Source organism: Kitasatospora sp. NPDC114501 (genome assembly GCF_055633695.1).
This window is the reverse complement of sequence record NZ_JBVKDS010000003.1, coordinates 266,783-377,672: the sequence shown is the minus strand read 5'-3', so window position 1 is coordinate 377,672 and position 110,890 is coordinate 266,783. Positions and strand designations below refer to the sequence as shown.

106 protein-coding genes (1 of these 106 only partly in view) are annotated in these 110,890 nt (G+C 73.8%); 67 read left to right on the top strand and 39 right to left on the bottom strand.

The genetic code is table 11. The features are described 5' to 3' along the window. The 7 genes from nadC to ACZ7RU_RS08165 form a co-directional block, all read right to left on the bottom strand. Positions 1-231, bottom strand: partial view of a carboxylating nicotinate-nucleotide diphosphorylase gene (gene nadC, locus ACZ7RU_RS08195; protein ID WP_470340052.1) — the beginning only. The gene continues 738 nt to the left of window position 1, outside the view; only the first 231 of its 969 coding nucleotides appear in the window; it begins with the start codon at positions 229-231; its stop codon lies off the left edge, out of view. 4 nt (positions 232-235) lie between these two features. After that, entirely contained in the window at positions 236-1,906 is a 1,671-nt protein-coding gene (locus ACZ7RU_RS08190) for an L-aspartate oxidase (protein WP_470340051.1), read from the bottom strand. A gap of 15 nt (positions 1,907-1,921) precedes the next feature. Then, on the bottom strand, positions 1,922-2,371 hold the full coding sequence (gene panD / locus ACZ7RU_RS08185; protein ID WP_359910502.1) for an aspartate 1-decarboxylase: 450 nt from the start codon (positions 2,369-2,371) through the stop codon (positions 1,922-1,924). A gap of 104 nt (positions 2,372-2,475) precedes the next feature. After that, the gene (gene panC, locus ACZ7RU_RS08180) at positions 2,476-3,381 is read right to left on the bottom strand and encodes a pantoate--beta-alanine ligase (protein WP_470340050.1); all 906 of its coding nucleotides are present in this window, start codon (positions 3,379-3,381) and stop codon (positions 2,476-2,478) included. Further along, positions 3,381-4,382, bottom strand: a complete 1,002-nt coding sequence (locus ACZ7RU_RS08175) for a Rossmann-like and DUF2520 domain-containing protein (RefSeq protein WP_470340049.1) — start codon at positions 4,380-4,382, stop codon at positions 3,381-3,383. The genes panC and ACZ7RU_RS08175 overlap by 1 nt, the downstream gene beginning before the upstream one ends. A 103-nt stretch (positions 4,383-4,485) precedes the next feature. Beyond that, positions 4,486-5,175: a response regulator gene (locus ACZ7RU_RS08170; RefSeq protein WP_470340048.1), complete on the bottom strand. Its 690-nt coding sequence runs from the start codon at positions 5,173-5,175 to the stop codon at positions 4,486-4,488. Between the two features lie 38 nt (positions 5,176-5,213). Continuing rightward, entirely contained in the window at positions 5,214-6,446 is a 1,233-nt protein-coding gene (locus ACZ7RU_RS08165; RefSeq protein ID WP_470340047.1) for a sensor histidine kinase, read from the bottom strand. Between the two features lie 129 nt (positions 6,447-6,575). Between ACZ7RU_RS08165 and ACZ7RU_RS08160 the strand changes: the two genes are divergently transcribed. Both ACZ7RU_RS08160 and ACZ7RU_RS08155 read left to right on the top strand, forming a co-directional pair. Next, on the top strand, positions 6,576-7,592 hold the full coding sequence (locus tag ACZ7RU_RS08160; RefSeq protein WP_470340046.1) for an SAM-dependent methyltransferase: 1,017 nt from the start codon (positions 6,576-6,578) through the stop codon (positions 7,590-7,592). Next, entirely contained in the window at positions 7,589-8,758 is a 1,170-nt protein-coding gene (locus ACZ7RU_RS08155) for an NADH-quinone oxidoreductase subunit D (RefSeq protein ID WP_470340045.1), read from the top strand. Before ACZ7RU_RS08160 ends, ACZ7RU_RS08155 begins: the two co-directional genes overlap by 4 nt. Positions 8,759-8,776: 18 nt before the next feature. On the opposite strand, the gene ACZ7RU_RS08150 is transcribed toward ACZ7RU_RS08155, so the two are convergent. Then, positions 8,777-9,673, bottom strand: a complete 897-nt coding sequence (locus ACZ7RU_RS08150; protein WP_470340227.1) for a DUF3109 family protein — start codon at positions 9,671-9,673, stop codon at positions 8,777-8,779. Positions 9,674-9,981: 308 nt separating this feature from the next. Here ACZ7RU_RS08150 and ACZ7RU_RS08145 point away from each other — a divergent pair, with 308 nt between their 5' ends. The 8 genes from ACZ7RU_RS08145 (at position 9,982) to ACZ7RU_RS08110 (ending at position 21,983) form a co-directional block, all read left to right on the top strand. Further along, positions 9,982-10,479: a hypothetical protein gene (locus ACZ7RU_RS08145; protein ID WP_470340044.1), complete on the top strand. Its 498-nt coding sequence runs from the start codon at positions 9,982-9,984 to the stop codon at positions 10,477-10,479. A gap of 70 nt (positions 10,480-10,549) precedes the next feature. Further along, positions 10,550-13,336 (top strand): toxin glutamine deamidase domain-containing protein, encoded by a 2,787-nt coding sequence (locus ACZ7RU_RS08140; protein WP_470340043.1) that lies wholly within the window; start codon positions 10,550-10,552, stop codon positions 13,334-13,336. A gap of 1,224 nt (positions 13,337-14,560) precedes the next feature. Continuing rightward, on the top strand, positions 14,561-15,769 hold the full coding sequence (locus ACZ7RU_RS08135; protein WP_470340042.1) for an SUKH-4 family immunity protein: 1,209 nt from the start codon (positions 14,561-14,563) through the stop codon (positions 15,767-15,769). 176 nt (positions 15,770-15,945) lie between these two features. Beyond that, on the top strand, positions 15,946-16,908 hold the full coding sequence (locus tag ACZ7RU_RS08130) for a Ppx/GppA family phosphatase (RefSeq protein ID WP_470340041.1): 963 nt from the start codon (positions 15,946-15,948) through the stop codon (positions 16,906-16,908). A 704-nt stretch (positions 16,909-17,612) separates the two neighbouring features. Then, positions 17,613-18,416 (top strand): sugar phosphate isomerase/epimerase family protein, encoded by an 804-nt coding sequence (locus tag ACZ7RU_RS08125; RefSeq protein WP_470340226.1) that lies wholly within the window; start codon positions 17,613-17,615, stop codon positions 18,414-18,416. A gap of 46 nt (positions 18,417-18,462) precedes the next feature. Continuing rightward, positions 18,463-19,233 (top strand): class I SAM-dependent methyltransferase, encoded by a 771-nt coding sequence (locus tag ACZ7RU_RS08120; protein ID WP_470340040.1) that lies wholly within the window; start codon positions 18,463-18,465, stop codon positions 19,231-19,233. 270 nt (positions 19,234-19,503) lie between these two features. After that, complete coding sequence (ilvD, locus tag ACZ7RU_RS08115; RefSeq protein WP_470340039.1) at positions 19,504-21,348, top strand: dihydroxy-acid dehydratase; 1,845 nt, start codon at positions 19,504-19,506, stop codon at positions 21,346-21,348. Positions 21,349-21,452: 104 nt separating this feature from the next. Next, positions 21,453-21,983, top strand: a complete 531-nt coding sequence (locus ACZ7RU_RS08110) for a hypothetical protein (RefSeq protein ID WP_470340038.1) — start codon at positions 21,453-21,455, stop codon at positions 21,981-21,983. A gap of 19 nt (positions 21,984-22,002) precedes the next feature. On the opposite strand, the gene ACZ7RU_RS08105 is transcribed toward ACZ7RU_RS08110, so the two are convergent. Beyond that, positions 22,003-23,319 (bottom strand): SCO2583/SCO2584 N-terminal domain-containing protein, encoded by a 1,317-nt coding sequence (locus ACZ7RU_RS08105; RefSeq protein ID WP_470340037.1) that lies wholly within the window; start codon positions 23,317-23,319, stop codon positions 22,003-22,005. Between the two features lie 132 nt (positions 23,320-23,451). Next, positions 23,452-23,901, bottom strand: a complete 450-nt coding sequence (locus ACZ7RU_RS08100) for a hypothetical protein (RefSeq protein ID WP_470340036.1) — start codon at positions 23,899-23,901, stop codon at positions 23,452-23,454. 210 nt (positions 23,902-24,111) lie between these two features. Between ACZ7RU_RS08100 and proC the strand changes: the two genes are divergently transcribed. Next, positions 24,112-24,939, top strand: a complete 828-nt coding sequence (gene proC, locus ACZ7RU_RS08095) for a pyrroline-5-carboxylate reductase (RefSeq protein WP_470340035.1) — start codon at positions 24,112-24,114, stop codon at positions 24,937-24,939. Between the two features lie 113 nt (positions 24,940-25,052). Next, positions 25,053-26,261: an MFS transporter gene (locus tag ACZ7RU_RS08090; protein ID WP_470340034.1), complete on the top strand. Its 1,209-nt coding sequence runs from the start codon at positions 25,053-25,055 to the stop codon at positions 26,259-26,261. Between the two features lie 33 nt (positions 26,262-26,294). Here ACZ7RU_RS08090 and ACZ7RU_RS08085 read toward each other — a convergent pair whose 3' ends face one another. Further along, complete coding sequence (locus ACZ7RU_RS08085) at positions 26,295-26,759, bottom strand: hypothetical protein (protein ID WP_470340033.1); 465 nt, start codon at positions 26,757-26,759, stop codon at positions 26,295-26,297. Positions 26,760-26,996: 237 nt separating this feature from the next. Between ACZ7RU_RS08085 and ACZ7RU_RS08080 the strand changes: the two genes are divergently transcribed. From ACZ7RU_RS08080 to ACZ7RU_RS08060, 5 genes are all read left to right on the top strand, one after another. Continuing rightward, positions 26,997-28,193, top strand: a complete 1,197-nt coding sequence (locus ACZ7RU_RS08080) for an acetoin utilization protein AcuC (RefSeq protein WP_470340032.1) — start codon at positions 26,997-26,999, stop codon at positions 28,191-28,193. Between the two features lie 235 nt (positions 28,194-28,428). Next, positions 28,429-28,638: a helix-turn-helix domain-containing protein gene (locus tag ACZ7RU_RS08075; protein WP_045699258.1), complete on the top strand. Its 210-nt coding sequence runs from the start codon at positions 28,429-28,431 to the stop codon at positions 28,636-28,638. Between the two features lie 173 nt (positions 28,639-28,811). Beyond that, a complete protein-coding gene (locus tag ACZ7RU_RS08070; RefSeq protein WP_425311139.1) occupies positions 28,812-28,928 on the top strand; it encodes a 30S ribosomal protein bS22 in 117 nt (38 codons plus the stop codon). A gap of 150 nt (positions 28,929-29,078) precedes the next feature. Next, a complete protein-coding gene (locus ACZ7RU_RS08065) occupies positions 29,079-30,224 on the top strand; it encodes an NAD-dependent epimerase/dehydratase family protein (protein WP_470340031.1) in 1,146 nt (381 codons plus the stop codon). 7 nt (positions 30,225-30,231) lie between these two features. Continuing rightward, a complete protein-coding gene (locus ACZ7RU_RS08060; RefSeq protein WP_470340030.1) occupies positions 30,232-31,239 on the top strand; it encodes a lysophospholipid acyltransferase family protein in 1,008 nt (335 codons plus the stop codon). An 80-nt stretch (positions 31,240-31,319) separates the two neighbouring features. Here ACZ7RU_RS08060 and ACZ7RU_RS08055 read toward each other — a convergent pair whose 3' ends face one another. From ACZ7RU_RS08055 to ACZ7RU_RS08045, 3 genes are all read right to left on the bottom strand, one after another. Further along, positions 31,320-32,606: a DUF5667 domain-containing protein gene (locus ACZ7RU_RS08055; RefSeq protein WP_470340029.1), complete on the bottom strand. Its 1,287-nt coding sequence runs from the start codon at positions 32,604-32,606 to the stop codon at positions 31,320-31,322. A 265-nt stretch (positions 32,607-32,871) separates the two neighbouring features. Continuing rightward, entirely contained in the window at positions 32,872-33,699 is an 828-nt protein-coding gene (locus tag ACZ7RU_RS08050) for an ECF subfamily RNA polymerase sigma factor, BldN family (RefSeq protein ID WP_470340028.1), read from the bottom strand. Positions 33,700-34,271: 572 nt separating this feature from the next. Then, positions 34,272-35,273, bottom strand: coding sequence for an HAD family hydrolase (locus ACZ7RU_RS08045; RefSeq protein ID WP_470340027.1), 1,002 nt, complete (start codon positions 35,271-35,273; stop codon positions 34,272-34,274). A 103-nt stretch (positions 35,274-35,376) separates the two neighbouring features. Here ACZ7RU_RS08045 and ACZ7RU_RS08040 point away from each other — a divergent pair, with 103 nt between their 5' ends. From ACZ7RU_RS08040 to hemB, 7 genes are all read left to right on the top strand, one after another. Continuing rightward, positions 35,377-35,670, top strand: a complete 294-nt coding sequence (locus ACZ7RU_RS08040) for a glutaredoxin family protein (protein WP_470340026.1) — start codon at positions 35,377-35,379, stop codon at positions 35,668-35,670. 172 nt (positions 35,671-35,842) lie between these two features. After that, entirely contained in the window at positions 35,843-36,589 is a 747-nt protein-coding gene (locus ACZ7RU_RS08035; protein WP_470340025.1) for a 3'-5' exonuclease, read from the top strand. Positions 36,590-36,690: 101 nt separating this feature from the next. Further along, entirely contained in the window at positions 36,691-37,593 is a 903-nt protein-coding gene (locus ACZ7RU_RS08030; protein ID WP_470340024.1) for a redox-sensing transcriptional repressor Rex, read from the top strand. A gap of 25 nt (positions 37,594-37,618) precedes the next feature. Next, positions 37,619-38,959, top strand: a complete 1,341-nt coding sequence (locus tag ACZ7RU_RS08025) for a glutamyl-tRNA reductase (RefSeq protein ID WP_470340023.1) — start codon at positions 37,619-37,621, stop codon at positions 38,957-38,959. A 41-nt stretch (positions 38,960-39,000) separates the two neighbouring features. After that, positions 39,001-40,008, top strand: coding sequence for a hydroxymethylbilane synthase (gene hemC, locus ACZ7RU_RS08020; RefSeq protein ID WP_470340022.1), 1,008 nt, complete (start codon positions 39,001-39,003; stop codon positions 40,006-40,008). Beyond that, on the top strand, positions 40,005-41,654 hold the full coding sequence (locus ACZ7RU_RS08015; RefSeq protein WP_470340021.1) for a bifunctional uroporphyrinogen-III C-methyltransferase/uroporphyrinogen-III synthase: 1,650 nt from the start codon (positions 40,005-40,007) through the stop codon (positions 41,652-41,654). The genes hemC and ACZ7RU_RS08015 overlap by 4 nt, the downstream gene beginning before the upstream one ends. 67 nt (positions 41,655-41,721) lie before the next feature. Next, on the top strand, positions 41,722-42,702 hold the full coding sequence (hemB, locus tag ACZ7RU_RS08010; protein ID WP_470340020.1) for a porphobilinogen synthase: 981 nt from the start codon (positions 41,722-41,724) through the stop codon (positions 42,700-42,702). Positions 42,703-42,778: 76 nt separating this feature from the next. On the opposite strand, the gene ACZ7RU_RS08005 is transcribed toward hemB, so the two are convergent. From ACZ7RU_RS08005 to ACZ7RU_RS07995, 3 genes are all read right to left on the bottom strand, one after another. Next, positions 42,779-43,048 carry a hypothetical protein gene (locus ACZ7RU_RS08005; RefSeq protein ID WP_470340019.1) on the bottom strand — a complete coding sequence of 90 codons (270 nt, stop codon included), beginning with the start codon at positions 43,046-43,048 and terminating at the stop codon, positions 42,779-42,781. A 215-nt stretch (positions 43,049-43,263) separates the two neighbouring features. Beyond that, the gene (locus ACZ7RU_RS08000; protein ID WP_387752993.1) at positions 43,264-43,608 is read right to left on the bottom strand and encodes a rodlet layer protein; all 345 of its coding nucleotides are present in this window, start codon (positions 43,606-43,608) and stop codon (positions 43,264-43,266) included. Positions 43,609-43,692: 84 nt separating this feature from the next. Continuing rightward, entirely contained in the window at positions 43,693-44,037 is a 345-nt protein-coding gene (locus ACZ7RU_RS07995; RefSeq protein WP_470340018.1) for a rodlet layer protein, read from the bottom strand. A 300-nt stretch (positions 44,038-44,337) separates the two neighbouring features. Here ACZ7RU_RS07995 and ACZ7RU_RS07990 point away from each other — a divergent pair, with 300 nt between their 5' ends. Beyond that, the gene (locus ACZ7RU_RS07990) at positions 44,338-45,003 is read left to right on the top strand and encodes a hypothetical protein (protein ID WP_470340017.1); all 666 of its coding nucleotides are present in this window, start codon (positions 44,338-44,340) and stop codon (positions 45,001-45,003) included. 103 nt (positions 45,004-45,106) lie between these two features. Here ACZ7RU_RS07990 and ACZ7RU_RS07985 read toward each other — a convergent pair whose 3' ends face one another. The 3 genes from ACZ7RU_RS07985 to ACZ7RU_RS07975 form a co-directional block, all read right to left on the bottom strand. Continuing rightward, complete coding sequence (locus ACZ7RU_RS07985) at positions 45,107-45,484, bottom strand: hypothetical protein (RefSeq protein WP_470340016.1); 378 nt, start codon at positions 45,482-45,484, stop codon at positions 45,107-45,109. 113 nt (positions 45,485-45,597) lie between these two features. After that, positions 45,598-45,870, bottom strand: a complete 273-nt coding sequence (locus ACZ7RU_RS07980) for a chaplin (RefSeq protein WP_470340015.1) — start codon at positions 45,868-45,870, stop codon at positions 45,598-45,600. 107 nt (positions 45,871-45,977) lie between these two features. After that, positions 45,978-46,220, bottom strand: a complete 243-nt coding sequence (locus tag ACZ7RU_RS07975; RefSeq protein WP_470340014.1) for a chaplin — start codon at positions 46,218-46,220, stop codon at positions 45,978-45,980. Between the two features lie 493 nt (positions 46,221-46,713). Between ACZ7RU_RS07975 and ACZ7RU_RS07970 the strand changes: the two genes are divergently transcribed. The 5 genes from ACZ7RU_RS07970 to ACZ7RU_RS07950 all read left to right on the top strand — a co-directional run bounded on the left by ACZ7RU_RS07970 (position 46,714) and on the right by ACZ7RU_RS07950 (position 52,487). Next, positions 46,714-46,953 (top strand): chaplin, encoded by a 240-nt coding sequence (locus tag ACZ7RU_RS07970; RefSeq protein ID WP_470340013.1) that lies wholly within the window; start codon positions 46,714-46,716, stop codon positions 46,951-46,953. A gap of 246 nt (positions 46,954-47,199) precedes the next feature. Beyond that, positions 47,200-48,879, top strand: a complete 1,680-nt coding sequence (locus tag ACZ7RU_RS07965) for an RICIN domain-containing protein (RefSeq protein WP_470340012.1) — start codon at positions 47,200-47,202, stop codon at positions 48,877-48,879. A 180-nt stretch (positions 48,880-49,059) separates the two neighbouring features. Beyond that, positions 49,060-50,349 carry a hypothetical protein gene (locus ACZ7RU_RS07960; RefSeq protein ID WP_470340011.1) on the top strand — a complete coding sequence of 430 codons (1,290 nt, stop codon included), beginning with the start codon at positions 49,060-49,062 and terminating at the stop codon, positions 50,347-50,349. Between the two features lie 63 nt (positions 50,350-50,412). Beyond that, positions 50,413-50,904, top strand: a complete 492-nt coding sequence (locus ACZ7RU_RS07955) for a MarR family winged helix-turn-helix transcriptional regulator (protein ID WP_470340010.1) — start codon at positions 50,413-50,415, stop codon at positions 50,902-50,904. 140 nt (positions 50,905-51,044) lie between these two features. After that, a complete protein-coding gene (locus tag ACZ7RU_RS07950) occupies positions 51,045-52,487 on the top strand; it encodes a DHA2 family efflux MFS transporter permease subunit (protein WP_470340009.1) in 1,443 nt (480 codons plus the stop codon). A 57-nt stretch (positions 52,488-52,544) separates the two neighbouring features. On the opposite strand, the gene ACZ7RU_RS07945 is transcribed toward ACZ7RU_RS07950, so the two are convergent. Continuing rightward, complete coding sequence (locus tag ACZ7RU_RS07945; RefSeq protein WP_121174810.1) at positions 52,545-53,027, bottom strand: hypothetical protein; 483 nt, start codon at positions 53,025-53,027, stop codon at positions 52,545-52,547. Between the two features lie 440 nt (positions 53,028-53,467). Here ACZ7RU_RS07945 and hemL point away from each other — a divergent pair, with 440 nt between their 5' ends. The 7 genes from hemL to ACZ7RU_RS07910 all read left to right on the top strand — a co-directional run bounded on the left by hemL (position 53,468) and on the right by ACZ7RU_RS07910 (position 60,470). Beyond that, on the top strand, positions 53,468-54,796 hold the full coding sequence (gene hemL / locus ACZ7RU_RS07940) for a glutamate-1-semialdehyde 2,1-aminomutase (protein WP_470340008.1): 1,329 nt from the start codon (positions 53,468-53,470) through the stop codon (positions 54,794-54,796). Between the two features lie 75 nt (positions 54,797-54,871). After that, positions 54,872-55,522, top strand: a complete 651-nt coding sequence (locus ACZ7RU_RS07935) for a histidine phosphatase family protein (RefSeq protein WP_470340225.1) — start codon at positions 54,872-54,874, stop codon at positions 55,520-55,522. A gap of 151 nt (positions 55,523-55,673) precedes the next feature. Beyond that, positions 55,674-56,291 carry a TlpA family protein disulfide reductase gene (locus tag ACZ7RU_RS07930; protein ID WP_470340007.1) on the top strand — a complete coding sequence of 206 codons (618 nt, stop codon included), beginning with the start codon at positions 55,674-55,676 and terminating at the stop codon, positions 56,289-56,291. Beyond that, positions 56,288-57,061, top strand: coding sequence for a cytochrome c biogenesis CcdA family protein (locus tag ACZ7RU_RS07925; protein WP_470340006.1), 774 nt, complete (start codon positions 56,288-56,290; stop codon positions 57,059-57,061). Before ACZ7RU_RS07930 ends, ACZ7RU_RS07925 begins: the two co-directional genes overlap by 4 nt. A gap of 2 nt (positions 57,062-57,063) precedes the next feature. Further along, a complete protein-coding gene (resB, locus tag ACZ7RU_RS07920; protein ID WP_470340005.1) occupies positions 57,064-58,812 on the top strand; it encodes a cytochrome c biogenesis protein ResB in 1,749 nt (582 codons plus the stop codon). Between the two features lie 3 nt (positions 58,813-58,815). Next, on the top strand, positions 58,816-59,943 hold the full coding sequence (gene ccsB / locus ACZ7RU_RS07915) for a c-type cytochrome biogenesis protein CcsB (protein ID WP_470340004.1): 1,128 nt from the start codon (positions 58,816-58,818) through the stop codon (positions 59,941-59,943). 140 nt (positions 59,944-60,083) lie between these two features. Further along, positions 60,084-60,470 (top strand): hypothetical protein, encoded by a 387-nt coding sequence (locus ACZ7RU_RS07910; RefSeq protein WP_355256523.1) that lies wholly within the window; start codon positions 60,084-60,086, stop codon positions 60,468-60,470. 6 nt (positions 60,471-60,476) lie between these two features. On the opposite strand, the gene ACZ7RU_RS07905 is transcribed toward ACZ7RU_RS07910, so the two are convergent. Continuing rightward, the gene (locus ACZ7RU_RS07905) at positions 60,477-61,610 is read right to left on the bottom strand and encodes a ScbA/BarX family gamma-butyrolactone biosynthesis protein (protein ID WP_470340003.1); all 1,134 of its coding nucleotides are present in this window, start codon (positions 61,608-61,610) and stop codon (positions 60,477-60,479) included. A 348-nt stretch (positions 61,611-61,958) separates the two neighbouring features. Here ACZ7RU_RS07905 and ACZ7RU_RS07900 point away from each other — a divergent pair, with 348 nt between their 5' ends. Further along, the gene (locus tag ACZ7RU_RS07900; protein ID WP_470340002.1) at positions 61,959-62,612 is read left to right on the top strand and encodes a ScbR family autoregulator-binding transcription factor; all 654 of its coding nucleotides are present in this window, start codon (positions 61,959-61,961) and stop codon (positions 62,610-62,612) included. A gap of 84 nt (positions 62,613-62,696) precedes the next feature. Here ACZ7RU_RS07900 and ACZ7RU_RS07895 read toward each other — a convergent pair whose 3' ends face one another. The 4 genes from ACZ7RU_RS07895 to ACZ7RU_RS07880 all read right to left on the bottom strand — a co-directional run bounded on the left by ACZ7RU_RS07895 (position 62,697) and on the right by ACZ7RU_RS07880 (position 66,294). Beyond that, a complete protein-coding gene (locus ACZ7RU_RS07895; RefSeq protein ID WP_470340001.1) occupies positions 62,697-63,308 on the bottom strand; it encodes a ScbR family autoregulator-binding transcription factor in 612 nt (203 codons plus the stop codon). A gap of 210 nt (positions 63,309-63,518) precedes the next feature. Beyond that, a complete protein-coding gene (locus ACZ7RU_RS07890) occupies positions 63,519-63,728 on the bottom strand; it encodes an acyl-CoA carboxylase epsilon subunit (protein ID WP_470340000.1) in 210 nt (69 codons plus the stop codon). Positions 63,729-63,814: 86 nt separating this feature from the next. Further along, a complete protein-coding gene (locus ACZ7RU_RS07885; protein WP_470339999.1) occupies positions 63,815-65,416 on the bottom strand; it encodes an acyl-CoA carboxylase subunit beta in 1,602 nt (533 codons plus the stop codon). A gap of 452 nt (positions 65,417-65,868) precedes the next feature. Next, a complete protein-coding gene (locus tag ACZ7RU_RS07880; protein ID WP_470339998.1) occupies positions 65,869-66,294 on the bottom strand; it encodes a PLD nuclease N-terminal domain-containing protein in 426 nt (141 codons plus the stop codon). A 92-nt stretch (positions 66,295-66,386) separates the two neighbouring features. Between ACZ7RU_RS07880 and ACZ7RU_RS07875 the strand changes: the two genes are divergently transcribed. Further along, positions 66,387-67,844, top strand: a complete 1,458-nt coding sequence (locus ACZ7RU_RS07875) for a menaquinone biosynthesis decarboxylase (protein WP_470339997.1) — start codon at positions 66,387-66,389, stop codon at positions 67,842-67,844. Beyond that, positions 67,841-68,737 carry a menaquinone biosynthesis prenyltransferase MqnP gene (gene mqnP, locus ACZ7RU_RS07870; RefSeq protein WP_470339996.1) on the top strand — a complete coding sequence of 299 codons (897 nt, stop codon included), beginning with the start codon at positions 67,841-67,843 and terminating at the stop codon, positions 68,735-68,737. The genes ACZ7RU_RS07875 and mqnP overlap by 4 nt, the downstream gene beginning before the upstream one ends. A 37-nt stretch (positions 68,738-68,774) precedes the next feature. Here the strand turns inward: mqnP and ACZ7RU_RS07865 are convergent, their stop codons facing one another. Further along, on the bottom strand, positions 68,775-69,530 hold the full coding sequence (locus tag ACZ7RU_RS07865; protein WP_470339995.1) for an alpha/beta fold hydrolase: 756 nt from the start codon (positions 69,528-69,530) through the stop codon (positions 68,775-68,777). Between the two features lie 45 nt (positions 69,531-69,575). Then, complete coding sequence (locus tag ACZ7RU_RS07860) at positions 69,576-70,799, bottom strand: FAD-dependent oxidoreductase (protein WP_470339994.1); 1,224 nt, start codon at positions 70,797-70,799, stop codon at positions 69,576-69,578. A 101-nt stretch (positions 70,800-70,900) separates the two neighbouring features. On the opposite strand from ACZ7RU_RS07860, the gene ACZ7RU_RS07855 reads away from it, so the two are divergent. Continuing rightward, the gene (locus tag ACZ7RU_RS07855) at positions 70,901-71,719 is read left to right on the top strand and encodes a TetR/AcrR family transcriptional regulator (protein ID WP_470339993.1); all 819 of its coding nucleotides are present in this window, start codon (positions 70,901-70,903) and stop codon (positions 71,717-71,719) included. A gap of 8 nt (positions 71,720-71,727) precedes the next feature. Continuing rightward, positions 71,728-72,105, top strand: a complete 378-nt coding sequence (locus ACZ7RU_RS07850) for a VOC family protein (RefSeq protein ID WP_470339992.1) — start codon at positions 71,728-71,730, stop codon at positions 72,103-72,105. A gap of 72 nt (positions 72,106-72,177) precedes the next feature. Here the strand turns inward: ACZ7RU_RS07850 and ACZ7RU_RS07845 are convergent, their stop codons facing one another. Together ACZ7RU_RS07845 and ACZ7RU_RS07840 are read right to left on the bottom strand one after the other, a co-directional pair. Continuing rightward, positions 72,178-72,894, bottom strand: a complete 717-nt coding sequence (locus tag ACZ7RU_RS07845; RefSeq protein ID WP_470339991.1) for an MOSC domain-containing protein — start codon at positions 72,892-72,894, stop codon at positions 72,178-72,180. 69 nt (positions 72,895-72,963) lie between these two features. After that, positions 72,964-73,707, bottom strand: a complete 744-nt coding sequence (locus tag ACZ7RU_RS07840; RefSeq protein WP_470339990.1) for a cyclase family protein — start codon at positions 73,705-73,707, stop codon at positions 72,964-72,966. Between the two features lie 90 nt (positions 73,708-73,797). Between ACZ7RU_RS07840 and ACZ7RU_RS07835 the strand changes: the two genes are divergently transcribed. The 6 genes from ACZ7RU_RS07835 to ACZ7RU_RS07810 all read left to right on the top strand — a co-directional run bounded on the left by ACZ7RU_RS07835 (position 73,798) and on the right by ACZ7RU_RS07810 (position 79,692). Further along, positions 73,798-74,472 (top strand): UbiX family flavin prenyltransferase, encoded by a 675-nt coding sequence (locus ACZ7RU_RS07835; RefSeq protein ID WP_470339989.1) that lies wholly within the window; start codon positions 73,798-73,800, stop codon positions 74,470-74,472. A 119-nt stretch (positions 74,473-74,591) separates the two neighbouring features. After that, complete coding sequence (locus ACZ7RU_RS07830; RefSeq protein WP_030055719.1) at positions 74,592-75,050, top strand: Lrp/AsnC family transcriptional regulator; 459 nt, start codon at positions 74,592-74,594, stop codon at positions 75,048-75,050. A 4-nt stretch (positions 75,051-75,054) separates the two neighbouring features. After that, the gene (locus tag ACZ7RU_RS07825) at positions 75,055-76,017 is read left to right on the top strand and encodes a threonine ammonia-lyase (RefSeq protein WP_470339988.1); all 963 of its coding nucleotides are present in this window, start codon (positions 75,055-75,057) and stop codon (positions 76,015-76,017) included. 51 nt (positions 76,018-76,068) lie between these two features. Next, a complete protein-coding gene (gene mqnE, locus ACZ7RU_RS07820; protein WP_470339987.1) occupies positions 76,069-77,232 on the top strand; it encodes an aminofutalosine synthase MqnE in 1,164 nt (387 codons plus the stop codon). A 116-nt stretch (positions 77,233-77,348) separates the two neighbouring features. Continuing rightward, a complete protein-coding gene (locus ACZ7RU_RS07815) occupies positions 77,349-78,623 on the top strand; it encodes a L,D-transpeptidase family protein (RefSeq protein ID WP_470339986.1) in 1,275 nt (424 codons plus the stop codon). Positions 78,624-78,744: 121 nt separating this feature from the next. Then, the gene (locus ACZ7RU_RS07810; protein WP_470339985.1) at positions 78,745-79,692 is read left to right on the top strand and encodes a beta-ketoacyl-ACP synthase III; all 948 of its coding nucleotides are present in this window, start codon (positions 78,745-78,747) and stop codon (positions 79,690-79,692) included. Positions 79,693-79,935: 243 nt separating this feature from the next. Here the strand turns inward: ACZ7RU_RS07810 and ACZ7RU_RS07805 are convergent, their stop codons facing one another. Beyond that, on the bottom strand, positions 79,936-80,583 hold the full coding sequence (locus tag ACZ7RU_RS07805; protein WP_470339984.1) for a TetR family transcriptional regulator: 648 nt from the start codon (positions 80,581-80,583) through the stop codon (positions 79,936-79,938). Positions 80,584-81,011: 428 nt separating this feature from the next. On the opposite strand from ACZ7RU_RS07805, the gene ACZ7RU_RS07800 reads away from it, so the two are divergent. Then, complete coding sequence (locus tag ACZ7RU_RS07800) at positions 81,012-83,399, top strand: outer membrane protein assembly factor BamB family protein (protein ID WP_470339983.1); 2,388 nt, start codon at positions 81,012-81,014, stop codon at positions 83,397-83,399. Positions 83,400-83,436: 37 nt separating this feature from the next. Here ACZ7RU_RS07800 and galE read toward each other — a convergent pair whose 3' ends face one another. Next, positions 83,437-84,423 (bottom strand): UDP-glucose 4-epimerase GalE, encoded by a 987-nt coding sequence (gene galE / locus ACZ7RU_RS07795; RefSeq protein ID WP_470339982.1) that lies wholly within the window; start codon positions 84,421-84,423, stop codon positions 83,437-83,439. A 175-nt stretch (positions 84,424-84,598) separates the two neighbouring features. On the opposite strand from galE, the gene ACZ7RU_RS07790 reads away from it, so the two are divergent. Then, on the top strand, positions 84,599-85,693 hold the full coding sequence (locus ACZ7RU_RS07790; protein WP_470340224.1) for a S1C family serine protease: 1,095 nt from the start codon (positions 84,599-84,601) through the stop codon (positions 85,691-85,693). A gap of 172 nt (positions 85,694-85,865) precedes the next feature. Here ACZ7RU_RS07790 and ACZ7RU_RS07785 read toward each other — a convergent pair whose 3' ends face one another. Further along, positions 85,866-87,035: a sensor histidine kinase gene (locus ACZ7RU_RS07785; RefSeq protein ID WP_470340223.1), complete on the bottom strand. Its 1,170-nt coding sequence runs from the start codon at positions 87,033-87,035 to the stop codon at positions 85,866-85,868. 341 nt (positions 87,036-87,376) lie between these two features. Between ACZ7RU_RS07785 and ACZ7RU_RS07780 the strand changes: the two genes are divergently transcribed. The 11 genes from ACZ7RU_RS07780 (at position 87,377) to htpX (ending at position 98,494) form a co-directional block, all read left to right on the top strand. Then, the gene (locus ACZ7RU_RS07780; RefSeq protein ID WP_355267027.1) at positions 87,377-87,793 is read left to right on the top strand and encodes an NADH-quinone oxidoreductase subunit A; all 417 of its coding nucleotides are present in this window, start codon (positions 87,377-87,379) and stop codon (positions 87,791-87,793) included. Next, positions 87,784-88,434 (top strand): NADH-quinone oxidoreductase subunit B, encoded by a 651-nt coding sequence (locus tag ACZ7RU_RS07775; protein ID WP_470339981.1) that lies wholly within the window; start codon positions 87,784-87,786, stop codon positions 88,432-88,434. Before ACZ7RU_RS07780 ends, ACZ7RU_RS07775 begins: the two co-directional genes overlap by 10 nt. Then, a complete protein-coding gene (locus tag ACZ7RU_RS07770) occupies positions 88,431-89,507 on the top strand; it encodes an NADH-quinone oxidoreductase subunit C (protein WP_470339980.1) in 1,077 nt (358 codons plus the stop codon). The genes ACZ7RU_RS07775 and ACZ7RU_RS07770 overlap by 4 nt, the downstream gene beginning before the upstream one ends. Then, entirely contained in the window at positions 89,504-90,463 is a 960-nt protein-coding gene (gene nuoH, locus ACZ7RU_RS07765; RefSeq protein ID WP_464334530.1) for an NADH-quinone oxidoreductase subunit NuoH, read from the top strand. The genes ACZ7RU_RS07770 and nuoH overlap by 4 nt, the downstream gene beginning before the upstream one ends. Continuing rightward, complete coding sequence (locus tag ACZ7RU_RS07760) at positions 90,460-91,047, top strand: NuoI/complex I 23 kDa subunit family protein (protein WP_470339979.1); 588 nt, start codon at positions 90,460-90,462, stop codon at positions 91,045-91,047. The genes nuoH and ACZ7RU_RS07760 overlap by 4 nt, the downstream gene beginning before the upstream one ends. Beyond that, a complete protein-coding gene (locus tag ACZ7RU_RS07755) occupies positions 91,044-91,748 on the top strand; it encodes an NADH-quinone oxidoreductase subunit J family protein (protein ID WP_470339978.1) in 705 nt (234 codons plus the stop codon). The genes ACZ7RU_RS07760 and ACZ7RU_RS07755 overlap by 4 nt, the downstream gene beginning before the upstream one ends. Further along, on the top strand, positions 91,748-92,140 hold the full coding sequence (gene nuoK, locus ACZ7RU_RS07750; RefSeq protein ID WP_470339977.1) for an NADH-quinone oxidoreductase subunit NuoK: 393 nt from the start codon (positions 91,748-91,750) through the stop codon (positions 92,138-92,140). Before ACZ7RU_RS07755 ends, nuoK begins: the two co-directional genes overlap by 1 nt. Further along, positions 92,137-94,197 (top strand): NADH-quinone oxidoreductase subunit 5 family protein, encoded by a 2,061-nt coding sequence (locus ACZ7RU_RS07745; RefSeq protein ID WP_470339976.1) that lies wholly within the window; start codon positions 92,137-92,139, stop codon positions 94,195-94,197. The genes nuoK and ACZ7RU_RS07745 overlap by 4 nt, the downstream gene beginning before the upstream one ends. 53 nt (positions 94,198-94,250) lie before the next feature. Beyond that, positions 94,251-95,807 (top strand): complex I subunit 4 family protein, encoded by a 1,557-nt coding sequence (locus ACZ7RU_RS07740; protein ID WP_470339975.1) that lies wholly within the window; start codon positions 94,251-94,253, stop codon positions 95,805-95,807. A gap of 56 nt (positions 95,808-95,863) precedes the next feature. Next, the gene (locus tag ACZ7RU_RS07735; RefSeq protein WP_470339974.1) at positions 95,864-97,432 is read left to right on the top strand and encodes an NADH-quinone oxidoreductase subunit N; all 1,569 of its coding nucleotides are present in this window, start codon (positions 95,864-95,866) and stop codon (positions 97,430-97,432) included. A 198-nt stretch (positions 97,433-97,630) separates the two neighbouring features. Next, positions 97,631-98,494, top strand: a complete 864-nt coding sequence (gene htpX, locus ACZ7RU_RS07730; protein WP_470339973.1) for a zinc metalloprotease HtpX — start codon at positions 97,631-97,633, stop codon at positions 98,492-98,494. Between the two features lie 37 nt (positions 98,495-98,531). Here htpX and ACZ7RU_RS07725 read toward each other — a convergent pair whose 3' ends face one another. After that, on the bottom strand, positions 98,532-99,986 hold the full coding sequence (locus ACZ7RU_RS07725; RefSeq protein WP_470339972.1) for an aminotransferase-like domain-containing protein: 1,455 nt from the start codon (positions 99,984-99,986) through the stop codon (positions 98,532-98,534). Between ACZ7RU_RS07725 and ACZ7RU_RS07720 the strand changes: the two genes are divergently transcribed. The 3 genes from ACZ7RU_RS07720 (at position 99,985) to ACZ7RU_RS07710 (ending at position 102,436) form a co-directional block, all read left to right on the top strand. Next, positions 99,985-100,893, top strand: coding sequence for a DMT family transporter (locus ACZ7RU_RS07720; RefSeq protein WP_470339971.1), 909 nt, complete (start codon positions 99,985-99,987; stop codon positions 100,891-100,893). The two genes, ACZ7RU_RS07725 and ACZ7RU_RS07720, sit on opposite strands and share 2 nt — an antisense overlap. Before the next feature lie 157 nt (positions 100,894-101,050). Continuing rightward, positions 101,051-101,476, top strand: coding sequence for a BlaI/MecI/CopY family transcriptional regulator (locus tag ACZ7RU_RS07715; RefSeq protein WP_470339970.1), 426 nt, complete (start codon positions 101,051-101,053; stop codon positions 101,474-101,476). 3 nt (positions 101,477-101,479) lie between these two features. Beyond that, positions 101,480-102,436, top strand: a complete 957-nt coding sequence (locus tag ACZ7RU_RS07710; RefSeq protein ID WP_470339969.1) for a M48 family metalloprotease — start codon at positions 101,480-101,482, stop codon at positions 102,434-102,436. A 43-nt stretch (positions 102,437-102,479) separates the two neighbouring features. On the opposite strand, the gene ACZ7RU_RS07705 is transcribed toward ACZ7RU_RS07710, so the two are convergent. Continuing rightward, positions 102,480-103,169: an NAD(P)H-dependent oxidoreductase gene (locus ACZ7RU_RS07705; RefSeq protein WP_470339968.1), complete on the bottom strand. Its 690-nt coding sequence runs from the start codon at positions 103,167-103,169 to the stop codon at positions 102,480-102,482. Positions 103,170-103,242: 73 nt separating this feature from the next. On the opposite strand from ACZ7RU_RS07705, the gene ACZ7RU_RS07700 reads away from it, so the two are divergent. Then, complete coding sequence (locus ACZ7RU_RS07700) at positions 103,243-104,178, top strand: sigma-70 family RNA polymerase sigma factor (protein WP_470339967.1); 936 nt, start codon at positions 103,243-103,245, stop codon at positions 104,176-104,178. A gap of 163 nt (positions 104,179-104,341) precedes the next feature. On the opposite strand, the gene mug is transcribed toward ACZ7RU_RS07700, so the two are convergent. The 4 genes from mug to ACZ7RU_RS07680 form a co-directional block, all read right to left on the bottom strand. Then, positions 104,342-104,929, bottom strand: a complete 588-nt coding sequence (gene mug / locus ACZ7RU_RS07695) for a G/U mismatch-specific DNA glycosylase (RefSeq protein ID WP_470340222.1) — start codon at positions 104,927-104,929, stop codon at positions 104,342-104,344. A gap of 14 nt (positions 104,930-104,943) precedes the next feature. After that, entirely contained in the window at positions 104,944-106,077 is a 1,134-nt protein-coding gene (locus ACZ7RU_RS07690; RefSeq protein ID WP_470339966.1) for a phosphatase PAP2 family protein, read from the bottom strand. Between the two features lie 137 nt (positions 106,078-106,214). Then, on the bottom strand, positions 106,215-107,294 hold the full coding sequence (locus ACZ7RU_RS07685; RefSeq protein ID WP_470340221.1) for an aminopeptidase P family protein: 1,080 nt from the start codon (positions 107,292-107,294) through the stop codon (positions 106,215-106,217). Positions 107,295-108,042: 748 nt separating this feature from the next. Continuing rightward, positions 108,043-109,380, bottom strand: coding sequence for an MFS transporter (locus tag ACZ7RU_RS07680; RefSeq protein ID WP_470339965.1), 1,338 nt, complete (start codon positions 109,378-109,380; stop codon positions 108,043-108,045). A gap of 157 nt (positions 109,381-109,537) precedes the next feature. Here ACZ7RU_RS07680 and ACZ7RU_RS07675 point away from each other — a divergent pair, with 157 nt between their 5' ends. Together ACZ7RU_RS07675 and ACZ7RU_RS07670 are read left to right on the top strand one after the other, a co-directional pair. Next, positions 109,538-110,194 carry an ArsR/SmtB family transcription factor gene (locus ACZ7RU_RS07675; RefSeq protein ID WP_470339964.1) on the top strand — a complete coding sequence of 219 codons (657 nt, stop codon included), beginning with the start codon at positions 109,538-109,540 and terminating at the stop codon, positions 110,192-110,194. A gap of 42 nt (positions 110,195-110,236) precedes the next feature. After that, positions 110,237-110,731, top strand: a complete 495-nt coding sequence (locus ACZ7RU_RS07670; protein WP_470339963.1) for a hypothetical protein — start codon at positions 110,237-110,239, stop codon at positions 110,729-110,731. Positions 110,732-110,890 lie beyond the last annotated feature (159 nt).

The following is a 110,890-nucleotide window of genomic DNA, read 5'->3' as shown; positions in this document are numbered from 1 at the left end:
CTCGGCGGGCACGGTCGCCACCGAGGTGACGTCCTCGCCGCCGGCCAGGTCCTCGGCCAGCGCCAGGGTGGCGATGTCCTCGACCTCGACCGGGTCCAGCCCGGACCGCTCCAGCAGCTCGGCCAGCTGCGGGTCCAGGCCGGTCTCGTAGCCCTCGCCGTCCCCGCAGGCGCAGCCGTCGCCGCAGCCGCCCTGGTCGGCCAGGGGGAGTTCCTCGTGGGAGTGGGTCATGGTTCTACTGCTCCTCAGGGGTGCTGACCGGGCCGCCGGTGGCGGCGAGGGTGGTGATCAGGTGGCGCCGCCAGTGGGCGTCGTCGCGCTCGGGGAAGTCCTCGCGCCAGTGGCAGCCGCGGGTCTCCTCGCGCTGCGCGGCGGCCGCGACCAGGGCGGTGGCGACCAGCAGGAGGTTGGCGGCCTCCCAGGTCTCCACCCGGGGGTCGGCCGGCTTCTCCTCGGCCACGTGCGCGTACGCCTGCTCGGCGACCAGGCCGAGCCCGGCCGCGGTGCCGGCCATCGAGGCGGCCGAGCGCAGCACGCCGGCGCCGCGCGACATCAGCCGCTGGATCTCGGCGCGCGCCTCGGAGGCCGGCAGCGGGACGGGGTGCGCGGCCCGGGCGGCGTCGACGTCCACGGTGCGCTCGGGCAGTTCGCCGGCCAGGTGCCGCCCGGCCAGGTCGGCGGCGATCCGCTCGGCGAAGACCAGGCCCTCCAACAGGGAGTTGGAGGCCAGCCGGTTGGCGCCGTGCACGCCGGTGCAGGCGACCTCGCCGCAGGCGTACAGGCCGGGGACGCTGGTACGGCCGTGGGGGTCGGTGCGCACGCCGCCGGAGGCGTAGTGCGCGGCCGGGGCGACCGGGATCGGCTCGGTGACCGGGTCGATGCCGTGCGCGCGGCAGGAGGCCAGGATGGTCGGGAAGCGGTGCGCCCACATCTCGGCGCCGAAGTGCCGCCCGTCCAGGTACATGTGCTCGGCGCCCTGCTCCAGCATGCGCCGGGTGATCGCCTTGGCGACGATGTCGCGCGGGGCCAGCTCGGCCAGCTCGTGCTGCCCGACCATGAACCGGACGCCGTCCGCGTCCACCAGGTGGGCGCCCTCGCCGCGCACGGCCTCGGAGACCAGCGGCAGCTGGCCCTCGGCCTCCGGGCCGAGCCAGAGCACGGTCGGGTGGAACTGGACGAACTCCAGGTCGGTCACCTCGGCGCCGGCCCGCAGCGCGAGCGCCACGCCGTCGCCGGTGGATACCGCCGGGTTGGTGGTGGCCGAGAAGACCTGGCCCATGCCGCCGGTGGCGAGCACCACCGCGCGGGCCCGGACGGCGCCGACGCCGTCGCGCTGGCCCTCGCCCATCACGTGCAGGGTGAGACCGGCCGCGTGGCCCTCGGCGTCGGTCAGCAGGTCGAGGACCAGCGCGTGCTCGATCAGCTCGATCTCGGGGTCGTGGCGGACGGCGGCGACCAGGGCGCGGGATATCTCGGCGCCGGTGGCGTCCCCGCCGGCGTGCACGATCCGGTTGCGGTGGTGGCCGCCCTCGCGGGTCAGCAGGATCTCGCCGTCCGAGCCGCGGTCGAAGGCGGCGCCGGTGGCGATCAGCCGGCGGACGGCGCCCGGGCCCTCGGTGACCAGGGTGCGCACGGCCTCCTCGTCACAGAGCCCGGCGCCGGCCACCAGGGTGTCCTCCAGGTGCTGGTCGGGGGTGTCCCCCTCGCCCAGGGCGGCCGCGACGCCGCCCTGGGCCCAGCGGGTGGAGCCGTCGTCCAGCATCGCCTTGGTGACCACCATGGCCCGCAGGCCGGCCTTGCGGACGTTGAGCGCGACGGTGAGGCCGGCCACCCCGGAGCCGACCACGACCACGTCGGTGGTCGCGGTCCAGCCGGGGGCCGGGGCGGTGAGGCGGTGCGTGGACATGGGTCAGTGGCTCCTTCAGCGCGAGGCGGCGTCGGCCGCGCCGTTGCCGCCACCGTACGCCGCGTCCCCGCGCAGCAGTCCGGTGCCCTCCTGGGCCTCCGCCGGGTCCCCGCCCAGGCCGGTGATCCGGTTGCGCTCGTCCACGAAGACGACCTTCGGCTCGTAGCCCTTGGCCTCGGCCGTGTCCATCTGCCCGTAGGCGATGAGGATGACCAGGTCGCCGGGGTGGACCAGGCGGGCCGCGGCGCCGTTGATGCCGATCACGCCGGAGCCGCGCGGGCCGGCGATGGTGTAGGTCTCCAGCCGGGCGCCGTTGTTGATGTCGACGATGTGGACCAGCTCGCCGGGGAGCAGGTCGGCGGCGTCGAGCAGGTCCTCGTCCACCGTGACGGATCCCACGTAGTGCAGGTCGGCCTGGGTCACGGTGGCCCGGTGGATCTTGGACTTGAGCATGGTGCGGAGCATTGCGGGTCACGCCTCCTGTGAGTGCATGCCGGAAGGGGGGTCCTGCTGTCCGTCGGTACTACCGGACGATCTACCGAACGGTTCCGTCCTCGACGGTCTTCCGCCTAGCGGCAGATGAGGTGGACGTTGTCGATCAGGCGGGTCTCGCCCACCGTCGCGGCGACGGCCAGGACCGCCTCGCCCTGGAAGTCGTCCGCCGCCTCCGAGAAGTCGTGCGGGTCGATCAGGGCGAGGTAGTCCAGGGTGACGCCCTCGGCGCCGTCCAGGACCGCCGAGGCGGCCTCGTGGACGGCCTTCGGGCCCTGCGCGGCGGCGTCCCGGCCGGCGAACAGGGCCTTGGACAGGACGAGCGCTCGGGCGCGCTCCTCCGCCGAGAGGTAGCGGTTGCGCGAGGACAGCGCCAGGCCGTCCTCCTCGCGGACGGTCGGCACGCCGACGATCTCGACGTCGAAGTCCAGGTCGGCGACCATCCGCCGGATGACCGCCAGCTGCTGGGCGTCCTTCTCGCCGAAGAAGGCGAAGTCCGGGTCGGTGATGTGCAGCAGCTTGGCGACCACGGTCAGCACGCCGTCGAAGTGGCCGGGGCGGGTGGCGCCCTCGAAGCGCTCGCCCATCGGGCCGGCCACCATGCGCACCTGCGGCTCGCCGTTCGGGTAGACCTCGTCGACGGACGGCGCGAAGACCACGTCGGCGCCGTTCTCCTCGGCCAGCCGCACGTCGTCTTCGAGGGTGCGCGGGTAGCGCTCCAGGTCCTCGGTCGGGCCGAACTGGAGCGGGTTGACGAAGACCGTCACCGCGACCCGGCCCTCCTGGCCGACCTGCTTGCGGGCGGCCCGGATCAGCGCGGCGTGGCCCTCGTGCAGCGCGCCCATGGTCATCACGACGGCGTTGTCCACCGGCCGCTCGTCCGGCCAGAACGCGGCCTCGAAGTCGTCCACGGTGCGGGTGACGACGGCCCGGTGGACCTTCGGCGCCCGCTGGGCCTTGTTCGGCTGCTTGCCGCGTGCCATCAGTGCTTCTCCTCGTTCAGTACGTCCAGCAGCGCCGCCGCCGACGTTTCGTCGATCGCTCCGTTGGCGAGCGCCCGCTGCGCGGTGGCGCGGGCCATCGCCCGGTACGCCGCCGGGATGTCCGGGGACACCGTACTGAGCTGCGCCAGGTGGCGCCGCACGGTGCCCGCGTCGCCCCGGGCGACCGGGCCGGTGAGGGCCGCGTCGCCGGAGCGCAGGCTGTTGTCCAGCGCGGCGCCCAGCAGCGGGCCGAGCATCCGGCCGGGCTCGGCGACGCCGGCCGTGCGCAGCAGGTCCATCGCCTGCGCGACCAGGGTGACCAGGTGGTTCGCGCCGTGCGCGAGGGCGGTGTGGTAGAGCGGGCGGACCTCCTCGGGCACCCACTCGGGCTCGCCGCCCATCTCCACCACCAGCGCCTCGGCGACCGGGCGCAGCTCCTCGGGGGCGGTCACGCCGAACGGGCAGCCGGCCAGCCGGTCCAGGTCCACCGAGGTGCCGGTGAAGGTCATCGCCGGGTGCAGGGCCAGCGGCAGCGCCCCGGCCCGGGTGGCGGGCTCCAGGACGGCGACGCCGTGCGCGCCGGAGGTGTGCACCACCAGCTGGCCGGGGCGGACCGAGCCGGTGGCGGCCAGTCCGGCCACAAGGTCGGCCAGCGCGTCGTCCGGGACGGTCAGCAGGACCAGGTCGGCGGCGGCCAGCACCTGCGGCGGGGTGACGATCCGCACGCCCGGCAGCAGCGCCTCGGCGCGGCGGCGGGAGGTGGCGGACACCCCGGAGGCGGCGACCACGGTGTGCCCGGCGAGCTGGAGCGCGGCGCCCAGAGCGGGGCCGACCCGGCCGGTGCCGACCACGCCGACGGCGAGCCGGGCCGGACGGTTGCCCGGGTCGCCGGGATCGCCGAACGTGTGATCGCCGAAAGTCCGGTCGCCGGAAGCCTGGCCGCCGAGACCGTCGGCGAGCGGGGCGAACTCGCCGAAGTCGGCGAAGTCGGACGGATTCACGTCCACCCTTGTCCTGCCTTGTCCTGAATGACCGTTCCAGTCCGCTCGACGGGTACCGGACGTACCGCCCCAGTCTACGGGGGAGTCCGAACACCGAAGCGGATCAGTCGGTGGCCCCGGCCCGGATCAGCCCGGCCTCGTACGCCAGCACCACGGCCTGGACCCGGTCGCGCAGGCCCAGCTTGGCCAGGATCCGGCCGACGTGGGTCTTCACGGTGGCCTCGGAGAGCACCAGCCGGGCCGCGATCTCACCGTTCGACAGCCCCTGGGCGACCAGCAGGAACACCTCCCGCTCGCGCTCGGTCAGCGGGCCGAGGGCGTCCGAGCCGGGCGCGCTCTGCGGGGTGGGCAGCACCTCGGCGAAGCGGTCGATCATCCGGCGGGTGGTGGTCGGGGCGACCACCGCGTCCCCGCCGTGCACCGCGCGGATCGCGGCCACCAGCTCGGTCGGCGGGACGTCCTTGAGCAGGAAGCCGCTGGCGCCGGCCTTGAGCGCGGCGAAGGCGTACTCGTCCAGGTCGAAGGTGGTGAGGATGAGCACGTGCGGGGCGTTCGGCAGCGGGCTGCCGTCCTCGGCCAGGCAGATCCGGCGGGTCGCCTGCACGCCGTCCATCCGCGGCATCCGGACGTCCATGAGGATCACGTCCACCTCGGTGTGCCGCAGCAGTTCCAGGGCCTGCGCGCCGTCGCCCGCCTCGGCGGCGATCTCGATGTCGCCCTGTGACTGGAGGATCATCCGGAAGCCGGTGCGCAGCAGTTCCTGGTCGTCGACGAGCATCACGCGGATGGTCAAGGTGGGACTCCTTGGAGGGGGGTGGACGGCGGACGGGGCTAGTGGGCCGCCTTGAGCGGCAGGACGGCGCGGATCCGGAAGCCGCCGCCGGGGCGGGGACCCACGTCGAGGCTGCCGCTGACCATGCCGACGCGCTCGCGCATGCCGATCAGGCCGTGGCCGAGGCCGTCCGTGCCGCCGGCGGCCAGCTGCTCGGCGGTGCTGCCGCGCCCGTCGTCCTCCACCAGGACGGCCAGTTCGCGCTCGCCGAAGTCGACCGCGACCCGGGCGTGCACGTCGGGGCCGCCGTGCTTGCGGACGTTGGTGAGCGCCTCCTGGACGATCCGGTAGACGGTCAGCTCGACGCCGCGCGGCAGCTCGCGCGGGTGCCCGGAGGTGGCGTAGTCCACGTCGAGCCCGGCCGTGCGGACCTGCTCCAGCAGCTCCGGCAGCTCCTCGACGCCCGGCTGCGGCACGTACTCCTCGGCGGTGGTGTCGGAGGTGCGCAGCACGCCCAGCAGGCGGCGCATCTCGACCAGTGCCTGGCGGCCGGTGGAGGCGATCGTGCTCAGCGCCTCCTTCGCCTGTTGCGGGGAGTTGTCCAGGACGTACGCGGCGCCGTCGGCCTGGACGATCATCACCGAGACGTTGTGCGCGACCACGTCGTGCAGCTCGCGGGCGATCCGGGCCCGCTCGGCGGCGACCGCCACCTTGGACTGGGCGTCCCGCTCGCGTTCCAGCCGGGCGGCGCGGTCCTCCAGCTCGGTGAGGTAGGCGCGGCGCACCCTGGTCAGCCGGCCCCAGGCCCAGCAGAGGATGAACGGCGTGCTCATCAGCAGCGTGATCAGCGCCGCCTCGCCGAAGGTGTACGGGCGGCTGTGCGCGTCGCCGGCCCGGTCGAAGACCGTCTTCACCGGCTTCATCTGCCAGAACACCAGCGGCCCGGCGGACAGGCCGGCCGCCAGGGCCAGCCGGGAGGTCCACTTCTGGCCGAAGGCGGCGCCGGTGTAGGCGAAGACCAGGTAGGCGATCGAGGAGCCGCCCGGCGGCACGTTCGCGACCACCTGGCCGACGCCGATGCCGGTCGCGGCGGCCACCGTGAGGTCGGGGTGGCGCCGCCGGAAGACCATCAGCAGCGGCAGCAGCACCGCGACCAGGATCGAGGCGTCGAAGCGCCAGCCCTCGTCGGCGTAGCCGTCGTTCGGCAGCAGGCCGAAGAACAGCACGATCGACGCCCAGGCGGCGTCGACCACCATGGGGTGACGGCGGAGCCAGGCGTTGAGTCGATGCACGTGTCCAGCGTAGGCAGTCGCTTCGCGTGCCCAGGTCCGCCGGTAGGGCGATCCGTCCTACTCCGTAGGTCGGAGAAGCACCTGATCCGGTTGGGTGGGGTCCGCGGGCGCCGGGTAGCGTCCCGCCCCATGACTTGGATGCGGTGGGCGCCCGCCACGGAACAGGCCCTGTACGACCCCGAGCGGGGGTTCTACCGCAGGCCGGAGGGCCCCGCCGGGCACTTCCGCACCTCCGTGCACGCCTCGCCGAGGTTCGCCCGTGCGGTGGCGCGGCTGCTGCTGGAGGTTGACGCGGCCCTCGGCCGTCCGGAGGAGCTGGCCCTGGTCGACGTGGGGGCCGGACGGGGTGAACTGCTCACCGGGATCCTGGCCGAGCTGCCCGCGGAGGTGCTGGCACGGCTGCGGCCGTACGGGGTGGAGATCGCCGAGCGGCCGCCCGGCCTGCCGTCCACAGCCCTGTGGACGGACGAGCCGCCGCGCGGCGTCACCGGGCTGCTGTTCGCCAACGAGTGGCTGGACAACGTGCCGCTGGACGCCGGTGAGCTGGACGGTGACGGGGTGCTGCGCTACCTCGAGGTGGACACCACGACCGGTGAGCAGCGCCTCGGCGGGCCGGTGTCGGCGGCCGACGCGGCCTGGGCCGAGCGCTGGTGGCCGGTCGTGGAGCCCGGCGAGGTGGTGGAGTTCGGCGGCCCCCGGGACGCCGCCTGGGCGCGGGCCGTGGCCGGGCTGGAGCGCGGCCTGGCCGTCGCCGTCGACTACGGGCACACGGCGGACCGGCGGCCGCCCTTCGGCACCCGCGCCGGCTTCCGGGACGGCCGGGAGGTCGCCCCGGTGCCGGACGGCTCCTGCGACGTCACCGCGCACGTCGCGCTGGACTCGGTCGCCGTGCCCGGTCTCCACAGCCTGTGGACAACGCAGCGGGAGGCGCTGCGGGCGCTCGGCGTGAGCGGCGCGCGCCCGGCGCTCGCGCTGGCGTCCAGCGACCCGGCCGGCTACCTGCGGGCGCTGAGCGGGGCGGGGGAGGGGGCCGACCTGACCGACCCCGGCGGGCTGGGCGGGTTCGGGTGGCTGGTGCAGGCCGTCCGGATGCCGGTACCGAGGAGTCTGGCGGACCTGCCGGGATGGCAGACTCTGACCTCATGAGGGAGACCACGGTCGGCATCGGGGCGGGCGCCGAGAACTTCACGGGCACGGCGGGCACCACCGACATGGTGCTCAACATCGGCCCGCAGCACCCGGCCACGCACGGCGTGCTGCGGCTGCGCATGCTGCTCGACGGCGAGCGCATCGTGAGCGCCGAGCCGGTGATCGGCTACATGCACCGGGGCGCCGAGAAGCTGTTCGAGGCCCGTGACTACCGGCAGATCATCATGCTGGCCAATCGGCACGACTGGCTCTCCGCCTTCTCCAACGAACTCGGCGTCGTCATGGGCGTCGAGCGGATGCTCGGCATGGAGGTCCCGGAGCGGGCGGTGTGGGTCCGCACCCTGCTCGCCGAGCTCAACCGGGTGCTCAACCACCTGATGTTCCTCGGCTCGTACCCGCTGGAACTCGGCGGGATCACCCCGGTCTTCCACGCCTTCAACAGCCGCGAGGACCTCCAGCACGTGCTGGAGGAGGCCTCCGGCGGCCGGATGCACTACATGTTCAACCGGGTCGGCGGCCTCAAGGAGGACCTGCCGGCCGGCTGGCTCGGCCGGGTCCGCACCGCCGTCGCCACCGTGCGCTCGCAGCTGCCCGTCTTCGAGGACCTCGTCCTCGGCAACGAGATCTTCCGCGCCCGCACCGCCGGCGTCGGCGTCCTCACCCGGGCGCAGGCCGAGGCGTACGGCGTCAGCGGCCCGATCGCCCGGGCCAGCGGCCTCGACCTCGACCTGCGCCGCGACGAGCCGTACCTGGCGTACGGCTCCGAGGAACTGCGGCAGGTGCTCACCGTGGTCACCCGTGAGGAGGGCGACTGCCTGGCCCGCTTCGAGTGCCTGCTGGAGCAGACCCTCAACTCGCTGGACCTCGCCGACGCCTGCCTCGACAAGCTCGCCACCCTGCCGCCCGGACCGGTCAACCAGCGGCTGCCCAAGGTGCTCAAGGCGCCCGAGGGCAGCACCTACGCGTGGACCGAGAACCCGCTCGGGATCAACGGCTACTACCTGGTCTCGCGCGGCGACAAGACGCCGTGGCGGCTCAAGCTGCGCTCGGCGTCCTTCAACAACATCCAGGCGCTGACCGAGCTGCTGCCGGGGACGCTGGTCGCGGACATGGTGGCGATCCTGGGGTCGATGTTCTTCGTGGTCGGCGACATCGACAAGTAGGACCGCCGGGCGGGGCGGTCAGTCCTTCTTGGGCTTGATCTTGCTCTGCTTGGGGGACTTGGGCTCTTCGGCCTGCCCGGCCTGCCCGGCCTGCTTGGCCCGCTTGGGCGGCTTGACCGGGTCGGCCGGGTGCGGGGCCACCTTGCGGTCGCCCTTGGTGGCGATCCGCTCCTCGCACAGCCGGGCCAGTACCTCGTACGCCTTGCGGCCCATCAGCTCGGTGAGTTCGGGGCGGTAGCTGACGTACACCGGCTCCGCGCCCTGGTGGGCCGCCGGGGCGCCGGTGCACCACCAGTGCAGGTCGTGGCCGCCGGGGCCCCAGCCGCGCCGGTCGTACTCGCCGATCGAGACCTGGAGGTAGCGGGTGTCGTCGGGGCGGTCGATCCAGTCGTAGGTGCGGCGGACCGGCAGCTGCCAGCAGACGTCCGGCTTGGTCTCCAGCGGCTCGCGGCCCTCCTTGAGCGCGAGCGCGTGCAGGGCGCAGCCGGCACCGCCCGCGAAGTCCGGGCTGTTCACGAAGATGCAGGCGCCGTTGACCCGGCGGGTCTGGCGGTCGCCGTCCTCGTCCAGCATGGTGATGCCGCCGTCGGCGACGATCCGGCCCTTGGCGTCGGTGCCCTCGGCGAAGTTCTCCCACAGCTCGGGGGTCAGCCGGGCCGCGTGCGAGCGGACGCGCTTCTCGTCGTCCTCGTCCGAGTAGTGGGCGCCCAGCGTGCAGCAGCCGTCCGACTCGCCGCGGCCCTCGCGGATGCCGTGGCAGCCCTGGCCGAAGACGCAGGACCAGCGGGAGGTCAGCCAGGTGAGGTCGCAGCGGAAGACCTGCTCCTCGTCGGCGGGGTCGGCGAACTCGACCCAGGCGCGGGGGAAGTCGAGCGGGACCTCGTCGCGCGGGATCTCGCGGCGCAGGGTCGGCATCGCGAGGTCGACGGGGGCGGAGGAGGCCTTGGGCTTCGCCTTGGCCTTCTTCTCGGACGGTTCTGCTGGGGACGTTTCTGCTGGTGCCACCCGGCAAGGGTAGAGCTTTCGGGGGCGGAAGCGACGTGGCGGGACCGGCGGTCGCGGCCCGTGGCGGCGGGGGTGCCCGGAGTGAAGGCGGGGTGAAGAGGTCCGCCGGGCCCTGCGGGCGGTCCCGGCCGCGTGCCTAGGATGGCGGCCGGCCCGCTACGGGCCCGCTCTGGGCCCGTTCCGGGCCCGCTGGAGCTCCGCTACGGGGAGGTACGGGGATGGCAGGCGGCAGCACCGGGGCGTCCGGCCGGGCGGGCGGGGAGTTCGTCCTCAAGCCGTGGGAACTGCACGGCGAGGGGCGGGAGTTCGAGAAGCTCGGCGGCGAGCTGACGAAGGCCGTCGCCGCCCTGGAACAGGGCCTCGCGGCGCTCGGCGCCCCCTGGGGGACGGACCAGCCGGGCAGCGGCTTCGCCGCCGTGTACGGGCAGGCGCGCGGTGAACTCGTCGGCGGGCTACGGGGGTTGGCCGGGCGGGTGGCCGGGGTCGGCGCCGGGCTGCACACGATGGCGGCGCGGACGGCGGACGCGGACAGCTCGGCGGCGAGCGGGTTCGGGGCGACGGCGGTGCCGGGGGCGGCGGCCGGGGTTCCGGGGACGTCCGGGGCGACCGTTCCCGGGGCGCCGGGCGGCTCGCCGGTGACGTCCGCGGTGTACTCGACGGTGCCGGGGGCAACCTCGGGGGCGGCTCCCGCCGTCCCCAAGGACACGTCGGTCTGACAGGCCCGGCTCGACAGACCGGCGCGGAAAGGCCGGCTCGACAGACCCGGCTCGACAGGGGGAGAAGCGCGTGTCCAGGAAACTGCCCGAGGAACTGGTCCCGGTGCTGGCCCGGACCGGCCAGCAGTGGCCGCAGGCCGACGAGGAGGGCCTGCGCAAGGCCGCCGGAGTCTGGCGCGAGTTCGGCAAGGAGGCCGACCGGCTCACCCGCCGCTGCGGCGAGTCCGTCCGGCGGGTCACCGCCGACAACTCCGGCCACGCGGTCGAGGCCTTCGGTGCGTACTGGCAGGCCTTCAGCGGCGGCGGCAAGGGCCACCTGGACGACGCGCACAGCGCGGTCGGGCTGGTCGCCGGGGCCTTCGACACGGCCGCGCGGGCCGTGGACACCTGCAAGGCCGAGATCGTCGCGACCCTGCAACAGCTCGCCGCCGACCTCAAGCAGGCCGAGGAACAGGCGGCCGAGGCCAAGAAGGCGGCCGGCCGGATCGCCGCGGCGGCCGAGGGCGACCCGGCGAAGAGCGGGGTGGTCGGCGGACTGGAGATCGCCGTCGGCGGCCTCGCGGCCAAGGTGCGGAACGCCGCCACCGAGCAGGTCGCGGCGGGCGTGGCGGCCGTCGCCGTCGAGGCCGCCGCGCTGAAGATCGGCGGACTGCTCGCCGAACTCGGCCGCGCCATGAAGGACGCCCTGTCCGGCGTGCTCAAGGAGCCGGCCGCCGTCGCCCTGCTGAAGCTCGGCACCGCGCAGGGGACGGGGATCACCGCTGCCTCGTACCGCGGCGGCTCCTTCGACCCGCTCGCCGCCGGGCTGCCCGCCGCCCTCGGCGAACCGGGTGTGCTCGGCGCGGACGGCTCCGGGCTGGTCCTGCTCGCCGGGAAGGACGGCAGGCCGCTGGTCGGCGTGCCCGGGCTGACGGTCAAGGTGGACGAGCACGGCAAGCCCGTCCTCGGGGCGGACGGGCAGCCGGTCATCCTCCGCGCCGACGGCACGCAGGTGGCCGACGCCACCGGGCTGCTGGTCGTGCCGGGGCCGGACGGCAAGCCGGTCGTCGGGGTCGCGGACCTGGCCGTCCGGCTGGACGAGCACGGGCAGCCGGTGCTCACCGACGAGGAGGGCAAGACGGTCCACGGTGTGCCGCTCGCCGGGCTGACGCCGGGGGTGGAGGGGCCGGGTGGCGACAAGCCGGGCGCCGAGAAGCCGGGGGCCGAGAAGCCTGGCGCGGGTGTGACGCCCGGGGGGCCGGGGGATCCAAAGGCGCCGGGTGTCGTGACGGTGGCCTCGGTCGCGGTGGACCCGGGTGCGGTCGTCGGTGGGCCGGACGCGGCGGTCGCGGCGAGCGCGCCGGGGGGTGCGGCCGGGGGCGGGTCCGCCGCCGGGGGCACGCCGGGGCACCATCGGGCGACGGGTGGTGGTGCCGGCGGTGCCTGGGCGCCGGCGGCGACCGCCGCCGCGCCGTTCGGCGGCGGCGTCGGGCCGGCGGGCTCAGCGGGCTCGGCGGACGGGGATTACCCGCTCCAGGCGCCCGCGGCCTCCTCGCACGGTGGTGGCGGCGGTGGGGGTGGTGGTGCGGTGACCGTACGGACGGACTCGGTGAGCGCGCCGGCCGAACCCGTCACCGCGCCCGTCACCGCGCCGTCCACCGGCGGCCCCGTCCACGTCCCGGCGCACGGCCCGGCACCGGACGCCCCGTCGACGATCCGGCCGGTCGGGGTGCCCGGGCAGTTCGGGACCCCGGTGTACGGCGGCGGGTACGGCGGGTACCCGGCGGCCGGTCCGGTCGGCACCGTCGGGCCCGGGCCGCTGGCCGGCCCTGGCGGCGGGCCGGTGAACGTCGCGGCGCCGTTCGGCAGCGGCGTCGGGGCGGGCGCGTCCGGCAGTCCCGGCGGCGCGGCTGGCGGCGGAGCGGTTGTCGGTGGTCCTGCCGTCGGCGGCCCTGCTGTCGGCGGGCAGCAGCCGGGTGCGCCGGCGGCCAAGGCCCCGGTCGGCGCGGGGCCGCACCCGGTCGTCGGACCGCCGCCGGTCCACGCCGCGCCGCCGCCTCCGGCCGCACCGCCGATCGTCGGGACCACCCCGGTCATCGGACGGCCCGAACCGCACCCGGTGGACGCCCGGCGACGGGAGAACGCGGCCGGCCTCGCCGACCCGACCCTCGCCTGGGGCGCGGTCCCGGTCGCGACCGCACACGCGATGGCCCTCCAACTCGCCCTGCGCGCACGGCGCGGAGACCAACCGGAGGATCCGGCGGTCCGGGTGCGCAGCATCGCCGACAGCCGTCCGTACGGCCTGCCGGGCGGGCTCGCGCCGGTCGACCCGGAGCACCAGGCCGAACTCGAACGCCGCGCGCCCCGGGACGAGGACGGCCTGCCCGTCCGCCACCCCGCCCCGGCCGTCGGCGGCTGGGCGGAGGCCGTCAACGACGGCGGCTACCGCGAACCGGGCCGGGCCAACAACAGCCTGGAGATCGCCCTCTCGGCGGTCGAGTGCTACACCGGCCGCCCGACCTGTGCGGCCCCGCGCATCCCCACCGAGGGCGACGCCGGCGAGCGCGGCGGCCGGGACCGCGCCGAACGCGAACTCGGCGCCCCCTTCCGGGACCTGGGCGACGGCGGCCGGGCCTTCGACCGCCTCGCCGAGGACCTCCGCCGCGCCGGCCACGGCTCCCAGGCGGTGCTCCTCACCCTCGACGCCTACGGCCGCCCGCACGCCTGGAACGCCGTCAACCACCAGGACACCGTCACCTACCTCGACCACCAACTCGCCCGCCAGGCCCCCACCCCCCTCCACCCCGCCACCCACGGCCTCTGGGCCATCGCCCTCACCCCCGAGGGCCGCCCCCTGGCCCTCACCCCCGCCGCCTGACCCCACCCCGCCCCCAGCGCGCGGGAAGTCGGCCCCGCCGACTTCCCGCGCAGCCCGACGTGGTGGCTGCGGTGGGGGTTGGGCCTGCGTGAGAAGTCGGCCTGTCCGACTTCCTGCGCGTGTCCGGGACGCAAGGGCTCAGCGCTTCCCCTGGGGAATATGTAGACCGAGCGTCATATTTTCCGAGGCGCTGCGCCAGAAGTCGGTGGGGCCGACTTCCTGTGCAGCCAATGCGATGGTTCTCGGCAGGGGGCGAGGCGGACTGGCGCGAGAAGTCGGCCCGTCTGACTTCTCGCGCAGTCTGGCGCGTTGGCATCGGTGGAGGTCCGGTCCGCGCAGGAAGAGGGCGGGGTCGACTTCCTGCGCGTGATCTGAGGCGCCGAGGGCTCCGGCAGGGATGAAATATGTAGACCAGGCGTCATACCTTGCCCGCAAAGCTCGCGCGAAAAGTCGGCTCGGTCGACTTCTCGCGCGTATTTGAGATGGTCAGGCGTGAATGAGGAGAATATGTAGACCGAACGGCATATTTCTCCGAGCGCCTGCGACGCAGGAAGTCGGCTGGGTCGACTTCCTGCGTGCGCCACAAATGAGGTGGCCGGGCTGGGGCGGACAAGAGATATGTAGACCGGGCGACATATTTCTCGACGCCTGAGCGAGAAGTCGGCCGGGTGGACTTTCTGCGCAGCTGGCGCGAGGGCGTCGGTGGAGTTGGGTGCGCGCGAGAAGTCGGCCGGGCCGACTTCCTATGCACGTTAGGGGTTGGGTGGGTGGCCGGGCTTTTGGCCAGCAAGAAATATGTAGACCGGCCGTCATATTCGTCTGGGCGTTGCGCGAGAAGTCGGCTCGGCCGACTTCTCGCGCTCGCATGGGGCAAGGTGTGGGGCATGGGGCAAGCACCGCATGTAGACCGGTCTGCATATTTCTCGCGGGCGCCCAGAGGGAGCGGGCGCCGGTTGCGCGGGAAGTCGGCTGGGCCGACTTCCCGCGCGCGAGGAGGCGGGAGGGGCGGGGCGTGCGGGGGCTGGGTGGGGAGTCGGCGGGGGTGGCTGCCGATGCTTGGTGTGGGCACGGCGTGGGGGCGTAGGGTCGCGGGTCGGGCCGGGATGGGTGTCGGGGTGTGGACGGGACGGGGGTGGCCGGGTGATTTCGCGGGCGCAGGCGGTGGAGGCGGGGCACCGGTGGATCAACGGGGATCTGCCGCAGGGCGCCGGTGCGGTGCGACGGGTGTGCACCCATGAGTTCGAGCTCGGCTGGGTGGTGTGGGCCGAGCCCGCCCGGGTGGGGGTGGACCCGCGGACGGGCGAGCGGCGGGCGCCCGAGGAGGTGGGCGCGGCCTGCGCCGTGGTGGACCGGGAGAGCGGACGGTTCACGGTGTGGCCCTCGGTTCCGGTGAACGAAGTGGTCGGGCTGTACCGGGACTTCGTCGGCGCCGGCGGCTACGACCCGACCCTCCCGCCGGCGACCGGCCGGGGTGCCCGGGCCGAGCTGACCTACCGGGACGTCACCGGCGAGGAGCGGTCGCTGGCCCTGCGCTCCGCCGCGGGCCTGCCGCACCCCGCGCTGCGCGGCTGGTGGTGGCTGCGCGAGCAGGGCGTCGCCGCCGAGGACGTGCTGGCCGTCCGGACCGACCTGCGGCCGAGTGCCCTGCCCGGCGGCTACTGGTCGTACGCGCTGGCCGCCGAACTGCCCACCGCCAGGATCGACTTCGAGCTCCCGTACGGCCCGCGCTTCGACCACCGCGCCGCCGCCGTACGGGCGCTGCCCGCGCCGCCGGACGGCCCGGCCCGCAACCGGGTGCCCTTCCCCCGCACGGCGCGCCCCGCGCCCGAGGAGCCCGACGCCGTGCTCGCCGCCCGGCTCGCCGAGCGGTTCGGCCCGGCGGGCGTGCAGCGCTTCGAGTCCGCCGACGTCACCCGCGCCGAACTGCCCGGGGACGCGGCCGCGCTGCTGCTGACGGTGGGCGTCCCGGTCTCCGTGCCGGGGTTCTTCGGGCTGCACCACCCGGCCACGGAGGCGATCGCCGACGGCACCCGCCAGGGCACCGTCCTGCCCCCGCTCGCCGCGCACCTGGCCGAGCTCGGCCGCGGCACCCGGGTGGCCGAGCGGGAACGCCTGGCGCTCGCCGGGCAGTTGGTGCTGGGGACGGACGGCTGGGCGCTGCTGGCCCTCGACCCGGTGGGCGGCGCGGTCCGGGCGGTCGACCCGGACTACGCGACCGCCCGCCACTGCAACACGAGCCTGCGCGCCTTCGTCCGCTGCCTGGAGGTGTTCGCCGGCTGGTGGCCCGCGCTGCGCGGGCTGGACCCGGTGGCCGCGGGCGCGGCGGTGGACGCCCTGCAGCGCGCGCTGGCGGAGGTGGACGGCACGGTCTTCGCCGACCCCGAGAACTGGTGGGCCGTCATCGTGGAGCAGCTGTGGGACGGGCTGTTGTGATGGTCGGTCGGCAGCGCCGCAAGCACCGGTGCGGCGGCCGCTGACCACCCGGGCGGTACGGGTGCGGACGGCCGGAGCGGCCGGTTCACCAGCCCGGCCGCCGACCGGTCCCGGCCCGGCGCGAGTACCGTCGCACCCCCTCTCACCAGGACCCGGATCGCGTAGCGTGGAGAGTTATGCGACTCGGTGTGCTCGACGTAGGTTCCAACACGGTCCACTTCCTCGTGGTGGACGCCCATCCGGGCGCTGCTCCGCTGCCCGCGTACTCGCACAAGGCCGAGCTGCGCCTGGCCGAGCTGCTGGACGCGGACGGGGCGATAAGCGAGGCCGGCGTCGAGCGGCTGGTCGGCCACGTCGCCTCCTCGCTGCGGGTCGCCGAGGACAAGGGCGTCGTCGACATCCTCCCGTTCGCCACCTCCGCGGTGCGCGAGGCCGCCAACGGCGAGGAGGTGCTGCGCCGGGTGACCGACGAGACCGGCGTCGAGCTGCGCGTCCTCTCCGGACAGGACGAGGCCCGGCTCACCTTCCTGGCCGTCCGCCGCTGGTTCGGCTGGTCCTCGGGCCGGCTGCTCAACCTGGACATCGGCGGCGGCTCGCTGGAGATCGCCTGCGGCCTGGACGAGCAGCCGGACGTCGCCTGCTCGCTGCCGCTGGGCGCCGGCCGGCTGACCGCCCGCTGGCTGCCGGGGGACGTCGCCGACCCGGACGGGCTGCGCGAGCTGCGACGCCACATCCGGGCGGAGCTCGCCGCGGTGGTCGCCGAGATCACCCGGCTCGGCCCGCCGCGGCACGCGGTCGCCACCTCCAAGACCTTCAAGCAGCTGGCCCGGATGACCGGCGCCGCCCCGGCCGACGCCGGCCCGTACGCCGACCGGCGGCTCACCCGCAGCGGCCTGGCCGCCTGGCTGCCCCGGCTGTCCGCGATGACCGTCGCCGAGCGCGCCAAGATCCCCGGCGTCTCCGAGGGCCGGGCCAAGCAGCTGCTGGCCGGCGCGCTGGTCGCGGACGCCGCGATGGACCTGTTCGGCCTGGCGGAGCTGGACGTCTGCCCGTGGGCGCTGCGCGAGGGCATCATCCTGCGCCGCCTGGACACCATGGACAGCCCCGCCGACCGCCGCCGCCCGGCGCTCACCCCGTAACCCCGGCCCAGCCGCACCGGCACCCCGGCTGCACCGGCACCCCGGCCGCACCCGTAGCCGAGCCCGCGCCGGGACGCCCGGCATCCGCCGGTCGACCACCGCCCGACGGCCGGCGGGAACCGCCCCGCCGCAACGTGCCGATGGTCACTGCGCCGGTCATCCCACCCCGTTCGCCGCGTGCTCCGCTTACGCTGTCTCCCGTGGTGCAACCAGCGGGCGAGGACGGAACGCAGGAGGGCCGCACTCCCGGGAACGGGCAGTCGCGGCCGGACGGCCCGCGCCGCCGGCTCGGCAAGGCGGTCACGGGCGCCACCGCCGCCCAGGCCGCCAAGCAGGCCGCGAAGGCCGTCAAGGCCGCCCAGCACACCGCCAAGACGGCAGCCGCGAAAACGGCCGCGGCAAAGACGGCGAAGAGCACGAAGACCGCGAAGACGGCGAAGAATACGCAGACCGTGAAGACCGCGAAGACCGCGAAGACGGCGAAGCCGAAGCCCGCGAGGACGACGAAGCCGGCGAAGCAGACCACCACCGGCAAGCCCGCCCCGCAGCAGCCCGCCCCCAAGGAGACCCGCACCGCCCGGGCCGCCGGCGCCGCCAAGGCCGCCGTCCAGTCCGTCCGCTCGGTCAAGGCCGCCAAGCGCGACGCCGCCCGCCCCCCGCTGCTGCGCACCACCGACCGGCTGGTGCTGCCCCGGCACCCCGCCCTGCACATCCCCGACACCAAGGTGGTGCTGTCCACCGCCTCGGTGTACCCGGCGAGCACCGCCGTGGCGTTCGAGCTGGCCGCCAAGCTCGGCTACGACGGGGTCGAGGTGATGGTCTGGAACGACCCGGTCAGCCAGGACGTCGACGCCCTGCGCCGGCTCTCCGACGCCCACCAGCTCCCCATCCTGGCCGTGCACGCGCCCTGCCTGCTGATCACCCAGCGGGTGTGGAGCACCGACCCGTGGACGAAGCTGGTCCGGGCCCGGGCGGCGGCCGAGAAGCTCGGCGCCAGCGCCGTGGTCGTCCACCCGCCGTTCCGCTGGCAGCGCCAGTACGCCCGGGAGTTCGTCGAGGGCATCAACCGGATGGCGGGGGAGACCGACGTCCGCTTCGCCGTCGAGAACATGTACCCGTGGCGCTACCGCGACCGCGAGATGCTCGCGTACGCCCCCGGCTGGGACGTCACCGACGAGGAGTACCGGCACTTCACCATCGACCTCTCGCACGCCGCCACCTCCAGGATCGACACCTTCGCCATGGTCGAGCGGATGGGCGACCGGCTCGCCCACGTCCACCTGGCCGACGGCAGTGGCTCCGGCAAGGACGAGCACCTGATCCCCGGCCGCGGCAAGCAGCCCTGCGCGGAGCTGCTGGAGCACCTCGCCCGCACCGGCTTCGACGGCCACGTGGTGCTGGAGGTCAACACCAGGCGCGCCGCGTCCCCCACCGAACGCGAGGCCGATCTGGCCGAGGCCCTCGCCTTCACCCGCTTGCACCTGGCCACCCCCTCGCGCGTACGCTGAGCCGTCGGGCCCGTCCGAGCCCGAACTTCCGTACGGAGGGGGCGGCATGGCGGAGGGTCGGAACTACCGCGAGGCCGCCGTGAGCTTCGGCGGGGTCGCCGCCGAGTACGAGCGTGGCCGCCCCGGCTACCCCGACGAGATGTTCGACGCGCTGGAGCGGCTCTGGGGCCGGGGGCTCGACGGCGCCCGGGTGCTGGACGTCGGCGCCGGCACCGGCATCGCCACCCGGCTGCTGGCCGCCCGGGGCGCGGACGTCGTCGCCGTCGAGCCCAGTCCCGGCATGGCCGCGCGGTTCCTGACGTCCTCGCCCGCGCTGCCGGTGGTCCGGGGCACCGGTGACGACCTGCCCTTCCACGACGACTCCGCCGACCTGGTCACCTACGCCCAGGCCTTCCACTGGACGTACCCCGAGAAGTCCGTCCCCGAGGCGATCCGGGTGCTGCGGCCCGGCGGCGCCGTCGCCGCCTGGTGGAACGTGTACGACGAGACCGTGCCGTGGATCCGGGCCAGGAGCGAGCGGATGGCCGCCGCCCTGCCCGACCGCTACCACGGCTACGGCGGGATCTCCGGGCACATCGGCCACTTCGCCCCGGCCGGCCTCGCGGTCGAGCGGACGGCGCTGCGCTGGGAGCGGCGGGTCCCGGTCGACCACGTGCTCACCGACCTCACCTCCCGCTCCTACCTGGCCTCGCTCGACCCCGAGGAGCGCGCACCGGTGCTGGCCGCCGAACGGGAGGCCATGTACGACGCGTTCCCGGACGGCACCGTGGTCGAGCCGTTCGTCCTCGACCTCACCGTGGCCGTCAAGCAGCACTGACGCCGCCAGCCCGCTACCTCGTCACCCCGCCGGCCCGCCGCCCGCCCGCATCGCGGACACGCCGCCCGCCCGTCACCCCGGCACCCCGCCGGCCCGCCGGCCCGCCGGCCCGCCCGCACCCGACGGCCCACCGACCCGCCCCGCCGCCTGCCCGCATCGCGGACGGGCCGTCCGCCGGCCGGACCGCGGGCGTAGGCTCGGTACCCACAGCGGCCCCCGAACCCTCCCAGCAGCGGGGCGCCGGCGAGAGCCCCGAAGGAGTGGAGCACAGTGCCCGAGCTGAGGTCCCGTACGGTCACCCACGGTCGCAACATGGCAGGCGCCCGGGCGCTTCTCCGGGCGGCCGGCGTAGCCCGCGAGGACTTCGGCAAGCCGATCATCGCGGTCGCCAACTCCTTCACCGAGTTCGTCCCCGGCCACACCCACCTCCAGCCGGTCGGCCGGATCGTCTCCGAGGCGATCAAGCAGGCGGGCGGCATCCCGCGCGAGTTCAACACCATCGCCGTCGACGACGGCATCGCGATGGGCCACGGCGGCATGCTCTACTCGCTGCCCTCGCGCGACCTGATCGCCGACTCGGTCGAGTACATGGTCAACGCCCACTGCGCGGACGCCCTGATCTGCATCTCCAACTGCGACAAGATCACCCCGGGCATGCTGATGGCCGCGCTGCGCCTGAACATCCCGACCGTCTTCGTCTCCGGCGGCCCGATGGAAGCCGGCAAGGCCACCCTGGTCGACGGCACCGTGCGCAAGCTCGACCTGGTCGACGCGATCTCCCAGGCGGTCAACGAGAACGTCTCCGACGAGGACATCGCGATCATCGAGGAGAACGCCTGTCCCACCTGCGGCTCGTGCTCCGGCATGTTCACCGCCAACTCGATGAACTGCCTGACCGAGGCGATCGGCCTCTCGCTGCCCGGCAACGGCTCGGTGCTCGCCACCCACACCGCCCGCCGCGCCCTCTACGAGAACGCCGGCCGGACCGTCGTCGAGATCGCGAACCGCCACTACGGCCAGGACGACGACTCCGTCCTCCCGCGCTCGATCGCCACCCGCGCCGCCTTCGAGAACGCCATGGCCCTGGACATCGCCATGGGCGGCTCGACCAACACCATCCTGCACCTGCTCGCCGCCGCCCAGGAGGCCGAGCTGGACTTCGACATGCGGGCCATCGACGCGGTCTCCCGCAAGGTGCCCTGCCTGTCCAAGGTGGCGCCGAACGGTTCGTACTACATGGAGGACGTGCACCGGGCCGGCGGCATCCCGGCCATCCTGGGCGAGCTGTACCGGGGCGGGCTGCTCAACGAGGACGTCCACACCGTGCACGCCGACTCGCTCGCCGAGTGGCTCAAGACCTGGGACGTGCGCGGCGGTTCGCCCTCCGCCGAGGCCGTCGAGCTGTGGCACGCCGCCCCCGGCTGCGTCCGCTCGGCCGAGGCCTTCTCGCAGTCCGAGCGCTGGGAGTCGCTGGACACCGACGCCGCCAAGGGCTGCATCCGTAGTGTCGAGCACGCCTACTCGGTCGAGGGCGGCCTGGCCGTGCTGTACGGCAACCTCGCCGAGGACGGCTGCATCGTGAAGACCGCCGGCGTGGACGAGTCGATCTGGACCTTCAGCGGCCCGGCCGTCGTGGTCGAGTCCCAGGAGGACGCGGTCGAGGCGATCCTCGCCAAGCGGATCAAGGAGGGCGACGTCGTCGTCATCCGCTACGAGGGGCCCAAGGGCGGCCCGGGCATGCAGGAGATGCTCTACCCGACCTCCTTCCTGAAGGGCCGGGGCCTGGGCAAGGCCTGCGCGCTGGTCACCGACGGCCGCTTCTCCGGCGGCACCTCGGGCCTGTCGATCGGCCACGCCTCCCCGGAGGCGGCCTCCGGCGGCACCATCGCGCTGGTCGAGGACGGTGACACCATCGCCATCGACATCCCCGGCCGCCGGATCTCCCTGGAGGTCCCGGACGAGGTCCTGGCCGAGCGCCGCCGCGCGCTGGAGGCCGCGGGCGGCTACCGGCCGAAGAACCGCGACCGCCAGGTCAGCCAGGCCCTGCGCGCCTACGCCGCGATGGCCACCTCCGCCGACAAGGGCGCCGTCCGCGACGTGTCCAAGCTCGGCTGAGCCCGTACCGACCAGGTCGAGCCCGTACCGGACCGAGGAGGAGCCGTCCCGCAGCGCGGGACGGCTCCTCCGCCGTTCGGGGCGGCCGGGTGATAATCGACGGCGTGAGCGAGCAGCCCCCCACCCCCGCCCCCACTCCCGTCGGCGCCCCCGAGCCGGAGCCCCTGCGCTGGTTCGGCACCAGCTGGCTGAACCGGGACAACGGCTACTGGCCGCGCCGGGTCGCGGTGTCGGTCGGCGCCCTGGTCGCGGCGGCCGCCGTGGTGCTGCTGCTGCGCTTCGGCGTCGAGGGCATCGCCCTCTCCGACAACGGCACCTTCCTCAACGGGCTGCTGACCGCCGCCATCGCGGTCTGCTCGATGATGGCCGTGCGGCGCACCTGGAAGGTGCTCACCGAGGGCAAGGACCAGCTCACCGGCTGGATGGCCGAGGACAGGTCGCTCGGCGCGGTCTGGCTGATCGGCGGAGCCGGCTCGCTGCTCGCCTACTTCGCCCGCAGCCTGGTGGAGGCCCCCGGCGAGGCGGTCAACCGGGCCGCCTACGAGCGGGCCGTCGCCCAGTACGAGAAGCGCCAGGCGGGCCGCAGCCGCCGGCCCGACGCCAAGGCGCCGGGCCGGGCCAAGCGCAAGCGCTGACGCCTCCCGTGGACGCGCCCTACGTACGGCTGACGATGCCGCACTGCCCGTCCGGCGCGATGTCCCTGCTCCGGTCGTACGGGTCGCTGGTCGGTCCGGTGGGCGCGGGGTCGTGGGCCGTGAACTGCTCGAACCGCGGGTGCAGGAAGCCGTCGTGGACGTCGCAGGCGCTGTTGCCGGCGTCCCACTGGGTCTTGGCGAACACCAGCTTCCTCGCCTCGACCTTGTAGCGCTTCGGGTCGTAGAAGCGGAAGTCGTCGACCTTGCGGATGATGGTGCGGGTCGTCCAGGTGCTGCCGGTGTTGTCGGAGGCCGGGGCGACCAGGCCGACCGGCTTGGCGGTGCCGCCCGGTGCGGTGTCCGGCGCGCGACGGCGGGACGAGGCCAGCTTCTCCGCGTCCGGGCCCGGCTGCAACGGGTAGACGAAGGTGAAGTCGGTGTGCACCAGCACGCCCCGGTCGCCGTCCTCCTCGAAGCCGATCCGGCCCTGGACCTTGACGGTGCCGCCGACCAGGGCCGCCTCGCGCGGGTTGAAGCGGGCGAACCAGCTGGTCGGGTCTGCGTCCTTGCCGGGGTGGTCGAGGGCGGCCGCGGCGGAGGCCCGGTCCTGGGAGTCGAGCATCGCCAGGGCGGCCTCCGGCCGGGCGCCCGCGATCACCTGGGGGTCGAGGTTGGCGGCCGTCAGGTAGGCCTTGACGGACTGGAGCTGGGCGGCGACCTCTTCGGCCGAGAAGACGCCGACGGCCTTGGCCGGGGGCAGCTCGAAGGCCTCCAGGCTGTTCGGCCAGCCCTCGGCGGGCGAGCCCTTCCAGGGGTGGTCGACGGTCGGCTGGTCGGCCGGGGCGGCCGGCGGTGCCGAGGTCGGTTTGGCCGTCTCCGGGGCGACGGTCGGTACGGGGGCGGCGGCCGAGGGGGAGGAGCCCTCGCCGTAGTGGTCCGCGTACCAGTCGCGCAGCCCGCCGAGGTTCAGCGCGGCGAGCACCAGGACGACGGTCAGGCTCACGAACAGCGGTGCGCGCCACTCGCGGCGACGCGGGCGCGGGGCGCCCCACGCGTCGAGCGCCGGGGGCTTGGGCCCGCGCCCGAACCGGCGCTTGGGCCGGGGGCCGTCGTTGACCGAGCGGCGGCCGCCCGGATCGACCGGCGGGGTGTGCTTCCACCGGGCGGACAGCATGCGGGTGCGCCCGCTCTGCTCCTTGACGGTGGCGCTGCGGACGAACTCCTCGTCCAGGACGAGGTCGGCGAACGGGTCCTTCTCGCCCGTCCCGGACGGGTCGGACCCGCCCGGCTCGTCGCCCCGGCGGGGGCGCGGTTCCGGATCTTCGGCAATCGGCATCGCGCCAGTATGACGACGGGGGGTGACGATGCGCGGATCGGGGGCACGTCGGATGGTGAACTCGTGCGGACCGGCAGGCGGTTCACCCCGTTTCGTCCGGAACCGCTCCGTTGCCGGCCCGCTCCGAACCGCTCAGCCCTTGCCGCGGGCCTGCTTGACCGAGCCGACCACCCCGGCGATCGCCAGCAGCAGGCCGGCCGGCAGCAGCGAGATGAAGAAGGCGCCGAACAGGCCCTCGTCGCCGAGGAACAGCTGGGCCAGGGTGTTCAGCGCCAGCAGGCCCCCGGCCGCCGGGAGGGCCGACTGCCACGGGTGCTCGTTCGCCCAGCGGCGCAGTCGCCGGTCTGCGGTGTCGTGCCGCAGCCGGCCGCCGACGGTGCCGACCAGGAAGAAGAAGAACAGGCCCCAGCCGGCCGGTGAGGCCAGCATGCTCAGCGACCAGTTCCCGGAGATCGCCTCGATCCCCAGGGTCGTCGCCCCCACCACCGCACCGACCCCCGCGGCGGTCCGCCACGGGCCCACGGTCGCCGAGGCGACCGCGAGTTGCCGGTTCTCACGTCGGGACATCTCGTCGTGTGCCATGGCTCCACGGTGCGCCCGCCGGAGCGCCGAGGCCATAGGGGAAACCCCCGAGATTCTCCCCGGGCACGCCCTAGGGGCAGGGCCGTTCGGAGCGGGCCGGACGCCCGGGGCAGGGCCGTCCGGGCGCGCGGCGACCACGGAGCGGACGGTCCCCGCGCACGCCGCCGGGCGGTGCGAGGATGGCCGCAGTACCGAGGCAAGGAGCGGACCATGGGCAGCAGCGCAGCACACGGACAGAAGATCGCCTTCCTGGGCACCGGCAAGATCGGCGAGGCCCTGCTCTCCGGTCTGCTGCGGGCCGGCAAGGACCCGGCCGACGTCCTGGTGACCGCCCGCCGCCCCGAGCGTGCCGTCGAACTCGCCGCCCGCTACGGCGTGGTGGCCGTCTCCAACGCCGAGGCCGCCAAGCTCGCCGACACCCTGATCCTCGCCGTCAAGCCGCAGGACATGGGCACCCTGCTGGAGGAGCTGGCCCCGCACGTCGGCGCGGACCGGCTGGTGATCTCGGCGGCGGCCGGCATCCCCACCGCCTGGTTCGAGGAGCGGCTGGCGGCGGGCACCCCGGTGGTCCGGGTGATGCCCAACACCCCGGTCCTGGTGGACGAGGGGATGAGCGTCATCTCGGCCGGCTCGCACGCCGGCGAGGAGCACCTGGTGCGCGCCGAGGAGATCTTCAGCTCGGTCGGCAAGGCGCTGCGGCTGCCCGAGTCCCAGCAGGACGCGGCCACCGCGCTGTCCGGCTCCGGCCCGGCCTACTTCTACTTCCTGGTCGAGGCGATGACCGACGCCGGGATCCTGCTCGGGCTGCCCCGGCAGGTGGCGCACGACCTGATCGTGCAGTCCGCGATCGGCGCCTCGGTGATGCTGCGCGACTCCGGCGAGCACCCGGTGAAGCTGCGCGAGGCGGTGACCTCCCCGGCGGGCACCACCATCGCGGCGATCCGCGAGCTGGAGAACCACGGGGTGCGGGCCGCGCTGCTCGGCGCCCTGGAAGCCGCCCGCGACCGCTCCCGGGAGCTGGCCTCCGGCGGGAAGTGACCCTGCGCGACCCCTCCCGGAATCGCGGCGCAGCCCCTACGCTCTCGCCAACATCGTCCTACCGGTCGGTAGCGGGGTGGTGAGGTCCGTCCGGAGTCCGCGTGGAGGTCCGCTTGAGTGCCGCACCGCCCCAGATCCCGCCCGGCCTGCGCGCCGGGCGGGCCGCGCTCGCCGTCGGCTTCCTGCTCCAGGGCGCCACCTTCGCCCTGCTGGTCACCTGCATCCCGGAGATCCAGCACCGGTACGGGCTGGGCGACGGGCTGCTGCCGGTCTTCCTGGCCGCGGTGCCGGTCCTGGCCGGGGTCGGTTCCATCGCCTCCGAGCGGCTGGTGAGGCGCACCGGCGCGCGGGCCGTGCTGCGGGTGGTCCAGCCCGCCGTCTGTCTCAGCCTGGCGGCCGTCGGTCTGGGCGGCGCGCTGTGGCAACTCGCCCTGGCGCTGGGCGCGTTCGGGCTGCTGGTGGGCGCGCTGGACGCCAGTATGAACATGCTCGGGGTGGGGCTCCAGCACCGCTACGGCCGCTCGATCATGATCGGCTTCCATGCCGCGTTCAGCCTCGGCGGGATCCTCGGCGCGGCCCTGGCGGGCCTCGGCTCGCACTACGACCTCGGGCTGCCGGTGCTGTTCGGCACGGCTGCCGCGGTGATCGCCCCGCTCGCCCTGCTGACCGGCACCTTCCTCGCCGGTCCGGCCGAACTCGGCGACGCCGTCCGGGAGGCCGCCGAGGCGGCGGCCCGGTCCGTCCCCTGGCGTCCGCTGCTGCCGCTCTGCCTGGCGATGGCCTTCGCGTACATCGCGGACTCCTCGGTCTCCAACTACAGCGTCAAGTACCTCACCGACGGGCTGGGCAGCCGGGAGGACCTCGCCAAGCTCTCCTACCTGGGCTACATGGTCGCGATGCTGCTCGGCCGCGCGCTGGGCGACCGCGCGGTGCAGCGCTTCGGCGCCGTCCCGGTGGTCCGCGCCGGCGCCGCGCTGGCCGCGCTCGGCTTCGGGCTGGCCGCGGTGGCGCCCGCCGCCTGGGCGGGCATCGCCGGCTTCACCGTGCTGGGCTTCGGTATCTGCGCGATCATCCCGCAGGTGTTCGCGGCCGGCGGCCGACTCTTCCCGGCCGACTCGGACGCCGCGGTGGCCCGGCTCAACCTCTTCAACTACGTGGGGTTCCTGGTCGGTTCGCCGCTGGTCGGGGCGATCGCGGACGCGAGCTCGTACCGCTGGGCGCTGCTCGCCCCGATGCTGCTGGTGCTCGCCGTGCTGCCGTTGGCCGACCGCTTCGCCCCGGCTCCGGTCCCGGCACCGGCCGAGGCCCCCGCCGTCGGGTGACGGCGGGGGCGGTCGGCGGGACGGGGGGCAGGGTCAGCCGATCACGGTCTGGAGCTCGGGCAGCCCGTAGGTCCAGCCCTGGTCCTTGGCCGCGGTGGTGCCGCCCACCTGGCCGAACTCGTAGTAGACGTACGGTGCCCAGTTCAGCGTGTACGGCGCGGTGCCCCACGACGGGGTGTCGGTGATCTTGACGGTGAGCGTGACGCTCTTCGTCGCCCCCGGCGCGATCGGCGCGTTGAAGTGGAAGTTGGCACTGTTCCCGTTGAACGCGCAGTCGGAGGTGTCCCCGGTGCAGCCGGTGATGGTGAACGCTCCGGCCTGCGCGTTGGCCGGCCAGGTCGGCTGGACGGCCTCGTAGGCGAAGTAGATGGGGCTGTCCTCGGAGTTGGTGAGGGACAGCGTCAGGGTCAGCTGGTCTCCCGCCTTCGCCGTCGGCTTGTCGACCGCGAAGGCGGTGCCGCTGACCGCGGCGGAGGCCGGCTGGGCGGCGAAGAACACGCCAAATCCCAGTATTGCAGCGAGAATTACCCCAAGGCGTTGCACGCTGAATGGCTTCATGGCGGAGAGGATATGGAGTCACGGGGGGTTTGTCTGCACCGCCTCGACACCCGTCTCCACAGCTGCCCCACAACTTCCGCGGCCTCGTCGCCACCGGCCGTCCGACCGCTCCCGGGAGCGCTGCCCCGGCACGCCCTGGCCACCGCCCGGCCACCGCCACCCACTACGGTGGAGGCCATGCCCGAAGCCGAGCGTGACACCCCCTGCGGCCTGCACCTCTTCTGGGACGAGGCCGTCGCCGCCTACGACTTCGGCCCCGGCCACCCGATGGACCCGGCCCGGCTGGCCCTCACCATGCGCCTGGTCGAGTCACTCGGACTGAGCACCGGACCCGGGGTCACCGTCCGCTCCGCGCCGCCCGCCGGGGACTCCACCCTCCGGCTGGTGCACACCCGGGAGTACATCGAGGCGGTCCGCGACGCCGCCGCCCACCCCGAGCGCTCCGACCCGCTGCACGGCCTCGGCACCGACGACACCTGGTCCTTCCCGGCCATCCACTCCGCCTCCGCGCTGATCGCCGGCCAGTCCGTGGCCGCCGCCGAGGCGGTCTGGCACGGCGAGACCCCGCACGCCGTCAACTTCACCGGCGGGCTGCACCACGCGATGCCCGGCAAGGCCTCCGGCTTCTGCGTCTACAACGACCCGGCGCTGGCCATCGCCCGGCTGCTCGAACTCGGCGCCGAGCGGATCGCCTACGTCGACGTGGACGTCCACCACGGCGACGGCGTCCAGGCGGCGTTCTGGAACGACCCCCGGGTGCTCACCGTCTCGCTGCACGAGCACCCCGCCACGCTCTTCCCGCAGACCGGCTGGTCGACCGAGACCGGCGGCGAGGACGCCCCCGGCTCCGCCGCCAACCTGCCGCTGCCCGCGGGCACCGGCGACTCCGGCTGGCTGCGCGCCTTCCACGCCCTGGTGCCCGAACTGCTCGACGCGTTCCGGCCACAGGTCCTGGTCACCCAGCACGGCGCCGACACCCATCTGGAGGACCCGCTCGCCCACTTCGCCGTCACCGTGGACGCCCAGCGGGTGATCGCCGAGGCGCTGCACGACCTCGCCCACCGGTACGCCGGCGGCCGCTGGCTGGCCACCGGCGGGGGCGGCTACGCGGTGGTCGACGTCGTCCCGCGCACCTGGACCCACCTGGTCGCCACCGCCGCCGGCCGGCCCGTCGACCCGGCCGCCGAGACCCCCGAGTCCTGGCGCGCCGAGGTCTACCGCCGCACCCGCCGCCCGGCCCCGCTGCGGATGACCGACGGCGCCCGCCCGGCCTGGCGCGACTTCGAATCGGGTTACGATCCGGCCGACCGGCTCGATCAGGCCATCCTCGCCACCCGCCGAGCGGTGTTCCCCCAGCACGGACTACTGGCCTGAACCCGCCGCCCCGGCACCGCCCCGGCCCCGCCCACCAGGGCCGTGCGTACGCCGGGCGGTGCCATCAGCCGAGTGGCTACGTACTGCAACAGTCCTATCTCCCACCGTACGAGGACTGCACTTCCCCTCTTCCCACTGGTACCACCCATAACTACTCTGGGGATACACGTGTGCCGGTGGAGTCACCGGAGGGGAAGCCGGTGCCTTGCACACGGGTAAGGGTCGGGTGATGGTCATGAGTTCCGTCGAGCGCCCCCTTCAGGAAGTCGTCTTCCTGACCGTGGCGGAGGTCGCCGCGGTCATGCGGGTGTCCAAGATGACGGTGTACCGGCTGGTGCACAGCGGAGAGCTGCCGGCCATCCGGGTCGGACGGTCCTTCCGGGTGCCCCAGCAGGCGGTGCACGAGTACCTCAAGGAGTCCTACGTGCGGCTCGAAAGCGCGTAGCGGCGGCGCGCGGGTGCGGGGTCCACTCCGGTGGGCCCCACACCCGTTCGCCGGGGATTTCCCCCGAGTTCTCCGGCTGCCGGGGGCGCGATTTACAGCCCCGGGCAACCGGAAGGTAGGCTAGGCCCTCACGTCAGTCGTATGGACTCCGTCTCTCACGGGCGAGAGTCTCAGTGAGCGAGGGTTGTTCCGTGGGCTCTGTCATCAAGAAGCGTCGCAAGCGTATGGCCAAGAAGAAGCACCGCAAGCTTCTGAAGCGGACTCGCGTTCAGCGTCGCAACAAGAAGTAAGCGCCCCGGCCGCGCCTAGCGCGCCCAGCGCTTCCACCGCCCGTCCAGGCCCGTCGTGGCCTGGGCGGGCGGTGTCGTTTCACAGCCCGGTGGGGCGGCGCGGTACGGTGCACGCAGGCCGCTCGGGTCGAGGGAATGGGGTGCAGCACCGTGGGTGTGGTCGTGCTCGTCACCGGCGTGGCACGCCATCTCGGTGCCCGGTTCGTCGCCGAGGTCCGCCGCCGGCCGGGCGTGGACCTGGTGGTCGGCGTGGACGTGCAGCCGCCCCGGCTGCCGCCCGAGGAGCCGGCCGGACCGGCCGCCCCGTACCGCTTCCACCAGCTCGACCTGCGCCGTCCGGCGCTCTCCCGGGTGCTCGCCGAGCACCGGGTGGACACCGTCGTGCACCTCAGCGTCAGCGCCACCGGCCTGGGCTCCACCAACCGCTCCGCGGTGAAGGAGTCCAACGTGATCGGCACCATGCAGCTGCTCGGCGCCTGCCAGAAGGCCCCGGGGGTGCGCCGGCTGGTGGTGAAGTCCACCACCGGCGTGTACGGCTCCGCGCCCCGCGACCCGGCGGTGTTCAGCGAGCGGATGCAGCCCAAGGACCCGCCCGGCGGCGGCTTCGCCAAGGACGCGGCGGAGGTCGAGGGCTACGTGCGCGGCTTCGCCCGGCGCCGCCCGGACGTCGCGGTGACGGTGCTGCGCTTCGCCAACATCGTCGGCCCGCACGCGGACACCCCGCTCAGCGAGTACTTCGCGCTGCCGGTGCTGCCGACCGTCCTCGGCTACGACCCGCGGCTGCAGTTCGTGCACGAGGACGACGCCGTCGCGGTGCTCTGCCGGGCCGCCGACGAGCCCGTGCCGGGCACCGTCAACACCGGGACCTTCAACGTGGCGGGGGAGGGCGTCCTGCTGCTCTCCCAGTGCGCCCGCCGGCTCGGCCGGCCCACTCTGCCGCTGCTGCTGCCCGCGGTCAGCTGGATGGCCGTGCTGGCCCGGCAGACCCGGCTGGTGGACGTCTCGCCCGAGCAGCTGCGGCTGCTCACCCACGGCCGGGTGGTGGACACCGCGCGGCTGCGCGACACCTTCGGCTACCGCCCGGCGTTCAGCACTCCGGAGGCCTTCGCCGACTTCGCCGCCGCCGAGGGCCCGGGCCTGCTCCCGCCCGAGCGGCTGGCCGCCGTCACCGACCGGCTGACCGCCCTGCTCGGCCCGGAAGGCGCCGCACCCACCGGGCCGCCCGCCGGACCTGACGCCGGGCCGCCCGCCGGACCGGACACCGTACCGAACCGCCCCCGCAGACCGAGGAGCTGAACCCGCGATGAGTGCCGCAGCCGAGAACGCGCCGGGCGAGGCCAAGGTCATCCCGATCGAGTCCGCCCCCAGCTGGACCTCGCCCGAAGGGCCGAGACTGGCCGACCGGTTCGCGGCGGCCGTCGGCGGGGCGCTGTCCGGGCCGCTCGGCCCGGCCGCCACCCGGCTGTTCGGCAAGGGCTGGGAGGGCCGCGCCGCCGAGGGCCTGGCCTTCCTGCGCCGCCGGGTGACCGGCGACTACGAGGTGGACGAGTTCGGCTTCGACCGGGAGCTCACCGAGGAGGTGCTGCTCTCGCTGCTGCGCCCGTTGGCCGAGAAGTACTTCCGGATCGACGTCCAGGGCGTGGAGAACATCCCGGCCGAGGGCGGCGCCCTGGTCGTCGCCAACCACTCCGGGACGATCCCGCTGGACGCCCTGATGACCCAGGTGGTCATCCACGACCACCACCCCGCCCGGCGGCACCTGCGGATGCTCGCCGCCGACCTGGTCTTCGTGCTGCCCGGCGTCAACGAGCTGGCCCGCAAGGCCGGTCACACGCTGGCCTGCAACGAGGACGCCCAGGCGCTGCTGGAGCGCGGCGAGGTGGTCGGGGTCTGGCCGGAGGGCTTCAAGGGGATCGGCAAGCCGTTCTCCGAGCGCTACAAGCTCCAGCGCTTCGGCCGCGGCGGCTTCGTCTCCTCGGCGCTGCGGGCGGGGGTGCCGATCGTGCCCTGTTCGATCGTCGGGGCCGAGGAGACCTACCCGATGATCGGCAACGTGAAGACGCTGGCCCGGCTGCTGGGCCTGCCGTACGTGCCGGTGACCCCGACCTTCCCCTGGCTGGGCCCGCTCGGGATGCTGCCGCTGCCGACCAAGTGGACGATCCGCTTCGGCGAGCCGATCGCCACCGACAGCTACCCGGCGGAGGCGGCGGACGACCCGATGCTGGTCTTCGACCTGGCCGACGAGGTGCGCGAGACCATCCAGCACACCCTCTACCAACTGCTGGTGCAGCGGCGTTCGGTGTTCTTCTGACGGTGCCTTCCCGAGCGCCCCGGGGCGCAGCGAGGGCCCGGCGGATATCGCACTCCGCCGGGCCCTCGCGGTCCTCGGGGTCAGCCGCCCAGGATGCGCAGCCCGGGCAGCAGGTCCGGGAGCAGCGGGGGCACCTCGACGCCCTGCGGCTGGGCCGCGTCGGGGGCACTGGGCGCGGCCGACTGCGGTGCCTGCGCCGGGGCCGCGTCGGCGCTCGGCGAGGGCCTGGTGCCGGTGAGCCCGTTGGTGAGGCCGCCGACCAGGCCGTTGACGGCGTCCGGGGCGCTGCTGGGCAGGGTGTCCGGCAGGACTCCGCCCTTACCGGAGGCGCCGGAGCCGGGGTTGGCCGGGGCGTGCTCGGTGGCGCCGGGGTGGTTGCCGGCGGCGCCGGAGCCCGGGGCCTGGCCGGTGCCGGCGGTGCTGCCGGAGCCGGTACCGGGGACGCCGGCGGAGGGGCCGCCGGTCGAGTCGGACGAGCCGCCGCCCGCTCCGGAGCCGGCCTTGCCACCGCTCTGGGCGGAGGGCAGGACCAGGCGCAGGGGCGCGACGTCCTCGCTTATGTCGTCGAAGAGCCGGTTCACCAGGTCGGCCTGCCGGGTCAGCTGGACGGGCAGCCTGCCCTGGAGCTCGCTCCACCGGCCGTCCTCGTCGTGGGCGAAGCCGGCCAGGGCCCGCATCGGGTCGAGCGAGCCGTTGCTGCGGTAGACCGAGCGCAGCAGCTCGCGGCCCTTGAGGGCGTCGGCGTGCATGTCGTCCAGGGCGCGGCGGACCTGGTCGACGGTGGCCGGGCTGAGGGCGCCGGCCGGGCCGGTGCGGCCGACCAGGGTCTTGGCCTCGCCGAGCCGGGTGGCCGCGTTGTCCAGCAGCAGTTCGCCGCGTTCGGAGTCGGAGCCCGCGAAGTCCAGCCGGAGCCCTTCCAGTCCGCGTTTGAGGCCGTACAGGCCGTCCCCGGGGACGGCGTTGGAGCTGGCCGCGGCGGCGCCGGCCAGGCTGCCGACGGCGAGCCCGGCGACCAGTCCGCCGATCGCGAACCGGCGGCTCCAGCGGCCGCGCGGCGCCGTCCGGATCACCCGGTGGCGGCGCTGACGGGGCACCTGGGCGCCCGTCCCGCCGGCGAAGGCCTGCTCGAACGCGGCCATCAGCTGGGCGCGTTGGACCGTGTGGACCTCCCGGTCCAGCACCGGCCCGGGCAGCGCCCCCAGTGCGTCGGTCAGACCGACCAGTTCGGCCATCGCGACCGGACCGGCGCCGGTGGCGGCGGTGTTGTCCGGTTGGCCGTCGGCCGCAGCGCGTTGCTCCGCCTGGTGGGCCTCCAGCGCCTCGGCGAAGGCCTTCGCCCGCCGGTGCTCAAGCACGTTTGCCGTCACGGGCCACACCTCCCTTCGTCGTTGTCGACACCCCGGCCCGCCGGACGGTTGCCCCGGCTGGCCAAAGCCACTCCATCGGGTGATAGGCCACAATTCGACTTGACCGTGGGCCCGGTGGGGACTTGCACGCTGGCCAACGAGCGGTACGGGCGGTCGGTTACGCACGGCTGATCATCGGACCGACCGTTCACCCTGACGTGTCGGCCGGGCGCGAACGGTGACGGGCCGCCGGGGCGTATGGCGCCGGGGCCGTCCTCGGCCCGGCTCATCGCGCGTCGGGCGGGAGCAGCCGGGCCAGGGTGCGGACGGCCCGGTACTGGAGGGTCTTGATGGCGCCCTCGTTCTTGCCCATGATCCGGGCCGTCTCGGCCACCGAGAGCCCCTGCAGGAAGCGGAGGGTGACGCACTCCTGCTGCTGCGGGTTGAGCCGGCGCACCGCGTCCAGCAGGGCCGCGTTGGAGAGCGACTCCAGCACCGACTCCTCCGGGCTGCGCTCGCACTCGTTGGAGTCGAGCATCTCGCCGGTGGTGACCTCCAGCCGGAAGCGGCTGGACTTGAAGTGGTCGGCGACCAGGTTGCGGGCGATGGTGACCAGCCAGGCCCCGAAGTCCCGGCCCTGCCAGGTGAAGGTGCCGATCCGGCGCAGGGCGCGCAGGAAGGTCTCACTGGTGAGGTCCTCGGCGGTGGCCCGGCTGCCGACCCGGTAGTAGATGTACCGGTAGACGGTGTCCGCGTAGTGGTCGTAGAGCCGGCCGAAGGCCTCGCTCTCGCCGGCCTGGGCCCGCTCGACCAGCTCCATGATCGGGTTGTGCTCGGACTCGTAGCCGGGGCTGGGTGCGGTCCGGGTACGGCCCCGGCCGGTGCCGGTGCTGCCGGTGCGGCCGCGCGAGCCGGTGCCGGCCGAGCCGGCGGCGGTGGTGCGCAGCGCCAGGCCGGCCGGTTGCGGCTGGCCGAACGATCCTCCGGCCGGCGCGAGTTGGGGGGAGGCGACGAGCTGGCTGCGGAGCAGGGTGCGCAACAGGTCCAGGCCGGTGGAGATCTGCCGCTCGGCGGTCGGTCGGCCGCGAAGGCCGGTGCGGGGGCGCAGGGGCACGGACGACGGGCGGGAGGGTGCAGGCGCGTCGTTCCGGACGGGTGGGTACACGGGACTCCCAGAGGCAGAACTGTGGACGGATCACCTCCGCCTGCGCGGAGAGCACTCGCCGAAGCGTCCGTTCGAGCGGGACGCGTGGTGACGTGCATCCAGGAGAGAATAACGCTTTGTGCAATGACAGCTACACCGTGTGGTCGAAGTGGTCGTTTGGGATCCATTTGTTGCGCATATTCGGCTGACACTGACCGGAGCTGTCATCGTTCATCCGGCTCAACGTGATCGAACGGGTGCCCAGGGTGACCAATTCGGCGGCCTGAGGGGCGGTTTCCCAGCCTTGGGGCTCGGCAACCCCTGACTTTCCCGGCCTGGCGAACGATCAGAACCGGTCACGGGCCGACAAGTTCGTGCAGGTGGCCCGGACTTCGGTGCGGCGCAGGGGAGTTCGCCCGTAAGAGGGGCCAGGTCAGAGGCTCTGTTGACGCGGGATCACCCGTCAGAGCGAGCCCGCCCGGACGGCCACCGGACAGCCTCCGGGCGCCCTTCGGCGCCCCCGGCCGCCCGGCGCGCGAGGTTCAGACGCGGCGGCGGCGCCGGTTCAGCGCCACCCCGGCCGCCGCCGCGCCGGCCAGCACCCCGACCGCGGCCGCCGCCGGCAGCCCCACCCGGGCCGCCTTGCGCCCGGTCCGGAAGTCCCGCACCCGCCAGCCCTGGGCCCGGGCGTGGCGCCGCAGCGCGCCGTCCGGGTTCACCACGTACGGGTGGCCGACCAGCGAGAGCATCGGGATGTCGTTGGCCGAGTCGCTGTAGGCGGCGCAGCGGTCGAGGTCGAGGCGCTCGCGCCGGGCCAGCGCGCGGACGGCGGCGGCCTTGGCCGGGCCGTGCAGGAGGTCGCCGACCAGCCGGCCGGTGTACCGGCCGTCCCGGGCCTCGGCGACGGTGCCCAGCGCGCCGGTCATGCCGAGCCGCCGGGCGATGATCCGGGCCACCTCCAGCGGGGCGGCGGTGACCAGCCAGACCCGCTGGCCGGCGTCCAGGTGCATCTGGACCAGGGCGCGGGTGCCCGGCCAGATCTTGTCCGCCACCACGTCCTCGAAGATCTCCTCGCAGATCGCCTCCAGGTCGGCGGTGGGCTTGCCGGCCACGATGCCGAGGGCGGACTGCTTGGCGTCCGAGATGTGCTCCGGGTCCTCGGCGCCGTGCAGCCGGAACCAGGCCTGCTGCCAGGCGAAGCGGGCGATGTCGCGGCGGGTGAGGAAGCCGCGGCGGTAGAGGCCGACGCCGAGGTAGAAGATCGCGGCGCCGCGCAGGATGGTGTTGTCGCAGTCGAAGAAGGCAGCGGCGCGGGGGTCGTCCGGGTCCGGGGTGTGGTTCCCGGCCGGGGCCTTGGGGGCCTTGCCGGGCCTGGCCGCGGCCGGTGCGTCCGGTTCGGCGGCGCCCCCCGGCTCGGCGGCGGGGGCCGGCTCGGGCTCGGCCCGCAGCGCGGCCTCGGCGGCCTCGGCCGCGGCTTCGCCGGCCAGGGCGCTCCGCTCGCTGCTGGAACGCCTTGCCTGGGTGAGCCTTCTGAGCACGGCCATGTCATCGAGGATAGCCAGCCGGGTACGCGGCGACCGTGACGGAGCCGTGCCCGCGGGGTGAACAGCTCCACCGGGTGCCGGGAGCCCCGGGCTGGCGGATGCGATGGCGGAGAATGGGGCAGTGAGCCCACTGCTGCGACGTAAGAGCCCCGAGCCCGCGGACCGGACCGTGACCCTGGTCGGCAAGCCCGGCTGCCACCTGTGCGACGAGGCCCGCGAGGTGATCCTGCGGGTCACGGGCGACCTGGGGGCGTCCTTCGAGGAACGGGACATCACCCAGGACGAGGAGCTGTACCGCCGCTACTGGGAGCAGATCCCGGTCACCCTGGTCGACGGCCGCCAGCACGACTTCTGGCGGGTCGACGAGCGTCGGCTGCGCACCGCCCTCGGCGGCTGAGCCGGCCCTGACCCGGCGTTCGTCCGTACACCGACCCCCCGCCGATCGGCGGGGGCGGTTCGCCGAATCGTTGCCAAAGACACTCCGTTCCGGCTTGGGACGGGCCGGGTCGGTCGGCTTACGATCGAACGCGTTTGCGCCCATGGGGGGCTGAGCACACGAGGAGTGCGCCATGCTTCCCGGCCCGACCCCCGCGACGCCCCGAGCCCCGGAGGGGACCGGCGGCTTCGCCGTGGTGGACGTGGAGGCGACCGGCCGCAGTCCGTGGCGGCACCGGGTGGTCGAGGTCGCGGTGGTGCTGCTGGACGAGCGGCTCCGCCCCGAGGGGGAGTTCGCCACCCTGCTGGATCCGCTGGGCCCGGTCGGCCCGACCCATGTGCACCGGATACGCCAGTGCGACGTCGAGGGTGCCCCGCGTTTCCGCGAGATCGCCCCGAGGCTGCTGGAGCTGCTGGCCGGCCGGGTGCTGGTGGGTCACCACGTCAGCTGCGACCACGCCTTCCTGGACCGCGAGTTCGCCCGGATCGGGGTTCCGCTGCCGGCCGTCCCGCTGCTGTGCACGATGCGGCTGGCCCGCGCCCACCTGCCGGAGGCCCGTGGCCACGGCCTGGCGGCCTGCGTGGAGGCGGCGGGCCTGGGCTGGTACCCGGCGCACACCGCGCTGGGCGATGCCCGGGTGACCGCCGAGCTGCTGCGGCACTGCCTGGACGCCCCGTCCTGCCCGCCCGACGACTGGACCGGCCCGCTGCGGGAGGCCGCCCGGGTGCCGTGGCCGAGGCTGGGCCGGGCCCGCTCCCGCCCGTCCGGAGCCGCCGTCCCGCTGCTGCGCCGGGAGGCTCCGTACGGCCCCCGGCTGCCCGGTTCCCAGGCCCCGGAGGTCGTGTCGACCCCCTCCGGTGCTATGGGTTCGACGGCGTGATGCGCATCACTGTGCGGGGACAAAACGGACACCATCTTTGTGCACACGTTCACAAACGCATAGCCTGGCTGCCAAAGCCCAGCTTCACCCACAGGAGCACCGTGGCAATCGGCCGATCACCACAGAGCAGTTCGCAGACGCCCGACCAGGGCGCCGCGCGCCGACCCTCGCGTGCCCGGGGCATCCCGGAGGCGACCGTCGCTCGCCTGCCCCTCTATCTGCGGGCCCTCACCGCGCTCTCCGAGCGCTCGGTGCCGACCGTCTCCTCCGAGGAGCTGGCCGCCGCGGCCGGCGTGAACTCGGCCAAGCTGCGCAAGGACTTCTCCTACCTCGGCTCGTACGGCACCCGCGGTGTCGGCTACGACGTCGAGTACCTCGTCTACCAGATCTCCCGCGAGCTCGGCCTGACCCAGGACTGGCCGGTCGTCATCGTCGGGATCGGTAACCTCGGCCACGCGCTCGCCAACTACGGCGGGTTCGCCTCCCGCGGCTTCCGGGTCGCCGCCCTGCTGGACGCCGACCCCAACGTGGTCGGTTCCACCGCGGCCGGACTGCCGGTGCGGCACATGGACGAGCTGGAGTCGATCGTCGAGAGCCAGCACGTCTCCATCGGTGTGATCACCACCCCGCCCGGCGCCGCCCAGCAGGTGTGCGACCGGCTGGTCGAGGCCGGCGTCACCAGCATCCTGAACTTCGCCCCGACCGTGCTGACCGTCCCGGACGGCGTGGACGTGCGCAAGGTGGACCTCTCCATCGAGCTCCAGATCCTGGCCTTCCACGAGCAGCGCAAGGCCGGCGAGGAGCCGGACGACCGCGCCGAGTCGGTGCTGGACCGCGCCCCCGGTCCGGTCCGGGCGGCCGCGGCCAAGCTGCGCCGCGCGGCCGGCGGCAACGGCAAGGGCCGGGGCACCGTCGAGTCGGCGGCCAAGGACCAGGCCGAGCAGGCCAAGGGAAAGTCCGCCAAGGGCGGCGACGGGGATCTCTCCGCGGTGATGCCCGCATGAACACCGAGAGCTGTGGGGGGCGGGCATGAGCCTTCTCGTCGTAGGGCTGAGCCATCGCACGGCCCCGGTCGGAGTGCTGGAGCGCGCCGCGCTGACCGGTGACGTGCCGACCCGGCTGCTGCACGACGCGGCCGCCACCGCCACGGTCGGCGAGGCCGCGCTGCTGAACACCTGCAACCGGATCGAGCTGTACGCGGACGTGGACAAGTTCCACGCCGGCGTCGCCGAGCTGTCGCTGCTGCTGGCCCACCACAGCGGGGTGGACCTGGAGGAGCTGACCTCCCACCTGTACGTCCACTACGAGGACCGCGCCGTCCACCACCTCTTCTCGGTGGCCTGCGGCCTGGACTCGATGGTCGTCGGCGAGGGCCAGATCCTCGGCCAGCTCCGCGACGCGCTGGCCAAGGCCCAGGAGGAGCACACCGCCGGGCGCGGCCTGAACGAGCTGTTCCAGCAGGCGCTGCGGGTCGGCAAGCGGGCACACAGCGAGACCGGCATCGACAAGGCCGGCCAGTCGCTGGTCACCTTCGGCCTGGAGCAGATCGCGGCGGGCGCGGGCGAGATCGCCGGCAAGCGCGCGCTGGTGGTCGGCGCCGGGTCGATGAGCTCGCTGGCCGCCGCCACCCTGGTCCGCTCCGGCGTGACCGACCTGCTGATCGCCAACCGGACCCCGGCCCGCGCCGAGCGGCTGGTCGAGATCCTCGGCCCGGACGTGGCCCGGGTCCTGGACCTCGCCAAGGTGCCGGAGGCGCTCGCCGACGTGGACCTCGTGATCTCCTGCACCGGCGCGGCCGGCGTGGTGGTCAAGGCCGAGGACGTGGCCGCCGCGGTCGCCTCCCGCCGGTCCGCCGAGCCGCTCGCCCTGCTCGACCTGGCCATGCCGCGCGACGTCGACCACGCCGTGCACGAGCTGCCCGGCGCCCTGCTGGTCGACCTGGAGAGCCTCTCCCACGCGCACGCCGCCAGCCCCGGCGCCGGCGACGTCGACCAGGTCACCCGGATCGTCTCCGACGAGGTGACCGCCTTCGGCGCCGCCCAGCGGGCCGCCCGGATCGCGCCGACCGTGGTCGCGCTGCGCTCGATGGCCTCCGACGTGGTCGCCGCCGAGCTCGGCCGGCTGGAGTCCCGGCTGCCGGACCTGGACGAGCGCTCGCGCGCCGAGATCACCCAGACCGTCCGCCGCGTCGTCGACAAGCTGCTGCACGCCCCGACCGTCCGGGTGAAGCAGCTGGCCGCCGAGCCCGGCGGCGCCTCCTACGCGGAGGCACTGCGCGAACTGTTCGACCTCGACCCGGCGGCCGTGCACGCCGTGTCGGGCACGCCCGTCGGCGGCGCGCCCCAGCCCTCGGCCGGGGGCGTCAGATGAACCGTCAGCCATCCCACGAGTACCACCGGGACGATCACCTCATGAATGGTCAACCGATCACGGAGCAGCCCGCGGCCACCACGGCCCTGCGGCTCGGCACCCGGCGCAGCGCCCTCGCCATGGCGCAGTCGGGCATGGTGGCCCGCGAGGTGACCAGGGTCACCGGGCGCCCCGTCGAGCTGGTCGAGATCACCACCTACGGAGACACCTCCCGGGAGTCGCTGGCGCAGATCGGCGGCACCGGGGTGTTCGTCTCCGCGCTGCGCGACGCGCTGCTGGAGGGCCGGATCGACTTCGCCGTGCACTCGCTCAAGGACCTGCCCACCGCCGCCCCCGCGGGCCTGGCGCTGGCCGCCGTCCCCGAGCGCGAGGACGTCCGGGACGCCCTGGTCGCGGTCGAGGGCCTGGGCCTGGAGGAGCTGGTGGAGAAGCTGGCCGGGGCCGGTCGACCGGCCCGGATCGGCACCGGCTCGCCCCGCCGGATGGCGCAGCTGAACGCCTGGGCCACCGCCCGCGGCGCCCAGCTGGAGACCGTCGCGATCCGCGGCAACGTGGACACCCGGATCGGCTTCGTGACCGGCGGCGAGCTGGACGCGGTGGTGCTGGCGACGGCCGGCCTGAACCGGCTCGGCCGCAGCGCCGAGATATCCGAGCACCTCGACACCGAGGTGATGGTCCCGGCCCCCGGCCAGGGCGCGCTCGCGATCGAGTGCGCCACGGCCGACACGGACCTGACCGCCGCGCTCGCGGCCCTGGACCACGCCCCCACCCGGGTCGCCGTGGCCGCCGAGCGCGCCCTGCTGGCCACCCTGGAGGCCGGCTGCTCGGCGCCGGTGGCCGCGCTGGCCACCTGGGGCCGGGAGAACGAACTGCGGCTGGACGGCGTGGTCGGCGACCCCGACGGAACCGCCCTGCTGAAGATGTCCGCCAACGGTCCGATCGTCCTCGACGAGGCCGCCGAGCAGCAGGCGGCGGCCCTCGGCCGCGCGCTGGCTGACCGGCTGCTCGCCGGGGGCGCGGCCACCCTGATGGGGGAGCGAGCCCGATGAGCCCCACCACCGCCACCGACGCCCTGTTCCCGGCGGGACAGCCCGCCACCGGACGGTGCACCTTCCTGGGCGCGGGCCCCGGGGACCCGGGCCTGCTGACCCTGCGCGCGGTCGAGGTGCTGTCCACCGCCGACGTGCTGGTCACCGACCCGCTGACCGCCGCCGCCGTGCGCAGCCACTGCCCGGCCGGCGTGCAGGTGCACGCCCCGGCCGCCGAGGGCGCCGACTTCGACCTGGCCAAGCTGGTCGCCGAGGCCGTCCGCTCCGGCAAGCACGTGGTCCGCACCGTCGACGGCGACCCCGGCCTGGACGGCTGCGCCGCCGAGGAGATGCTCCGCTGCGCGGGCGACGGGATCCCGTTCGAGGTGATCCCGGGCGTCGCCCAGTCGGTCGGCGTCCCGGCGTACGCGGGCGTCCCGCTGCGGGCCGGCTCCGGCACCGACGTGCGCTTCGTGGACGGCGCCGCGCTGCTGGCCGGCAGCCCGGTGGACCTGGGCGTGCCGGAGACCACCCTGGTGGTCCGCACCACCCTGGGCCAGCTGCCCGCCACCGCCGCCGCGCTGGTCGCGGGCGGCCGCAAACCGGAGTCGGCGCTGAGCGCCACGCTCTCCGGCACCACCACCCGCCAGCGGACCTTCACCTCCACCCTGTCCGGCATCGCGGCCGACCTGAAGGCCGCCCGGGTGCTGCCCTCGCCGGTCTCCGCGCCGGTCGACCCGGCCACCTCGGTGATAGCCGTGGTGGGCGAGCAGGTCGCCCACCGGGCCTCCCACTCGTGGTTCGAGACCAAGCCGCTGTTCGGCTGGAACGTCCTCGTGCCGCGCACCAAGGAGCAGGCCACCGGCCTGTCCGAGCAGCTGCGCTCGTACGGCGCGGTGCCGCAGGAGGTGCCGACCATCGCGGTCGAGCCGCCGCGCACCCCGCAGCAGATGGAGCGGGCCATCAAGGGCCTGGTCACCGGCCGCTACGAGTGGATCGCCTTCACCTCGGTGAACGCGGTGCGCGCCGTCCGGGAGAAGTTCGAGGAGTACGGCCTGGACGCCCGAGCGTTCGCCGGGATCAAGGTCGCGGCGGTCGGTGAGACCACCGCGCAGGCCCTGGTGGACTTCGGCGTGAAGCCGGACCTGGTGCCCTCCGGCGAGCAGTCCGCAGCCGGGCTGCTGGAGGACTGGCCGCCGTACGACCCGGTCTTCGACCCGATCGACCGGGTGCTGCTGCCGCGCGCCGACATCGCCACCGAGACCCTGGTGGCCGGTCTGGTCGAGCTCGGCTGGGAGGTCGACGACGTGACGGCGTACCGGACGGTGCGCGCCTCGCCGCCGCCGGCCGAGACCCGCGAGGCGATCAAGGGCGGCGGCTTCGACGCGGTGCTGTTCACCTCGTCCTCGACCGTCCGGAACCTGGTCGGCATCGCGGGCAAGCCGCACAACGTGACGGTCATCGCCTGCATCGGCCCGGCCACCGCCAAGACCGCCGAGGAGCACGGCCTGCGGGTCGACGTGATGGCCCCGGCGCCGTCGGCGGCCGCGCTGGCCCAGGCGCTGGCAGACTTCGGGGCCAAGCGCCGCGACACCGCGACGGCCGCCGGTGAGCCGGTCTACCGGCCCAGCGAGCGCCGTCCCGGCTCGCGCCGCAAGGCCCGCTGACACCCCTCATGGCCGGGGTCGGCCGACCGTCGCCCCGGCACTGCACAACCGTTCGGAGAGAGAAGCCGTGACCGCTGAATTCCCGTACGTACGCCCCCGCCGGCTGCGCCGGAGCCCGGCGATGCGCCGCCTGGTGGCCGAGACCCGGCTGCACCCGGCGGAGCTGATCCTGCCGCTGTTCGTCCGCGAGGGTGTCAGCGAGCCCGTCCCGGTGACGTCGATGCCGGGCGTGGTCCAGCACACCCGGGACACCCTGCGCAAGGCCGCGGTGGAGGCGGCCGAGGCGGGCCTGGGCGGCCTCATGCTGTTCGGCGTCCCGGAGGTGCAGGACGCCGTCGGCAGCGAGGGCACCAACCCGGACGGCATCCTCCAGCAGGCGATCCGGGACGTGGTCTCCGAGGTCGGCGACTCCCTGGTGGTCATGTCGGACCTCTGCCTGGACGAGTACACCGACCACGGCCACTGCGGGGTGCTGGCCGCCGACGGCAGCGTCGACAACGACGCCACCCTGGAGCGCTACGCCGAGATGGCCCGGGTGCAGGCCGACGCCGGCGTCCACCTGGTCGGCCCGTCCGGCATGATGGACGGCCAGATCGGCGTGGTCCGGCGGGCGCTGGACGAGGCGGGGCACCAGGACGTGGGCATCCTCGCCTACACCGCCAAGTACGCCTCGGCCTTCTACGGCCCGTTCCGCGAGGCCGTCGGCTCCTCGCTCAAGGGCGACCGCAAGTCCTACCAGCAGGACCCGGCCAACGCCCGGGAGTCGCTGCGCGAGCTGGCGCAGGACCTCGCCGAGGGCGCGGACATGGTGATGGTGAAGCCCGCCATGGCCTACCTGGACATCCTGCGCCAGGTCGCCGACGCCTCCCCGGTGCCGGTCTCCGCGTACCAGGTGTCCGGCGAGTACGCGATGGTCGAGGCGGCCGCCGCGAACGGCTGGATCGACCGGGAGCGGATGATCATGGAGACGCTCACCTCGATCCGCCGCGCGGGCGCCGAGCAGATCCTCACCTACTGGGCCCTCGAAGCCGCCGCGATGGTGAAGTAGCCGAAGCGGCGGACGCCGCACGGCGGAAGGCCGGGCCGATCCCTCCGAGAGGGCGGCCCGGCCTTCCGGCTTCCTGCTAGATGCCCACGTCCCCGGCGTGCGCGAAGCCCGCGCCGCCGCCGACCAGGTCGGTGGAGGTGGCCGCGCCGCCACCGAAGCCGCCGGCGGCGGTGTCCCCGGCGTGGGCGACGCCGAAGCCCCCGCCGGCCAGGAACGGCTCGTCGGCCGAGGCGACGAACTCGCCGCCGCCGAGCACGCCGACGTGGGCGAAGGCCGGGGTGGCGGCACCCGCGAGCGCCAGTGCGGCGGCGGCGGTCAGTGCGGCCTTGGCCAGCTTGTTCTTCATGGAACTGCCCTCTCTCTGGGAGCGCCCCCGCGGGCGCTCTGACACGTGATCACATCCGGCGGTCCGGTCCGGCACCCCACGCGCCGGGCCGGACCGCCGCTCACCCGTCCGGACCGCGCCGCGGCGCGGCCCGGACGGACACTCTCGTCCGCGAAGCCCGGAGGGCCCGGGGAGGTGTTCCTCCCCGGGCCCTCCGTCCGTGCCAGGCCCCTCGATCAGCCGATCAGGTGCGAGATGCCCGCGTCGCCGGTGGACTGGGTGTTCTGGCCGACGTTGCAGATCTGCTTCGGCTGGTTGTTCAGGACCGGAACCTCGACCGGCACCGCGACGCCGATGACGGCGACGGCGATGTTGTGGATCTCCGGCAGGCAGATGTTCGGGTTGTCCAGAACGTGGCTGTTCGGGCTGCCGTTGCCGGTGGTGCCGGTGTGGTTGGTGCCGCCGTTGCCCTGGACGGAGGTGGCGGCGCCGTCCGAGTCGACGATGGCGGAGGCCGAGCCCGCGGACATCGCGAGGGCGGCGGCGGCCAGGCCGGCGGCGGCGAGGGTCTTCTTGATCATTTCCGGTTTTCCTCTCGGGGTGAATCGGGGAGCGATTCGAAGGTGGGTCGAACGGTGGTGCAGGGCGAACGGAGCGGCGACCGATCAGCCGATCAGGTGGGACACGCCGCCGTCGCCCTGGCTCTGGGTGCCCTGGCCGACGGTGCAGTACTGCCTGCCGCCGTTGTTGGCGATCGGGACCTCGACCGGGACGGCCACGCCGAGCACGCCGACGGCGACGTTGTGGATCTCCGGCAGGCAGATGTTCGGGTTGTCCAGGAAGTGGAAGTTCGGGCTGTTGTTCCCGACCGTGCCCGTGAAGTTGGTACCGCCGTTGCCTTCGATGGAGGCGGCGGCGCCGTCCGCGTCACCGATGGCGGAGGCGGGCGCGGCGGCGCCGGCCAGCGCGGCGACGGCCAGGCCGGCGGCGGCGAAGGACTTCTGGATCATGGCGAGATCCCTCTCTGAAATGCTCTTTGGATTCCGTGCGTACAACGCTGAGAACGCTCAGACCCGGTCTGCAGTCACTGACGTCCAGATCAAAGAACGACGGCACGGAAGGTTACGGGGATTTTTGAAAAGAGTCCCGCAGGCACGACGGCGGAGGGATTCCGATCGGATTATTAGCCCGAACCGGTTAACCGCCGCATTCCGTGCTCCCGGTCACTCGTTGAGCAGGCTGCTTTCCGGCTGCGGCCCCCGCAGCCCTTCCCCAGTGATCCCAGTTCGGACAGCAGAACGGTGAATAGCATGAAGTTCTCCAAGCGGGCCGGCGCGATGCTGCTGGCGGTCGGCGCCGGCGTGCTCGCCTCCCAGGGGGCGGCCTCCGCCGCGACCCCGACCGGTCTCGATCAGGTCGGCGCCCTGGAGGACGCGCTGGCCACCCAGCAGGTCCCGGCGGACATCCCGCTCGCCCCGCTGGGCAGCCGCCTCACGGCCGGCATCCCGACATCGCTGGTGATGCCACCGGTGCCGGGCCGGACCACCAGCTCCGACGGCGCGCTGCTTCCGGAGCAGATCCTCCCGCAGCTGGGCACCGGCAAGGCCGGCCCGAGCGCCAAGGCCGATCTGCCGCTCCCGCTGGTCGACCGGAGCGCCGACCTCGGCGAGGTGCTGCTGGACGCCCCGGCCGCGCCGCTGAACGCCAGGACCCCCGGGCTCACCCTCGGCAAGCCGCTCGCGCTCGCCCAGGACGGCGCCGGCCAGCTCGCCGGAGGCCGGCTGAAGGTGGACGAGATCGACCCGCGCCTGGTCACCGGCGCGGTGCAGGTGATCCCCGGGGCGAAGGCCAGCCTCGGTGGCGAGGACAGCCGGCTCTCCCTCACCGACACGGCGGGCGCCCTGGCCGACACCGCCACCACGACCACCACCACCGTGGTGGGGCAGACCGGCCTGACCGACCTCGCCCAGCTCTGAGGTCGGCCCGGCAGGAGAGCCCGGCACCCCGGCCGCGCGGCGGGATGCCGGGCTCTCCTGCACCCGGGCGCTCGTGGCTCCGGGCTTCTATGGGCCCGGACGCTCAGCCCGGCAGCAGGCTGGTCAGCCCGCCGACCAGCGGGAGGTCCTTGACGCCGCCGCCCGCGCTCAGCGGGCCGGTCAGCGTCCCGGTGCCGACCGCGGGCAGGCCCTGGTCCGGCTGGAGGGCCGCGCCGTTGTTGAGGAAGTCGGCCGAGGAGTTCGCCCACGGGTCCAGCCGCAGGCTCTTGATCGGCGCGATGCCGTAGCCGAGGCCGGTGGTCGTCCCGCCCAGCGCCTGGCCGAGGTCGGTCTTGGTGAGCGTGGCCGGGCCGGCCGGGGCCTCGCCCGGGGCGGTGGCGGCCTGCGCCGAACCGGCGCCGAGCAGCACCGCGGCGCCCACGGCGGCGGCCAGGCCGGCCGCGCTCTTCTGGGAAAGCATCGTGATCACCCTTCGGTGGATCGGGGGTCCCGGACGGCTGTCCGGATATGCCGAACTGCCCCCCGGCCGACTGGTCGGGGGGCAGGACGGCCGGAACGCGTGCCGATCGGGGATCAGCAGTCGTCGTCGTCGTGCTGCGGCGGGGCCTCGACGTTGGCGCAGGCGTTGCCGAACGCCGGGTTCAGCAGGCCGATGATGTTGACGGAGTTGCCGCACACGTTGACCGGGATGTGGATCGGCACCTGGATCTGGTTGCCGGAGACGACACCGGGGGAGTTGGCGGCCACGCCCTCGGCGCCCGCGCTGGCGGCGGCGGAGCCCGCCGCGCCCAGCACCAGGCCGGCAGCGGCGGCGGACAGGACGGCGGCCTTCTTCATGTTCTGCATGGGGGTTGATCTCCTCGATCACACACGGGTGGAGCGTGCCGCCCCGGCGTCGCGGGGCGTGGCACGGGCTCGGTGAATCAGCTGTCGCCGGTGCGGCGACCGCGGGTTCAGCCGGCGTTGACGCACTCGTTGCCGAACGCCGGGTTCAGCAGGCCGATGATGTTGATGGTGTTGCCGCACAGGTTGATCGGGATGTGGATCGGCACCTGGATCTGGTTGCCGGAGAGCACGCCCGGGGAGCCGGCGGCGACACCCTCGGCGCCGGCGCTGGCGAACGCGCCACCGGCGGCACCGAGCACCAGGCCGCTGGCGGCCAGCGACAGGGCGGCGGCCTTCTTGAAGTTACGCATGTCATTCCTCCGATTTCTGCCCGACGGAAGCGAGATGTCGGGAAGCCGGGCGAGCACGAATACTCACCCGATGACTTCAGGGATTGCCGTGATTGTCACTCGGTCGGCGCACATCGGCGTGTTCCGCCCATGGCTCGGGCGCGACCGCGGCAGCCGGGTCACGGTGCCTTTCGAAGCGATTCCCGCACGGCCGGGAAAGGTGCGACAAAGGCGTGACCAGGTGGAATTCCGGTCGGGCGTTCCGGCACGGGTTGCCGGACGCCGGGTACGGGAGGCCCGCTGCGTGGGGGCCGTGGAGACCGGGTTCCGTCAGGGAGAACGAGACACCGCGCGCGGGGAAACGGTCCGACCCTCCGATCACCCGAATGCCGGGTCTCCGGCGCCGTTGCGCCGGACGGGTGACAGTGCGGGGACCGTCGCAACCGGGTCGGTGGGGTCTCGTTCTAGATGTCGCACTCCCCGTGCACATCTGTCGAACAGTCAGGAGGCTCACATGAGCATCAAGAAGACCGCCGCCGTCGGCGCGGCCGTGGTGGGCATTGTGGCCACCGGTGCCGGTACCGCGATGGCCAGCGCCGGCGCCCAGGGTGTTGCCGCCGGATCCCCCGGTGTCATCTCGGGCAACCAGATCCAGATCCCGGTGCACGTGCCCATCAACCTGTGCGGCAACACCATCGACGTCATCGGTGCGCTCAACCCGGCCTTCGGCAACAAGTGCCTCAACGCGGGCTGAGCCCGTACCCCCGGTTCGGCCGGTGAGAGCCGCCGTTCTGCGCTTCCCTCCTGGGGCGCGGGCGGCGGCTCTCCGCTGTGCCCGGAATCCGGTGGTCCGTCAGTTCCCCGTCGTGTCACGAGCCTTGTTGTGTTACTTGTCAGTTCCTAGAATGCGAGACCTGCTCACCTTTCCTGCTCCTCTCTTGCTCCGCGCCGCTCGGCGGCCCCGCCAGGGCGGTCCTCCCACCCCCGCAAGGAGTCGCGTGTGATCAGGTCCCCTCTGTCGGCGGCGCGGCGGACGCGTACGGGTGCGCCCCGGTGCGCCGCACTGCTCGCCACCGGAGCCCTCCTCGCCACCCTCGGCCTGGCCGGTGCTCCCCCCGCCGTGGCCGACCCCGCCCCGGCCGCGCCCGCTGCCGCGGCCGCCCGTCCGGCCGCGATCGTCGCCCTCGGCGACAGCGCCATCTCCGGGGAGGGCGCCGGCACCGACACCAACGACGGCTACTTCCCGGAGACGGACAGCCCCACCAACTACTGCCACCGCCACCCCAAGTCGGAGATCTTCGTCACCGACATCCCCGGGGTCACTCCGATCGACCTGGCCTGCTCCGGCGCCCAGACCGGCGACCTGGTCAGCGACCCGGAACTGGCGAAGATCACCGGCCCCGGCAGCGGCGACTTCGGCGAGCCCAAGCAGGACGTCAAGCTGGCCGACACGGCGGCGAAGTACGACGTCAGGATGGTCGTCGTCACCATCGGCGCCAACGACGACTTCGACTTCAGCGGCATCATGATGCACTGCCTCGCGCAGTACTTCCCGATCCCCAAGGACCAGGGCTGCCGGGACACCATCGGCAGCGACGAGATCCGCCGACGGGCCAAGGGCGTCCAGCCCAAGGTGGTCGCGGCGCTCCAGAACATCCGGCAGACCATGCGCAGGGCCGGCTACGCCGACTCCTCGTACCAGCTGGTCTACCAGTCGTACTTCAACCCGATCACCCCGGACATCCGGCGCAACGACTACCTCGGCAAGGTCGCCGACGGCTGCCCGGCGTTCCCCGAGGACCTCGCCTGGGGCCACAACTGGGTGGTGCCGACCCTCAGTGACGCACTGCGCGGCGCGGCCGAGCAGGTACCCGGCGTCCGCTACCTGGACCAGCGGCGGGTCGCCTTCGGGCACGAGGTCTGCGCGGAGTGGACGACCTCCCCGTACGAGTACACCAACGGGGACGTCATCAACCTCGCCGAGTGGGTGCGCAACGGCTGCGACTCGCAGATCGGCATCCCCGGGCTGTGCATGAACATGGTCCGCCAGTCGTACCACCTGCGGGTGGCCGGCTACCGCGGCGAGGGCGTCTGCCTCGGCCAGTTCTACGCCCGGCCCGAGCTGGCGCAGGCGTACTGCACGCTCAACCAGCAGAACACCACCTCGATCCAGCCGCTCACTCCCGGACAGCCGTTCGGCGACGTCCCCGAGGACGGCTCCTGGTACCAGCTGACCAACGCGGCCGGCGGCAACGTGCTCGACCTCGCCGGCGGCGGCAGCTACGGCGACTCCACCAACGGCCGGCCCGCGATCACGTATCCGGCCGGCGGCGGGCTCAACCAGTCCTTCGTCCTGGAGGCCAAGGCCGGCGGCAGCTACGAGCTCGACTTCAGCGGCAACCGGAACATGTGCCTGGATGCCGACGCCGCCTCCACCGCCCCCGGCACCCGGATCCAGCAGTGGGGCTGCAACGGCGGCGGCAACCAGCACTGGGTGTTCAAGCCGGCCGGCGACGGCCGCTACAAGATCGCCGACTCCCAGGACCAGACGAAGGTCCTGGCCACCGGCAGCACCCTCGACGCCAAGGGCAACCCGTACGTCGAACTCGCCACCGACACCGGCGCCGCCAACCAGCTCTGGCAGCTCACCAAGCTCGGCATCGTCTACGTCCACGGCTGATCCACCCCGCAGGACCCGTCGCCGCCCCCGACCGGGCGGCGACGGCCGCGTTCACGGGCCCGCCGGGCGGGGGTCGGGGGCGCCAGGGGCCGTCGGTTCGGGGGCGTGCCGTAGGCTCACGGGAAAATCGTTGCGCCGGAGCCGCGCGGGACCACGAGCGGGGCGGGGAGTCCAGACCAGATGAGCACGGCATCGAGCACTGAGTCGTCCAGCACCCAGCCCGGAGCGCCGGGGGCGCCCGGAGCGGCGGCGCCGGTGGAGCCCGAGGAGCGCACGGGCCGCGTGCCCGGGCGGTTCGGGGCGCTGGTGGACCGCTTCGCGCCCGCGCTGGGCGCGTACGCGGCGGTGAAGGCGATCGGCATGACCGTCTTCCTGCTGCTGCTCTCGCACACCGGCGACTACCTGACGAAGCAGTCGGGCCGCGGTGGCGCCGCCACCCCGTGGGACGTGCTGGGCACCTGGGACGGCGTCTGGTACCAGCGGATCGCCGAGGACGGGTACAACCCGCAGCTGATCCCGCTGCACGGCTTCCCGCTGGCCACCTACTACGAGAACTCGGCCGCCTTCTTCCCGCTGTACCCCTGGCTGATGCGGCTGGTCGGCGCGGTCACCGGGCTCGGTACGTACGGCTCCGGGATGGTCGTCTCGGTGCTGGCCTCGCTGGTCGCCGCCGCGGGGATCTTCGCGATCGCCGAGCGGCTCGGCGGCTTCCGGGCGGGCGTGATCGCGGCGGTGCTCTGGGGTCTGTTCCCGGGCTCCGGCGTGGAGTGGGCGGTCTACTCGGACTCGCTGTTCGTCGCGCTGTCCGCCTGGGCCTGCTACTGCGTGATGACCCGTCGCTGGATCGCGGCCGGCCTGCTGACGCTGGTGGCGGGCCTCAACCGGCCGACCGCCGCCGTGCTGATCGCCGCCGTCTCGATCGCCGCGCTGGTCGCGCTGGTCCGCCGCACCGACGGGGTGGCCCGTCCGCTGACCGCGATGCTGATCACCCCCTGGGGCCTGCTCGGCTACGTGGCCTGGGTCGGCTGGAAGATGGGCGACTGGGGCGGCTACTTCAAGCTCCAGCAGGGCGCCTGGAACCGCTACTTCGACGGCGGCGTGTCCACCGTGCGCACGATCAGGGACGTGCTCGCCGGCCACTGGGTCTACTGGCAGGCCAACCCGGTCCCGGACCTGATCGCGATCGTCCTGCTGATCGCCCTGCCCGGGCTGCTGGTGCTGCTCTGGCGCACCCGGCCGCCGCTGGTGCTGTGGGTCTACACCGGGCTCACCCTCTTCACCGCGCTGAGCACCAACCAGATCTTCGGCAACATCTCGCGCTACCTGCTCCCCGCCTTCCCGCTCTGCATCGGCCTGGCGGTGGCGCTGCGCCGGGTGCGGACCTCCTCGCTGGCCGGGCTGCTGGCGACGCCGGTCCTCGCGGCGGGCTGGTACGCGGGCTATGCGCTGTTCGAGTTGGGCATCCCGTAGACCGGGTGTTGGTTGGCTACGGGATCATCCGGCAGCAGACGGGCCGTTGCTAACCTCGGACGTATGACGACGACCCCGCCGCCCGCGCGCCAGATCCGCGACATCTCCGGGCTGATGGACCACGCGAGCCACGTGCTGGCCACCCGGATGGCGGCCGCCTTCACCGAGCTCGGGATCACCCCGCGCGCCTACTGCGTGCTGTTCCACGCGCAGGAGGCCGAGCGCACCCAGATCCAGCTGGCCGAGCTGGCGGACCTGGACAAGACGACCATGGTGGTCACCGTCGACGAACTGGAGAAGGCGGGCCTGGCCGAGCGCCGTCCGTCCGCGACCGACCGGCGGGCCCGGATCGTCTCGGTCACCGAGGCGGGCGAGCGGGCCGTGGTGCAGGGCACCGCGATCGCCGACCGGGTGCACCGCGAGCTGCTGGAGTCGCTGCCCCGGCCCGAGCGCGAGGTGTTCGTCTCGGCCCTGACGCACCTGGTGGACGGCCATCTCGCGGAGCCGGTCGAGGTCGAGCGCACCGTCCGCCGGGCCCGCCGTTCCCGGGGCTAGCCGCCGTACCGAAAACCCGAACCGCCCGTACGAACCACCTGTCCGAACCGCCCGCCCGCATCTCCTCCCGAGATAGATAGTCCCGAACAAAACAATCTGATAGCGTCCTACCCGGTACTCGACGAACCGGGAGAACCGCCATGACCACGCACGCCCCGGCCGCCCCCAGGCCGGCCTCCGCAGGACCCGCCCGCTCCCGCGCCCTCGCCCTCGGGGTGCTCTGCGCGGGAATGCTGATGATCATCCTGGACGGCTCGATCGTCACGGTGGCCCTGCCGGCCATCCAGCAGGACCTCGGCTTCTCGCCGTCCGGACTGACCTGGACCGTCAACGCCTACCTGATCGCCTTCGGCGGCCTGCTCCTGCTGGCCGGCCGGCTCGGCGACCTGATCGGCCGCAAGCGGGTGTTCGTCGCCGGAATCGCCGCCTTCACCGCCGCCTCGCTGCTCTGCGCCGTCGCCACCAGCCCCGGACTGCTGATCGGCGCCCGCTTCCTCCAGGGCGTCGGCGGCGCGCTCGCCTCCTCGGTCAGCCTCGGCATGATCGTCACGCTCTTCCCCGAACCGCGCGAACGCGGTCGTGCGATCGGCGCGTTCAGCTTCGTCGGCGCGGCCGGCGCCTCCATCGGCCAGGTGCTCGGCGGCGTCCTCACCGAAGCCCTCGACTGGCACTGGATCTTCCTGATCAACCTTCCGCTCGGCATCGCCGCCGCGCTGCTCGCCGTCCGGGTGCTGGAGCCCGAGCGCGGCCCCGGTCTGCGGGCCGGTGCCGACGCCATCGGCGCCGTGCTGATCACCGCCGCCCTGATGCTCGGCGTCTACACCATCGTCGGCACCGGCGAGCACGGCTGGACCTCCGTCCGCACCCTCGGCCTGGGCACGCTCGCCGTCGCCCTGCTGGCCGCCTTCCTGTGGCACGAGGGGCGGGCCGCCGACCCGCTGCTGCCCTTGCGGATGTTCCGCTCGCGCAGCGTCTCCGGCGCCAACCTCGTCCAGGTCCTGACCATCTCCGGGATGTTCGGGTTCCAGATCCTGGTCGCCCTCTACATGCAGAACGTCCTCGGCTACAGGGCCGCCGCCACCGGCCTCGCGATGCTGCCGGCCGCGGTCGCCATCGGCGCGGTGTCCCTGCTGCTCTCCGCCCGGCTGAGCGCGCGCTTCGGCGAGCGCCGCGTCCTGCTCGCCGGCCTCGCCCTGCTGGTCGCCGCGCTCGGCCTACTGGCCCGGCTGCCCGCCGACGCCGACTACGCCGTGCACCTGCTGCCCACCATGCTGCTGATCGGCGGTGGCGGCCTGGTGCTCTCCACCCTCGCCGTGCTCGGCATGTCGGGCGCCGGACCGGCCGACGCGGGCACCGCCTCCGGGCTCTTCAACACCACCCAGCAGGTCGGCGGCGCGCTCGGGGTCGCCGTCCTCACCACCCTCGCCGACGGCCGCACCGCGGCCCTCTCGGCCGCCGGGCAGCCCGCCGCCGAGGCGCTCGCGGACGGCTTCCGGCTCGCCTTCGGGGTGGCCGCGGGCCTGCTGGCGACGGCTCTGCTGCTCGCCGCCACCATCCTGCGGCCCGCCGGGCGCCAGGACTGACGACGCGTCAAACCTCCCCACCCCGGCCCGCGTTCGGCGGAGCCGGGGCGGCGGGCGTCACGGCCAGACCAGGCAGTACAGCTGGTGCCCGGCGTCGTGCAGCCGGTTGGCGAAGTCCTGCCACTCATGCAGCATGCTGTAGATCACGAACGCGTCCCGCGGTCCGCGCCGGTCCGGCACGGTGGACCAGATGAAGGCGGCGGCGCCGAGCTCGGTCTCGTCGGCCTTGCGCAGCGGCTCGACGACGTTGTGGGGAAGCTGGACGACGGCGTAGTCGGGGTGCAGCACGACGAGTTCCAGCGGCGGCACCTGGTGCAGCGGGACGCCCTGGATGCCGGTGAGCACCATGGCGCTCATCGTCTCCGGTTTGATCTTGGTGGAGAGGTGGCCGGTGGGGGAGCCACTGGTCTCCATCAGGTCGCCGAGCCGCCCCAGCGAGCCGAGCTCGCCGGCGTCCAGGCCGAGTCCGCCCGGGCCGAGCGCGGTGGGGACTCTGGCGGCGGTCGCGCGGTCCGGGGCTCCGAAGTACTTGTAGGTCACCCCCACGCGTCCCTCACCCCGCCTCTCACCGCCGCGACGACCACGGCCCGTACCCGCTCCCGTACCCCCGCGTGCGGCCTCGGTGGGCCGGCGGGAGCCCCCCGCGGCCTCGTCGTAGCCGTCCTGCGCCTCGGACACTCGGACCATCCTCACCGGAATTCGCCGGAATCGACAGACCCCCGCACGTCCGGCGTCCCACCGGACGTGCTCCTTACCCGTCATGCGCCGCCGTACCCATTCGCGGTACGCGGCAGTCCTCTCCACACCCCTGCACACAGACCGGAGCACCTGCGCACTCTGTGTACACAGTCTGACTGGTCCCCGGTCCGGTGCAGTCAGCGACCCCTGCTGTACGGACAACCGTACAGACAACGGTGCCCGGATCATCGTTCCAGATGATCGGGTCGGACATGCAGAGCGTGAGGACACGATTTGAGACCATGTCTTTTGTGAGCTACCCCTACGAAGCCCCCCAGTCCCAGTCGCTGTTCGACCGCGCCTCCGTGGTGACGCCCGGCGGCGTGAACTCCCCGGTGCGCGCCTTCCGCGCGGTCGGCGGCACGCCGCGCTTCATGGTGTCCGGCACCGGCCCCTACCTCACCGACGCCGACGGCCGCGAGTACGTCGACCTGGTGTGCTCGTGGGGTCCGATGATCCTCGGCCACGCGCACCCCCCGGTGATCGAGGCCGTCCAGCGGGCCGTCTCCCACGGCACCTCCTTCGGCACCCCCGGCCAGGGCGAGGTCGAGCTGGCCGAGGAGATCGTCTCCCGGGTCGCCCCGGTCGAGCAGGTCCGCCTGGTCTCCTCCGGCACCGAGGCCACCATGTCCGCGATCCGGCTGGCCCGCGGGTTCACCGGCCGGGCGAAGGTGGTCAAGTTCGCCGGCTGCTACCACGGCCACGTGGACGCGCTGCTGGCCGCCGCCGGTTCCGGCGTGGCCACCTTCGGCCTGCCGGACACCCCGGGCGTCACCGGCGCCCAGGCCGGCGACACCATCGTGCTGCCGTACAACGACCTGGCCGCCGTCGAACAGGCCTTCGCCGCCCACCCGGGCGAGATCGCCTGCGTGATCACCGAGGCCTCGCCCGGCAACATGGGCGTCGTCCCGCCGCTGCCCGGCTTCAACGGCGGCCTGGCCCGGCTCTGCCGGGAGAACGGCGCGCTGTTCATCTCCGACGAGGTGATGACCGGCTTCCGCGTCTCCAGGGCCGGCTGGTACGGCCTGGAGGCGGCGAACGAGGGCTGGGCGCCCGACCTGCTGACCTTCGGCAAGGTCATGGGCGGCGGCTTCCCGGCCGCGGCCTTCGGCGGCCGCGCCGACGTGATGGCGCACCTGGCCCCGGCCGGCCCGGTCTACCAGGCGGGCACCCTGTCCGGGAACCCGATCGCCACCGCGGCCGGCCTGGCCCAGCTGCGCGGCTGCACCGACGAGGTGTACGCGACGGTGGACAAGGTCGCCGCCGAGATCTCCGGCCTGGTCGCCGACGCGCTCACCAAGGAGGGCGTGGCGCACCGGCTGCAGACCGCAGGGAACATGTTCTCGGTGTTCTTCACCGAGGCCCCGGTCACCAACTACGACGAGGCCAGGACCCAGGAGGCGTACCGTTTCACCGCCTTCTTCCACGCGATGCTGGCCGAGGGCGTCTACCTGCCCCCGTCCGCCTTCGAGTCCTGGTTCGTCTCGGCGTCCCACGACGAGCGGGCGATCGAGCGGATCGCCGCCGCCCTGCCGGCCGCCGCGCGCGCCGCTGCCGCCGCCACGGCCTGACCCGCCGCGGCCCGAACCCGATTCCCCAGGAGTAGTCGAGAAGTGAGCGCCAAAGAGATCACCGTCGTCCACGTGATGCGGCACGGCGAGGTGCACAACCCGGAGGGCGTCCTGTACGGGCGCCTGCCGGACTACCACCTGTCCGAGCTGGGCCGGAAGATGGCCGAGCGGGTCGCCGAGGACCTGGCCGACCGGGACGTCACCCACGTGGTGGCCTCCCCGCTGGAGCGGGCCCAGGAGACGGCCGCGCCGATCGCCGAGGCGCACGGCCTGGCCGTCGCGGCGGACGAGCGGCTGATCGAGGCGGAGAACGTCTTCGAGGGCAAGACCTTCGGGGTCGGCGACGGTTCGCTGCGCAACCCGGGCTACTGGAAGTACCTCACCAACCCGTTCAAGCCCTCCTGGGGCGAGCCGTACCTCGACCAGGCGGTGCGGATGATGGGGGCGATCGGTGCCGCCCGGGACGCCGCGCGCGGGCACGAGGCGGTCTGCGTCAGCCACCAGCTGCCGATCTGGATCCTGCGCTCCTTCGTGGAGCGCCGCCGGCTCTGGCACGACCCGCGCAACCGGCAGTGCTCGCTGGCCTCGCTGACCAGCTTCACCTTCGAGGACGACCGGATCGTCTCGGTCGGCTACCGCGAGCCGGCCCGCGACCTGCTGCCCGCGCACCTGGTGGGCAAGGGCCGCAAGGGGGACAAGCCGGTGGGCAAGAGCTTCGGCGCCTAGCCTCCCGCCCTCCCGTAAGCGGTGCGTAAGTATGACTTCGGGTCACCCGGCATGTGCCGGGTGACCCGAAGTCGTCGCAGGTCAGAGCGGGTGCGACGCGCAAGGCAGGACCCCGGCGAACCTGCCCGGAACTCCATGCGAAACTTTTCACATGTCTGCCATGACGCGCCCCCGTCCCCGTGTCGCCGCAGCAGCCGTCGTCACCGCCGCCGCTGCCGCGCTCGCCCTCACCGGCTGCTCCTCCTCGGGCTCGTCGGGTGGCGGCGAGGGCCAGGTCGGTTTCGTCACGGTCAAGGGCACCAACCTGTCGAAGGCGGAGGCGGGCAAGCGCGGCGACGCGCCGGACATCTCCGGGGAGACCCTGGAGGGCACCCCGGCCAAGCTCTCCGACTACCGGGGCAAGGTCGTCGTGCTGAACGTCTGGGGCTCCTGGTGCGGTCCGTGCCGGGCCGAGGCCAAGAGCCTCCAGAACGTCTCGGAGAAGTACAGGGACCAGGGCGTCCAGTTCCTCGGCATCAACACCCGGGACACCGAGAAGCAGAACGCCGTCCGCTTCGAGCAGGAGCAGGGCGTCACCTACCCGAGCCTCTTCGACCCGGCCGGCACCCAGCTGCTCAAGTTCCCCAAGGGCAGCCTCAACCCGCAGTCCATCCCGACCACCCTGATCGTCGACCGGGACGGCAGGCTGGCCGCCCGCGCCGTCGGCGGCACCACCGAGGACGCGCTGGAGTCGATCCTCCAGCCGGTGGTCGCGGAGCAGAAGCAGTGAGCCTGCCGCAGCAGCTCGCCGACAACACCGGAACGCTCCAGAGCGGGGCGCTGCTGGTGGCCGCGCCGATCGCGCTGGTGGCCGGGCTGGTGTCGTTCTTCTCGCCCTGCGTGCTGCCGCTCGTCCCGGGCTACCTGTCGTACGTGACCGGCTTCTCCGCCGCCGACCTCGCGGACGCGCGCGGCGCGCGGCGCGGCCGGATGCTGCTCGGGGCGACGCTGTTCATCCTCGGCTTCACCGCCGTGTTCGTCTCGGGCGGGGCGCTGTTCGGGCAGTTCGGCGGCACCCTCCAGGAGCACAAGCGGGTCATCTCGATCGTGCTCGGGGCGGTGACGATCGTGATGGGCCTCGCCTTCATGGGCCTCGTCCCCGGCCTGAGCATGCGCGAGATGCGCTCCCACCGCCGTCCGGCGGTCGGCCTGCTCGGCGCCCCCCTGCTGGGCGTGGTCTTCGGCGTCGGCTGGACGCCGTGCATCGGCCCGACCCTGGCGACCGTCCAGAACCTGGCGCTGAACCAGGCCGACGCCGCGCGCGGCGCCATGCTGATGACCTTCTACTGCCTGGGCCTCGGCGTACCGTTCATCGTGGCCGCGGTGGCCTTCCGCCGGGCGCTGGGCGCCTTCGGCTGGGTCAAGCGGCACTACCCGCTCGTCATGAGGATCGGCGGCGGCATGCTCGTCGCGGTCGGTCTGCTGCTCGTCACCGGGATCTGGGACTCGATGATGAGCCAGCTGCAGTCCTGGACCGCCGACTTCCAGATCGGAATCTGACCGTGAGCAACACCACGACCGAGACCGAGCAGCCCCCGGCGCCGGACGACGGCGCGGCCGAGCGGCTCAGCACCGCCCCGGTCGAGTCCGAAGGCCCGACCGGCATAGGGCCGTTCGGCTGGGCCCGCTGGATGTGGCGCCAGCTGACGTCCATGCGGGTCGCCCTGATCCTGCTCTTCCTGCTGTCGCTCGCGGCCATCCCCGGCTCGCTGATCCCGCAGTACCAGAACGGCCAGGGCCAGTTGAAGGTCGAGGCCTGGAAGGCGCAGCACTCCACCGTCGCCCCGGTCTACGAGAAGCTCCAGCTGTTCGACGTCTACAGCTCGGTCTGGTTCTCCGCGATCTACATCCTGCTGTTCGTCTCGCTGGCCGGCTGCATCGTCCCGCGCACCTGGCAGTTCGTCGGCGTGCTGCGCTCCCAGCCGCCGGCCGCGCCGCGCAACCTGACCCGGATGCCGGTGCACGCCGCCTGGCGCACCGACGCGGACGCCGGCCGGGTGAACGCCGCCGCGCACCGGCTGCTGCGCAAGCGCGGCTTCCGCGCGCACCTGTCCGACGGCGCGGTCGCGGCCGAGAAGGGCTACCTGCGCGAGGTCGGCAACCTGCTGTTCCACCTGTCGCTGTTCGCGCTGCTCGGCGGCTTCGCCTGGTCCAGCCTGGCCGCCGGCACCGGCGGCAAGCTGATGATCGAGGGCGAGGGCTACTCCAACACCATCACCCAGCTCGACGACTTCAACGGCACCCGGTTCTACGGCAGCCAGGACCTCGACCCCTTCTACCTGAAGCTGAACGGCTTCACCTCGAAGTTCCAGGAGAGGGGCGACCAGATCGGCGCCGCCCGGCAGTTCACCGCGAACGTCGAGTACTACGCGGGCAGCGACGAGTCGAAGCTGAAGAAGTCGACGATCGAGGTCAACCACCCGCTGGAGGTCGGCGGCAGCAAGGTCTACCTGATCGGCCACGGCTACGCCCCGGTCGTCACCGTCAAGAACGGCAAGGGCGAGGTCGTCTACCGGGGTGCCGTCCCGTTCCTGCCGCAGGACGGCAACCTCACCTCCACCGGTGTCGTGAAGGTCTCCGACTACGGCGCGGGCCCCGACGGCAACAGGACCCAGCTGGGCTTCTCCGGCTTCTTCCTGCCGACCGCCCCGCTGAGCTTCGAGGGCACCGGCCCGGTCTCGCTGTTCCCCGGCGACGCCGCCCCCGAGCTGGTGCTGAACGCCTTCGCGGGCGACCTCGGCACCGACTCGGGCCTGCCGCAGAACGTCTACCAGCTCAACACCCGCAAGCTCACCCAGCTCACCCAGGACGGCCAGCCGGCCAAGGCCCGGCTCAAGCCCGGCCAGGGCTGGGAGCTCCCCGACGGCTACGGCTCGGTGACCTTCGAGGGCTACAAGCAGTGGGCCAGCTTCAACGTCACGCACCGCCCGGGCAACTCGATCGCCCTGGCCGGCGGGGTGATGGCGATCCTCGGTCTGATCGGCTCGCTGTTCATCCAGCGCCGCCGGATCTGGGTGCGGGCGGTCGCCCTGCCGGGCGGCGGCACCCAGGTGGAGCTGGCCGGCCTGGCCCGCAGCGAGTCGGCGAAGATCGCCGAGGAGCTGGCGGAGCTGGCGGTCGACCTCCAGGACGACGCCCCGGCCTCCGAGGAGGACGACGCCGCGGCCTCCGAAGAGGAGGACGCCCCGGCCCCCGCGGCGGCCGAGCCCTCAGACCCCGCAGTCCCTGCCGACCAGAACTCCAAGGAGTAGACGGTGCAACTCGCCTCGGCGGTCGACCCCCAGCTGGCCGACCTCTCCAACAAGCTGATCTATTCGGCGATGGTGGTCTACACGCTCGCCATGTTCGCCCACATGATCGAGTGGACCTTCGGCAGCAAGGGCGCCGTCGCCGTCCGCTCGAAGGAGCAGTCCGTCAGCCTCGGCGAGACCGTCGCCACGGCCGAGAAGAAGGCCAAGAAGGTCACCGTCACCGTGGCGGGGGCCGGCGGCGGCACCACCACGCTCACCCGCACCGCGGTCGCGGGCGAGGGCGCGACGGTGGTCACCAGCGGGCGCGGCGCGGACGAGGAGGACGGCCCGGGCGCGGCCGGCACCAACGAGAAGGCCGACCTGGCCGGCCGGATCGCCGTCTCGCTCACCGTGCTCGGCGCCCTGCTGCACGCGGGCGGGATCGTCACCCGCGGCCTCTCGGTCTCCCGCTGGCCGTGGGGCAACATGTACGAGTTCTCCTGCGCCTTCGCCTTCGCGATGACGGCGGCGTACCTGGTGCTGCTGGCCACGCGGAAGAACGTCCGCTGGCTGGGCCTGCCGGTCGTCCTCGCGGGGCTGCTGACCCTCGGCATCGCCACCACGGTGCTCTACACCGACTCCGAGCAGCTCGTCCCGGCGCTGCACTCGCCGTGGCTGGCGATCCACGTCTCCACCGCGATCTTCTGCGGCGGCGCCTTCTACGCGGCGTTCATCGCCACGCTGCTGTACCTCGGCAAGGACTCCTTCGACAAGCGGATGGCGGCCGGCCTCACCACCGGCCCGCTGGGCACCTCGGCCTCGATCTGGCGCCGGCTGCCCGCCACGTCCACCTTCGACAAGCTGTCGTACCGGATCAACGCCCTGGTCTTCCCGCTGTGGACGTTCACCATCATCGCGGGCGCGATCTGGGCCGAGGCGGCCTGGGGCAAGTACTGGGAGTGGGACCCGAAGGAGACCTGGTCGTTCATCACCTGGGTCGCCTACGCCTGCTACCTGCACGCCCGGGCGACGGCCGGCTGGAAGGGCCGCAAGGCCGCCTACCTGGCGCTGGCGGCGTTCGCCTGCTGGCTCTTCAACTACTACGGCGTGAACATCTTCGTCACCGGAAAGCACTCCTACGCGGGGATCTGACCGGGCACACGACCACCCACCGGCCCGGCTCTCTCCCACAGGTAGCCGGGCCGAGGTGCAACAGGGGTAGTGCGCGCCGGCCGCCGGTCGGTGCGAGAGGGAACTGAGGAGGAAATCGCGCAATGGAGTGCGACGAGGTCATGCTGACCGTCCGAATCACCGCCGCCGAGCGCATGCTGCTCCGCCGGCTCGCCCAGGGACACCGGAGCGACGTGTCCGAGGTGGTGTCCGACGCGCTGCTGGACATCATCCCCACGCTCAGCGCGCCGGGGGACGCCTACCGGCTGCTGGGGGCGCTGGCGGTGCCCGCGCCGTGCGCCCTGACGGTCTGGCTGCCGACCCCGCTGGCCGACCTGCTGGTGCCCGGCGCGGCCCGGATCGCGCAGATCACCGACGTCCGGATCGAGTCGGCCAGCGCCGCCCTGGGCGCGGCGCTGCGGCTCTGGCTGGCCCAGGACCCGGTCCGGCTGGCGACCAACCTCAGCGTGATGCACGCGGGCCGGCCGGCCGCCCTGGTGGCCGCCTGACGGGGGTCAGCTCGCCAGCGGCAGCGGGGTGCCGCCGAGGCCCGGCGCGGTGGGGCGGCCGTCGCAGGCGTCCCGCGGGGCCGGCACCGCCGGGCTCTCGGCCGGCCCGTCCAGCGGCGCGGTGAGCAGCAGGCACTCGGCCGCCGTCAGGCCGTCCTGGACCAGCTGGACCCGTACCGCCCGCCGGCCGCCCGCCGTGGCCCGCGCGCCGATCGGTCCGGTGGCCGGTCCGACGGCGGGTTCGGGGACCGCGCGGACGAGGCAGGGCCGGTCCAGCTCGATGTACCTCTCGAAGGAGGTCACCAGCTCGACCGGCACCACCGGCTCGGGGTGGCGCAGCCGCTGGGCGGCCTGCCGGGCGGCCTCCAGCACCAGCATCCCGGGCACGTGGTCCAGCTCGTGGTCGAACAGCACCGGGTGGGTGGCGTCGGCGCGCAGCAGCCAGGTGTCCGGTGCGAGGGTCGGGCTGAGCACCACGTCGGCGGGCTGGGCGCGGCCGACCAGTTCGGGTGCGGCGGGCGCCGGCGGCCGGGGCGCGGCGGTGCGCCGTGCGGGGCCGCGCAGCCGGGCGTACGAGGCGGGGGAGACCACCCGCAGCCGGCCGGTGCCCCGGCCGATCGGGCGGCCGTCCCGGGTGACGCCGACGCACACCCGCAGCGAGACCAGCTCGCCGTGCCGCATCCGGACGTCCTCGCAGTCGACGGTCAGCATCAGCGAGGCGGGGCCGGTGGTGACGGCCAGGCCCGGCAGGCCGGATCCGTCGAGCGCGTAGGAGAGGTCCTCCATCACGAAGTGGTGGCCGCGCGGCACCCCGAAACCGGCGTGGCCGATCAGCAGCCCGGTCTGCCGGATCGTTTCGGCGAGCAGCACCGGGTCGTGGTAGCGGTCCCCCGGGAGCCGGTAGAAGCCGTGCAGCCGGGGCCACTGGGCGCCGAGCAGGAAGCCGTACGGGCCGGTGGCCCGCCAGCCGGTGAGGAACACCTCGGAGACCGAGGCGCGGTGCACCAGGTGCCGGGAGACGGTCCGGTCGTGGAAGTCGTAGCCGGTCGCGGGGCCGTCGTGGAAGTCGAGGCCGCCACCGCTGCCCGGGCCGGGGTGGGCGTACGGGCCGCGCGGGTCCGGCTCTACGATCGATGGCATGACTGGCCCCCGCCTCAGGGTGTCGGTCGGAGCGGCCGCCATGGCCGTCCGAGCAAAACATACATACCACCCGGTTTGTCTTGGCCGACCGGGGGTGCCCGGGCCGGACTCTCCGGTACGGCCACGCTACCTGCCCCGTGCGCTGGGGGAATGCCCGCTCGGCGGACCCCCGACCATCGGTGGGGGGCCGTCCCCTCTGGACGGCGGGGGCGAAGCAGGCGCTAGATTAGATACCAACCATGCGGTTTCGGAACCGACCGTCCGCAGGCGGGCGCCGCCCCCGCAGGGGCGTGCCGACAGCAGCCGGGTGGGGCGGGAATCGCGCCCGGTCGAGTCCGGAGGGGGCCAGTGGTCAAGCAGGAACGGGCTGGGCGGACCCGGCAGGCCGTACTGCTCGCGGCCGCGGAGACCTTCGCGCGGGTGGGCTTCGAGGCCGCCAGCCTGGTCGACATCAGCCGTCGGGCCGGGGTGAGCAAGGGAGCCCTCTACTTCCACTTCGTCTCCAAGCAGGCCCTCGCCGACGGGGTGCGGCGCGCCTCCGGGCGGGAGGTCGGCTCGGCCGCGCTGCGCGCGCTGCGGGCCGACGGGCCGGCGCTCCAGGGTCTGATCGACTTCTCCCACGAGCTGGCCCGGATGCTGCGGGAGGACGTGGTGGTGCGGGCCGGCGTCCGGCTCGTCCAGCAGGGCCGGCGCCGGGCCGGCGCCGAGGAGGGCCCGGACGGCACGCCCGGCCGGCCCGTCCCGGTGCCCGCCGACCTCGCCTGGCGCAGCCTCACCGCCGTCGTCCACCGGCTGCTGGACCGTGCCGCCGAGGCCGGCGAGCTGGGCCCCGGGGTGGACCGGCGGGCCGCCGCCGAACTGCTCACCGCGGTGGCGGCGGGCCAGGTGCTGCTCGGGGGCGAGGAGACCGGCCGGCCCGGGCCGGAGACGGTCAGCCGGCTCTGGACGGCCGCGCTGCCGGCCCTGGTGGCGGCGGAGCTCCGGGCGGGCTACCGGGTCTGATCCGGCGCGGTCGCGGCTCTGCCCGGCGGTCCGATTCCGCCCGGTGGCCCGGGTACGCCGGACGGGCGGGATGCGCCCGACGGCTCAGGTGCGCTCGGCGACGCTCAGCCGGGCGAGCGCGTGCGGCTGGACCAGGCCGGGCAGCAGCAGCGTCCAGAGGTCGGACATCCGCTGGATCAGGTCCTGCCGGTCGGCCAGCACCTGGGAGCTCAGCTGGATGCCGGTGACGGCTCCGGTGATCACCCCGGAGGCCGCGGTCAGGTCGACCCCCGGGTGGAGGTCGCCGGCCTCCCGGGCGCGCTCCAGCAGCGCGCCGACCGTGTCCATCCAGCCCTGGTAGGCCGCGATCTGCGGCTGGGTGAAGCTGCCGTGCTCGATCGTCAGCCGGATGCTGCCGCGCACCAGCGGGTCGGTCTGGAGCGCGCGGGCGAAGGCGTACCCGAGGTCGATCAGGTTCTGCACCGGGCTGTCCGAGGCCGGTGCCCAGCCGGAGATCCAGGCGCCCTGGCCCTCGATGACGGCGAGCGCCAGGTCCTCCTTGGAGTGGAAGTGGAAGTACAGCGCGCCCTTGGTGACGCCGGCCCGGTCCAGGATCTCGGACATCGTGGCGGCGGCGTAGCCCCGCTCGTCGAACACCTCGGCCGCCGCGACGAGTACCGCCTGGCGGGTCGCCAGCGCGCGGGCCTGCCTGGCCATCGCAGCCTCCCTGGAAAGTTCTGGTCTCGGCAGCGGCCGATCCTATGGGGGCGGACGGGGCGGCGGACGCATACCGTCCAGTAGGTATCCTACCGAGCCCTCCGCGGACCCTTCCGGCCCCGGTCGACCGGGCGGGCCCGGCCGGCGCGGCCCGGAGAACGCCCGACGGCCGGTCACCCCGTTCGGGTGACCGGCCGTCGGCTCGGGCGGTCAGGCCGCCTGCTGCCAGCTGAACGGCGAGTGGTACGCCGGGCGGCGCTCCAGGCGCTGCCAGTTGGCGATCGGCTCCATCGGCGCGGCGGTGGCGGCCTGCTGCGCGGCGGCGGCGCGCGCGGCGAGGACGGCGGTCAGGGCGGCGAGTTCCTCGTCGGTGAGGGTGCCGCGGACGATGCGGACGAGGGGTTCGGCGGAAGCGGTCATGTCCTGGTTTCTCCCCCGGTGGCTGTGGTCTGAGTGGGCGCCCGGTACGGGCTGCTGCTGTGGAGCGGGTGCGCTGGTGCGCGCCGCTACATCGGCGGGTTGCCGTGCTTGCGGCTGGGCAGGTCGGCGTGCTTGGTGCGGAGCATGGCGAGGGCGGCGGAGATCACCTGACGGGTCTCGGCCGGGTCGATGACGTCGTCCACGAGGCCGCGCTCGGCCGCGTAGTACGGGTGCATCAGCTCGCTCTTGTACTCCTTGATCTTCTGGGCGCGCATGGCGTCCGGGTCCTCGGCGGCGTTGATCTCGCGCCGGAAGATGACGTTGGCCGCGCCCTCGGCGCCCATCACGGCGATCTCGTTGGTCGGCCAGGCGTAGGACAGGTCGGCGCCGATCGAGCGGGAGTCCATCACGATGTAGGCGCCGCCGTAGGCCTTGCGCAGGATCAGCGAGATGCGCGGCACGGTGGCGTTGCAGTACGCGTAGAGCAGCTTGGCGCCGTGCCGGATGATGCCGCCGTGCTCCTGGTCGACACCGGGCAGGAAGCCGGGGACGTCGAGGAGGGTGACCAGCGGGATGTTGAAGGCGTCGCACATCTGGACGAAGCGGGCGGCCTTCTCGCTCGCGTCGATGTCCAGCACGCCGGCCAGCGACTGCGGCTGGTTGGCGATGATGCCGATGACGTGGCCGTCGATCCGGGCGAGCACGCAGAGCACGTTGGTGGCCCAGCGCTCGTGGACCTCCAGGTACTCGCCGTGGTCGACGATCTCCTCGATCACCTTGCGCATGTCGTACGGGCGGTTGCCGTCGGCGGGCACCAGGTCCAGCAGGCTGTCGTTGCGCCGCTCGACCGGGTCCTCGCTCATCACGGACGGCGGCATCTCGCGGTTGTTCTGCGGCAGCAGCGACAGGAGGTAGCGGACCTCCTCGATGCAGGACTGCTCGTCGTCGTAGACGAAGTGGGCGACACCGGAGACGCCGGCGTGCACGTCCGCACCGCCGAGGCCGTTCTGGGTGATCTTCTCGCCGGTCACCGCCTGGACCACGTCCGGGCCGGTGATGAACATCTGCGAGGTCTCGCGGACCATGAAGACGAAGTCGGTCAGCGCGGGGGAGTACGCGGCGCCGCCGGCGCACGGGCCGAGCATCACCGAGATCTGCGGGATGACGCCGGAGGCCTTGGTGTTGCGCTGGAAGATGCCGCCGTACCCGGCCAGGGCGGTGACGCCCTCCTGGATGCGGGCGCCGGCGCCGTCGTTCAGCGAGACCAGCGGGGCGCCGGCCGCGATGGCCATGTCCATGATCTTGTGGATCTTCTGCGCGTGGGCCTCGCCCAGCGCGCCGCCGAAGATCCGGAAGTCGTGCGCGTACGTGAAGACGGTGCGCCCGTGGACGGTGCCCCAGCCGACGATCACGCCGTCGGTGTGCGGCTTCTTGGCCTCCAGGCCGAAGCCCTGGGCGCGGTGCCGGCGGAACGGCTCGACCTCCTGGAAGGAGCCCTCGTCCAGCAGCAGCTCGATGCGCTCGCGGGCGGTCAGCTTGCCCTTGGCGTGCTGGGCCTCGGTGGCCTTGTCGCTGGGGCCGCGGCGGACCTTCTCGCGGAGCTCGTGCAGCTCGGCGACCCGCCCACGGGCGTCGGCCGGGACCTCCGGGACCTCGCCGTCGACCGGCGCCTCATGCACAACCGTCATCTCGAACCACTCCAAGGGTGAGGGAACTGTCCGACAGCCAACGTCTGCTGTGCCCCCGGCTGCGAATCACTTTCTTCACTTATGACTGTACGAGGGGCCGTGCGCTGGTTTCGGCGTCGATTCCGTACAAGGTCGGGTTCGTTTAGCTGTCAGGCCTGTACAGAAGCGGACGGCTCGATCACCGAGCGCTCGGTGTTCGCTCGGATACCGGGGGTTGTCGAACAGATGATGGTCCGATGATCTGAACATGAAGAAAAGCGCAGGTCAGGGCTGTCTCCCGGCAGTGTGGGTCGGTCCTCTCGGGTGGCGTTCAAGGTCCACTCCGGCCCGGTGGCCGGGGGTTCGCCGACCGGCTGAGGGATTGAGCAATCGTAGAGAAGCGCCAAAAACACCGAAGCCCACCCCGCACGGTGGGGGTGGGCTGTCCGAGCGAGCGGGCGGACCCGCTCCGATCAGCTCTTCCTGCCGTCCTCGGGCTCGTCGCGGTCGCGCAGCTCCCGCTCGCGGCGGCGCAGGTCGGCCTCCCACTGCTTGAGCATGTCCTCGTGGTCTTTGTCGCTCCTCTTCAACGAGGCGAGGAACTCGGGGTCGTCGTCCGGCGCCAGCGGGCGCCCGCCGCGCGGGGCCGGGCGGCCCGGACGGTCGTCGGCCGGGTACCCCGGGTCGGCCGCCCCGGCGGACCCGGCCCGCAGGAAGCCGCGCTGCTTGCCGGCGATCAGCCAGGCGATCGGGCCCAGCGGCGGGAAGAGCAGCACGATCAGCACCCAGACCACCTTGGGCAGGTGCTTCACCTCGTCCTCGGGCGTGGTCAGGCAGTCCACGAACGCCCAGACCCAGAGCGCGAGCGGAAGGATGATGGTCAGAAGAATCCTCGGCACGGCTGGGATCTCCCCCCGGGCGACGACGGTGACGGGCGCCTTCCAGGGGCCCTTGACCCAGCCAGGCTATCGGGTGGCGGATACTGACAGGCATGGCATACGACGATCTCCGCTCGTTTCTCCGCGCCCTCGACCGCGAGGGCGACCTCAGGCGCATCAAGGCGGAGGTGGACCCGCACCTGGAGATCGGCGAGATCGTCGACCGGGTGCAGAAGGCCAAGGGCCCGGCGCTGCTCTTCGAGAACGTCAAGGGCTCGTCGATGCCGCTGGCCATGAACGTCTTCGGCACCGAACGGCGGCTGGCCAAGTCGCTCGGCCTCAAGGGCCCGGAGGACATCTCCGAGAAGATCGCCGGCCTGCTCAAGCCGGAGCTGCCGCAGGGCTTCACCGGCTTCCGGGACGCCTTCGGCAAGCTCGCCTCGATGGCGCACGTCCCGCCCCGGTACGTGAAGTCCGGCGACGCCCCGGTGCAGGAGGTCGTGCTCACCGGTGACGACGTCGACCTGGACGAGCTGCCCGCCCTCTTCACCTGGCCGCTGGACGGCGGCTCCTTCTTCAACCTGGGCCTGACCCACACCAAGGACCCGGACACCGGCATCCGCAACCTGGGCCTCTACCGCCTCCAGCGGCACGACCGCCGCACCATCGGCATGCACTGGCAGATCCACAAGGACAGCCGCAACCACTACGCGGTGGCCGAGCGCCGCGGGGAGCGCCTCCCGGTCGCGATCGCCTTCGGCTGCCCGCCGGCCGTCACCTACGCGGCCACCGCGCCGCTGCCCGGGGACATCGACGAGTACCTCTTCGCCGGCTTCATCGCCGGGGAGCGGGTCCGGATGGTCGACTGCAAGACCGTGCCGCTCCAGGTCCCGGCCGACGCGGAGGTCGTGCTGGAGGGCTGGCTGGAGCCCGGCGAGATGCTGCCCGAGGGCCCGTTCGGCGACCACACCGGCTTCTACACCCCGCAGGAGCCGTTCCCGGCGCTGAAGATCGACTGCGTGACGATGCGCCGCCGCCCGATCCTCCAGTCCATCGTGGTCGGCCGCCCGCCGACGGAGGACGGCCCGCTGGGCAAGTTCACCGAGCGGTTCTTCCTGCCGCTGTTGAAGATCATCATCCCGGACATCGTCGACTACGACCTGCCCGAGGCCGGCGGCTTCCACAACTGCGTGATCGTCTCGATCGACAAGAAGTACCCCAAGCACGCCCAGAAGACGATGCACGCGATCTGGGGCGCGCACATGATGTCGCTGACCAAGCTGATCATCGTGGTGGACTCCGACTGCGACGTGCACGACTACCAGGAAGTCGCCTGGCGAGCCTTCGGCAACGTCGACTACAGCCGCGACCTCACCGTGGTCGAAGGCCCGGTGGACCACCTGGACCACGCCTCGTACCAGCAGTTCTGGGGCGGCAAGGCCGGCATCGACGCGACCCGCAAGCTGCCCGAGGAGGGCTACACCCGGGACGGCGGCTGGCCGGAGATGGTGTCCTCGGACCCCGCGACGGCCGCACTGGTCTCGCGTCGCTGGAAGGAGTACGGGCTGTGAGCACCGCTGCGGTCGAGACCCCCGGGCGTACGAAGGCCTTCCTGCGCCTGGTGATGATCGAGCACTCGATCTTCGCCCTGCCCTTCGCGTACATCGCCGCGCTGACGGCCATGTTCCTCGCCGACGGGCGGGTGCACTGGGGCGAGCTGTTCGTCGTCACCGTCTGCATGGTCGGGCTGCGCACCTTCGCGATGGCGGCCAACCGGATCATCGACCGCGAGATCGACGCCCGCAACCCGCGCACCGCCGGCCGCGAACTGGTCACCGGCGCGGTGTCGCTGAAGACCGCGTACGTCGGCTCGGCCGTCGCCCTGGTGGTCTTCCTCGGCGCGGCCGCGATGCTCAACCCGCTCTGCCTGGCGCTCGCGCCGGTCGCCGTGGTGCCGATGGTGGTCTACCCGTACGGCAAGCGGTTCACGAACTTCCCGCAGGCGATCCTGGGCCTGGCCCAGGCGATGGGGCCGGTCGGCGCCTGGCTCGCGGTGACGGGCAGTTGGTCCTGGGACGCGGTCGTGCTGGGCGTCGCGGTCGGCATCTGGATCGGCGGCTTCGACCTGATCTACGCCTGCCAGGACGTCGAGTCCGACCGCGAGAACGGCGTGCGTTCGGTGCCCGCGCGCTACGGCGTACCCGCGGCCATCCGGGGCGCACGGGTCTGCCACCTCCTGACGACGCTCCTGCTGGGCTGGTTCGCGCTCCGCACGGACGCCGGACCGGCGTTCTGGATCGGCCTGGTGGTCGTCGCGGGCGCGTTCGTCTACGAGCACACCATCGTGAAGCCGAACGACCTGTCGAAGCTCAACCGGGCGTTCTTCCAGACCAACAGCTTCGTGGGGATCTCGCTGTTCTTCTTCGCCCTGGTGGACCTGCTCGTCCGTGGGCTCGGCGTCTGACCCCCACCGCCGCCCGGAAGCCCCGGCCGGGGCGGCCTCAGTCGTGCAGGAAGCCCTCCAGTGACACCGCCAGGGCCACCGGGGCCTCGTACATCGGGTAGTGCCCGCAGCCGCCGAGTTCCTCCAGTTCGGCGTGGGGGTAGTGGCTGAGGAAGGTGCCGCGCATCACCTCGGCGGTGAGGGCGAGGTCGTGCTCGCCGACGATCACCTTGACCGGCACCGGGTTGCCGCTGATCCGGCGCTCCAGGTCGGCCGTCGCCCAGTCGCGGACGTAGCCGCCGAAGGCCTCGCGGGTGGACAGCCGCAGCGACTGGTCGACCATGCGGTCGAGCCAGACCCGGCCGGCCCGCCGGCCGGTGACCAGGTCCAGGATGGCGAGGCGCTTCTCCCGGTCCTCGGCGGCGCCGTAGAAGAGCGCCTCCCCGGCCTCGTCCAGCGGGTACGCGCCGGCCGGCACCGGTGCCAGGCCGACCAGCTTGCGCACCCGCAGCGGTGCCTCGGCGAGCACCTGCTGGGCCGCCTTGCCGCCCATCGAGTGGCCCACGAGGGAGAAGCGGTCCCACCCGAGCTGGTCGGCCAGGGCGAGCGCGTCGGAGGCGATCTCGGCGAGCGTGTACGCGCCGGGGACGTCCTTGCGCTGGCCGTAGCCGCGGTAGTCGAGGAAGGCGTAGCTGAAGGCGTCGCCGTCGAGGTAGTCGAGGAACGGGCCCCAGCCCGCGCTGGTGCCGAACCAGTCGTGCAGGACCAGGACGTGGTGGTCGCCGGTGCCGGTCGAGCGGTGAGGGATCGTCATGCCAACGGTCGTTCCCCGTGGGCCGCCCGCCCGAACGGGTGGGAATCAGGCGTCGCGGCGGGCGAAGGCCGGGGCGTGCTCGGGGAGCGGGCCCAGCGCGATCAGGCGGGAGACCAGCTGCCGGAAGCCGGGGGCGAAGCGGGCCAGCAGCACCAGCCGCCGCGGCGGGCCGACCCGGCGGCCGCTGAGCACCGGCTCGAACATGACGCCGTGCAGGACCCGCTGCATCCGCTGCGTGATCACCGTCGGCCGCCACCGGCGCCGCTGCACCCGGGCGAGCGCGGCGGTGGTCGGGCGGCCGTGGCGCAGCGGTTCGGCGAGCAGGGTGGCGGCCGCGACGGCGTCCTGGACGGCGAGGTTGATGCCCACTCCGCCGGCCGGGGACATCGCGTGGGCGGCGTCGCCGATCAGCAGCAGCCCGTCGGCGTACCAGCGGTGCAGCCGGTCGAGCCGGACGTCGAGCAGGTGGACGTCGTCCAGACCGGCCAGTCGGTCGACCCGGTCGGCGTACCGGGGCAGCAGTTCGGCGATCCGGGCGCGGAACCGTTCGATGCCCTCGGCGCGCAGCAGCGGGTCGGCGCCCTTGGTCCGGAAGTAGGCGATCTGGAAGTAGTCGTCCCGGGTGAGGCTCAGCGCCATGTCGCCGCGTCCGAAGCCGGGGACGACGTCGGGCGGGGCGGACCGCTCGTGGGCGTGCCGGGGCAGCCGGAACCACCAGGTGTCGAAGGGCACCGGGAACTCCTCGGGCACCAGCCCGGCGGCCCGGCGCAGGGTGGAGTGCCGGCCGTCGGCGGCGACGGTGAGGTCGGCGCGCAGCTCGCCCTCCTCGCCGTCCCGGGTGCGGTACCGGACTCCGGTCACCCGGTTGCCGTCCCGGAGCAGGCCGGTGGCCTCGGTGTTCATCCGCAGGGTGAAGGTGGGCTCCTGCCGGGCCTCCGTGGCCAGGAAGTTCAGCAGGTCCCACTGGGGGATCATCGCGACGTAGTTGTACGGGGGCCTCAGCCGTTCGTGGGCGCTCAGCGCGACGGGTGCGGCGCCGGGCACCCGCACGACCAGGTTGCCGAGGCGGCTCTGCGGCAGGGCGGCGAACTTCCGGCCGAGGCCGAGCTCGTCCATCAGCCGCACGGTGGAGGCGTGGACGGTGTCGCCGCGGAAGTCCCGCAGGAAGTCCCCGTGCTTCTCCAGCACGGTCACCTCGACGCCGGCGCGCGCCAGCAACAGGCCCAGCATCATTCCGGCCGGCCCGCCGCCGGAGATCACGACGCTCATGACCCTCCCCCTTCGGTGTTCGATCGATTACCGTCCGTGTGGAACTTGCATATACAGACTCTCTGGAACCGTCTCAGGTGTCAAGTAGTACGATGCTCCACATGAAGGACCTGGTGGCGGCCGCCCTCGCGGCCGCGAAGGAACGGGGCCAGGACGTCGCCGACGTCCCGCTCACGGCGATCGCCGCGACGGCCGGGATCTCCCGCAGCACGCTGCTGCGCCGGCTCGGCGGCTCGCGGGCGGCGCTGGACGAAGCGGTCCGCGAGTCGGGGGTGGATCCGGGCGGACGGCCGCCGGTACGCGAGCGGGCGATCGAGGCGGCCGCGCTGCTGGTGGCCGAGCGCGGCCTGGCAGGGGTCACCCTGGACGCGGTGGCGGACCGGGCCGACTGCTCGCTGCCCAGCCTGCACACCGTCTTCGAGGGGCGGGACGGCCTGCTCTCCGCCGTCTTCGCACGGCACTCCGCGCTGCCGGGCCTGGAGGCCCTCGCGGCCGACCCGCCGGAGCGGCTGGAGGACACCGTCCGGGCGCTGCACGCCGCCTTCCTCGCGGCCTTCGCGCACGAGCCGCGGATCGTCCCGGCCGTCTTCGCCGACCTGTTCGGCCGCCCGGACGGCCCCGCCGCCAGGGTGATGGCCGGCACCCTGCCGCGGGTGCTCGACAGCCTCGACCGGCTGCTGCTGCCGCACGTGCGGGCCGGCCGGTTGCGCCCGCTGCCCACCCCGGTGCTGGTCCAGCTGCTGCTCGGCCCGCTGCTCAACCACGTCCTGATGCGGCCGGTGCTGGAGGCCGCCCTGGGCGGCGCCGGGACGCCCCCGGTGGACGAGGCCGTCGAGATCTTCGTCGACGCCTACCTGCGGGCGGTGGCCGTCCCGGCGGCGGAGGCGGCAGAATCCGGGGGCGACGTCAACACCCCCTGAGGAGGGCCGTGATCGGCAAGCTGCAGTGCCTGGTGCTCGACTGCCCGGATCCGGCGGCGCTGGCCCGCTTCTACGCCGGCGTGCTCGGCGGCGAGGTGGACCGCCCGGACCGGCGCTGGACGCTGGGCCCGCACTGGTCCACGCTGCACCTCGACGACGGCTCGGTGCTCTGCTTCCACCGCGTCGCCGACCACCGGCCGCCGCGCTGGGACGACCCGGAGCGCCCGCAGCAGGCGCACCTGGACGTCGAGGTGGCGGACCTCGACGACGCCGAGCGGCAGGTGCTCGCGCTCGGCGCCGTCCGGATGTCCGACGCCGTCCGGTGGCGGATCTACGCCGACCCGGCCGGGCACTTCTTCTGCCTGGTCCGCCGCCACGGGGCCTGACCCCGTCGGCCGGTCAAGTCCCCGTCGCCGCCGACGAGGTGACGGGCGGTCGGCCGCTCGCGCGGAGGGCGCTCAGTCCAGCACCAGCCGGTCGCCGACCCGCAGCCGGCCCGGGGCGGCGACCTCGGCGAGGGCGTCGAGCCGGCCGTCGTGGGCGTGCACCACGGCCTTCAGGATCTCGGGCGCGTGCGGCAGCCCGGGCTGCGGGGCGCCGGTCATCGCGCAGCGCTCGCTGGAGGCGACGAAGGAGAGCCGGGCGCTGCCGGGGGCCTCGCCGGACGCCCGGCGGCCGAGCCAGGCGTCCTCGACGAACGGCGGGGTGCCCGGCGGGGTGCGCAGCACGATGTTGGGGCGGAACCGGCGCTCGTCGATCACGGCGAAGGGGACGGCCTCGCGGACCCAGTCCAGGGTGGCGGTGCTGAGCACGCTGACCGGCCGCTGGTCGAAGTGCGAAACGGCGTCCTCGCGGGCGAGTTCGACGTCCGCGCGCTGGAGGTAGGCGCGCAGAAAGGCGTTCGGCCGGTCGACCGGGCGGCCGAGCGGGTCGAACAGCTCGGGCCCGTCGATCCGGTGGCCGAGCCGGGCGGAGAGGCGGAGCAGTCCGTCCATCCGGCGGAAGCGGCGGGTGTTCTTGCCCGAGCCGAGCCGCCCGGCCGCGTCGCGGACGGCGTAGAGGCGGTCGCCGGCCAGGCCGCGCTCGTCCACCTCGACGGAGTCGAGCCGCTCGCCGCCGGTGGATTTCACGGGGTAGCGCCAGAGTCGCTCGATCACTCCGATGATCTCTGCCATGGCCGGAAAGCGTACTGGCGTTGACGGGGGATGGTCTAGACCAAGTACCGGGGGGTGCATCGCCCGCCCTCACCCCAGCCGGGCCACCGCCCGTACCGGAGCGCCGTCCGCCGCGACCAGCCGCAGCGGGAACAGCGAGACCTCCACCGGCAGACCGGCCTCCTGGGCGGCCAGCAGCGGCCGCAGGTCGGTCAGGTTCTCGGCGATCACCCCGCCGCCGGACGCCCCCAGCAGCACCCGGTGGGCGGCGAGCGAGGGCTCGTCGGCGGTGTCCGGGTCGTGCTCGTCGGTGAGGTCGGCGAGCAGGGCCGCCACCGCCGGGTCGCCCGGGCCCGGGTCGGGGGTCGGGTCGACGCTGAGCGCGTCCACCCCGACCGTCCGCACCCCGGCGGCGACGATCGCCTCGGCGGCGGCCGGGGTCAGGCTGGGGTGGGCGAGGTAGGTGTCGGTGCCCCAGTGCCGGGCCCAGCCGGTGGCCAGCAGCAGCACGGTGCCCTCGGCGGCCCGTTCCAGCGCGGGCGCCAGCAGGTCGGGGGTGACGGCCGTCCGGGGCTCCAGCCCGCGCAGGTCGGCGACCACGGCGGGGCCGGTGAACCGCTCCAGCGGCAGCCCGTCCAGGGTCGGCCAGGTGACGTCCACGTGGTACGGCGCGTCCACGTGCGTCCCGGACTGCGAGCCGAGGTGCAGAGCCAGCACGTTCACCCCGGCGGTGGCCGTGGTGAGCGCGGGCTCCAGCAGGACGGCCGGGTCGCCGGGGTAGACCGGCATCGCGGTGGTCACCTGATGGGTGAGGTCGACGAGGGTCGCTGCCATGCGCCCATCCTCCCAGGGGCCGGGCGCTTCCGGGCCCCTCCCGGCCCGCCCGGGCCGAACGCGCAGGTGGGGCCGGGACAGAATTGCCCCATGGGAACTGCGAAGCGTCAGCCGTGGGTGGTCGGGGTCTCGGGTGCGTCGGGGACGCCGTACGCGGCCTCGGTGATCCGCGCGCTGCTGGCCGCCGGCGAGGCGGTGGACCTGATCGTCAGCCGCGCCGCCCGGCTCACCATCCTGGACGAGACCGGCATCTCCTTCCGGGACGCGCACTGGCGCACCGACCTCGCCGCCTGGCTCGGCGGCGACCAGGGCCTGGACGACGTCCGCTACTGGCCCGCCGGGGACTTCGCGGCCGGCCCGTCCAGCGGCTCCTACCCGGCCAAGGGCATGCTCGTGGTGCCCGCGACCACCGGCGCGGTGGCCGGGATCGCGCTCGGCCTGAGCAAGGACCTGTTGCAGCGCGTGGCCAGCGTCACCCTCAAGGAGCGCCGTCCGCTCGTCGTCTGCGTGCGCGAGACACCACTCAACGGGGTGACGTTGAAGCACTTGGTGGAGCTCGACGCACTGGGGGCGGTCGTCCTGCCCGCTTCACCCGGTTTCTACGCCGGCGGCTCCACCGTGCGCGAACTCGTGGATTTCGTGGCCGGACGGGTGCTGGACGCCGTCGACGTGCCGCATTCCCTGTACCTGCGCTGGGAAGGGGAGTTGGGGGCGGCCGCCCGCAAACCGGCCGCCGGCGAGGCCCCACTGGCTGAGGGGGAGTAAGCGGACCGAGGGCGGGAGAGTATCTTCTCTGCGATATCCGGGTCGGTCGGCGCGCAGCGCCTTTGAATCCGGATAATGATCTGTGGGTCTGGTGAGGTTCGGAAGGACGCGGACGGTATATGGACACGGTGGACAGACAGCTCATCCAGGCGCTCCGGGAGAACGGCCGCGCGTCCTACGCCGAGTTGGGCCGCCTGGTCGGGCTCTCCGGCCCGAGCGTCACGGACCGGATCAACCGCCTGGAGCAGGCGGGGGTCATCACCGGCTACCGGGCGACGGTCAACCCGGCGTCGCTCGGCTTCGGCGTCACGGCCCTGATCGGCCTTCAGCTCACCGACGCGGCGGACCACGAGGACGTCGCGTTCCGGCTGAAGGACCTCAACGAGGTGGAGGACTGCTGGTTCATCGCCGGCGACGACTCCTACATGCTGAAGGTCCGGGTGGCCGACGTGGCCGGCCTGGAGTCGGTGGTCAAGCGGATCTCGGGCACGAAGGGCGTGGCCCGGACCCGCACCACCGTCGTACTCTCCACCAAGTGGGAAAACCGGGTGAGTGAACTTCCTCCTGTAGGAGAGTGACGGCATGGCACTGGTCGGTCTGGAGGAGCTGCGCGCGGCTCGGCAGCGGATCGCGGGGGTCGCCGTGCGCACCCCGCTCGTTCCCGCCCCCTGGGCGGCCGAGGGGGAGCGGCGGCTCTGGCTGAAGCCCGAGAACCTCCAGCCGACCGGGGCCTTCAAGACCCGCGGCGCCTACAACCGGCTGGCCGCGCTGACCGACGACGAGCGCGCCCGGGGCGTGGTCGCCCAGTCCAGCGGCAACCACGCGCAGGCGGTGGCCTACGCGGCCCGGACGCTCGGCATCAAGGCCGTGATCGTGATGCCGGACACCTCGCCCGCCGTGAAGGTGGAGGCCACCCGCTCGTTCGGCGCCGAGGTGATCCTGGTCGCGCCGGAGGAGCGGGACACCCTGCCCGCCGAACTGGCCGGGAAGCACGGCTACGTCTGGGTGCCCCCGTACGACGACCCGTTCATCATCGCGGGCCAGGGCACGGTCGGGCTGGAGATCGCCGAGGACGCCCCGGCCGAGCTGGACACCGTCCTGGTGCCGGTCAGCGGCGGAGGTCTGATCGGCGGGACGGCGGCCGCGCTCAAGCTCACCCGTCCGGGCATCCGGGTGATCGGCGTGGAGCCCGAGCTGGCCGCCGACGCCCGGGCCAGCCTGCGGGCCGGCCGCCGGGTCGAGTGGCCGGTCGCCGACACCTACCGGACCATCGCGGACGGGCTGCGCACCCCCTCGCTCGGCGTGCTGCCGTTCGAGCACGTCACCGCCTACGTGGACGACATCGTCACCGTCACCGAGGACGAGATCCGCGCCACCGTGGCCGTGCTGGCCCGCCGCGGCCGGCTGGTCGCCGAGCCCTCCGGGGCGGTCGCCCCGGCCGCCTACTTCCACCGCGCCGCCGAGACCGGCGGCCAGGCGGTGGCGGCCGTGGTCAGCGGCGGCAACATCGACCCGACACTGCTCGCCGAGCTGCTCTCGGCATAGGCGTACGCTCGTTCCGGCAAGGAATCGAAGTCGGAGGAGGCGGGGCACCGCATGGACGCAGGGCTCAAGCGCGAGCTGGAGGCGAAGGTCTACGCGGGTGAGCGGCTGACCCGCGAGGACGGGATCGCGCTCTACGAGAGCGACGACCTGGCCTGGCTGGGCGGGCTGGCCCACCACGTGCGGACGCGGAAGAACGGTGACGTCGTCCACTTCAACGTCAACCGCCACCTCAACATGACCAACGTGTGCAACGCGTCCTGCGCGTACTGCTCGTTCCAGCGCAAGCCGGGCGAGAAGGACGCGTACACGATGCGCATCGAGGAGGCCGTCCGGCTCGCCAAGGCGATGGAGGTCGAGTCCCTCACCGAGCTGCACATCGTCAACGGCCTGCACCCGACCCTGCCGTGGCGCTACTACCCGCGCTCGCTGCGGGAGCTGAAGGCGGCTCTGCCGAACGTCTCGCTGAAGGCCTTCACCGCCACCGAGATCCACTGGTTCGAGAAGATCAGCGGCCTGTCCGCCGACGAGATCATGGACGAGCTGATCGACGCCGGCCTGGAGTCGCTGACCGGCGGCGGCGCGGAGATCTTCGACTGGGAGGTCCGCCAGCACATCGTCGACCACGACACCCACTGGGAGGACTGGTCGCGGATCCACCGCCTCGCGCACAGCAAGGGCCTCAAGACGCCGGCCACCATGCTGTACGGCCACATCGAGGAGCCCCGCCACCGGGTGGACCACGTGCTGCGGCTGCGCGAGCTCCAGGACGAGACCGGCGGCTTCCAGGTCTTCATCCCGCTGCGCTACCAGCACGACTTCCACGACTCCAAGGACGGCGTCGTGCGCAACAAGCTGATGGCCCGTACCGAGATGGCCACCGGTGCCGAGGCGCTGAAGACCTTCGCGGTCTCCCGGCTGCTCTTCGACAACGTCCCGCACGTCAAGGTCTTCTGGGTGATGCACGGCGTCGCCACCGCCCAGCTGGCGCTCAGCCACGGCGCGGACGACATGGACGGCTCGGTGGTCGAGTACAAGATCACCCACGACGCGGACAACTTCGGGACCCCGAACAAGCTCGGCCGCGACGACCTGCTCGGGCTGATCCGCGACGCCGGCTTCCGCCCGGTGGAGCGCAACACCCGCTACGAGATCATCCGCGAGTACGACGGACCGGACCCGATGCGCCGTGAGTCCCCGCAGGCGATGCGCCTCTGACCTGCGAGGATCCCCGCCGCCCCGGCCGCCCGTCGGCCCGGGCGGCGGTTGTCTTCACGGCCTCCGCACGAGGCCCGGGTTTACCAACGGGTACGGCGTTTGGCAGGATCGACAGCATGTCCGGTTCTGATCGCGCCACCGCGTACCCGCCGCACCAGCCGATGCAGGAGCCGGTCGACCTGATGCCCCAGCAGCAGTACGAGGGCTTCCAGCCGTACCGGCAGCCGGTTCGGCAGGACTACCCGTACGACCGCTACCAGCCGTACGAGCAGGCTCCTGACGGGTACTACGCGGCGTACGACCAGCCGTTCCAGCCGTACGAGGCCGAGCCGGTCCAGTACCGGGCCGAGGCCGGCTACGAGCCCGCCCCGGTCTACGGAGCCGGGCCCGTTCACGAGCCCGTCCCCGAGGCCGCTCCCGGGTCCGTCCCCGAGGCCGGGTACGAGCCCCTGCACGGAGCCGGCTACGAGCCCGCGCCCGTCGTGCTCGCCGCGGCGCCCACCACGCCGGTGGCGGGCGCCCGGACGGCAGCCCGGGGACGGCGGCGCAAGGCCAAGCAGAAACGTCACGGCAAGGCCGTGATGGCCGGCACCGCGCTGCTGGTCGCCGCCACCGCCGGCTGGTACGCCGTCGGCCAGGACGGCGCCAAGACCGGCATCACCGCCGCCGACGGCCCCGGCCCGGAGGGCGTCAGCAAGCCCGACCACCCCGCCCCGGACCCCGCGGCCGCCCAGGCCGCCTCCGACCGGCAGGGCGCGGTCCCGGCCGCCGACCGCAGCCAGACCCGGGCGGACGGTTCGGTCGCCGCGATACCCGGCCTCGGCGCGGCCTTCACCGCGAAGATCCCCGCCGCGACCACCCAGGTCGTGGTCGCCTCCGGCCAGGACAAGAACACCGACAGGAACAACGTCACCCTCTGGACCCGCACCCCCGAGGGCCGCTGGCTGGCCGGCGAGACCTGGCAGGGCCACAACGGCAAGAACGGCTGGACCACCGACCACAACGAGGGCGACCTGCGCAGCCCGATCGGCGTGTTCGAGCTCACCGACGCGGGCGGCCGCAAGGCCGACCCGGGCAGCAGGCTCCCGTACGACAAGGACCCGAGCTTCGTGGTCTCCGGCACGGGCTTCTTCGGTGACCAGCTGGCCGGCTCCTTCGACTACGTGGTCGCGATCAACTACAACCGCGTCGCCGGCAACTCCCCGCTCGACCCGCGCCGCCCGATGGGCTCCAAGAAGGGCGGCGGCATCTGGCTCCACGTGGACCACGACGGCCCGACCCACGGCTGCGTGTCGATCCCCGAGGACAAGATGGCCCAGCTGATCCGCACCCTGGACCCGGCCGCCCATCCGGTCATCGTGATGGGCGACGCGGCCGCACTGGCCGCCTGACCTCGGCGTACGGGGAGCCGGGCCCCGCAAGGGGCCTTGTCCACCTCCTACAGAACGAGGGGGCGGATCCTGTCACCGGTCATACCATGCTGACCAGCGGGTAACCCGGTTCCATGGCAGTATGAGCGGTTCGCGCATTGTGGCACTCGGTCACTACCAGCCCCCCAAGGTCCTCACCAACGACGACCTGACGGCACTCGTCGACACCGACGACGAGTGGATCCGCTCCCGCGTGGGCATCCGCACCCGGCACATCGCCGAGGACGAGAGCCTGGTCGACCTCGCCACCGAGGCCGCGCAGAAGGCGCTCGCCAACAGCGGCCGGGACGCCGAGGACATCGACCTCGTCGTGGTCGCCACCTGCACCGCGATCGAGCGCAGCCCCAACACCGCCGCCGCCGTGGCCGCCCGGCTGGGCGTGCGCTCGCCCGCCGCGTACGACATCAACACGGTCTGCTCCGGCTTCTCGTACGCCCTGGCCACCGCCGACCACGCGATCCGGGCCGGCTCGGCCCGCCGCGCCCTGGTGATCGGCGCGGAGCGGATGTCCGACACGCTCGACTGGACCGACCGCTCCACCTGCGTGATCTTCGGCGACGGCGCGGGCGCCGCGGTGGTCGAGGCCCAGGAGGACGGCGCCGAGCCCGGCATCGGGCCGGTGGTCTGGGGCTCCGAGCCGGAGAAGGGCGACGCCGTGGTGATCACCGGCTGGGACCCGGTGATCAGCCAGCAGGGCCAGGCGGTCTTCCGCTGGGCCACCACCCAGCTCGCCCCGCTGGCCCGTCAGGCCTGCGAGCGGGCCGGGATCGACCCGGCCGAGCTGAAGGGCTTCGTCCCGCACCAGGCCAACCTGCGGATCATCGACGCGATCGCCCGGAAGCTGGGCCTCGGCGAGGACGCGGTGGTGGCCCGGGACGTGGTCCACTCCGGCAACACCTCGGCCGCCTCCATCCCGCTGGCCTTCTCCAAGCTGGTCGAGCGCGGCGAGCTCTCGCCCGGCGACCCGGTCCTGCTCTTCGGCTTCGGCGGCGGCCTGGCCTACGCCGGCCAGGTCGTGCGCTGCCCCTGACCCGGCGGCGCCCCGAGGCCGCCCCGAGGCCGTCGCGGGGCCGTCCGAGGGCACACCGCGACGCCGTCCGGACGCGAACATGCCGGTGGGCGGGCACCCCGTCACGGGTGCCCGCCCACCGGCATGTCTGGCGCGCGAGCGGTACGTCGGCGGACCTCCCCCGAGGACACGGCCGCCGTCCGTCGGTCCCCGGACAGGAGGCCGGGGCTGCGCGCGGAGCGGATGGTGGGTCGGAGGACGGTCCTACTTGGGCGCCTTCTTGCCGGTGACGCCCAGGTACACCAGGGGAGCGAGGTTGGGCTTGAGGTCCTTGACCTTGACGCCCCAGGAGGTGAAGGCCTTCTGGTGCTCGGCCGCCGAGGCGAGCAGCGAGACCAGGGCCCCGGCCACGGCGTTCGAGTCGAGCGACTTGTCGGCCTGGCCCTTCCCCTGGAGTTCCTTGACGGCTTCCGCGAGCGGCTTGGCGACCGCGTTGAGGACCGTCATGCGGATCTTGAAGAACCGCTTGTCCCCTTCGGCGGCACCGAGCGTGACCACTCGGAGAATGGCGTCGTTCTTGCGCCAGAAGGCGAGGAATCCGTCGACCAGTTCTTCCGAAGTGGTCGGTCCGGACTTCCCTGCCCAGGACTTTCCGGCCACCAGCTCTTTGAGCTGGTCGGCGTCCTTGGCCATTTCCTCGGCGATTTCGAGGACAGCGCCCTCGACATCCGGGAAGTACTGGTAGAAGGTCGCGGGGGAGGTACCCGCCATACGGGCGACGTCGATGACCTTGACGTCCCGATAGGGCGACGTGCTGAGCATCTCGCGGAGGCAATCGAGCAGCTTCTGCCGCGTCTCCTGTCCGCGTCGCCCGGCGACGCGACCGTCGACGGTGCGAACTTGTCCTGTCATGCCGTCAGCTTACCGTGGCAAGATCTTGGCGCGATTCGGTGATGCGACTATTACTCCGCACGGGGGTTGGTATAGCGGCATGAACCACTTCGGACGGATATTCACCGGGCTTCGAAGCCCCTTGTTGAAGCCCCCCCGTGTGCCTTTGACCTCACAGCGTGACGGCGAGTCCGCTGAGGGGTGATCGGGTGACAGAGCGTGACGGTTCGGCGGTGGACGGTCCGGGGCTCCGCGCGCAAGCCGGCTCCGGAGCGGGCGTCAGGATCCAGCCGTTCCGTCCTCGCTGGTCAGAGGCCTGTCCGGGGTCCCGTAGGGGCCCGGGCGGCGCGTTCCGGCGGGTGGGGGAGGTTGGATATGCGCGGGGCGGCATTGGAGAATCGGGTCCGGCACCACGCGGCGGGTGCGGACAACGGGGAGGTGGCAGCGGAGTGGACCAGCTGACGGCGCACGATCCGAGGCGGATCGGGCCCTTCGAGGTGCTGGGGCGGCTCGGCGCGGGTGGGATGGGGCTGGTCTACCTGGCGCGTTCCGCGTCGGGGCGACGGGTGGCCATCAAGACCGTGCGGGGTGAGCTGGCCGAGGACGAGCTGTTCCGCGTCCGCTTCGCCCGGGAGATCGCGGCGGCCAAGACGGTCGGCGGCTTCTACACGGCGGCCGTGGTGGACGCGGACGCGGACGCCCGGGTGCCCTGGCTGGCGACCGCGTACATCCCGGCGCCCTCGCTGGAGGACCTGGTCGAGGAGTGCGGCCCGCTGCCGGTGGAGGCCACCCGCTGGCTGGTCGCCGGCATCGCGGAGGCCCTCCAGTCCATCCACGCGGCCGGGCTGATCCACCGCGACCTCAAGCCCTCCAACGTCCTGGTGGTCGAGGACGGCCCGAAGGTGATCGACTTCGGCATCGCGGCCGGGGTGTCCAGCACCCGGCTCACCATGACCAACGTCGCGGTCGGCACCCCCGCGTACATGTCCCCCGAGCAGGCCAGGGACAGCCGGACCGTCCGGGGCGCCAGCGACGTCTTCTCGCTCGGCTCGCTGATGGTGTTCTGCGCCACCGGGCACCCGCCCTACCGGGGCACCAACCCGGTCGAGACGGTGTTCCAGCTGCTGCGCGAGGAGCCGGACCTGACCGGCATGGCGCCCGAGCTGATGGACCTGGTGCGCGCCTGCATGCAGCAGGCCCCCGAGCGCCGGCCCACCCCGGCGCAGATCCAGACCGAGCTGGCCCCGCACCTCTTCTCCCGGGACGACGCCTCCGGCGAGGCCGGGGACTGGCTGCCGGCCAACGCGCTGGAGCTGATCGAGCGCAGGCGGGGCCGCCGGCCGGCCGCCCCGCCGCCGCGCCCGTCGGCCGGCCCGGCCCAGCCGCCGCAGCCGCCCCCGCAGGCACCGCCGGCGCACGGCCCGTCGCAGCACCTCGGGCCGGCCGACCCGCGCACCGACCCGGGCGGGCGGCACGCGCAGCCGCCGGCCGGTCCGGTGCACGCCGCGCCGCTGCCGGGCCACGGCTCCGACCCCGAGATCCCGACCGCGAAGCTCGCCGCCCCGAACAGGCACCGCGCGCCGACCGGCGGCGGCGCCGTCGAGGTGCAGCTGTCCGGCGCCTCGGTGCGGATAGGCCCGGGGCCGCGGGCCGAGCACGAGCAGCCCGGTCCGAGCACCGCCCCGGCCGCGACCGACTGGGTCCGCCGGGCGGCCCCCACCCCGCCGCCCCCGCCGGCCCCGGCCGCCCGCTGGCGCCCCTGGCGGTTCCGGATGTCCAACGACGTCTGGGGCACCCCGGTGGTCGCCGACGGCACGCTCTTCGTCTCCAGCTTCGAGGTGCACGCGCTGGACATCGGCTCGGGCGAGCGCCGCTACAAGACCCGGGACGTCGCCTGGGCGCTCGCGGTGGACGCCGGCCGGGTGCACGCCGCGGACGGCCCGCACCTGTACACCGTCGACGCCTCGGACGGCACCGAGCGCTGGCGCACCTCGCTGGACGGCTGGGTCTACTCGCTCTCCGCCGCCGACGGCGTGCTCTGCTGCGGCATCAGGGGCGGCGGCGTCCAGCTCCGCTCGGCCGCCAACGGCGCCGAGCTGTGGCGGGCCGACGACGCCCAGCAGGACTACGAGAACCCGCAGTCCGGCCCGGTCCTGGTGGGTGGCGCCGCCTACTACTACGGCGGCGGGCGGCTGCGCTGCGTCGACCCGCGCGGCGCGGGCCTGCGCTGGTCCTTCCCGGTCGGCGAGGACGTGCCCTCGCACCCGGTCGAGCGCGGCGGCGTGCTGTACGTGTCGGCCGGCACCCGGGTGTACGCGCTGGACGCGGCCAGCGGGGCCGAGCGCTGGCGCTTCGAGGCCCCGGTGGTGCTGTTCACCCCGCCCGCCCTCGACGCCGACGCGGTCTACGTGGCCGACTACCTGGGCACGGTCTACGCGCTGGACGCGGCCACCGGACTGGACCGCTGGCGCGGGGTCACCGGCCGCCGCCAGGGCGCCGACCCGGTGGTGGTCTCGGACGGCATGGTGCTGGTCGGCAACGGCGAGGTGCTGTACGCCTTCGAGGCGGCCACCGGCCGGGAGCGCTGGCGCTACACCGCCCGCGGCGAGATCGTCGGCTCCCCGGCGGTGGCCGACGGCCTGGTCCACCTGGGCAGCCGGGACCACTCGCTGCACACCCTGGACCTGGCGAGCGGTCAGCTGCGCTGGGAGCTCGGCACCAAGGGCGAGCTCACCGGCTCGCCGGTGGCGGTCGGCGGCCGGGTCTTCGTCGGCTCCAAGGACCGCTGCGTGTACGCGCTGGACGCCTTCTACGGCACGGCGGTGCCCGCCCGCTGAACCGCGGGGCGGACACCGCCGGACCGGCGCCGTCGGATCAGGCCCTGCGGGCCCCGGGGTGGCGGCTGCACCAGCCGTCCCACGCGGAGGAGACCATCTCCGTCACGTCGTGCCGGGCGGTCCAGTTCAGCTCGCGGTGGATCAGGTCGGCGGAGGCCACCACCCGGGCCGGGTCGCCGGCACGGCGCGGGGTCACCTCGGCGGCGGTGTCGTAGCCGGTGACCTTGCCGATCACCTCCAGCATCTCCTTGACGCTGACGCCCTCGCCGCGGCCGATGTTCAGCACCAGGGAGGTCGCGCCGGCCGGGTCGGCGGCCATCCGCTTGGCGGCCGCCACGTGCGCCGAGGCGATGTCGGAGACGTGGATGAAGTCACGGACGCAGGTGCCGTCCGGGGTCGGGTAGTCGTCGCCGAAGATCCGCGGGGCCTGGCCGGCGGTGAGCCGCTCGAAGACCATCGGGATCAGGTTGAACACCCCGGCGTCGGAGAGCTCGGGGGAGGCGGCGCCGGCCACGTTGAAGTAGCGCAGGGCCACGGTGGACATGCCGTAGGCCTTGCCGGCCGCGGCGACCAGCCACTCGCCGGCCAGCTTGGTCTCGCCGTACGGGCTCATCGGGTCGCAGGGCGTGGACTCGGTGACCAGGTCGACGTCCGGCATGCCGTAGACCGCGGCGGAGGAGGAGAAGAGGAAGCGCTTCACCCCGCCCTCGGCGGCGGCCTCCAGGACGGTCTGGAGGCCGATCATGTTCTCTCGGTAGTACAGGAAGGGCTGCTCGACGGACTCGCCGACCTGCTTCTTGGCGGCGAAGTGCAGGATGCCCTCGACGCCGTGCTCGCGGATCGCGGCGTCCAGGGCGGCGCGGTCCAGGGTGGAGCCCTCGATCAGGGGGACGCCGGCCGGCAGCCGGGAGGCGTCGCCGGTGCTGAGGTCGTCCAGGACGGCGACGCGCTCCCCGGCGTCGAGCAGCTGTCGGACGACATGTCCGCCGATGTATCCGGCACCGCCGGTGATCAACCAAGTCATGTGCCGATCCTAGGCGTTCGGATTCGATCGCCACGTTCGGGCGAGTCGGGGCCGCGAAGTGGACAAAACGGTGAAAACCTGGCAGGGATTTTCGTGCGCTCATGCCCGCGCCCGCTCGGCGTGGTGACGAATCGGAGGCAGCCAGGTGAGCCGTCACAAGGAACACACCCGCCCCCTGCCGTACGGGCGGCTGCCGGGGGCGGTCGCGGGCGCGGCGGCGGCCGCGCTGGCGCTGGCCGGGTGCAGCAGCGGCTCCTCCTCCCAGGCCACCGTCGCCGCCACCACCTCGCCGTCGGCCCCCGGCGCCACCCAGGCCGCGCCCGGCCAGTCGAACGGCGCGACCCAGTTGCAGGAGGCCTACCAGACGGTGATCGCCAACGTGCTGCCCTCCGTGGTGCAGATCACCACCGGCGACAGCCTCGGCTCCGGGATCGTCTACGACGACAAGGGCGACATCGTCACCAACGCCCACGTGATCGGCTCCGCGAAGACCTTCACGGTGACCCTCGCCAACAGCACCACCACGCTGGACGCCGAGCTGGTCGGCAGCTACCCCGACTCCGACCTCGCGGTGATCCGGCTGAGCAAGCCGCCGAGCGGGCTGCGGCCGGCCAGCTTCGGCGATTCGGGCAAGGTCCAGCTCGGCCAGATCACCCTCGCCATGGGCAGCCCGCTGGGGCTCGCCAGCAGCGTCACCCAGGGCATCGTCTCGGCCACCGGGCGGACCGTCACCGAGCCCCAGGGCCCCGGCTCGCCGGGCGCCACCATCGGAAACATGGTGCAGACCTCGGCGGCGATCAACCCGGGCAACAGCGGCGGCGCGCTGGTGAACCTGGACAGCAAGGTGATCGGCATCAACACGCTCGCCGCGACCGAACCCCAGACCAACGGCTCGGCCGCCCCCGGCATCGGCTTCGCCATCCCGGCCAGCACCATCACCAGCATCGCCGACCAGCTGATCAAGCAGGGCAAGGTCACCAACTCCGGCCGGGCCGCGCTCGGCATCACCGCCCGGACCAGCTTCAACCAGCAGTTCCAGCCGGCCGGCGCGGTCATCGTGGCGGTCACCGCGGGCGGCGCGGCGGCCTCGGCGGGGCTCCAGGCCGGTGACGTGATCACCAGGATCGACGACACCCAGGTGGACTCGCTGAACGCGCTCACCACCGCGCTCGCCTCGCTCACCCCGGGCAGCAAGGTCACCGTCACGTACACCAGGGACGGTGCCACCAAGACCGCCGAGGTCACCCTCGGCGAACTGCGGGCTCCCTAGCCGGACCACTCCGAACCCCGGTACGGGGACGCCGGGCCGCACGCCGCGCAAGGGTTCAGCGGGTCGGGTGCCGTACCGGAACGGCGCCGGGACCTCGTCTCTGCCTCGACGAGGTCCCGGCGCCCTGCTGTTCGTCACGGGCCGTGCGGTGCGGTGCCCTCCGCGGGCGGGGTCAGCGGCGGGCGGTGCGGGTGCGCCAGGGCAGCTCGACGGTGACGGTGGTCGGGCCGCCCTCGGGGCTGTCCACCAGGAAGACCCCGTCCACCGCGCGGATCCGCTCGGCCAGTCCGCCCAGGCCGCTGCCCGGGTAGGGGGCCGCGCCGCCCTTGCCGTCGTCCTGGACCAGCACCATCAGCTGCTCCTCCGAGCGCCAGACCTCGACCGAGGCGGTGCGGGCGCCGGCGTGCTTGGAGACGTTGGTCAGCAGTTCGCTGACGGTGAAGTAGGCGATGCCCTCGACCGCCGAGTCCGGCCGCTCGGGCTGCCCGTCCGGGCCGGCCAGGTCGACGTTCACCCGGACCCCGCCGGGGACGGTGCAGCGGGCGGCGACCGCGGACAGCGCGGCGTCCAGGCCGCGGTCGGTGAGCACCGCCGGGTGGATGCCGCGGGCCAGGTCGCGCAGCTCCTGGAGGGCCAGCTTCACCTCGCCGTGGGCGTTGTCGACCATCCTGGTGGCGGCCGCCATGTCGTCCTCGCTCTCCACCTCGCGCAGCCGCTCCTTGGCCATCCCGAGGTCCATCGCCAGCGCGACCAGCCGGGCCTGGGCCCCGTCGTGCAGGTCACGCTCGATCCGGCGCAGGTCGGCGGCGGCGGTGTCGACCACCGTGCCGCGGTCGTCCTCCAGCTCGCGCACCCGCTCGGCCAGGGCGCCCGGGAAGAGCAGCGACTCGATCAGGATGCGGTCGACCGCGGCGAGCCCGCGGACCACCCAGGGCAGCACCGGCCAGAGCACGATCACCGAGACCAGGGTCAGCGTGAAGCTGAGCACGCCCCACGGCAGCATCAGCACGTTGTAGAGCGCCGAGCGCCAGTTCAGCAGGTCGGTCAGCTGGGCGATGGTGTAGCCGACCATCCCCGGGCGGCGCGGCTTCACCGGCTCCGGCTCGTCGATCTCGGAGCCGTACGCCACCCGCGCCCGCTGCCGGCCCAGCGCGCCCAGGGAGCGCGAGGCGGCCAGCCCGCCGGCCAGCAGCGGCAGGCCGATCACGGTGACCGACAGGCCCAGGCCGACCGACAGCGTGGTCACGGCCACCAGGAAGCCGAAGATGCCGAGCGGCAGGTTGAACAGCAGTCGGCCGGCCTGGTGCCACATCCTCGTGCCGTACAGCGGCGGGCGCTCCATCCGAGCGTCCTGCTCCTTGATGGCGTCCACGGCGCGGTGCAGCGGCTTCATCCGGATCTACCGTCCCTACTTCGTCGTGCGGCTGGACCAAGCTTCCCGAACCGGGGGCGGTGGATGCCATGGGGGTGATACATCTTCCCGGCCGGGGGTTAACCCCACCCCCGGGCCCGGCCACCGGACGTCCGGCGGGGTGTCCACCCGCCGTCTTGCGGATCGGGCAGGGTTCGGGCGGAGCGGAGCGGGCCCCTTAGACTCACGCTCTGGCCGGCGTTAGGCCTGTGAGAGTAAACGTCGTAGAACTGTCCTGAGGGCGGGTTCACGGCCGAGGTGGAGGCGAAGGCATGGAGGGGAAGCGCGCGGCGGTGGCCGCGGCCGACCCGGCGGTCGGCAGCGGCTACTTCGACGCGTACGCCGCGATGGGCCTGCTGGCCGTCGTCGGGGTGCTCTTCGTCGCCGTGGCGTTCACCGCCAACCGGCTGCTGCGGCCCGTGGTGTACTCGCCCGAGAAACTCCTCGCCTACGAGTGCGGGGTGGACCCGGTGGGCGAGGACTGGGCGCACACCCAGATCCGCTACTACGTGTACGCCTTCCTGTACGTGATCTTCGCGGTCGACGCGATCTACCTGTTCCCCTGGGCGACCGTCTTCGCCTCCGCCGGGTACGGCGCCGGAACGCTGATCGAGATGTTCCTGTTCATCGGCTTCCTCGCGGTCGGGTTGCTCTACGCCTGGAAGAAGGGCGTTCTGGAATGGACGTGACGCACTCCCACTCGCATGGCGGCGGCCAGGGCGGCCCCGTCCCGCTCGGCCTGCCGGACCCGGCGCGCCCCGGCGCCGTCGAGCGCCGCGGCATCGGCCCGCTGGCCCGGCTCGCGCCGGACCCGGTCAAGGTGGTGCTCAACTGGGGCCGCCGCTACAGCCTCTGGTGCTTCAACTTCGGCCTGGCCTGCTGCGCGATCGAGTTCATCGCCGCGTCCATGGCCAAGCACGACTTCATCCGGATGGGCGTCATCCCGTTCGCGCCCGGCCCTCGTCAGGCTGATCTGATGATCGTCTCCGGGACGGTCACCGACAAGATGGCGCCCGCCGTGAAGCGCCTCTACGAGCAGATGCCCGAGCCGAAGTACGTCATCTCCTTCGGCGCCTGCTCCAACTCCGGCGGCCCGTACTGGGACTCGTACTCGGTCACCAAGGGCGTGGACCAGATCATCCCGGTGGACGTCTACGTGCCCGGCTGCCCGCCGCGGCCGGAGGCGCTGCTCCAGGGCATCCTCAAGCTCCAGGAGAAGATCGCCGCCGAGTCCCTGCCGGACCGCTACACCGCGCCCGCGTCGGCCCTGCGCCGCCCGCTGGTGGCCGGGCCGTCGAACGGCGACCGGACCGAGGGAGGGGCCTCGTGACGTCCGCCGAGCAGTACGCGGCGTCGGTCGGGGAGTGGGCGACCGGCGCCGAGGCGTACGGGCTGATCACCGTCGACGTCCCGGCCGAGCACTGGACCGAGGCGCTCACCAACGCCCGGGACGTCCTGGGCCTGGGATTCTTCGACTGGCTGAGCGCCGTCGACGAACTCGCCGAGGGCTTCTCCGTGGTCGCCCACCTGGCCGCCGTCGAGGCGCCGGGCGTGCGGCACCTCGCGCTGCGCACCCGGGTGCCGCGCGACGGGGCCGCGCTGCCGACCGCCGTCCCGGTGTACGCGGGTGCCGCCTGGCACGAGCGCGAGACCCACGAGATGTTCGGCATCGACTTCCCCGGGCACCCCCACCTGGTCACCCTGCTGCTGCCGGACGGCTTCGAGGGGCACCCGCTGCGCAAGGAGTTCGTGCTCGCGGCGCGGGTCGCCAAGGACTGGCCGGGCGCCAAGGAGCCGGGCGAGTCCGACCACGGCGGCGGGCCGGCCCGGCGCAAGATGCAGCCGGCCGGTGTGCCGGACCCGAACGAGTGGGGGCCGCTCAAGGGCACCCTGCCGCCGGTCGCCGAGCGGCCCGCGCGCGGTGCGCGGGCGGCGGGCGCGGCGGCGCGGACGCCCCGGGCGGCCGCGGCCGCCGGTGCGGCCGGTGCTGCCGCTGCCGAGGGCGGTGCTCCGGTGCGGGCGGACCGGCCGCGGCGGACGCGGTCGGTGTCGGAGGGGTCGGCGAGCCAGGCGGGTGCCGAGGCTCCGGACACTCCGGCCGCCCCGGCGGTTGAGGGTGCCCCGCCGGTGCGGGCGGACCGGCCGCGGCGGACCCGGTCGGTGTCCGAGGGGTCGGCCAGCCAGACGACCGGCCAGACGACCGGCGAGCCGCCGGTCGAGCCCGCGGCCCCCGTACGGCACCGGCCCGCCGACGCGCCCCGCTCCTCCGACGCGCCCTGGCACAACCCGGTGCCCGCCCACGACGGGGAGCCGTCGGACGGCCGACCGGGCGGGCAGCAGCCGGACGAGCAGAAGGACGAGACCTCGGCCGGGCCGGCCGACCAGGACGGAGACGGCGCGTGAACCTGCTCGACACGGTGCTGCGCTGCGTCGCCACCCTCGTCGTCTTCCTGGTCTTCCCGCTGGTCATCGGCCAGACCGAGCACAAGGTCATGGCGCACATGCAGGGCCGGCTCGGCCCGATGTACGCGGGCGGCTTCCACGGCTGGGCGCAGCTCGTCGCGGACGGCGTGAAGTTCGCGCAGAAGGAGGACATCGTCCCGGCCGGGGCGGACCGCCGGATCTTCCAGCTGGCGCCCGCCGTCTCGCTGCTGCCGTACCTCTTCGTGCTGCTGGCGATCCCGGTCGGTCCGAACGGCTTCGTCGGCCAGGCGGTCGACGCCGGCCTGTTCTTCGTGCTGGCCGTGATGGGCGTCGGCGTGATCGGCAAGCTGATGGCCGGCTGGGCCTCCGCGAACAAGTTCTCGCTGCTCGGCGGCCTGCGCACGGCCGCCCAGCTGATGTCGTACGAGCTGCCGATGGTGCTGGCGGCGGCCTCGGTGGCGATGGCCGCCGGCACCCTGTCGCTGCCCGGGATCGTGGACGCCTGGGAGTGGTACTGGCTGCCCTGGCAGATCATCGGCGCGTTCGTCTTCTTCACGGCCGGTCTGGCCGAGCTCCAGCGCCCGCCGTTCGACATGCCGATCGCCGACTCGGAGATCATCTTCGGCGCGTACACCGAGTACACCGGCCTGCGGTTCGCCCTGTTCCTGCTGTCCGAGTACGTGGGCATCCTGGTGGTGTCCGCGCTGACCGCGGTGCTCTTCCTGGGCGGCTGGCACGGACCGCTGCCGGATCAGCTCGGCTGGCTCTGGATGATCCTCAAGACCTTCGCGCTGGCCTTCGTGGTCATCTGGCTGCGGGTCACCTACCCGCGGCTGCGCGAGGACCAGCTGATGCGCTTCGCGTGGACGGTGCTGATCCCGCTCGCGCTGGTCCAGCTGGCCCTCACCGGCATCATCAAGGTGGCGATCTCATGAGTTTTCCCGGTGTGGGCCTGGCCAAGGGCCTGGCGGTGACGCTGCGGACGATGACGAGGAAGAGCGTCACCGCGCAGTACCCCGACGTGCAGCCGGTGCTGCCGCCGCGTTCGCGCGGCGTCATCGCGCTGCTGGAGGAGAACTGCACGGTGTGCATGCTCTGCGCGCGCGAGTGCCCGGACTGGTGCATCTACATCGACTCCCACAAGGAGACGCTGCCGGCCGCCGAGCCGAACGCCCGGGCCCGCACCCGCAACGTGCTGGACCGGTTCGCCATCGACTTCTCGCTCTGCATGTACTGCGGGATCTGCATCGAGGTCTGCCCCTTCGACGCGCTGTTCTGGTCGCCGGAGTTCGAGTACGCGGAGACCGACATCCACGAGCTGACCCACGAGCGGGAGAAGCTCCGCGAGTGGATGTGGACCGTCCCGGCGCCGCCGGCGCTGGACCCGGCGGCCGAGGAGCCCAAGGAGATCGCCACCGCGCGCAAGGCGGCGGACAAGCTGGTGGCCGCCGCGGCTGCTGCCGAGGCCGAGGCTGCCGAGGCCGCCGCCGCTGTCGAGGAGAAGGGTGACGACGCATGAGTGTCTCGGCCACGCTTCTCGCGGCGACCGGTTCGTTGGAGCCGGCCGCCCGTTCGTTCCTGTCCCCGACCGGGCAGGAGATCGTCTTCCTGCTGGTCGGCATCGCCGTGCTCGGCTCGGCCGTGGTCTCCGTGACCACTCGGCAGCTGGTGCACGCGGCGCTCTGGCTGGTGGTCGCGCTCGGTGGGCTGGCGGTGGAGTTCCTGCTGCTCACGGCCGAGTTCATCGCCTGGGTGCAGGTGCTGATCTACCTCGGCTCGGTGGTCGTCCTGGTGCTGTTCGGGCTGATGCTCACCAAGGCGCCGATCGGGCGCTCGCCGGACGCCGACTCCAAGAACCGCTGGGTGGCCCTGGCCGTGGCGCTGGCCTCGGCCGGGACGCTGGTCACGCTGGTGGTCGACGCCTTCCGGACCTCCTGGATCGACCTCGGCCAGGGCGGCGGCTCGGCCGCCGTCACCGGGGCCAGCCTGTTCCGGCACTGGGTGCTGCCCTTCGAGGCGCTGTCCGTGCTGCTGCTGGCGGCGCTGGTCGGCGCGATCGTGCTGTCGCGCGGCTCCAAGCGGCGGGTGCCGCCGCCCCGGGCGGGCCGGCTGCGCGCCGGGCGGCCGGTCGGATCGAACGGGACGGTCGCCGCGACCGCGCCCAAGCCGTCCACGCCTGAGCCGACTGCGCCTTCCGCGCCCGTGACGGAGGAGAGCTGATGCACCTCGCCTACCCCGCCGTCCTCGCCGCGCTGCTGTTCAGCGTCGGCGTGTACGGCGTGCTCGCCCGGCGCAACGCCGTCCTGGTGCTGATGTCCGTCGAGCTGATGCTCAACGCCGTCAACCTCAACCTGGTCGCCTTCGACGCCTGGCTGCGGGACTCGCTGCACGCCGGGCAGGCGCTCACCCTGTTCACCATCACCGTCGCCGCCGCCGAGATCGGCCTGGGGCTCGCCATCGTCCTGCTGCTGTTCCGGGCCCGGGGCACCGCGGACATCGACCGGGCCACCGCGCTCGGCGATCCGGCCGAGGCGCTCGCCGTGGAGGAGCCGCCGGTCGACGCCGAGGCGCCGGCCGGAGCCGGGGCACTGAAGGGCCAGGCCGCCGCATGAACCTCGCCCTGCCCGTACTCGTCCCGGCGCTGCCCGCGCTCGGAGCCGCCGCCACCCTGGCCGTCGGCAGGAAGGCGCCCGGGCCGGCCCGGCCGCTGGCGATCGTCCCGGTGGCCGTCTCGGCGGTGCTCGCCCTGGTCGTCGCCCTCCAGCTCGGCACCGGCCAGACCCTGGACGCCGCCACCCGGCTCACCCCGACCGGCGGCCCGGACATCGCGCTCGCCCTCCACCTGGACGGCTTCAGCTCGCTGATCTCGGTGCTGGTCGGACTGGTCGCCACCTGCGTCCAGGTCTACTCGACCGCGTACCTCAAGGAGGACCCGCGCTACCCCTCGTACGCGGCGCTGGTCTCGCTGTTCACCGCGGCGATGTTCCTGGTGGTCTACTCGGGCGACCTGAGCGTGCTGCTGGTCGGCTGGGAGGTGATGGGCCTGTGCTCGTACTTCCTGATCGGCCACCACTGGGAGACCGCGGACGCCCGCTCGGCCTCGCTGAAGGCCTTCCTGGTCACCAAGCTCGGTGACGTGCCGTTCCTGTTCGGGATCTTCCTGCTCGGCGCGGACGCCGGCAGCTTCCGGGTCCCGGACGTGCTGGCGGCCGCGACCGAGGGACGGCTCGCGCACCCGACGCTGACCGCGCTGCTGCTGCTCGCCGGCGTGGCCGGCAAGAGCGCGCAGTTCCCGCTGCACACCTGGCTCCCGGACGCGATGGCCGGCCCGACCCCGGTCTCCGCGCTGATCCACGCCGCCACCATGGTCGCGGCCGGCATCTACCTGGTCGCCCGGCTGCTGCCGGTGTTCCTGCTGTCGGGCGCGGCGCTGCTCGTGCTCGCGGTGATGGCCGCCGTGACGATGATCGGCTCGGCGCTCTGCGCGCTCGCCCAGGACGACCTCAAGCGGGTGCTCGCCTACTCCACCGTCGGCCAGCTCGGCTACATGGCCGGTGCGCTGGCCAGCGGGGACCGCGAGGCCTCGGTCTTCCACCTGGTCAGCCACGGCGCGTTCAAGGCGCTGCTGTTCCTGGCCGCCGGTGTGGTGATCCACGCCGCGCACACCAACTCGCTCTCCGCGATGTCCCGCATCCCGGGGCTGCGCGGGCGGGTGCCGGACGCCTACTGGACGATGGGCATCGCGCTGGTCGCCCTGGTCGGGCTGCCGCCGTTCTCCGGCTTCTTCAGCAAGGAGGCGGTGCTGGCCGCCGCCGAGCACGCCGCCAACGGCGAGGCGCTGACCAACGGGCTCGGCCCGTCCTCGGCGGTGCCGCAGGCGGCCGGGTGGATCGTGCTGATCTCCGCCGGGCTGACCGCGCTGCTCACCGCCGCGTACGCGACCCGGCTCTTCCTGCTGGCCTTCCACAGCCCGGCCGGTGCCGCCGCGGCCGCACCCAAGGTGCTGCCCGCCGCCGACCGGGGCACCGTCGTGGCCGACCACGAGGCCGGGGCGCCGTACTCGCCCGAGCTCGACGAGGCCGACCCGACCGCCGCCGAACCGCCCGCGATGCGCTGGCCGCTGTGGGTGCTGGCGGTGCCGACCATGGGCTTCGGCGTCGCCGGCCTGGGCTCGGACTGGCTGCCCGCGCTGCTGGACGGCGGCTCGCTGCGGCCCTCCGCGGTCACCGCCGTCACCGGGACCGGGCTCGCCGTGGTCGGCGTGCTCGCCGCGTACGGCGCCTGGCGCTCGGCGACCGCCCGGCTGGGCACCGGCCGTCCGGCCCCGGCCGGCGCGGGCCGGGTGCCCGGGCAGGGCGGGATCCCGGCCGCCGAGGTGATCGTCGCCGACCCCGGGCGCACCCTGCTCGGCCCGCTGTTCGGCCCGGCCCGGCACGGCTTCGGCGTCGACCGGCTGTACCACGCGCTGTTCGTCCGCCCGGTGGGCGCCGCCGCCAAGCTGGTCCGCTTCCTCGACCGCGAGGTCGTCGAGACCTACGTGCGCGGCAGCGGAGCGGGAGCCGACCTGCTCGGCCGGGCCGTCCGGCTGGCGCAGACCGGAAACGCCCAGACGTACCTCAGCGCCCTGCTGGCCGTCGTCGTCCTGCTGGCCGTCCTGGTGGCGGTGTAGCCGGTGCTGCTCTCCTCCACCTCCGTCCTCTCGACCGCTGCCGGGAGCCCCCGATGAACGCAGTCCTCATCGCCCTCCTGGTGCTTCCGCTGCTCGGCGCCGCGCTCACCCTGGCGCCGGTGTTCGGGCCGGACCGGGCCGTGGCCGGCCGGCGGGCCCTGCGGCTGAACACCGTCGTCACCGGTGCGGTGTTCCTGCTCGCCGTGGCCCTCGCGGCCGGCTTCGACCACGACGAGCCCGCCCGGATGCAGGCCACCACCGACGTGTCCTGGATCCCGGCCCTGGACGTGCGCCTCCACCTCGGGGTGGACGGCGTCTCGCTGCCGCTGGTCGTGCTGACCGCGCTGCTCACCTTCCTCTGCGCGCTGTACTCGGAGAAGCGGCTGCCGGACGGGGAGGACGTGCCCTCGGCGCAGGCCTTCGTCGGGCTGTTCCTCCTGCTCGAGGTCGGCATGCTCGCCACCTTCGCGGTGCTGGACCTCCTGCTCTTCTTCGTGTCCTTCGAGATCGTGCTGATCCCGATGTACTTCCTGATCGCCCGCTGGGGGAGCGGCGCGAAGGTGCCGGCCGCCAACCGGTTCATCCTCTACACGCTGCTGGGCTCGGCCGTGATGCTGCTCGGCTTCCTGCTGATCGGCAGCAAGGCCGGCACCTTCGACATGCAGGCCCTGGCCACCGCGCACGGCAGTGGCCTGAGCCACACCACCCAGGTGATCGCCGCGCTGGCGATCCTGGTCGGGCTCGCGGTCAAGGCCCCCGCCTGGCCGCTGCACAGCTGGCTCCCCGACGCCCACACCGCCGCCCCGACGGTGGGCTCGGTGCTGCTCGCCGGCGTGCTGCTGAAGATGGGCACCTACGGTCTGGTCCGCGTCCTCCTCCCGGTCGTGCCGGACGGCGCCGCCACCCTGGCGCCCTACCTGGGCGCCTTCGCGGCCGTCGGCATCGTCTACGGCTCACTGGCCTGCCTGGCGCTGGCCCGCCCCGGCGCCAAGGGCGACCTCAAGCGCCTGATCGCCTACTCCTCCGTCGGCCACATGGGCTTCGTGCTGCTCGGCATCGCCTCCCTCACCCCGGTGGGCGTCAACGGCGCGCTGTTCGCCAACATCGCCCACGGTCTGATCACCGGTCTGCTGTTCTTCGTCGTCGGCGCGCTCAAGGACCGCTACGGCACGGCCGACCTCGACACCCTCTCCGGCACCACCGGCGCCGCCCTGTACGGCCGGGCCCCGCGGCTCGGCGCGCTGCTCGCCTTCGCCGCCGTCGCCAGCCTCGGCCTGCCCGGCCTGGCCGGCTTCTGGGGCGAGCTGCTCGCCATGTTCGGCGCGTTCGACCCGGCCGACGGCCTGTCGCGCCCCGCGTTCGTCACCTACATGGTCCTGGCCGGCCTCGGCACCCTCCTCACCGCCGCGTACCTCCTGATCGTGGTCAGGCGCGTCTGCATGGGGGACCCCACGCAGCCCGCACCGGTGGCCGAACTCACCGACCTGCGCCCGTACGAGGCCGTCAGCTGGACGCCGCTGGCGGCGCTCACCCTGCTCGCCGGTCTCTGGCCCGCGCTGCTGCTCGGCCTCTCCGACCCCGCCGTCAAGCACCTCCTCGGGGGTGGCTGACCGTGCTCGCAGCCCAGACCGCCGCACTCGGACCTCACTCCACGGGGCAGCACACTGTGACCTCCCTCGCCGTAGCCAACCCGGGCAGCCTGATCCAGTCCGTGGACTGGGTGGCGATCGCGCCCCCGCTGATCGCCGCCGTGGCCGCCCTCGTGGTGCTGCTCACGGACCTCTTCCTGCCCGAGCGGCACAAGAAGTGGCTCGGCCGCCTCACCGCGGCCGGACTCGCCCTCGCCCTCATCGCACTCCTCCCCCTCACCGGCCGGTCACCCCGGGCGACCTTCTGTGCGCAGAACGTAGCAGGGGGGTCTGACACTCCATCGATCGGCGGCTCCGCCGCGGCCGGCTGCTCGTACGTCGCCGACCACTTCGCCCTGGTGTTCCAGCTGCTCGCCCTCGGCGGCGCGCTGATCGCGGCGCTGCTGTCGGCGCACACCGTGGAGAGCGAGAAGCTGCCGCGCGGCGAGTACTGGTTCCTGCTGCTCTCCAGCGCCACCGGCGCCGCCCTGCTGCCGGCCTCCCGCGACCTCGCCACCATGGTGATCGCCCTGGAGGTCGCCTCGCTGCCCGCCTTCGCCCTGGTCGCGCTGCGCCGGGACGGTCGGGGCGCGGAGGCCGCGTTCAAGTTCTTCGTCTCCTCGGTGACCGCGACGGCCGTGATGCTGCTCGGCGTCGGCTTCGTCTACGCGGCGAGCGGCAGCCTGCACCTCGGCGCCGTCGCCCAGGGCCTGGAGCACGCCCCCGGCCAGCTCAGGCCGCTGGCCGAGGCGGGCGCGGTGCTGACCCTGGTCGGCTTCGCCTTCAAGGTCGCCGCCGTCCCGTTCCACTTCTGGGTGCCGGACACCTACACCGGCGCGCCGCTGCCGGTGGCCGGCTACCTCTCGGTGGTCGGCAAGGCGGCCGGCCTGTCCGGGCTCGCGCTCGCCACCACCGTCGCCTTCCGCCCGTACGCCCACACCTGGGGCCCGGTGCTCGTCGTGCTGGCCGCCGTCACCATGACCGCCGGCAACGTCGGCGCGCTGCGGCAGCGCTTCGACACCCGGTACAGCGCGGTGCGGCTGCTCGCCTGGTCCTCGGTCGGCCAGGCCGGGTACCTGCTGGTGCCGCTCGCCGCGGCCGGCTACGCGCCCGCCGGCGTGGACCCGCTCGGCGCCACCGCCGCGTACGCGCTGATCTACGGCGTGGTGAACCTCGGCGCCTTCGGGGTGGTCGCCGCCGTCGGGCGCCGGGCCGGGACCAGCGTGGACGACTTCCGCGGCCTGTTCTCCCGCAACCGCTGGACGGCGCTGGCGCTCGCCTTCTTCCTGCTCTGCCTGGCCGGGCTGCCGCCGGGCGTGGTCGGCCTGTTCGGCAAGGTCGTGGTGTTCCGCGCGGCGGTCGACGCCGGGCTGGGCTGGCTGGCCGTGGTGATGGCCGTCAACGTGGTCGTCGCCCTGTACTACTACCTGCTGTGGACGGCCCGGCTGTTCGCGCCGGCGGGCGAGGAGCCCCTCGGGGAGGGCGCCGCCGGGCACCGCCTGCCGGTGAGCCTCACCGCGACGCTGGGGCTCACCGCCTCGGCGGCCGTGGTCCTCTCGGTGGCGCCGCAGCTGGTCCTCCAGGTCGCGGGCGGCTCGCTGTTCTGAGCCCGGGCGTCCTGAGCCCGGGCCGGGGGCCGGTGGTGCGGCCCGGCGGTTCCGCGCCGGCGTCGCGGCGGTGTCTCGTCGGTCCAGCGGTGGTGTCGCGTCGGTCACAAGGGAACAAGGTCCCCGGCCCCACCCGTTGACCGGGCAAGAGGGACGAGGCAGAAAGGGCTTCCCCACCGCACCACTGGAGGGCCTGACGTGCACAGCCGGCACAACGGACTGAGGACCGCCGTCCTGCTCGGAGGCCTCTCGGCGCTGATCCTGGTGATCGGCGGACTCTTCGGACGCACCGGCTTCGTGATCGCCCTGCTGGTCGCCCTCGGCACCAACGCGTACGCCTACTGGAACAGCGACAGGATCGCGCTGCGGGCCATGCGGGCCCGGCCGGTCAGCGAGTTCGAGGCGCCCGGGCTGTACCGGATCGTCCGCGAGCTCTCCACCTCGGCCCGCCAGCCGATGCCCCGCCTCTACATCTCCCCGACCCCGGCCCCCAACGCCTTCGCCACCGGCCGCAACCCGCGCAACGCGGCGGTCTGCTGCACCGAGGGCATCCTGCGGATCCTGGACGAGCGCGAGCTGCGGGGCGTGCTCGGACACGAGCTGAGCCACGTCTACAACCGGGACATCCTGATCTCCTCGGTGGCCGGGGCGCTCGCCTCGGTGGTGATGTTCCTGGTGAACTTCGCCTGGCTGATCCCGTTCGGGCGCGACGAGGACGACGACGGCCCCGGGCTGTTCGGGATGCTCGCGATCATGATCCTCGGCCCGCTCGCGGCCGGGCTGATCCAGATGGCGGTCAGCCGCTCCCGCGAGTACCAGGCCGACGCCGACGGCGCCCGGATCACCGGCGACCCGCTGGCCCTCGCCGACGCCCTGCGCAAGCTCGACGCCGGCACCCGTCAGCTGCCCCTCCCGCCCGAGCCGCAGCTCCAGACGGCGAGCCACATGATGATCGCCAGCCCCTTCCGGCCCGGCGAGGCCGGCGCCAGGCTCTTCTCCACCCACCCGCCGATGGCCGAGCGCATCGCCCGCCTGGAGCGGATGGCGGGCCGGCGGGCCTAGCGGGCCGCCGCGTGGCGGCGCTGACGGACGCGGAGCGTCAGCCCGCCGCCTCCTCGTACGCCAGGCGCAGGCGGTGGACGCCCTCGGCGACCTGGGCGGCGCTCTCCGCCGCCGCGTAGCTGAGGCGCAGGTGGGGGGCCGGGGGCTCGGCGGGGTGGTACGGGCGGCCGGGGGAGAGCTGGACGCCGGCGCGCAGGGCGGCTCCGGCGATGGTGTTGTCGTCGACGCCGTCCGGCAGGCGCAGCCACAGGTGGTAGCCGCCGGGGCGGTGGGCGCCGAGGACACCGGGCAGTTCGCGGTGCATGGCGGCGACGGCGGCGGTGCGGCGGTCGCGCAGTTCGGCGCCGAGGGCGCGCAGGTGACGGGCCCACGCGGGGTCGGCGACCAGTTCCAGGGTGGCCTCCTGGAGCGGCCGGGGCACGAAGAAGCTGTCCACCACCTGGGTCGCCCGCAGCCGGGCCAGTGCCGGGCCGCGCGCGGTGAGGGCGCCGACCCGCAGGTTGGGGGAGGCCGCCTTGGTCAGCGAGCGCAGGTGGACCACGACCCCGTCCCGGTCGTCGGCGGCGAGCGGGCGCGGCAGCGAGGGGGCGTCCGCGTGGACCAGCAGCCGGGCGAAGTCGTCCTCGACCACGAAGGCCCCGGCCGCCCGGGCGATCCGCAGCACCTCCGCCCGCCGTCCGGGCGACAGCACCGCGCCGGTGGGGTTCTGGAACAGCGGCTGGCAGACGAAGACCCGCGCCCGGGTGGTCTCGAAGGCGTCCGCCAACAGGTCGGTGCGCACGCCGTCGGCGTCCACCGGGACGGGGACGGGCCGCAGCCCGGCCGCCCGGACGACCGCCAGGATGCCCGAGTACGTCGGCGACTCCACCAGCACCGGCGCTCCGGGCGCGGCGAGCGCCCGCATGGCGACGGTCAGCCCGCTCTGCCCGCCGGAGGTGATCAGGACGTCCCCGGCGCCGATCGGCCCGCCGTGGCCGCCGATGTCGCGGGCGAACCAGCCGCGCAGCTCGGTGAGGCCGTCGGTGGGCGGGCGGCTCCAGGCGCCCGGCCGCCGGCCGGCCCGGGCGAGGGCGGCGGCGAGCAGCCGCTCGGGCAGCAGCGAGGCGTGCGGGTAACCGCTGTTGAGGTCGATGACGTCCGGCGGGGGCACCCGGAGGGTGGCGAACACCGGGGCGGCGAGCAGGTCGCGCGGGCCGGAGTCGGCACTGAGCGCGATCTGCTGCCAGGAGAGGTCGCCGGTCCGGCCGGCCGGGGCGGCGGGGACGGCCGGGGCCGCGGCGAAGGCCGCCGCCCGGAACACCCCGGAGCCCGGCCGGGAGACCACCAGCCCCTCGGCCACGAGCACCGCGATGGCCCGGGAGACCGTCACCGGGCTGACCTGGTGACGCTCCACCAGGGCCCGGCTGGAGGGCAGCTTCCGTCCCTCCGGGTAGCGCTCGACCTCCCGTCGCAGGGTGTCGGCGAGTTCGGCCACACTGCTACGCTCGTTCATGACGGCACAAGATAGCGCTACCCGCTCCCAGGCGGTAGCACCTCGACCGGCCCCCGCCTCCGGCACCGCCCTCGCGGCCCTCGGGGTGGCCTCCTTCTCGCTCAGCTTCCCCGCCACCGCGTGGTCACTGACGGGCTTCGGCCCGTGGTCCGCGACCGGTCTGCGCGGCGCCCTGGCCGGACTGCTGGCCGTGGGCTACCTGGCGGCCGTCCGCGCCCCGCTGCCGAGGCGCCGGCACTGGCCCGGCCTGCTGGTGGTCTCCGGCGGCTGCGTCCTCGGCTTCCCGCTGCTGACCACGCTGGCCCTGCGCACCTCCTCGACCGCCCACTCGGCGGTGGTCATCGGCGTGCTGCCGCTGGCCACGGCGGCGGTCGCGGCGCTGCGCACCGGCCGCCGGCCGTCCGGGGCGTTCTGGGCGGCGGCGCTCGCCGGGGCCGCCGCCGTCCTCGCCTTCACGCTGGTGCAGAGCCACGGCCGGCCGACCACCGCCGACCTCTACCTGTTCGTGGCGCTGCTGCTCTGCGCCGCCGGGTACGCCGAGGGCGGGCGGCTCTCCCGGGAGCTGCCGGGCGCCCAGGTGATCGCCTGGGCGGTGGTGGCCGCGCTGCCCGTGACGCTGCTGACCACCGCGCTCGGGCTGGGCGCCGAGCCGGTCCGGCTCGGGGCGAAGGCGCTGGTCGGGCTGGCGTACACGGCGGCGGTCTCGCAGCTCGGCGGGTTCGTGCTCTGGTACCGGGGGATGGCCGGGATCGGGGTGCCGAGGGCCAGTCAGCTCCAGCTCGCCCAGCCGCTGCTGACCCTGGTCTGGTCGGTGCTGCTGCTCGGCGAGCGGCTGCCGGCGGCGGCACCGGTCACCGCGGTGGTGGTGCTGGTCTGCATCGCCGTCACCCAGCGGGCCCGGACCTGACCCACGGCGCCGCGAACCCCGGTGCCGTACGCCCGGCGGGGTCCCTGTGCCGTACGCCCGCGAACCCCGGCTCCGACCGGCCCGGTGCGGCCCTCGCTCGTTAGGATGATCCCGCGCCCGTCGGTCCGGGCGCGGCATCCGGAGGGAGTGGGCCGCCATGGCAGACGAGAGGAACGCCCCGGCGGCCGGGGACGCGCCGACCCGCCGACGCGGCCAGGGCGAGCTGGAGGCCCAGGTGCTCGCGGTGCTCCAGCAGGCGCCCGGCCCGGCCGCCGCGGGATGGGTCCAGGAACGCCTGGAGGGCGACCTGGCGTACACCACGGTGATGACCATCCTGTCCCGGCTGCACGCCAAGAACGCCGTGACCCGGACCCGCTCCGGCCGTTCCTACCTGTGGCAGGCCTCCTCGGACGCCGCCGGGCTGGCCGCGCTGCGGATGCGCCGGATGCTCGACGGGGAGGCGGACCGGGACGCCGTCCTGGCCAGCTTCGTCACCGCGCTGCTGCCCCACGACGAGGAACTGCTGCGGGCGCTGCTGGACGCCGCGTCCGCCGATCCGGCGGCGACCGACCGTGAGAGCTGATCCGTGGGCGTCTTCGTCTTCCTCCCGCTCGTCCTGCCGCTCACCGCGGTCCCGATCGCGCGGCTGACCGAGCAGCACCTGCATCCGCGCGGGGCGGCCCGGCTGATGACCGTGATCAGCGCGGTGCTGGCGCTGTGCAGCGTGGTCTGCCTCGGGCTGATCGGCGTGGTGGGCACCGCGCAGATCCCCGGCAACCCGCTGCCGGACGGCTGGTCCGACCCGGAGGTGCGGGCCGTGCTGCCGTACCACGAGACGGTCGGCACCGCCGCGATGTGGCTGCTGGCCCTGGTGGGCTTCGCCTGCGCCCGGACGGTCGTCCGGCACCTGCGGGTGCGGATCCGGGCCCGCCGGGCGCTGAGCGGGCTGCCCGCCGGGCCGGGGGAGTCCGGCGACCTCGCGGTGCTGCCGGACCGCAGCCCGTACGCCTACGCCCTGCCCGGCTCGCCCGGCCGGGTGGTGGTCTCCACCGGGATGCTGGCCGGGCTGGCCGCCGACGAACGCGAGGCGCTGCTCGCCCACGAGCGGGCGCACCTGCGCCACCGGCACCACCGGTACCTGCTGACCACCCAGCTCGCCGCCTGCGTCAACCCGTTCCTGCGGCCGTTGCAGCACGCGGTGGCGTACAGCGCGGAGCGGTGGGCGGACGAGGACTCGGCGCAGGCCGTCGGGGACCGCCGGATCACCGCGCGGGCGGTGGCCCGGGCGGCGCTGGTCTCGCACGCCGCCCCGGTCCCCGGCTTCGCGGCCTTCGCCTCCCCGGCCGCGGCGGCCGGGCCGGTGCCGCGCCGGGTCGCCGCACTGCTCGGCCCGGTGCCGACCTCCCGCAACTGGCCGCCGGCCAAGACTCCGGCGGGCCTGGCGGCGATGGTCGCGGCGATCGGTACGGCGGCGTCGGCGCTGTGCGCGCTCAACGCCGCCGTGGCCCTGCTGGTGGTGCTCAAGGCCGTCACCCCGCTGTAGGGCGTCACCCCGCCGTGGGGCGCGGCCCGTGGGCGGGGCGGGCTCAGAGCGTCGCGGCCAGCTCGTCGAGGGCGGCCTCGGCCGCCGCCAGCGACTCGGCGGCGAGCGGCCGCAGGGCGTTCAACGCCGGGATGTCCGCGGCCCTGGTGAGCTCCGCGGTGACCACGTGCAGGTGCTCCGCCGCGACCCCGATCCGGTCGAAGTACGCCCGCAGGTACGGGACCTGGAAGTCGCAGCGGGCGCGCGGCGTGCCCGGCGCGTAGCCACCGCCGCGGACCGCGACCACCACCACGCGGGTGTCGCGCAGCAGCGGCTCGCCGCTCTCCGGGTCGTGGTGGACGCCGGGGAAGGTGACCCGGTCGATCCACGCCCTGAGGCCGGTCGAGACGGTGTAGTTGTACATCGGGCTGCCGATCAGCAGGGTGTCGGCGGCCCGCAGCTCCTCGATCAGCGGGCGGCCGAGCGCCCACTCGCGCGCCTCGTCCGGCCCCTCGGCGAGGCGGTCGATCTCGTCCAGCGGGAGTATCCCCTTGCGCTCGGTGCGGCGGCCGAGGGCGTCGAAGGGGGCGCCCACCGCGGGCACCGGGTCGGCGGCGAGGTCGCGGTGCCGGTACCGGGCGGCGGCACCGTGCCGGGCGCGCCAGGCCTCGGCGAAACGGGCGGTCAGGGCTCGACTGACCGAGCCGGACGGGCTGATGCTGGAGTCCAGGTGGAGCAGCGTGGCGGAGGTCATGGGGTCTCCTGGTCACCTCGGAGGGGGACGGATCGTCATGGCGGTGACGAGTCGCGCCGAGGACAGGTGACCGATGGACCGCAACGCGAGGCCGGGAGCGGCGGCCGGAACACCGGAGGCCCCGGGACGGGATGCCGGGGCGCAGGCCGAGCGGTTCGAGGCCGAGCGCGGCCGGCTGCGGGCGATCGCCCAGCGGATGCTCGGCTCGACCGGCGAGGCCGAGGACGCCGTGCAGGAGGCCTGGCTGCGGCTGGTCCGCACCGATCCGGCGGAGATCGGCAACCTGCCCGGCTGGCTGACCACCGTGGTCTCCCGGATCTGCCTGGACCTGCTGCGGGCCCGCGCGGCGCGGCGCGAGGAGCCGACCGACGAGGCGCTGCCGGACCCGACGGGCGGCGGCCCGGAGCCGGAACGGGAGGCGCTGCTGGTCGAGTCGGTGGGACGGGCGCTGCTCGTGGTGCTGGACCGGCTGGGCCCGGCCGAGCGGGTCGCCTTCGTGCTGCACGACGGTTTCGCGGTGCCCTTCGAGCAGATCGCGCCGATCGTCGGGCGGACCCCGGTGGCCGCCAGGAAACTGGCCAGCCGGGCCCGGCAGCGAGTCCGCGGGACGGCCGCGCTGCCCCCGGAGCCGCTGGCCGGGCACCGGCGGGTGGTGGAGGCCTTCCTGGCCGCCGCCCGGGGCGGGGACCTGGCCGACCTGCTGGCCGTGCTGGCCCCGGACGTGGTGCGCCGGGCCGATCCGGCGGCGCTGGGGCCCGGCCTCGCGCCGGTGGCCCGGGGGGCGCGGGCCGTCGCCCGGGAGACCACGGTCTTCGGCCGCCGGGCCCGCTACGGCGCGGTGGCGCTGGTGGACGGGGTTCCCGGCATCCTGATCGCCCCGGACGGGCGGCTGCGGCTGGTGCTGCGGCTGGCAGTCGCGGACGGCCGGGTGGCCGACTACGAGGTGGTGGCCGACCCGGCCCGGCTCGCCGCGCTCGACCTGGCCGTACTGCCCGTCCAGCCGGGGTGAGTGCGGCCGGGGGTCGCCGAGCCGGTCGTACTGGGAGACCGCGCCGCACCAGGCGGTCCGGCCGTGCTCGCGCAGGGCGCCGATCGCCGAGTGGGTGCGCCAGACGCGGGGTGCCGGCCGGGCTGTCGGCGGCCCGGCCTTCGGCGGTTCAGTCCTCGGCGGTTCAGCCCTCGGCGGGTCGGTCCTCGGCCGTTCGGTCCTCGTCGGTGCGGCCGTCGACGGCCTCCCGGAGCCTGCGGAACTCCTCGGCCAGCCCGTCCAGGGTGTAGTGGGCGTTGAGGCCGCTGGGGTTCGGCAGCACCCACACCTCGGTGTCGCCGATGCGCTCCGGCTGCCGCCCGAGGGCGGCCCGGCGCTGCCCGAAGGCCGTCCGGTAGGCGCCGATGCCGAGCACCGCCAGGACGCGCGGGCGCAGCCGCAGCACCCGTTCGCGCAGCGCGGCGCCGCCCTCGCGCAGCTCCTCGGCGGTCAGCTCGTCCGCCTTGGCGGTGGTGCGCGGGGCGACGTTGGTGATGCCCAGGCCGAGCGCGAGCAACTCCCGCTGCTCGTCCGGGCGGTACTGGCGCCCGGTGAAACCGGAGCGGTACAGGGCGGGCCAGAAGCGGTTGCCCGGACGGGCGAAGTGGTGCCCGGTGGCGCCGGACCACAGGCCCGGATTGATGCCGCAGAACAGCACCCGCAGGCCGGGTCCGGAGACGTCCGGGATGGTGGTGTCCTTGGCGGCCAGCAACTGCTCGGCGGTGGGCTTCATCGGTGCGCTCGGATTCACCCGGCCAAGTCTGCCGTGCCCTTCGCGGTGTCCTTCGCCGCGCCCTTGGCCGTGCTCTCCGTCGGGGCCGTCGGGGCATACGCCGTCACGCCCGACGCCGTCGCACCTGAAGCCGTCGCACCTGAAGCCGGGGCCGGGGCCGAAACCGGAACCGAAGTCGTGTCGGCCGCACGCCGGTTGCGCAGTCGGCGCAGGCCGAACACCACCACCGCCGCGTAGGCCCAGCCGACGAAGACGTCGATGATGAAGTGCTCCGCGCCGTAGACCAGGGTGAAGGTCATCGCGAGCGGGTAGGCGACCAGCACCGCCCGCAGCCGGCGCTTGGCGGTGGGCCAGAAGAAGAACAGCAGCATCGCCGGGTAGGCGGAGTGCAGCGAGGGCATCGCGGCGACATCGTTGGCGAACTGACTGCCGTTCTCCAGCAGGGAGTCGGCCTGCGGCAGCCCGCTCACCGAGATCACCTCCCAGACCACCCGGGTGAGGTGCGGCAGGTTGCCCTCCTGGGAGACCAGCCACGGCGGGTCGGCCGGATAGAGGATGTAGGTGGCGAAGCCCGCGAAGGTGAGCGCCAGGTAGGCGGCGAGCAGTTGCCGGAAGCGGTGGTGGGCGCGCCGCCAGAGCACCGCGAGCAGCAGGTAGACGACGAAGAAGTGCGAGAGGTAGACCGCCACCGCGGCGTAGTCGTACCAGTGCGGTGAGCCGGAGTCGTAGAGGGCGTGCTGGAGCCGGACGGTCCAGGTCTCGCCGAAGCCGAGCATCTCGTCGAAGCGCAGCTGCGGCAGCCAGTGCGGGGCCCACGGGGTGTGCGCGCCGTAGCCGCGCAGCAGCGAGTACGTCCACACCACGGCCATCACCGGGACCCAGTCGCGCAGGACCAGGAGGAAGCCGCGGGGGCCGTGTCCGCTGTGCACGGCGGCGGTCAGCAGGGCGGCGATCAGCCAGAGGAACAGCACGTCGTTGGCCGCGGGGATGCCCTCGGTACGGAGGAACCAGAGCAAGCACGTCAGGTAGAGCGGCCAGGCCAGCCAGCGGAGTCTCGACCAGCCCGTCACGCGGGGGCGGGGCGGAGGCACCGGGCGCGGCTGCCCGGCCCGCACGTCGTGCGGGGCCGGGGGGAGGGTCTTGGTCATGCGCACCGAAACTAGCAACCCAAACTTGGAGGTCTCTGGGTGAAATATGACCGGATCGTAAGAACATCGGATTCGGTCGGCACCCGGTTGGACGGTCGGTCAAGGACGGTAGGTCGTGGACGGATGGTCACGGACGGTCAGGCCACGATGCCCAACTCGTGCGGGGTGTTGTTGAAGCGGCGGCCACCGTCCTCGGTGACGGTGACGATGTCCTCGATCCGGACCCCGAACCGGCCGGGCAGGTAGATCCCGGGCTCGATCGAGAAGCACATGCCCGGCACCAGCGGCCGCTCCTCGCCCTCCACCAGGTACGGAGGTTCGTGCGTGGTGGTGCCGATGCCGTGGCCGGTGCGGTGGATGAAGTACTCGCCGTACCCGCCCTCGGTGATCACCCGGCGGGCGATCCGGTCGATCTCCTGGCACGCGATCCCGGGGCGGACCGCCTCGAAGGCGGTCTGCTGGGCCAGCCGGACCAGCCCGTGCACCTTCCGCACCTCGTCCGGGACGTCCGGTCCGACGTGCACCGTGCGGGTGGTGTCGGAGCCGTACCCGTCCTTCAGACCGCCGAAGTCCAGCACCACGGTGTCACCCGTACGGATGACCCGGTCACCGGCCTCGTGGTGCGGATCGGCGCCGTTCGGGCCGGAGCCGACCACGGTGAAGTCGACCTGGCTGTGCCCGTACTGGATGAGCAGCGCGCCGAGGTCGGCGGCCACGTCGGTCTCCCGGCGGCCGGCGAAGCCGACCTCCAGGATGCGCCGGTAGGCGGCGTCCGCCGCGCCGCCGGCCGCGGCCAGGCGCTCCAGCTCCTCGATGTCCTTGACAGCGCGCAGCATCGGCAGGCTGTCGGTGAGCGAGGTGAAGGAGACACCGGGCAGCGCGGCCTGGAAGCCGAGCAGGTGCAGCGCCCAGGTGTTGTCGGAGACGCCGTACCGTCCGGCCGGGTCGAGCAGCGGGCCGACGGTGGCGAACGGGTCCGCGCCGTCGGACCAGTCGAGCAGCCGGACGGCCGGAGCGCCGACCGCCTTCTCGGCGTCCGGACGCTCCAACTTCGGTACCACCAGCGCTGGTTCGCGACCGGCGGTGAGGACGAGGGCGGTCAGCCGCTCGGTGGTCGCGGTGGGCGAGTAGCCGCACAGGTAGGCCAGGTCGGGGCCGGGAGCGACGACCAGGCCGGCCAGCCCGGCGGCGGTCGCCTCGGCGGTGGCGCGGGCCATCCGGGCGGTGTGGTCCTCGACGGTGAAGGGGCGGGGCACGGCGGGTCCTCCTCTGGGCCGGACGGGCTCGGCTGAGCCTTCGTCAGGTCGACTCCATCACTTGTCCGCCGAGTTGGCGAAGCCCTCGGGGAGGCGCCGGTGCGATCCGGACGGCGGGACGGCCGCTCCCCGCCGGGCCGGCGCGGCTCCGGCGGGCCCGTCGGCATCGGGGCGCGGTGGGGGAGGGCGCGGGCGGGGCCGCGGACCGGGCCGGGCGGCGGGCCGGGGGCCGCGGCGGCCGGGGCGAGGCGCAGACCGGTCAGTGCGGCGGTGGCCAGCAGGGCGAGCGCCGGCCAGGACGGTCGGCGGGCGGCGGCCGTCCGGCCGGGCCGCCGGGGTCCGCCGCCGGGGGTGCCGAGGGTGCCAGGGCCGGTGCGTCCGGTGCGGTCAGGCGGGGGCCCGTCCGTGGAACTCATCCGGTCCTCCTCCGGTGCGGCGCCGCTGCGGCTCGGCCGGTCGCCCGGGCCCTGTCCCGCGGGACACGGGCCGCGCGACACGAGCCTCGTGGGGCGGCAAGGCCGGACGGATCGCACGGGTGGCGCGGGTCCGGCGCGACGGGGCTGCGCCCGCTCCGGGAAGATCCCCGGGGCGGGCGGTACCCGGTCAGTTCACCCGTCTGCCGGGCCCGCCGCATGCGGCGGTCGGCCGTGCGGGTGACCGGCGGGCGGGCCCAGGTACCGGTCCTGCCCGTACGCCGGTCACGCCGGGGTCAGTCCTGCGGGGAGCCCGACCCCTCGGCGGGCCAGACGGCGCGGCGCAGCGTGCGGCTCGCGGTCGCGACCAGCAGCGCGGTGGCGAGCAGGGCGCTGATCGCGACCAGCACGGCGGCGGGGGAGGACCGGTCCAGCAGCAGGCCGGTGACGAAGGTCCCGGCGGGCATGCCGGCGGTGAGCAGCGTCATGGTCGCCGCGATCACCCGGCCGCGCAGCGCGTCCGCCACCTGGCGGAAGACCAGCAGGTCGAGCATCACCCGCATGGCCGGCACGCCCGCACCGAACACGAACAGCGCGGCGAAGACGGTCGGCGTCCCGCCGGGCAGCAGCGGCGCCAGCGGGACCAGGACGGTGATCCAGCCCATCGCCAGCAGCAGCACGCCGGGGCCGGCCAGCCGGTGCAGCCGGGCGACCAGGGTGGCGCCGGCCAGCGCGCCGACCGCCTCGCCGGCCAAGGCCAGCCCGATCCCGGCGCTGCCGGTGCCCTGCTCGCGCAGCAGCACCATCACGGGCAGCAGGAGCGCGGCCCCGGTCAGGTTGATCACCAGCAGGACGGCCAGGGCGCCCCGCAGCAGCGGGGAGGCGGCGAGGACGCGGAAGCCGGCCAGGGCGCCGCCCCCGGCGGGCCGGCCGGGAGCCCCGGACTCGTGCGGGCTGGGGAAGCGCACCGCGAGGGCGGCGGCCAGGGCGAGCAGCGAGGCGAGTGCGGCCCCGAGGAAGGGGACCGCCCGGCCGAGCCCGAACAGGAACCCGGCCAGCGGCGGTCCGGCCAGCGCGGCCCCGCTCATCCGGGCCTCGTCCTGGGCCAGCGCCTGGGACAGCTGCTCCGGCGGGACCACCGAGCGCAGTGCGAGCAGCCGGACCGGGCCGCTGTAGGCGACGGTCGCGCCGATCACGGCGGCGACCAGCAGCAGGTGGGCCAGGTGCGGCGGGCCGAACGCCAGGGCCGCCGGGACGCTGGCGAGGGCGAGCAGCCGGGCGCCGTCGGCGGCGACCAGCACCCGGCGGCGGTCCACCCGGTCGGCCACCAGGCCGCCGTGGACGCCCAGCAGCAGGGTGGTGGCCATCTGCACGGCGCCGAAGGCCCCGGCGGCGGTGGAGGAGCCGGTGAGCGCGAGGACCAGCAGGGGGAAGGCGGTGTCGCCGATCACCATGCCGAGGGTCGCGGAGGCCTGGCCGGCCCAGAGGGCCTGGAACCGCAGGTTGCGCCGCAGCGGTACGGGCGGCGGCGGCGGTGCGGACGGGGCCGGCTCGTACGGGGCCGGCTTGTACGGAGGTGCCTCGTCATCCGGTCGGAGCCGCGTCGGTGCCGTCGTCGTCGGCTGGTCCGCCATGTCCTGCCTCCATCGTTCGCGATCGCCGCAACCATTCACGTTCATGTGAATGATGTCCCATGCGTGATTGATTACGCAAGGGTGATCGATCGCTTGATGGTGAGCGCTCACCGGAGCGTGATTGCGGACGGAGCGGCCGATCTGGAAGGGTGGCCCCGTGGTCGAGCACGCACCGGAAGCCGCCGACAGCGGCGAGCAGCAGCCCGTCACCTGGGTCAAGGAACGCCAGGTGTCCGACGTCGCGGTGCTCAAGGCGCTGGCCGACCCGCTGCGCCTGGCCATCCTCGGCGCCCTCCAGTCCTCCGAGGACCGCCCGCTGACGGCCAAGGAGCTCGCCGCCGCGCTGGACGAGCCGCAGACCAAGCTCTACCGGCACATCAAGCATCTGGAGAAGGCCGGGCTGATCCTGGTGGCCGGCACCCGGCTGGTCTCCGGCATCGTGGAGAGCCGCTACCGGGTCGCCCAGGGGGCGATCCGGCTGGCCCCGGGGATGTTCACCGCCGGCTCCCCGACCCGCTCCGAGGCGTACGACGCCGTCCTGGCCGCGATGGACCGGGTGCGGTCCGACTTCCGCGCCAGGATCGCCGAGGGCCGACTGGACTTCGGCCGGACGCCGGGCGAATCGGGCCCGCCGTCGGGACTGTTCGCGGACTTCGCGCTGCGGCTCAGCCCCGACCGGCTGGACCGGTTGCGTTCCCAACTGGCCGAAATCTTCGACCAACTGAACGAGGAAGGGCCGAGTTCGGCTGAGGACGCGCTGGACGTGACCGTCTTCACCCTGCTCTACGGTCTCCGACCGGGCACGGAATCATAAATTCCGGGCCGACTGTCGGTGCGGTGGGACACCATGGCCGCCATGTCCTATGAACTCCAGGCGCTGATAGGAACCCGCGAGCTGCTGACGGTGGCGGCGGCGGAGGTTCCGGCGGCCCGGGTGGTGCCCCTGACGCAGGGGCTGGCGCTGATCCCGGTCACCTCCGCCGTCCTCGCCGCGCTCCAGGGGGACGGCGGGGTGGGCAGGTCCGGCGGCGGGGCCGGGTTCGGGTGGCAGTCGGACGGCTTCGAACTCCGGCTGGCCGCCTGGTCGAAGGCCGGCCCGATCGCCTGCGTCGAGGCGGACTACTTCGGCGGTAGCGGCACCCAGCGGGCCGCCGTCTGGGCGGACGGCGGGATCGCCCTCGGCCCGCTCGCCATCGGCGAGCTCGAGCCCTCCCCGGCCGAGGGCACCCCGATCTCCCGCGCCCTGCGGTGGATCGGGGCGCGCACCGAGGAGGGCCGGGTGGACGAGTTCGAGTCGGTCGGCCTCGGCCGGTACCGCAGCACCGCCGGCTGGGCGGAGCCGACCGACTGACCTCGCCGGCCCGAGCCCGAGCCCGAGCCCGCGAACGTGAACGTGAAGGGCGCGGCGGGGGGGGGGGTCTTTTAGGGGTTGCCTCTTTGGTTTGCGCGTGCCCTCTCCTTTTTCTTCAGCATTACTTCCCCCCCCAGCATCCTCCCCCTCCCCTCCTTT

What these genes read in the sequence shown, in the direction of transcription:
- ACZ7RU_RS08075 (WP_045699258.1), top strand. Translation starts at nt 28,429, where the DNA reads ATGAGTTCCGTCGAGCGCCCCCTTCAGGAAGTCGTCTTCCTGACCGTG.
- ACZ7RU_RS07975 (WP_470340014.1), bottom strand. Translation starts at nt 46,220, where the DNA reads ATGCGTAACTTCAAGAAGGCCGCCGCCCTGTCGCTGGCCGCCAGCGGC.
- ACZ7RU_RS07755 (WP_470339978.1), top strand. Translation starts at nt 91,044, where the DNA reads ATGAGTGTCTCGGCCACGCTTCTCGCGGCGACCGGTTCGTTGGAGCCG.
- ACZ7RU_RS07830 (WP_030055719.1), top strand. Translation starts at nt 74,592, where the DNA reads ATGGACACGGTGGACAGACAGCTCATCCAGGCGCTCCGGGAGAACGGC.
- ACZ7RU_RS07680 (WP_470339965.1), bottom strand. Translation starts at nt 109,380, where the DNA reads ATGGCGGACCAGCCGACGACGACGGCACCGACGCGGCTCCGACCGGAT.
- ACZ7RU_RS08080 (WP_470340032.1), top strand. Translation starts at nt 26,997, where the DNA reads ATGCCCGAAGCCGAGCGTGACACCCCCTGCGGCCTGCACCTCTTCTGG.
- ACZ7RU_RS07950 (WP_470340009.1), top strand. Translation starts at nt 51,045, where the DNA reads ATGACCACGCACGCCCCGGCCGCCCCCAGGCCGGCCTCCGCAGGACCC.
- ACZ7RU_RS07810 (WP_470339985.1), top strand. Translation starts at nt 78,745, where the DNA reads ATGAGCGGTTCGCGCATTGTGGCACTCGGTCACTACCAGCCCCCCAAG.
- ACZ7RU_RS07670 (WP_470339963.1), top strand. Translation starts at nt 110,237, where the DNA reads ATGTCCTATGAACTCCAGGCGCTGATAGGAACCCGCGAGCTGCTGACG.
- ACZ7RU_RS07775 (WP_470339981.1), top strand. Translation starts at nt 87,784, where the DNA reads ATGGACGTGACGCACTCCCACTCGCATGGCGGCGGCCAGGGCGGCCCC.
- panD (WP_359910502.1), bottom strand. Translation starts at nt 2,371, where the DNA reads ATGCTCCGCACCATGCTCAAGTCCAAGATCCACCGGGCCACCGTGACC.
- ACZ7RU_RS07740 (WP_470339975.1), top strand. Translation starts at nt 94,251, where the DNA reads ATGAACGCAGTCCTCATCGCCCTCCTGGTGCTTCCGCTGCTCGGCGCC.
- ACZ7RU_RS07835 (WP_470339989.1), top strand. Translation starts at nt 73,798, where the DNA reads ATGGGAACTGCGAAGCGTCAGCCGTGGGTGGTCGGGGTCTCGGGTGCG.
- ACZ7RU_RS07690 (WP_470339966.1), bottom strand. Translation starts at nt 106,077, where the DNA reads ATGACCAAGACCCTCCCCCCGGCCCCGCACGACGTGCGGGCCGGGCAG.
- ACZ7RU_RS07760 (WP_470339979.1), top strand. Translation starts at nt 90,460, where the DNA reads ATGAGTTTTCCCGGTGTGGGCCTGGCCAAGGGCCTGGCGGTGACGCTG.
- ACZ7RU_RS08150 (WP_470340227.1), bottom strand. Translation starts at nt 9,673, where the DNA reads ATGCCGACCCTGCGCCGCGAGATCCCGCGCGACGAGGTCCCGCTCGAC.
- ACZ7RU_RS08190 (WP_470340051.1), bottom strand. Translation starts at nt 1,906, where the DNA reads ATGTCCACGCACCGCCTCACCGCCCCGGCCCCCGGCTGGACCGCGACC.
- ACZ7RU_RS08060 (WP_470340030.1), top strand. Translation starts at nt 30,232, where the DNA reads ATGAGTGCCGCAGCCGAGAACGCGCCGGGCGAGGCCAAGGTCATCCCG.
- ACZ7RU_RS07990 (WP_470340017.1), top strand. Translation starts at nt 44,338, where the DNA reads ATGAAGTTCTCCAAGCGGGCCGGCGCGATGCTGCTGGCGGTCGGCGCC.
- ACZ7RU_RS07705 (WP_470339968.1), bottom strand. Translation starts at nt 103,169, where the DNA reads ATGACCTCCGCCACGCTGCTCCACCTGGACTCCAGCATCAGCCCGTCC.
- ACZ7RU_RS08025 (WP_470340023.1), top strand. Translation starts at nt 37,619, where the DNA reads ATGAGCCTTCTCGTCGTAGGGCTGAGCCATCGCACGGCCCCGGTCGGA.
- ACZ7RU_RS08035 (WP_470340025.1), top strand. Translation starts at nt 35,843, where the DNA reads ATGCTTCCCGGCCCGACCCCCGCGACGCCCCGAGCCCCGGAGGGGACC.
- ACZ7RU_RS07865 (WP_470339995.1), bottom strand. Translation starts at nt 69,530, where the DNA reads ATGACGATCCCTCACCGCTCGACCGGCACCGGCGACCACCACGTCCTG.
- hemC (WP_470340022.1), top strand. Translation starts at nt 39,001, where the DNA reads ATGAATGGTCAACCGATCACGGAGCAGCCCGCGGCCACCACGGCCCTG.
- ACZ7RU_RS07955 (WP_470340010.1), top strand. Translation starts at nt 50,413, where the DNA reads ATGACGACGACCCCGCCGCCCGCGCGCCAGATCCGCGACATCTCCGGG.
- ACZ7RU_RS08100 (WP_470340036.1), bottom strand. Translation starts at nt 23,901, where the DNA reads ATGGCACACGACGAGATGTCCCGACGTGAGAACCGGCAACTCGCGGTC.
- ACZ7RU_RS07905 (WP_470340003.1), bottom strand. Translation starts at nt 61,610, where the DNA reads ATGCCATCGATCGTAGAGCCGGACCCGCGCGGCCCGTACGCCCACCCC.
- hemL (WP_470340008.1), top strand. Translation starts at nt 53,468, where the DNA reads ATGTCTTTTGTGAGCTACCCCTACGAAGCCCCCCAGTCCCAGTCGCTG.
- ACZ7RU_RS07745 (WP_470339976.1), top strand. Translation starts at nt 92,137, where the DNA reads ATGAACCTCGCCCTGCCCGTACTCGTCCCGGCGCTGCCCGCGCTCGGA.
- ACZ7RU_RS08045 (WP_470340027.1), bottom strand. Translation starts at nt 35,273, where the DNA reads ATGGCCGTGCTCAGAAGGCTCACCCAGGCAAGGCGTTCCAGCAGCGAG.
- ACZ7RU_RS07895 (WP_470340001.1), bottom strand. Translation starts at nt 63,308, where the DNA reads ATGGCCAGGCAGGCCCGCGCGCTGGCGACCCGCCAGGCGGTACTCGTC.
- ACZ7RU_RS07715 (WP_470339970.1), top strand. Translation starts at nt 101,051, where the DNA reads ATGGCAGACGAGAGGAACGCCCCGGCGGCCGGGGACGCGCCGACCCGC.
- ACZ7RU_RS08040 (WP_470340026.1), top strand. Translation starts at nt 35,377, where the DNA reads ATGGCGGAGAATGGGGCAGTGAGCCCACTGCTGCGACGTAAGAGCCCC.
- mqnE (WP_470339987.1), top strand. Translation starts at nt 76,069, where the DNA reads ATGGACGCAGGGCTCAAGCGCGAGCTGGAGGCGAAGGTCTACGCGGGT.
- ACZ7RU_RS07935 (WP_470340225.1), top strand. Translation starts at nt 54,872, where the DNA reads ATGCGGCACGGCGAGGTGCACAACCCGGAGGGCGTCCTGTACGGGCGC.
- proC (WP_470340035.1), top strand. Translation starts at nt 24,112, where the DNA reads ATGGGCAGCAGCGCAGCACACGGACAGAAGATCGCCTTCCTGGGCACC.
- ACZ7RU_RS07885 (WP_470339999.1), bottom strand. Translation starts at nt 65,416, where the DNA reads ATGACGGTTGTGCATGAGGCGCCGGTCGACGGCGAGGTCCCGGAGGTC.
- panC (WP_470340050.1), bottom strand. Translation starts at nt 3,381, where the DNA reads ATGGCACGCGGCAAGCAGCCGAACAAGGCCCAGCGGGCGCCGAAGGTC.
- ACZ7RU_RS07700 (WP_470339967.1), top strand. Translation starts at nt 103,243, where the DNA reads ATGGACCGCAACGCGAGGCCGGGAGCGGCGGCCGGAACACCGGAGGCC.
- ACZ7RU_RS07840 (WP_470339990.1), bottom strand. Translation starts at nt 73,707, where the DNA reads ATGGCAGCGACCCTCGTCGACCTCACCCATCAGGTGACCACCGCGATG.
- ACZ7RU_RS07930 (WP_470340007.1), top strand. Translation starts at nt 55,674, where the DNA reads ATGTCTGCCATGACGCGCCCCCGTCCCCGTGTCGCCGCAGCAGCCGTC.
- ACZ7RU_RS08120 (WP_470340040.1), top strand. Translation starts at nt 18,463, where the DNA reads ATGGCGGAGGGTCGGAACTACCGCGAGGCCGCCGTGAGCTTCGGCGGG.
- ACZ7RU_RS07845 (WP_470339991.1), bottom strand. Translation starts at nt 72,894, where the DNA reads ATGGCAGAGATCATCGGAGTGATCGAGCGACTCTGGCGCTACCCCGTG.
- ACZ7RU_RS08130 (WP_470340041.1), top strand. Translation starts at nt 15,946, where the DNA reads ATGCGACTCGGTGTGCTCGACGTAGGTTCCAACACGGTCCACTTCCTC.
- ACZ7RU_RS07995 (WP_470340018.1), bottom strand. Translation starts at nt 44,037, where the DNA reads ATGATCCAGAAGTCCTTCGCCGCCGCCGGCCTGGCCGTCGCCGCGCTG.
- ACZ7RU_RS07910 (WP_355256523.1), top strand. Translation starts at nt 60,084, where the DNA reads ATGCTGACCGTCCGAATCACCGCCGCCGAGCGCATGCTGCTCCGCCGG.
- ACZ7RU_RS07815 (WP_470339986.1), top strand. Translation starts at nt 77,349, where the DNA reads ATGTCCGGTTCTGATCGCGCCACCGCGTACCCGCCGCACCAGCCGATG.
- ACZ7RU_RS07855 (WP_470339993.1), top strand. Translation starts at nt 70,901, where the DNA reads ATGAAGGACCTGGTGGCGGCCGCCCTCGCGGCCGCGAAGGAACGGGGC.
- ACZ7RU_RS08155 (WP_470340045.1), top strand. Translation starts at nt 7,589, where the DNA reads ATGAGGGAGACCACGGTCGGCATCGGGGCGGGCGCCGAGAACTTCACG.
- ACZ7RU_RS07780 (WP_355267027.1), top strand. Translation starts at nt 87,377, where the DNA reads ATGGAGGGGAAGCGCGCGGCGGTGGCCGCGGCCGACCCGGCGGTCGGC.
- ACZ7RU_RS07860 (WP_470339994.1), bottom strand. Translation starts at nt 70,799, where the DNA reads ATGAGCGTCGTGATCTCCGGCGGCGGGCCGGCCGGAATGATGCTGGGC.
- ACZ7RU_RS07825 (WP_470339988.1), top strand. Translation starts at nt 75,055, where the DNA reads ATGGCACTGGTCGGTCTGGAGGAGCTGCGCGCGGCTCGGCAGCGGATC.
- ACZ7RU_RS07685 (WP_470340221.1), bottom strand. Translation starts at nt 107,294, where the DNA reads ATGGCCCGCGCCACCGCCGAGGCGACCGCCGCCGGGCTGGCCGGCCTG.
- ACZ7RU_RS07980 (WP_470340015.1), bottom strand. Translation starts at nt 45,870, where the DNA reads ATGCAGAACATGAAGAAGGCCGCCGTCCTGTCCGCCGCCGCTGCCGGC.
- ACZ7RU_RS08005 (WP_470340019.1), bottom strand. Translation starts at nt 43,048, where the DNA reads ATGAAGAACAAGCTGGCCAAGGCCGCACTGACCGCCGCCGCCGCACTG.
- mug (WP_470340222.1), bottom strand. Translation starts at nt 104,929, where the DNA reads ATGAAGCCCACCGCCGAGCAGTTGCTGGCCGCCAAGGACACCACCATC.
- galE (WP_470339982.1), bottom strand. Translation starts at nt 84,423, where the DNA reads ATGACTTGGTTGATCACCGGCGGTGCCGGATACATCGGCGGACATGTC.
- ACZ7RU_RS07985 (WP_470340016.1), bottom strand. Translation starts at nt 45,484, where the DNA reads ATGCTTTCCCAGAAGAGCGCGGCCGGCCTGGCCGCCGCCGTGGGCGCC.
- ACZ7RU_RS08145 (WP_470340044.1), top strand. Translation starts at nt 9,982, where the DNA reads ATGGCAGGCGGCAGCACCGGGGCGTCCGGCCGGGCGGGCGGGGAGTTC.
- ACZ7RU_RS07725 (WP_470339972.1), bottom strand. Translation starts at nt 99,986, where the DNA reads ATGAACGAGCGTAGCAGTGTGGCCGAACTCGCCGACACCCTGCGACGG.
- ACZ7RU_RS08000 (WP_387752993.1), bottom strand. Translation starts at nt 43,608, where the DNA reads ATGATCAAGAAGACCCTCGCCGCCGCCGGCCTGGCCGCCGCCGCCCTC.
- ACZ7RU_RS07805 (WP_470339984.1), bottom strand. Translation starts at nt 80,583, where the DNA reads ATGACAGGACAAGTTCGCACCGTCGACGGTCGCGTCGCCGGGCGACGC.
- ACZ7RU_RS07785 (WP_470340223.1), bottom strand. Translation starts at nt 87,035, where the DNA reads ATGGAGCGCCCGCCGCTGTACGGCACGAGGATGTGGCACCAGGCCGGC.
- ACZ7RU_RS08015 (WP_470340021.1), top strand. Translation starts at nt 40,005, where the DNA reads ATGAGCCCCACCACCGCCACCGACGCCCTGTTCCCGGCGGGACAGCCC.
- ACZ7RU_RS07890 (WP_470340000.1), bottom strand. Translation starts at nt 63,728, where the DNA reads ATGACCGCTTCCGCCGAACCCCTCGTCCGCATCGTCCGCGGCACCCTC.
- nuoK (WP_470339977.1), top strand. Translation starts at nt 91,748, where the DNA reads ATGCACCTCGCCTACCCCGCCGTCCTCGCCGCGCTGCTGTTCAGCGTC.
- ACZ7RU_RS08105 (WP_470340037.1), bottom strand. Translation starts at nt 23,319, where the DNA reads ATGCCGATTGCCGAAGATCCGGAACCGCGCCCCCGCCGGGGCGACGAG.
- ACZ7RU_RS07875 (WP_470339997.1), top strand. Translation starts at nt 66,387, where the DNA reads ATGGCATACGACGATCTCCGCTCGTTTCTCCGCGCCCTCGACCGCGAG.
- ACZ7RU_RS07720 (WP_470339971.1), top strand. Translation starts at nt 99,985, where the DNA reads ATGACGGCACAAGATAGCGCTACCCGCTCCCAGGCGGTAGCACCTCGA.
- ACZ7RU_RS08160 (WP_470340046.1), top strand. Translation starts at nt 6,576, where the DNA reads ATGACTTGGATGCGGTGGGCGCCCGCCACGGAACAGGCCCTGTACGAC.
- ACZ7RU_RS07970 (WP_470340013.1), top strand. Translation starts at nt 46,714, where the DNA reads ATGAGCATCAAGAAGACCGCCGCCGTCGGCGCGGCCGTGGTGGGCATT.
- ACZ7RU_RS07960 (WP_470340011.1), top strand. Translation starts at nt 49,060, where the DNA reads ATGAGCACGGCATCGAGCACTGAGTCGTCCAGCACCCAGCCCGGAGCG.